96 protein-coding genes, 4 tRNA genes, 1 other RNA gene and 2 pseudogenes (2 of these 103 only partly in view) are annotated in these 115,343 nt (G+C 57.2%); 54 read left to right on the plus strand and 49 right to left on the minus strand.

The genetic code is table 11. The features are described 5' to 3' along the window. Nucleotides 1–1,154 carry the final stretch of an immunoglobulin-like domain-containing protein gene (locus tag LG376_RS06905; RefSeq protein WP_225746613.1) on the plus strand. Its footprint begins 2,113 nt before the window's first position, so only the last 1,154 of its 3,267 coding nucleotides appear in the window; its start codon lies off the left edge, out of view; the stop codon is at nt 1,152–1,154. A gap of 136 nt (nt 1,155–1,290) precedes the next feature. Here the strand turns inward: LG376_RS06905 and LG376_RS06910 are convergent, their stop codons facing one another. Both LG376_RS06910 and LG376_RS06915 read right to left on the minus strand, forming a co-directional pair. Then, the gene (locus LG376_RS06910) at nt 1,291–1,524 is read right to left on the minus strand and encodes a hypothetical protein (protein ID WP_225746614.1); all 234 of its coding nucleotides are present in this window, start codon (nt 1,522–1,524) and stop codon (nt 1,291–1,293) included. A 2-nt stretch (nt 1,525–1,526) separates the two neighbouring features. Further along, nucleotides 1,527–1,988, minus strand: coding sequence for a ribonuclease domain-containing protein (locus LG376_RS06915; RefSeq protein ID WP_225746615.1), 462 nt, complete (start codon nt 1,986–1,988; stop codon nt 1,527–1,529). 211 nt (nt 1,989–2,199) lie between these two features. Here LG376_RS06915 and dnaG point away from each other — a divergent pair, with 211 nt between their 5' ends. Next, complete coding sequence (dnaG, locus tag LG376_RS06920; protein ID WP_049378554.1) at nt 2,200–4,122, plus strand: DNA primase; 1,923 nt, start codon at nt 2,200–2,202, stop codon at nt 4,120–4,122. A gap of 80 nt (nt 4,123–4,202) precedes the next feature. Here dnaG and LG376_RS06925 read toward each other — a convergent pair whose 3' ends face one another. After that, a complete protein-coding gene (locus tag LG376_RS06925) occupies nt 4,203–4,484 on the minus strand; it encodes a hypothetical protein (RefSeq protein WP_005324241.1) in 282 nt (93 codons plus the stop codon). Nucleotides 4,485–4,640: 156 nt separating this feature from the next. Here LG376_RS06925 and LG376_RS06930 point away from each other — a divergent pair, with 156 nt between their 5' ends. From LG376_RS06930 to LG376_RS06955, 6 genes are all read left to right on the plus strand, one after another. Beyond that, nucleotides 4,641–4,790: a hypothetical protein gene (locus tag LG376_RS06930; protein ID WP_005324243.1), complete on the plus strand. Its 150-nt coding sequence runs from the start codon at nt 4,641–4,643 to the stop codon at nt 4,788–4,790. A 127-nt stretch (nt 4,791–4,917) separates the two neighbouring features. Beyond that, nucleotides 4,918–6,195 carry a phosphatase PAP2 family protein gene (locus LG376_RS06935; protein WP_225746616.1) on the plus strand — a complete coding sequence of 426 codons (1,278 nt, stop codon included), beginning with the start codon at nt 4,918–4,920 and terminating at the stop codon, nt 6,193–6,195. Between the two features lie 103 nt (nt 6,196–6,298). Continuing rightward, complete coding sequence (gene wecB / locus LG376_RS06940) at nt 6,299–7,480, plus strand: non-hydrolyzing UDP-N-acetylglucosamine 2-epimerase (protein WP_225746617.1); 1,182 nt, start codon at nt 6,299–6,301, stop codon at nt 7,478–7,480. A 38-nt stretch (nt 7,481–7,518) separates the two neighbouring features. Next, the gene (locus LG376_RS06945; RefSeq protein WP_225746618.1) at nt 7,519–8,184 is read left to right on the plus strand and encodes a DUF1707 domain-containing protein; all 666 of its coding nucleotides are present in this window, start codon (nt 7,519–7,521) and stop codon (nt 8,182–8,184) included. Between the two features lie 365 nt (nt 8,185–8,549). Further along, the gene (locus LG376_RS06950; protein WP_049377104.1) at nt 8,550–9,794 is read left to right on the plus strand and encodes an IS256 family transposase; all 1,245 of its coding nucleotides are present in this window, start codon (nt 8,550–8,552) and stop codon (nt 9,792–9,794) included. 570 nt (nt 9,795–10,364) lie between these two features. Continuing rightward, the gene (locus tag LG376_RS06955; RefSeq protein WP_013887464.1) at nt 10,365–11,543 is read left to right on the plus strand and encodes an IS256-like element ISCre1 family transposase; all 1,179 of its coding nucleotides are present in this window, start codon (nt 10,365–10,367) and stop codon (nt 11,541–11,543) included. Nucleotides 11,544–11,660: 117 nt separating this feature from the next. Here the strand turns inward: LG376_RS06955 and LG376_RS06960 are convergent. Beyond that, a tRNA-Asn gene (locus tag LG376_RS06960) sits at nt 11,661–11,733 on the minus strand. 365 nt (nt 11,734–12,098) lie between these two features. On the opposite strand from LG376_RS06960, the gene LG376_RS06965 reads away from it, so the two are divergent. Beyond that, the gene (locus LG376_RS06965) at nt 12,099–13,136 is read left to right on the plus strand and encodes a hypothetical protein (protein WP_225746619.1); all 1,038 of its coding nucleotides are present in this window, start codon (nt 12,099–12,101) and stop codon (nt 13,134–13,136) included. Here LG376_RS06965 and LG376_RS06970 read toward each other — a convergent pair. After that, nucleotides 13,124–13,975 carry a hypothetical protein gene (locus tag LG376_RS06970; protein ID WP_225746620.1) on the minus strand — a complete coding sequence of 284 codons (852 nt, stop codon included), beginning with the start codon at nt 13,973–13,975 and terminating at the stop codon, nt 13,124–13,126. The genes LG376_RS06965 and LG376_RS06970 overlap by 13 nt on opposite strands. Nucleotides 13,976–14,187: 212 nt before the next feature. On the opposite strand from LG376_RS06970, the gene LG376_RS06975 reads away from it, so the two are divergent. The 9 genes and pseudogenes from LG376_RS06975 to LG376_RS07015 all read left to right on the plus strand — a co-directional run bounded on the left by LG376_RS06975 (nt 14,188) and on the right by LG376_RS07015 (nt 28,000). Further along, nucleotides 14,188–15,978, plus strand: coding sequence for a glycosyltransferase (locus LG376_RS06975; RefSeq protein WP_225746621.1), 1,791 nt, complete (start codon nt 14,188–14,190; stop codon nt 15,976–15,978). Between the two features lie 3 nt (nt 15,979–15,981). Continuing rightward, nucleotides 15,982–17,196: a glycosyltransferase gene (locus tag LG376_RS06980; RefSeq protein WP_225746622.1), complete on the plus strand. Its 1,215-nt coding sequence runs from the start codon at nt 15,982–15,984 to the stop codon at nt 17,194–17,196. A 116-nt stretch (nt 17,197–17,312) separates the two neighbouring features. Continuing rightward, nucleotides 17,313–18,611 carry a glycosyltransferase family 4 protein gene (locus LG376_RS06985; protein WP_225746623.1) on the plus strand — a complete coding sequence of 433 codons (1,299 nt, stop codon included), beginning with the start codon at nt 17,313–17,315 and terminating at the stop codon, nt 18,609–18,611. Between the two features lie 652 nt (nt 18,612–19,263). Then, a complete protein-coding gene (locus LG376_RS06990) occupies nt 19,264–21,351 on the plus strand; it encodes a glycosyltransferase (protein WP_225746624.1) in 2,088 nt (695 codons plus the stop codon). 116 nt (nt 21,352–21,467) lie between these two features. Beyond that, nucleotides 21,468–22,400, plus strand: a complete 933-nt coding sequence (locus LG376_RS06995; protein WP_225746625.1) for an ABC transporter permease — start codon at nt 21,468–21,470, stop codon at nt 22,398–22,400. A 164-nt stretch (nt 22,401–22,564) separates the two neighbouring features. Beyond that, a pseudogene (locus tag LG376_RS07000) lies at nt 22,565–23,350 on the plus strand (ABC transporter ATP-binding protein); the annotation flags it as partial. 425 nt (nt 23,351–23,775) lie between these two features. Beyond that, complete coding sequence (locus LG376_RS07005) at nt 23,776–25,914, plus strand: glycosyltransferase (protein WP_225746627.1); 2,139 nt, start codon at nt 23,776–23,778, stop codon at nt 25,912–25,914. 18 nt (nt 25,915–25,932) lie between these two features. Next, nucleotides 25,933–27,180: a glycosyltransferase gene (locus LG376_RS07010; RefSeq protein WP_225746628.1), complete on the plus strand. Its 1,248-nt coding sequence runs from the start codon at nt 25,933–25,935 to the stop codon at nt 27,178–27,180. Continuing rightward, the gene (locus LG376_RS07015; RefSeq protein ID WP_225746629.1) at nt 27,170–28,000 is read left to right on the plus strand and encodes a hypothetical protein; all 831 of its coding nucleotides are present in this window, start codon (nt 27,170–27,172) and stop codon (nt 27,998–28,000) included. Before LG376_RS07010 ends, LG376_RS07015 begins: the two co-directional genes overlap by 11 nt. A gap of 105 nt (nt 28,001–28,105) precedes the next feature. Here the strand turns inward: LG376_RS07015 and wecC are convergent, their stop codons facing one another. Continuing rightward, nucleotides 28,106–29,359: a UDP-N-acetyl-D-mannosamine dehydrogenase gene (wecC, locus tag LG376_RS07020; protein ID WP_225746630.1), complete on the minus strand. Its 1,254-nt coding sequence runs from the start codon at nt 29,357–29,359 to the stop codon at nt 28,106–28,108. Between the two features lie 250 nt (nt 29,360–29,609). Here wecC and LG376_RS07025 point away from each other — a divergent pair. The 3 genes from LG376_RS07025 (at nt 29,610) to LG376_RS07035 (ending at nt 31,781) form a co-directional block, all read left to right on the plus strand. Beyond that, nucleotides 29,610–29,683: transfer RNA gene (locus tag LG376_RS07025), tRNA-Ile, on the plus strand. Nucleotides 29,684–29,744: 61 nt separating this feature from the next. Further along, nucleotides 29,745–30,689, plus strand: coding sequence for a UTP--glucose-1-phosphate uridylyltransferase (locus tag LG376_RS07030; RefSeq protein WP_225746631.1), 945 nt, complete (start codon nt 29,745–29,747; stop codon nt 30,687–30,689). A 666-nt stretch (nt 30,690–31,355) separates the two neighbouring features. Further along, the gene (locus LG376_RS07035; protein ID WP_225746632.1) at nt 31,356–31,781 is read left to right on the plus strand and encodes a hypothetical protein; all 426 of its coding nucleotides are present in this window, start codon (nt 31,356–31,358) and stop codon (nt 31,779–31,781) included. Nucleotides 31,782–32,111: 330 nt separating this feature from the next. On the opposite strand, the gene LG376_RS07040 is transcribed toward LG376_RS07035, so the two are convergent. From LG376_RS07040 to LG376_RS07055, 4 genes are all read right to left on the minus strand, one after another. Continuing rightward, a complete protein-coding gene (locus LG376_RS07040; RefSeq protein ID WP_225746633.1) occupies nt 32,112–32,702 on the minus strand; it encodes a hypothetical protein in 591 nt (196 codons plus the stop codon). A 10-nt stretch (nt 32,703–32,712) separates the two neighbouring features. After that, nucleotides 32,713–33,513 (minus strand): ImmA/IrrE family metallo-endopeptidase, encoded by an 801-nt coding sequence (locus LG376_RS07045; RefSeq protein WP_225746634.1) that lies wholly within the window; start codon nt 33,511–33,513, stop codon nt 32,713–32,715. After that, complete coding sequence (locus LG376_RS07050; protein ID WP_225746635.1) at nt 33,506–33,838, minus strand: helix-turn-helix domain-containing protein; 333 nt, start codon at nt 33,836–33,838, stop codon at nt 33,506–33,508. The genes LG376_RS07045 and LG376_RS07050 overlap by 8 nt, the downstream gene beginning before the upstream one ends. Before the next feature lie 284 nt (nt 33,839–34,122). Then, nucleotides 34,123–35,799: an AAA family ATPase gene (locus tag LG376_RS07055; protein WP_225746636.1), complete on the minus strand. Its 1,677-nt coding sequence runs from the start codon at nt 35,797–35,799 to the stop codon at nt 34,123–34,125. A 1,223-nt stretch (nt 35,800–37,022) separates the two neighbouring features. Between LG376_RS07055 and istA the strand changes: the two genes are divergently transcribed. Beyond that, on the plus strand, nt 37,023–38,630 hold the full coding sequence (istA, locus tag LG376_RS07060; RefSeq protein WP_225746637.1) for an IS21 family transposase: 1,608 nt from the start codon (nt 37,023–37,025) through the stop codon (nt 38,628–38,630). 17 nt (nt 38,631–38,647) lie between these two features. Beyond that, entirely contained in the window at nt 38,648–39,406 is a 759-nt protein-coding gene (locus tag LG376_RS07065; protein ID WP_049377799.1) for an ATP-binding protein, read from the plus strand. Nucleotides 39,407–39,937: 531 nt separating this feature from the next. Here the strand turns inward: LG376_RS07065 and LG376_RS07070 are convergent. From LG376_RS07070 to LG376_RS07095, 6 genes are all read right to left on the minus strand, one after another. After that, nucleotides 39,938–41,068, minus strand: a complete 1,131-nt coding sequence (locus LG376_RS07070; RefSeq protein WP_225746638.1) for a DUF3322 domain-containing protein — start codon at nt 41,066–41,068, stop codon at nt 39,938–39,940. Next, nucleotides 41,055–44,417 (minus strand): ATP-binding protein, encoded by a 3,363-nt coding sequence (locus LG376_RS07075; protein ID WP_225746639.1) that lies wholly within the window; start codon nt 44,415–44,417, stop codon nt 41,055–41,057. The genes LG376_RS07070 and LG376_RS07075 overlap by 14 nt, the downstream gene beginning before the upstream one ends. Then, nucleotides 44,410–45,060 (minus strand): DUF4194 domain-containing protein, encoded by a 651-nt coding sequence (locus tag LG376_RS07080; protein ID WP_225746640.1) that lies wholly within the window; start codon nt 45,058–45,060, stop codon nt 44,410–44,412. Before LG376_RS07080 ends, LG376_RS07075 begins: the two co-directional genes overlap by 8 nt. Continuing rightward, the gene (locus LG376_RS07085; protein WP_225746641.1) at nt 45,057–46,529 is read right to left on the minus strand and encodes a DUF3375 domain-containing protein; all 1,473 of its coding nucleotides are present in this window, start codon (nt 46,527–46,529) and stop codon (nt 45,057–45,059) included. The genes LG376_RS07080 and LG376_RS07085 overlap by 4 nt, the downstream gene beginning before the upstream one ends. A 527-nt stretch (nt 46,530–47,056) precedes the next feature. Beyond that, nucleotides 47,057–47,476 (minus strand): organic hydroperoxide resistance protein, encoded by a 420-nt coding sequence (locus LG376_RS07090; protein WP_049377754.1) that lies wholly within the window; start codon nt 47,474–47,476, stop codon nt 47,057–47,059. A 54-nt stretch (nt 47,477–47,530) separates the two neighbouring features. Then, nucleotides 47,531–47,950, minus strand: coding sequence for an organic hydroperoxide resistance protein (locus LG376_RS07095; RefSeq protein WP_198491787.1), 420 nt, complete (start codon nt 47,948–47,950; stop codon nt 47,531–47,533). Between the two features lie 90 nt (nt 47,951–48,040). Here LG376_RS07095 and LG376_RS07100 point away from each other — a divergent pair, with 90 nt between their 5' ends. The 3 genes from LG376_RS07100 (at nt 48,041) to LG376_RS07110 (ending at nt 49,568) form a co-directional block, all read left to right on the plus strand. After that, complete coding sequence (locus LG376_RS07100; RefSeq protein ID WP_225746642.1) at nt 48,041–48,523, plus strand: MarR family winged helix-turn-helix transcriptional regulator; 483 nt, start codon at nt 48,041–48,043, stop codon at nt 48,521–48,523. Nucleotides 48,524–48,621: 98 nt separating this feature from the next. Beyond that, the gene (locus LG376_RS07105; RefSeq protein ID WP_225746643.1) at nt 48,622–49,191 is read left to right on the plus strand and encodes a Panacea domain-containing protein; all 570 of its coding nucleotides are present in this window, start codon (nt 48,622–48,624) and stop codon (nt 49,189–49,191) included. After that, nucleotides 49,188–49,568, plus strand: a complete 381-nt coding sequence (locus LG376_RS07110; RefSeq protein ID WP_225746644.1) for a type II toxin-antitoxin system death-on-curing family toxin — start codon at nt 49,188–49,190, stop codon at nt 49,566–49,568. Before LG376_RS07105 ends, LG376_RS07110 begins: the two co-directional genes overlap by 4 nt. 29 nt (nt 49,569–49,597) lie before the next feature. On the opposite strand, the gene LG376_RS07115 is transcribed toward LG376_RS07110, so the two are convergent. The 4 genes from LG376_RS07115 to LG376_RS07130 all read right to left on the minus strand — a co-directional run bounded on the left by LG376_RS07115 (nt 49,598) and on the right by LG376_RS07130 (nt 54,010). Further along, entirely contained in the window at nt 49,598–50,209 is a 612-nt protein-coding gene (locus LG376_RS07115; RefSeq protein WP_225746645.1) for a hypothetical protein, read from the minus strand. Between the two features lie 37 nt (nt 50,210–50,246). Further along, nucleotides 50,247–51,824: a PTS ascorbate transporter subunit IIC gene (locus LG376_RS07120; RefSeq protein WP_225746646.1), complete on the minus strand. Its 1,578-nt coding sequence runs from the start codon at nt 51,822–51,824 to the stop codon at nt 50,247–50,249. An 11-nt stretch (nt 51,825–51,835) separates the two neighbouring features. Then, the gene (locus tag LG376_RS07125) at nt 51,836–52,648 is read right to left on the minus strand and encodes a PTS sugar transporter subunit IIA (protein ID WP_225746647.1); all 813 of its coding nucleotides are present in this window, start codon (nt 52,646–52,648) and stop codon (nt 51,836–51,838) included. 456 nt (nt 52,649–53,104) lie between these two features. Further along, nucleotides 53,105–54,010, minus strand: a complete 906-nt coding sequence (locus LG376_RS07130) for a DUF5067 domain-containing protein (protein WP_225746648.1) — start codon at nt 54,008–54,010, stop codon at nt 53,105–53,107. A gap of 132 nt (nt 54,011–54,142) precedes the next feature. Between LG376_RS07130 and LG376_RS07135 the strand changes: the two genes are divergently transcribed. The 4 genes from LG376_RS07135 to LG376_RS07150 all read left to right on the plus strand — a co-directional run bounded on the left by LG376_RS07135 (nt 54,143) and on the right by LG376_RS07150 (nt 58,298). Continuing rightward, a tRNA-Ile gene (locus LG376_RS07135) sits at nt 54,143–54,216 on the plus strand. A gap of 113 nt (nt 54,217–54,329) precedes the next feature. Beyond that, complete coding sequence (locus LG376_RS07140; RefSeq protein ID WP_225746649.1) at nt 54,330–55,385, plus strand: trimeric intracellular cation channel family protein; 1,056 nt, start codon at nt 54,330–54,332, stop codon at nt 55,383–55,385. 96 nt (nt 55,386–55,481) lie between these two features. Further along, a complete protein-coding gene (locus LG376_RS07145; RefSeq protein WP_225746650.1) occupies nt 55,482–57,074 on the plus strand; it encodes a mechanosensitive ion channel family protein in 1,593 nt (530 codons plus the stop codon). A 135-nt stretch (nt 57,075–57,209) separates the two neighbouring features. Then, complete coding sequence (locus tag LG376_RS07150; RefSeq protein WP_225746651.1) at nt 57,210–58,298, plus strand: alkene reductase; 1,089 nt, start codon at nt 57,210–57,212, stop codon at nt 58,296–58,298. A 147-nt stretch (nt 58,299–58,445) separates the two neighbouring features. Here LG376_RS07150 and LG376_RS07155 read toward each other — a convergent pair whose 3' ends face one another. Further along, a complete protein-coding gene (locus LG376_RS07155; protein WP_225746652.1) occupies nt 58,446–60,125 on the minus strand; it encodes an alkaline phosphatase in 1,680 nt (559 codons plus the stop codon). Nucleotides 60,126–60,527: 402 nt separating this feature from the next. On the opposite strand from LG376_RS07155, the gene LG376_RS07160 reads away from it, so the two are divergent. Next, entirely contained in the window at nt 60,528–61,322 is a 795-nt protein-coding gene (locus tag LG376_RS07160) for a serine hydrolase (RefSeq protein WP_225746653.1), read from the plus strand. Between the two features lie 475 nt (nt 61,323–61,797). Continuing rightward, nucleotides 61,798–62,208 (plus strand): hypothetical protein, encoded by a 411-nt coding sequence (locus LG376_RS07165; RefSeq protein WP_225746654.1) that lies wholly within the window; start codon nt 61,798–61,800, stop codon nt 62,206–62,208. 79 nt (nt 62,209–62,287) lie between these two features. On the opposite strand, the gene LG376_RS07170 is transcribed toward LG376_RS07165, so the two are convergent. Further along, a complete protein-coding gene (locus tag LG376_RS07170) occupies nt 62,288–63,073 on the minus strand; it encodes an HAD-IIA family hydrolase (protein WP_225746655.1) in 786 nt (261 codons plus the stop codon). Further along, nucleotides 63,070–63,363 carry an acyl carrier protein gene (locus LG376_RS07175; protein WP_225746656.1) on the minus strand — a complete coding sequence of 98 codons (294 nt, stop codon included), beginning with the start codon at nt 63,361–63,363 and terminating at the stop codon, nt 63,070–63,072. The genes LG376_RS07170 and LG376_RS07175 overlap by 4 nt, the downstream gene beginning before the upstream one ends. 27 nt (nt 63,364–63,390) lie before the next feature. Here LG376_RS07175 and LG376_RS07180 point away from each other — a divergent pair, with 27 nt between their 5' ends. After that, entirely contained in the window at nt 63,391–64,389 is a 999-nt protein-coding gene (locus tag LG376_RS07180) for an alpha/beta fold hydrolase (protein ID WP_225746657.1), read from the plus strand. A gap of 115 nt (nt 64,390–64,504) precedes the next feature. Here LG376_RS07180 and aceE read toward each other — a convergent pair whose 3' ends face one another. Then, entirely contained in the window at nt 64,505–67,252 is a 2,748-nt protein-coding gene (gene aceE, locus LG376_RS07185; protein WP_225746658.1) for a pyruvate dehydrogenase (acetyl-transferring), homodimeric type, read from the minus strand. Nucleotides 67,253–67,589: 337 nt separating this feature from the next. Between aceE and LG376_RS07190 the strand changes: the two genes are divergently transcribed. Together LG376_RS07190 and LG376_RS07195 are read left to right on the plus strand one after the other, a co-directional pair. Beyond that, nucleotides 67,590–67,988 carry a DUF3052 domain-containing protein gene (locus LG376_RS07190; RefSeq protein ID WP_005324380.1) on the plus strand — a complete coding sequence of 133 codons (399 nt, stop codon included), beginning with the start codon at nt 67,590–67,592 and terminating at the stop codon, nt 67,986–67,988. A gap of 68 nt (nt 67,989–68,056) precedes the next feature. Beyond that, a tRNA-Val gene (locus LG376_RS07195) sits at nt 68,057–68,129 on the plus strand. Nucleotides 68,130–68,938: 809 nt separating this feature from the next. Here the strand turns inward: LG376_RS07195 and LG376_RS07200 are convergent. Continuing rightward, nucleotides 68,939–69,649, minus strand: a complete 711-nt coding sequence (locus LG376_RS07200) for a GAP family protein (protein ID WP_225746659.1) — start codon at nt 69,647–69,649, stop codon at nt 68,939–68,941. A gap of 182 nt (nt 69,650–69,831) precedes the next feature. Here LG376_RS07200 and LG376_RS07205 point away from each other — a divergent pair, with 182 nt between their 5' ends. Further along, entirely contained in the window at nt 69,832–70,443 is a 612-nt protein-coding gene (locus tag LG376_RS07205) for a TetR/AcrR family transcriptional regulator (RefSeq protein ID WP_225746660.1), read from the plus strand. Between the two features lie 77 nt (nt 70,444–70,520). On the opposite strand, the pseudogene LG376_RS07210 reads toward LG376_RS07205, so the two are convergent. The 7 genes and pseudogenes from LG376_RS07210 to LG376_RS07240 form a co-directional block, all read right to left on the minus strand. After that, nucleotides 70,521–71,205 (minus strand): annotated as a pseudogene (locus LG376_RS07210) (aminotransferase class I/II-fold pyridoxal phosphate-dependent enzyme); the annotation flags it as partial. Nucleotides 71,206–71,606: 401 nt separating this feature from the next. After that, nucleotides 71,607–72,818, minus strand: a complete 1,212-nt coding sequence (locus LG376_RS07215) for an IS110 family transposase (protein WP_011273191.1) — start codon at nt 72,816–72,818, stop codon at nt 71,607–71,609. A gap of 291 nt (nt 72,819–73,109) precedes the next feature. After that, nucleotides 73,110–74,876, minus strand: coding sequence for a metal ABC transporter solute-binding protein, Zn/Mn family (locus tag LG376_RS07220; protein ID WP_225746661.1), 1,767 nt, complete (start codon nt 74,874–74,876; stop codon nt 73,110–73,112). Continuing rightward, nucleotides 74,873–75,682 (minus strand): metal ABC transporter ATP-binding protein, encoded by an 810-nt coding sequence (locus LG376_RS07225; RefSeq protein WP_035006260.1) that lies wholly within the window; start codon nt 75,680–75,682, stop codon nt 74,873–74,875. The genes LG376_RS07220 and LG376_RS07225 overlap by 4 nt, the downstream gene beginning before the upstream one ends. Nucleotides 75,683–75,879: 197 nt before the next feature. Beyond that, nucleotides 75,880–77,091 carry an IS110 family transposase gene (locus LG376_RS07230; protein WP_011273191.1) on the minus strand — a complete coding sequence of 404 codons (1,212 nt, stop codon included), beginning with the start codon at nt 77,089–77,091 and terminating at the stop codon, nt 75,880–75,882. Between the two features lie 736 nt (nt 77,092–77,827). Beyond that, a complete protein-coding gene (locus tag LG376_RS07235) occupies nt 77,828–78,835 on the minus strand; it encodes an SURF1 family protein (RefSeq protein ID WP_225746662.1) in 1,008 nt (335 codons plus the stop codon). Between the two features lie 10 nt (nt 78,836–78,845). After that, the gene (locus LG376_RS07240; protein WP_225746663.1) at nt 78,846–79,337 is read right to left on the minus strand and encodes a low molecular weight protein-tyrosine-phosphatase; all 492 of its coding nucleotides are present in this window, start codon (nt 79,335–79,337) and stop codon (nt 78,846–78,848) included. Nucleotides 79,338–79,432: 95 nt separating this feature from the next. Here LG376_RS07240 and LG376_RS07245 point away from each other — a divergent pair, with 95 nt between their 5' ends. The 5 genes from LG376_RS07245 (at nt 79,433) to LG376_RS07265 (ending at nt 84,304) form a co-directional block, all read left to right on the plus strand. Beyond that, nucleotides 79,433–80,572: a Nif3-like dinuclear metal center hexameric protein gene (locus tag LG376_RS07245; RefSeq protein ID WP_225746664.1), complete on the plus strand. Its 1,140-nt coding sequence runs from the start codon at nt 79,433–79,435 to the stop codon at nt 80,570–80,572. Then, nucleotides 80,573–81,289 (plus strand): zinc ribbon domain-containing protein, encoded by a 717-nt coding sequence (locus tag LG376_RS07250; protein ID WP_225746665.1) that lies wholly within the window; start codon nt 80,573–80,575, stop codon nt 81,287–81,289. Beyond that, nucleotides 81,289–82,419, plus strand: a complete 1,131-nt coding sequence (locus tag LG376_RS07255; RefSeq protein ID WP_225746666.1) for a bifunctional RNase H/acid phosphatase — start codon at nt 81,289–81,291, stop codon at nt 82,417–82,419. Before LG376_RS07250 ends, LG376_RS07255 begins: the two co-directional genes overlap by 1 nt. 15 nt (nt 82,420–82,434) lie before the next feature. Next, nucleotides 82,435–82,884: RNase P RNA component class A (rnpB, locus tag LG376_RS07260), an RNA gene on the plus strand. A gap of 25 nt (nt 82,885–82,909) precedes the next feature. Further along, the gene (locus LG376_RS07265) at nt 82,910–84,304 is read left to right on the plus strand and encodes a ribonuclease catalytic domain-containing protein (protein ID WP_225746667.1); all 1,395 of its coding nucleotides are present in this window, start codon (nt 82,910–82,912) and stop codon (nt 84,302–84,304) included. A gap of 12 nt (nt 84,305–84,316) precedes the next feature. On the opposite strand, the gene LG376_RS07270 is transcribed toward LG376_RS07265, so the two are convergent. Then, nucleotides 84,317–85,591 (minus strand): galactokinase family protein, encoded by a 1,275-nt coding sequence (locus LG376_RS07270; protein ID WP_225746668.1) that lies wholly within the window; start codon nt 85,589–85,591, stop codon nt 84,317–84,319. A 259-nt stretch (nt 85,592–85,850) separates the two neighbouring features. Here LG376_RS07270 and LG376_RS07275 point away from each other — a divergent pair, with 259 nt between their 5' ends. Next, nucleotides 85,851–86,039 (plus strand): hypothetical protein, encoded by a 189-nt coding sequence (locus LG376_RS07275; RefSeq protein WP_225746669.1) that lies wholly within the window; start codon nt 85,851–85,853, stop codon nt 86,037–86,039. 58 nt (nt 86,040–86,097) lie between these two features. Here LG376_RS07275 and LG376_RS07280 read toward each other — a convergent pair whose 3' ends face one another. Both LG376_RS07280 and LG376_RS07285 read right to left on the minus strand, forming a co-directional pair. Then, nucleotides 86,098–87,834 (minus strand): CYTH and CHAD domain-containing protein, encoded by a 1,737-nt coding sequence (locus LG376_RS07280; protein WP_225746670.1) that lies wholly within the window; start codon nt 87,832–87,834, stop codon nt 86,098–86,100. 133 nt (nt 87,835–87,967) lie between these two features. Beyond that, nucleotides 87,968–89,026 (minus strand): DUF2786 domain-containing protein, encoded by a 1,059-nt coding sequence (locus LG376_RS07285; protein WP_225746671.1) that lies wholly within the window; start codon nt 89,024–89,026, stop codon nt 87,968–87,970. Between the two features lie 192 nt (nt 89,027–89,218). On the opposite strand from LG376_RS07285, the gene LG376_RS07290 reads away from it, so the two are divergent. The 6 genes from LG376_RS07290 (at nt 89,219) to LG376_RS07315 (ending at nt 95,619) form a co-directional block, all read left to right on the plus strand. After that, complete coding sequence (locus LG376_RS07290) at nt 89,219–90,556, plus strand: glutamine synthetase family protein (protein WP_225746672.1); 1,338 nt, start codon at nt 89,219–89,221, stop codon at nt 90,554–90,556. Between the two features lie 7 nt (nt 90,557–90,563). After that, complete coding sequence (locus tag LG376_RS07295; RefSeq protein WP_225746673.1) at nt 90,564–93,635, plus strand: bifunctional [glutamine synthetase] adenylyltransferase/[glutamine synthetase]-adenylyl-L-tyrosine phosphorylase; 3,072 nt, start codon at nt 90,564–90,566, stop codon at nt 93,633–93,635. Nucleotides 93,636–93,732: 97 nt separating this feature from the next. Further along, on the plus strand, nt 93,733–94,077 hold the full coding sequence (locus LG376_RS07300; protein WP_225746674.1) for a hypothetical protein: 345 nt from the start codon (nt 93,733–93,735) through the stop codon (nt 94,075–94,077). Continuing rightward, complete coding sequence (locus LG376_RS07305; protein WP_225746675.1) at nt 94,070–94,537, plus strand: hypothetical protein; 468 nt, start codon at nt 94,070–94,072, stop codon at nt 94,535–94,537. The genes LG376_RS07300 and LG376_RS07305 overlap by 8 nt, the downstream gene beginning before the upstream one ends. A 145-nt stretch (nt 94,538–94,682) precedes the next feature. After that, nucleotides 94,683–94,901: a hypothetical protein gene (locus LG376_RS07310; protein WP_040425194.1), complete on the plus strand. Its 219-nt coding sequence runs from the start codon at nt 94,683–94,685 to the stop codon at nt 94,899–94,901. 10 nt (nt 94,902–94,911) lie between these two features. Continuing rightward, entirely contained in the window at nt 94,912–95,619 is a 708-nt protein-coding gene (locus LG376_RS07315; protein ID WP_225746676.1) for an AAA family ATPase, read from the plus strand. Between the two features lie 14 nt (nt 95,620–95,633). Here LG376_RS07315 and LG376_RS07320 read toward each other — a convergent pair whose 3' ends face one another. Next, on the minus strand, nt 95,634–96,941 hold the full coding sequence (locus LG376_RS07320) for a nitrate/nitrite transporter (protein WP_225746677.1): 1,308 nt from the start codon (nt 96,939–96,941) through the stop codon (nt 95,634–95,636). 39 nt (nt 96,942–96,980) lie between these two features. Between LG376_RS07320 and thrC the strand changes: the two genes are divergently transcribed. Genes thrC through LG376_RS07340 form a run of 4 tightly spaced genes read left to right on the plus strand, consistent with a single transcriptional unit; the run spans nt 96,981 to nt 99,959 of the window. Then, nucleotides 96,981–98,423, plus strand: coding sequence for a threonine synthase (thrC, locus tag LG376_RS07325; RefSeq protein WP_225746678.1), 1,443 nt, complete (start codon nt 96,981–96,983; stop codon nt 98,421–98,423). 3 nt (nt 98,424–98,426) lie between these two features. Further along, complete coding sequence (locus LG376_RS07330) at nt 98,427–98,573, plus strand: hypothetical protein (RefSeq protein WP_225746679.1); 147 nt, start codon at nt 98,427–98,429, stop codon at nt 98,571–98,573. Nucleotides 98,574–98,583: 10 nt separating this feature from the next. Continuing rightward, nucleotides 98,584–99,384 (plus strand): trypsin-like serine protease, encoded by an 801-nt coding sequence (locus LG376_RS07335; RefSeq protein WP_225746680.1) that lies wholly within the window; start codon nt 98,584–98,586, stop codon nt 99,382–99,384. A 29-nt stretch (nt 99,385–99,413) separates the two neighbouring features. After that, nucleotides 99,414–99,959: an NUDIX domain-containing protein gene (locus LG376_RS07340; RefSeq protein ID WP_225746681.1), complete on the plus strand. Its 546-nt coding sequence runs from the start codon at nt 99,414–99,416 to the stop codon at nt 99,957–99,959. Between the two features lie 2 nt (nt 99,960–99,961). Here LG376_RS07340 and LG376_RS07345 read toward each other — a convergent pair whose 3' ends face one another. The 5 genes from LG376_RS07345 to glnA form a co-directional block, all read right to left on the minus strand. Next, nucleotides 99,962–100,336, minus strand: coding sequence for a hypothetical protein (locus tag LG376_RS07345; RefSeq protein ID WP_225746682.1), 375 nt, complete (start codon nt 100,334–100,336; stop codon nt 99,962–99,964). Beyond that, nucleotides 100,336–100,545 (minus strand): hypothetical protein, encoded by a 210-nt coding sequence (locus tag LG376_RS07350; RefSeq protein ID WP_225746683.1) that lies wholly within the window; start codon nt 100,543–100,545, stop codon nt 100,336–100,338. Before LG376_RS07350 ends, LG376_RS07345 begins: the two co-directional genes overlap by 1 nt. An 18-nt stretch (nt 100,546–100,563) precedes the next feature. Further along, nucleotides 100,564–101,535 (minus strand): TDT family transporter, encoded by a 972-nt coding sequence (locus LG376_RS07355; RefSeq protein ID WP_225746684.1) that lies wholly within the window; start codon nt 101,533–101,535, stop codon nt 100,564–100,566. Nucleotides 101,536–101,706: 171 nt separating this feature from the next. Next, nucleotides 101,707–102,612: an Abi family protein gene (locus LG376_RS07360; RefSeq protein WP_198491729.1), complete on the minus strand. Its 906-nt coding sequence runs from the start codon at nt 102,610–102,612 to the stop codon at nt 101,707–101,709. A gap of 329 nt (nt 102,613–102,941) precedes the next feature. Next, on the minus strand, nt 102,942–104,375 hold the full coding sequence (gene glnA / locus LG376_RS07365; RefSeq protein ID WP_225746685.1) for a type I glutamate--ammonia ligase: 1,434 nt from the start codon (nt 104,373–104,375) through the stop codon (nt 102,942–102,944). A 118-nt stretch (nt 104,376–104,493) separates the two neighbouring features. Between glnA and LG376_RS07370 the strand changes: the two genes are divergently transcribed. Continuing rightward, nucleotides 104,494–104,967: an RDD family protein gene (locus tag LG376_RS07370; protein WP_225746686.1), complete on the plus strand. Its 474-nt coding sequence runs from the start codon at nt 104,494–104,496 to the stop codon at nt 104,965–104,967. A gap of 75 nt (nt 104,968–105,042) precedes the next feature. Here LG376_RS07370 and LG376_RS07375 read toward each other — a convergent pair whose 3' ends face one another. The 7 genes from LG376_RS07375 to sucB all read right to left on the minus strand — a co-directional run bounded on the left by LG376_RS07375 (nt 105,043) and on the right by sucB (nt 114,712). Then, nucleotides 105,043–105,828 (minus strand): DUF4191 domain-containing protein, encoded by a 786-nt coding sequence (locus LG376_RS07375; protein WP_225746687.1) that lies wholly within the window; start codon nt 105,826–105,828, stop codon nt 105,043–105,045. A gap of 81 nt (nt 105,829–105,909) precedes the next feature. Next, nucleotides 105,910–106,974, minus strand: a complete 1,065-nt coding sequence (gene lipA / locus LG376_RS07380; RefSeq protein WP_005327094.1) for a lipoyl synthase — start codon at nt 106,972–106,974, stop codon at nt 105,910–105,912. A 127-nt stretch (nt 106,975–107,101) separates the two neighbouring features. Beyond that, nucleotides 107,102–107,905: a lipoyl(octanoyl) transferase LipB gene (gene lipB / locus LG376_RS07385; RefSeq protein WP_225746688.1), complete on the minus strand. Its 804-nt coding sequence runs from the start codon at nt 107,903–107,905 to the stop codon at nt 107,102–107,104. Between the two features lie 80 nt (nt 107,906–107,985). Next, a complete protein-coding gene (gcvH, locus tag LG376_RS07390) occupies nt 107,986–108,378 on the minus strand; it encodes a glycine cleavage system protein GcvH (protein WP_005324433.1) in 393 nt (130 codons plus the stop codon). Between the two features lie 36 nt (nt 108,379–108,414). Continuing rightward, the gene (gene gcvT, locus LG376_RS07395; protein WP_225746689.1) at nt 108,415–109,527 is read right to left on the minus strand and encodes a glycine cleavage system aminomethyltransferase GcvT; all 1,113 of its coding nucleotides are present in this window, start codon (nt 109,525–109,527) and stop codon (nt 108,415–108,417) included. 2 nt (nt 109,528–109,529) lie between these two features. Continuing rightward, a complete protein-coding gene (gcvP, locus tag LG376_RS07400) occupies nt 109,530–112,373 on the minus strand; it encodes an aminomethyl-transferring glycine dehydrogenase (RefSeq protein ID WP_225746690.1) in 2,844 nt (947 codons plus the stop codon). 293 nt (nt 112,374–112,666) lie between these two features. Then, entirely contained in the window at nt 112,667–114,712 is a 2,046-nt protein-coding gene (gene sucB / locus LG376_RS07405) for a 2-oxoglutarate dehydrogenase, E2 component, dihydrolipoamide succinyltransferase (RefSeq protein ID WP_225746691.1), read from the minus strand. 125 nt (nt 114,713–114,837) lie between these two features. Between sucB and LG376_RS07410 the strand changes: the two genes are divergently transcribed. Next, nucleotides 114,838–115,248 carry an oxidoreductase gene (locus LG376_RS07410; RefSeq protein ID WP_225746692.1) on the plus strand — a complete coding sequence of 137 codons (411 nt, stop codon included), beginning with the start codon at nt 114,838–114,840 and terminating at the stop codon, nt 115,246–115,248. Here the strand turns inward: LG376_RS07410 and thiC are convergent. Then, a protein-coding gene (thiC, locus tag LG376_RS07415; protein ID WP_225746693.1) for a phosphomethylpyrimidine synthase ThiC crosses the window boundary here: on the minus strand, nt 115,240–115,343 show its end. Its footprint extends 1,678 nt past the window's final position; the window shows 104 of its 1,782 coding nt (coding positions 1,679–1,782); its start codon lies beyond the right edge, outside the window; it ends in the stop codon at nt 115,240–115,242. The two genes, LG376_RS07410 and thiC, sit on opposite strands and share 9 nt — an antisense overlap.

Consider the following 115,343-nt stretch of genomic DNA (forward strand, 5'->3'; position numbering starts at 1 on the left):
CAGAGCGCAATGCCATCGTGCTCACCCACGCCTACCTTAAGCCATCCAATAGCCCTGACGGTCGCAACTCCGACTTCTCCCACGATGGCGTGATGGTTTATGACAACGTGATTAAGAAGAACCCGAACGTTGCGTTGGTCCTGGCTGGCCACGAGCACGGCGTATCCATTGTCACCCGCAAGGATGTAGGCCATACCAATAACCACGTGACCGAGCTCTTGGCGGACTACCAGTTCTACGAGGTCGGCTCCGATGAACTGGGTCTGACTGAAACGGGCAAGTACGATGGCGATACCGGCCTTCGCTTCGGTTCCAGCTACCTGCGTCTGCTGCAGTTTGACCTGAAAAACAATGAGATGGTGGTGGATACCTACTCGCCGTTGCTGGATGACCACAACGCCACCGAGTACGACGACCGCCAGCGCTATAACGGCCATGAAGATGAATTCCGTGTGCCGATTCAGTTCAAGACTCGCAAGACCGACTTCCAGACCAACTCCATGGTCGCGTTGACCGATACCGGCAAGGAAATTGGTAAGGACACCGCTAAGTCTGGTTGGCCTACGAGCACGATCTACAAGGACCTAAAGGCTGGTCAGACCTACGGCTGGTATGCCACGACTGCCGACGTCTCTTCTAAGGACACCACCAAGCGCGGCATCGTCCGCCAGTTCGGTGTCTTCACCGCGCAGGAAAACGCTGCTGATAACGCGGCTCCTGAGCTTGTCGTCCCCAGTGAGAAGCTCACCATCTCCCAGGGCGCAGAGGCTGATCTGACCAAGGGCGTGAGCGCCAAGGACAAGGAAGATGGTGATCTAACCGAAAAGGTGGAGGTCATCGGCAGCGTTGATACATCCAAGCCAGGCATTTATTCGGTCACCTACACGGTCTCGGACTCCGCTGGAAACCAAGCCATTGCTTCTCGAGTCATTGAAGTTACCGCCACCAATGACAACCACAGCGCGGGAAGCAGCTCCAGCTCTGATTCCTCTTCGAGCAGTTCCAACTCGAATCAAGGCAGCTCAGATCGGGTCCTCCCAGCCATCTTCGGAGCACTCATCGGCGCTGTAGGCGCCACCGGCATCATTGCGGGTCTTCTGAACTACTTTGCACCGGACACCATCCAGAAGCTGAAGAGTGCCTTCGGACTCTAAAGAGCACAGGATCTTTGCGAAGCTTAGGCTCGTAGAACTCCGCGGGAAATAAGACCAAAAGGCCGGATTGAGGATGAAAGTTCCTCGGTTCGGCCTTAAATCTATCCGCTTGCTAATACCACAGTGCTGAGAACAGCTAGCGCACCAACTTCACGCCCTGATCTTCCAACACGGTGGCAATAGCGTCTAAACCTTCGCCATCCATATCCATATCGGACGCGACAATGACGCTGGTGCGCTGCTCGCGTAGAAAGTCCGCGAGGTCATCGAGGTTGCGTGGCCCACAATCTTCGCAGCCGCGGATGCGGCCGAGCGCGTTGAAGAAGTCCGCGCGGGTGCGGATATGTTCAGTAATGAGGATGCGTCGCATGATTACTCCTCTGCGTCCGGGATAGAACAGAAGCTTTCATAGTGGTCATCGGTGTAGTACCACACGTCCGGGTCGGTCTCGCTGCCGCCGCCAGTGATGATGCGGCGGGCGCCGCGGTTGTGGCTGCCTGGGGTTTCTACCGTGTATTCGCGGTAGTAGTTCTTGTCCTGCTGGGGCAGCTGGCCCTCGTAATTGCCAAAACGGGCGTTGTCATTATCTGGATAGTCGTAGGGTCCGCCGGCCAAGATATCGTCTGCGGTGTCCTTGGCCTCGGCAGGGAGGGAAGACATCTCGCAAGTATCGGCGTCGCCAGCCTTAGCGCCGCCTGCGGACTCGGACGGCGAAGAAGCAGAGGAATCGCCATCGCCGCCGAGGTCGAAACCGAAGTAGCCTGCAACGACGGCAAGCGCAAGGCCACCGAGGGCAACGGGGAGCGATTTCTTGGACGCTTTGGACTTGGGCATACCTTTATTGTTGCAGGTGCGGCGCTAAAAGTATAAATCGCCCCGGGTCAATTGCGAGGCCAAAAATTGCCCCGTCACGGGGGTAGGTAACAGCATGTGGAAAGTACCCCAACAGAGGGTGATTTGCGCCCAAACTGTGAACCCTGGCGAAGGGCACCTTCCTGTCCTAGGCAGTTGAGCGTTCCCACCGCGCGCGGGGTAGTCTGTACGCATGGCAAAAGGCAGAATTCCGGACAGCGATATCCAAGCTATCCGTGAACGCGCGCCTTTAGAAGAAATCGTCGGCGAGTATGTGCAGCTCAAGCCGGCCGGGCATGATTCGCTTAAGGGCCTTAGCCCATTCAAGGATGAAAAGACGCCGTCCTTTCACGTGCGCCCGCAGCGCGGCTATTACCACTGCTTTTCCACCGGTAAGGGTGGTGATGTTTTCAGCTTCTTGATGGAGATGGAGCAGGTCTCCTTCCCAGAAGCCGTTGAAGCAGTAGCGCAGAAGATCGGCTATCACATTAACTACCAGGGCGGTTCCACAGGCGCGCGCAATGAGAAGCCCGGCACCCGCCAACGCCTCATCGCCGCGAATAAGGCCGCGCACGAGTTCTACCGTCAGCAATTGGAGACCCCGCAGGCGGCTACCGCGCGCGACTTTCTGCTGGATCGCGGCTTTTCCCGCGAAGTCATCTATGACTTCGAGTGTGGCTATGCGCCGGAGGGATGGGATACGGCCACCAAACACTTGCTGCGCTTAGGCTTTTCCTTTGAAGAGCTGGAGGCGGCCGGTATTTCCAAGATGGGCAAGCGTGGGCCCATCGACCGCTTCCATCGTCGCTTGTTGTGGCCGATTAAGGACCTTTCCGGCAACGTCATTGGTTTTGGCGCGCGCAAGCTTTTCGACGACGACAAGCTCGGCAAGTACATGAACACCCCTGAGACCATGCTTTACCGCAAGTCCAAGGTGCTCTTTGGCCTCGATTTGGCCAAGCGTAATATCGCCGAACAACACCAGGCCGTGGTGGTAGAAGGATACACGGATGTCATGGCTATGTATGCTGCAGGCGTCAAGACCGCCGTTGCTTCCTGTGGTACCGCTTTTGGCGGCGAGCACCTGCAGGTACTGCGCCGGCTCATGCTGGATGATTCCTACTTCAATGGCGAGCTTATCTATACCTTCGACGGCGATGAGGCAGGGCAGAAGGCCGCCATGCGCGCCTTTGACGGCGAGCAAAAGTTCACCGGTCAATCCTTCGTTGCCGTGGCCCCCGATGGTATGGATCCCTGTGATCTGCGTCTGCAAAAAGGCGATGCCGCCGTGCGCGAGCTTATCGCGGACCGCATTCCAATGTTTGAGTTCGTCATTCAATCCGTTATTGCGGAGTACAGCATCGACAGTGCTGAGGGGCGCCTGCAGGCCCTGCGCCGCGCGGTACCCGTGGTAGCACAGATCCGCGATCAACCTTTGCAGCGTGAATACGCCCGCCGCTTAGCTGGCTGGGTGGGCTGGCCTGATCCGGAAGAGGTTCTCCGACAAGTGCGCGCGGAGGCGCGCAAGCCAAAGAAGGCCGAAAAACCTACCATTCGCCGCTTCGAAAATGCGAAACAGCAGCCGGCACAACAAGACGTGCCGATGATCCATCCGCCGAGCCCGAAGGAGACCCACCTGTGGCCCCAGCGCGAGGCCCTCAAGCTGGCCTTGCAGATGCCGCAGGTAGCAGGCTCCTACTTCGACGGCATTACTGCCGACGCCTATACCAACGACGCCTACCGCCTCGTCCGCCAAGCCATTTCTACCGTGGGCGGCGCAGCTCAGGGCGCTACCATGCCGGCCGTGGAATGGATCGCCGCGGTAGCTGGTGAGATGCAGGATCTCACCGGCCGCAACTTTGTCTCCGAGCTTGCTGTAGAGGCCATTTTGCCTACCGACGTCGGCCCCGAAAAATACGCCGACTCCGTTCTTTCCCGCCTGCAAGAAACCGTGGTGGGGGACCAAATCGCCCAGTTGAAGGCTCGTCTTGGCCGCATGCGTCCCTCCGATGATGAGGCTAGCTATAACTCGCTTTTCGCTGACCTCGTCGCTCTTGAGCAGGCCCGTCGCGAGCTTAACGACCGCGCCTTTCGCGGCACGCCTCCCCAGGCATAAAAATCGCCCCTTGGCGCGACCCCAAATAAGGTGCGTGCCGAGGGGAGGGGAGGAGGCCTAAAGGCTAGTCTGCAATCGACCTAGTCCTCATCGGGCTCATAAATGCGGTCCGCATTATCCACCTGCGATCCGCGCAGCCGGCCCTTGCCCTTGCGCTTGGAAGACAAATCGCGAACCTCGCGCATACGCGGTTCCGGGTCCAAGCGGTTGGCCACCGCCTTACGTGCAGAAGTGACGGCGGACTTGGTCACGGGGGAGTTGACGGCCTTTTCGTAGGCGCCCTTGATCTGGTGGTAGCGCTTACGGCCAGCCTTAGTGCCAAAAACGTATCCTGCTGCGGCGCCGAAGACGAATTGGATCATTGCTTAGCGTGTCCCCTTATTCCTGTGCGAGTAAAAGTTCTCCACCAGCCTACCGCGAAGCTTTGGCACGCGCCGCCAACCACGAGTGAGGGGTGGCGATAGCCCCGCATTGGACTAGCACTTTTCATGGCGCGCAATACGCGCTAGTTTAAATGTGTGGAAAATAACAAGCGCAGGGATTCGGCGGCGGCTTCAGCAGTGGCGCTGGCCGCGCTTTTTACCGCGAGCATTTCTGCGGAATCTTCCGGCCATCAACCGGATACCGCCGCGGCGCACCAAGGCCCCAATTGGCCTGAAGAACGCTGAGCGGTGACCGCAAAGGTCTACCCGCCAATCCACGATTGTGCATGCGAGTTTAGCGTCGCGTTCACTTCCCCTTAACTTTAGCTAGATATTATTCGTGGGAATTTGATACTAGCAAAAGGTTTCTACGTTGAACTATCGGAATAATCTTCGCCCCGCAGTCCGTGGGCTCGCCCTGTGCGCGGCTACTGGGCTGACTATAGCCCTCGCACCGTCGGCCACAGCCCTTCCCGTGGCCGTGCCCCAGCTGCGTGAGCCTGTCACCCAGCAGTCCACCGGCCCGGCCCCAGTCCAGCACCCCGGTGCCCCGGTTCCAGAGCCGTTTAGCACAGATTATATCGCGGGCTTTGAATCCGATGTCTCGTCTTATCAATTTGGCAACTACTGGCAGGTAGTCCAGCTTTTTGACCACATTAAGACCCAGCCGGAAATCCGCCAAGAAAATATGGATAAGGCCGTGGCCATCAATAACGCCGCAGCCGGTGATCCCGCTTTGATCCGCCGCGCGCAGGCCGATGCCAAGGCCAGCTCGACGAGCGTGCTCAACGCCGTTTCTGACTCGATGGGCAAGAACCTAGGCGATGCCTTCCGCGCCGCCTTGGCCGAGCACCGCCTGCCCAAAACCGAATACCTTCTAGGGAATGGCTATGCAGCCCGCGCAGGCGGACTGGCCAATTCCACGATGTCTGAGAAGTACTACTTCAACTATCAACGCCCGTACCAGCGCGCGCCGCAGGCGATTAAGCGCTATGACGATGGTTCCAAGAATCTCTATCCCACCTCGCCAGCCTTCCCTTCGGGCCACACTAATCAGGCAACCTGGATTACCACGCTGATGTCCTTCATGCTGCCGGAGGTGGGCCCACAGCTCATGCTGCGAGGCGCAGAGGCCGGCAACCACCGCGTGGTCCTAGGAGTGCATTACCCGCTGGATGTCATCGGCGGCCGCATGACTGGCCAAGCCGCCGCAGCCGACCGCCTCAATGACAAGCGCATGCGCCATGCCCTATGGGAAGCCTCGATGGAAGTGCGCCAAGAAATTAAGTGGCGCACCGGCAAGACGGTAGAAGAATTGGTGGCCCAGGATAGGGCAGAGGGTACCGATTATCGGTCCACCGACGATGCGGTGGAACAGTACTCCACATTCATGGACTATGACTTTGCCCCGCGCTACCTCACCGACGCCCCGATGGTTGTCCCGCAGGCCGCCCCAGTGCTGCTAGCAGCGTCCCACCCAGAACTGACCTGGGATCAGCGTGCCGAGGTCCTCCGCCAGACCGCACGCCCAGCCGGCAATCCATTGGATTGGCAAGGAGAAGGAGGCTCGTGGCAACGCCTCGATCTAGCCCGCGCCATGGCTGCCAAGGTGACCATCACCCCAGACGGCGGCGTGAGTGTCAGCGGTTAGCAGGTTCTAAAACCTAAGCAGCCCTAAAACCTGAGCGGGGGTACAGGTTTCCTGCACATGGTTCAATGAAGAAGTATCTCCATCACTCTAAAGGAAGAGAATAATGACTAAGCCCAAGATCATGACGATTTACGGCACCCGACCGGAAGCTATCAAGGTGGCACCGGTCATCAAGGCGCTCGATAAAGATGAGCGCTTTGAATCCGTCCCAGTCTCTACCGGCCAGCATAAAGAGATGCTGGAGCAGGTCAACACCATGTTTGGCATTCAGCCGAAACACGATCTGGGGCTCATGAAACAGGGACAGGGGCTCAACGAGCTTGTCTCCCGCGCCATTGCTGGATTGGACTCCATCATTGAAGAAGAACAGCCGGACGTCATCATCTCCCAAGGCGATACCTCTACCGCTATGGCTGCAGCGCTTGCCGGTTTCCATCGCGGGGTAAAGATCGTTCACCTTGAAGCCGGTTTGCGCACCGGCGATATCCACTCGCCGTTCCCTGAAGAGGCGAACCGTAAGCTCATTGGTCAGGTAGCCGAGCTGCACCTTGCTCCAACCGCAGGCTCGATGGAGAACCTGCGTCGCGAGAATGTGCGTTCCAAGGACATCGTGGTCACCGGTAATACGGTCATCGATGCCCTGCTGGAGGCAGCATCCTGGGACACCAAGTTTGAGGACCCAGCTCTGCAGGAGGCCGCGGATTCGGATAAGCGGCTTGTCGTTGTTACCACCCACCGCCGCGAGAACCTTGAGGCTATGAAGGAAATTGGTGGTGCTGTTAAGGACCTGGCAGAAGCTTACCCAGAGATTAATTTCGCACTGCCGCTGCACCTCAACCCCAAGGTGCGCCAGGCGGTCCTGCCGGAGGTTGAGCACCTGCCGAATATCATCATCACGGATCCGCTGCCTTATGACCAATTTACGCAGCTGCAAAACCGTGCCACCATAATCCTGACTGACTCTGGCGGAGTCCAGGAGGAGGCACCAGCCTTGGGCAAGCCGGTACTAGTTATGCGCCAAAACACCGAGCGTCCCGAAGCCGTTGTCGCCGGCACCGTAAAGCTGGTGGGAACCAACCGTGAGCTCATCGTGGCCGAGGCTAAGCTTTTGCTTTCCGACAACGCCGCTTTCCAAGCCATGGCCAACGCCGTCAACCCCTATGGCGATGGCAAGGGCGCGCAGCGTGCGGTTGCCGCCATCGCGGAGCTGACCGGAGTAGGCGAGCGCGTAGACGATTTCCTGCCTGAGGTTGATTCCTCTAAAGGCCCCCAAGACAAGGAATAACTCGCGCGACTGCCGGAGAAAGCGGATATATTAAAGGTATGAAACCGCTGGATATCCGCTGTAATCACCAGGAGCGCATGAAGGCTGCAGACATCTTAGGGGATGCGCTTTCGGCAGGGCAGATTGACCTCGATGATTTTGAAAAGCGCTCGGCCGCCTGCGTTGATGCAACGACCCGCGCTGAGCTCATCGAGCCGCTGGCTGACCTAGTAGAGGACCCAGAAATGCTCCTTTTTGGGCAGGAACGAAAAATCGCAAAGCCGTATGCGGGCCAGCAAGAATCCAGAGCCATCGCCAAGGTGGAGCAGGCCATCCGCCAGGTGCAGCCGAGCGTGCAGGAGACGCGCTCCCTTGCGGTGGGGATTTTCGGCGGTTCTACTGTCAGCGGCGGGGCAGTAGCTCGTTCCCTGACTGCCTTGGGCCTTTTCGGCGGCGTGGACATTGATCTCACGGGTGTAGCCCTGCACAGTCGTTCTACCACCATCGAGGCGGTGAGCCTCTTTGGTGGCGTCGACGTCTATATTCCCGAAGGCTTCCGCGTCCACGTCAGCGGCGTAGGCCTTTTTGGCGGACATGACCTCAAGGTAGAGAACGGCGCCATCCATCCGAATGACCTGCCCGTGGATGCGCCAAAAATCAACGTCAATTGCTACAGTCTCTTCGGCGGCGTAGACGTGCATGTGGGACGGCGATACGGCGGTTAAGTAGGCTTAGGAGTTCGAGGGCGTATCTGGATTAGGGCTTGGTCTCAGACACGCTCACAGCACTTTTCCGGACCCTTCGAGCCGGCTTTGGAAGACCCGCGTCAGTCTTCGGCCTACAAGGAGCATTTGATGTGCTCGGGGTGGTGCTGCAAACGTCGGGAAGCTGGTCTAGCGCGGTGGACAGTGGCGTAGAGCAGTTAGTCGCACGGGACCGCTGCCTCCTGCATGGCTTGCCAATGGGTTGCGTCCCCTAACGTGGTGTATCTGTAGCCCGCGGTAAGTCTTGTGCCGGTGTGCATGAAGGCGACCATCGCGGGTACCTTTCGAATCAACTCTTACCTATCCTCGAAAGGAAGTACCCTGCGATGGCCGCTGACCCTCATCATATCGATCCGACCGCGTATCTCGAAGAGCTACTGACTCAAGCGTCCCCAGATTTGATGCGCCAAATGCTCACTGACTTCATCAACCAGATTCTTTCCGCCCAAGCAGACACCGTCTGCGGGGCTGATTACGCCACCGTGTCAGCCGAGCGCACCAACACACGTAATGGCTACCGTCATCGCCAACTTGATACCCGAGTCGGCAGCATTGATGTGGCAATCCCGAAGCTACGCACCGGCGCATTTTTCCCTGACTGGCTGCTAGAGCGCCGCAGCCGCACCGAGCGTGCCCTGACCACAGTCATCGCCACCTGTTACCTGAAAGGAGTCTCCACTCGCAGGATGAACGACCTGGTGGCCACCCTTGGGATCAACAACTTGTCGAAGTCTCAGGTCAGCCAGATGGCCAAAGAACTCGATGACATGGTCGATGACTTCCGCACCCGCCGGCTTGACCAAGGCCCCTACCACTTTGTCTCCTGCGACGCGCTGACAATGAAGGTGCGGGAAGGAGGACGTGTCGTAAAGACCAGCGTGTTGCTGGCCACAGGTGTCAACGCTGACGGCTACCGAGAGCTTTTGGGCATGCAGGTTGCCACCGCGGAATCTACCGCGTCGTGGACCGGGTTCTTTCGGGACCTCATCGCCCGTGGCCTGACCGGGGTATTCCTCGTTACTAGTGATGCCCATCTTGGTATTCAAGCAGCCGTGGGTGACTGCCTGCCGCAGGCTAGTTGGCAGCGGTGTCGAACGCACTTCGCGAAGAACCTCTCGGCCCAGGTTCCCAAAACCCAATGGCCGACTCTGTCAGCGATGTTTCACACAATCTTTCAGCAACCCGATGCCGCTAGTGTGTGGGCCCAAGCTCGTGAGGTTATTGAATTCTGCCAGCAGAAATTCCCTCACGTTGCCACCTACCTCGAGGAGTGTCTCGACGAGCTGTTGGCGTTTACCGCTGCGCCGAGAGCGGTGTGGACCAAAATCTGGTCGAATAACCCCACTGAACGGCTCAATAGGGAGATCCGCCGGCGTACCGATGTCGTAGGAATCTTCCCAAACCGAGACGCTGTTGTGCGCCTTGTTGGGGCGGTTTTGGCCGAACAGCACGATGACTGGATCCAACAGAAGCGTTATATGTCACTGACCAGCCTGGCACAGACCAAAGAGATAATCGCCGCTGGGGTCATCGACGAGGACCGCGACAACAACCAGGAGATCGCCGCGTGAATACCCTCACCCCTTATCCCCGAGATGGCCCCTAAACCACCGCCATGAAACTAACCCCAGATTCGAAAACAGATACACCACTACCCAGGACTTGACCTTGCCAATGCCCAAATATTTCCGACTTCAACTAGAAAAATCGACCTGAAGCCGAGATGCAGAAGGCATCTTTTAAACCTGGCTAACAACTCAGAACTTGGCAGGGCAGTCTAGCCCGACAATATCGCGCGGACCATCAAAGTCACCGGCCAGGTGGAGACACGAAAAATCCACGACAAACTAATCCAGGATTCTCCTCAACACTGCCGTCCGGTGGCTTCAAGGTTCCCAGCCTGGTTCTCTTACTTAGCTGTCTTCGGGCTTAAGGCGCTTGTGTATAAGCAGTACTTGCACCACAGCGTTTAAAAAATGAGGGTTAAGCGACAAAATGTGTGTCCGGAATCGTTGATTTTCATGCTCTGAACTCCGCGTTTGCGGAAAATATATGCTCCAAAAGCATATATTGGCCCTCTCTTGCGAAAATCCCCGGTGTGGCTGCCATGGTGTGCTACGGAGCGGTGGTTCGGTTGCCCAATGCCAAAGAACCGACCACGCTGCCATTGTGGCGGCGATATGAAACGAAACGGCACCACCAGCAACGGGACGACCCGGTGGCGGTGCAAAATCTGCGGTGCTTCACTGACCAAGCAGCGCAGCGATATCACCAACGCAGCCCTATTTCGTGCGTTCATCCAGCACCTGACCGCCGGGACCAGTCTTGCGGCGATCGCCGGCAACATGAGCTGCTCGACACGTACGCTGCAGCGCAAATTCGATGCCTTTTGGCTGGTTGACGTGCCTGACCCGACCATCGGCCATACAGGCAGGGTCTACGACCAGATCTTCATCGACGGCACCTACACCGCAGGTGGCTGTCTGATCGTGGCGGCAACGCTCGACCACGTCATCGCCTGGCACTGGTGCAAACAAGAAACCACACACGACTACAAGCGCCTGCTCGAGCGCATCGAAGCACCGTTGATCGCTGTGATCGACGGTGGCCGAGGAGCCACAAGCGCAATTAAAACGTGCTGGCCAAACACCAAAATCCAACGCTGCCTCGTGCACGCCCAACGCAGAGTACGCCGCTACACCACCTCACGACCACGCACTGATGCTGGCCGCACCATCTACCGACTCGCGCTGAAACTCACCCGCATCACCACCCTGGACGAGGCTGCACAATGGGGTGCACAACTGCAAGAGTTTCACACGCTCTACAAGGATTGGCTCAACGAAAAGACACAGGTCAAAGACCCGAAAACAGCAAAAGACACACTCGTGTGGACCCATGTCAACGTGCGCAAGGCCTACAACAGTCTCAACCACCTGTGGCGCAATGACCTGCTGTTTGTCTACCTCAAGCCCCCGAAAGGTGTGCTCGAGCCGCACCGGATCAAATCCACCACCAACAGTCTTGAAGGCGGCATCAACGCCCAGCTGAAGCTCCTTGCAAGAACTCATCGCGGCAGACGCGGTGAGCACCAACGCAAAATGCTGGATTGGTGGCTGTATCTGAAAACGGAACTGCCTGGCGATCCAATAGAAATCGCCAGACAGTCCAACTGGGGCCAGAACCAACTCGCCAAAGTTACAACCCTGACCCGAAACGAGAACCAAGCCGACTATGAAACAGGACAACCAGCCCTCTACGACAACGGTATCGATACCGAGTACACACACTCAATCGGCATCCAAAAAGGCCACATCTAACCCCGCGACACGCCGATAGCAGACACACATTTTGTCGCTTAACCCAAAAATGAAGCCCTGAAGAAATATAGACAAAACTCAAATAATCCCGCTTAGTGCTACTAAGCGGGAGCTTTGCTCCTCCAACTGGGCTCGAACCAGTGACCCTTCGATTAACAGTCGAATGCTCTGCCAACTGAGCTATGGAGGAATAAGATCGTCGTTTTGAGAGGTGCTATGCGCTAACCGCTCTGTGCGACGCTTAGTAACTATATTAGTGGGGTGCGTTCAAGGCAAATCGCCAGGTGATCGCCTATTAATCTTCGTTTTAAAGCCTTCGAAATGTCGTGCACGGAAAGCAGAGAAATCTAGCTAATCTAGGGTTATGCCTAGTGAAATTTGCTTCGATCCGTTGCGTTGGGATTCAAAAGCCATCGTGCTGCGGACGAACCTGACGTATCGCAAGTCTGTATCAGGGCGTTTGATGCGGGCGGTCCGGTCGCGCCTGCCGGAGCGACGTCTGGATGTGCATTTTGCTTTAGCAGGCCATTAGAAGTCAGTGGGGATGCACTCGCATTGGCAGCCTCCACTTTGTGCGGAGCGGCGTTTGATCGGATTAAGTTTGCATTTCCGGTTGCATCGGGAACTCAACAAGCAATCGAAGCTTGGACTAAATCGGAGGTTGAGGCTCAATCGCACGTGGGGACTAGCGAACCCTCCCTGAGGGATGTTGGCCAGTCAGAGTTGCGTAACAAGGTGATCCTGAATTTTTCAGGTGGTTTCGATTCACTGGCCTCCCGCTATCTTTTGCCCGCAAACCACCAGCTGGTCTCCCTTGATTTCGGGGGACGGTTTGCGCGGGAACGACAGTTCTTCAAGAAGTTTGACCCATTGGTCATCAAAACGAACATTACAGAGACCCCGCTACGTAAAAACTCCTGGTCCTTTTTGGGCTTGGGAAGTATTTTGGCCGCCGACTCTTTGAATGCGGCCTATTGCTCGTTTGGTGCCATTTTGGAATCGACACGACTGCAACGAAACACTCCCTATGAACGCAATTCCACCTTCCCTCCGTTTGCGGCAGCTGGTCTGAGAAATGCGCCAGTGGCGCAGGGGCTATCGGAAGTCGGAACAGTCAGGGTCTTGGAACACTTCGCGCCAGAACTTATCGCGGAATCTTTTAGTTCTTTGGCGGGGCCGAGAGAGGAAAAACAGGTGCGAAAGTGGGCTCTTGTGGAGGCGTTTCGTACTTTCGAAGGTCTGGACAGAGAGCCATTACCGACGCCGGTTCATCCCGAAGTGCCTCAGTACAAGGTAGGCCAAAGGTTTGTTGTTGACTTAAGTGCGCTCACCGTTGCCTGGCTTGGGCGACCAGACCTTGCAACCTGCATGGTGAGCGGCGCTGAAAACAAGCTACTGCCAGCAGCGCGTGAACTGGACTTGGGATTCATGCTTCGCGCCGATAAGCGCCTTTATCGCAACTATCCAGCTCCGCTCATGGCGCGACTTGAGGAACAACTACGTGCGGCGGGCATTGAACGGTATACACCGAAAGACGAAGAAGCCTGCGAAGACGTTCGTCAGTTTGTTCTCGGTCTTGCTCAAAGCGAGTAAGTAGTCGAGAACTCATCGTCGGCGAAGAACTCCTCCCATTCACCGTTTACAGCGATAGCAAAGTCGATTACGCCTTTGAGGACGTACAGTGGTGGAGAAGCGTGTCCATCGCCCCAATCGCCAACAAGGAATCGTCGACGTTCGGCGGAATCTTCCGTGGCTTGAGCCCAGGGGGCTAGGTGGTGGCTGTTATGGAACTCATCCTTCTCGTTGGTGAGATAAGCGACGTAGTTAGGAAACGACTTCGCGTAAAGGGGCACCAGGTCTGTTGTCGCGAGGGCATTAGAAATATCGTCACTCTTCCAGACTCTTTGTGCGTATTGCTTAACAGCGGCTTCGTGATATTCGGCGATGTTTGTTTGCGGGTTCGATACCACTGCCAAAGAATTAGGGAATTGGTGCGAATAATACAAAGCTGCAAAGCCACCGGCCGAGGAGCCGTAAAAGATTAGGTTCGATGCATCGAGATCCTTTTGCACTTTTTGAAGGATTGCCACTAGCTTTGCTTGGAATTTACAGTCATTATCTCCTGTAAACCAGCCAATTCCGCAGCCGCGTTCGAGCGTGGGATCGGAAACAAACACGATGTTTGCCTCCGATCCTTCAGTAAGGCGCTCGCCAGTAAACAGCGGGAGGGATGTCTGTGAGAGGTCTGCTGCCGCATGAAATACGACCAGAGTAGTAGCGGCATTGCGATCCTGAATATGCAGCTCTAATAGCGTCTGTCCACAATCGATCACATTAATTCCGCTACGGACGGGCTCGTCGAGGAATGCGTCGAAATTTCGATGCAATACGACGTTGGCTGAGTAGCGTGAATAATTCCTTACGAAAGCCATGTCACGAATCTTAGTGCACACCTCTTTGCAGAAGGGCTATGGTTAACAGGGCCTATCTTGACGAGAATTGAGGTAACACAGGCACCATGAACGTTAAGCAGCTGCGTACCGCCTTTTGGCACTTTCGGCACGGTGGCTTAGGCCAACTGAATCGATACCTCGAGCTTGAGGAGCGTAAGCGATTGGAGTCCTCAGAGAACGAGGAGGACCGCGTGGCACTTCAGAATGTTGTGCGCAGCGAGCGTCGGGGACTTGATCCGCTCGCTTTTCCCGAATACACGGTAGATACCCGCCGAGAGAAGCCCTTCGAGGCTGTGACCGTGGGAGTTATTCTTGATGATTTCTCTCATTTGGCGTGGGGAAATGAATTCAGCACCGTAGATTTGCAGCCCCAGAAGTGGCGCGAGCAAGTCGAAACTGGAATCGATCTTTTGCTTGTCGAGTCGGCTTGGCAGGGAAATAGTGGTGCTTGGCGGTATCAAGTTGTCGGCAGCCAAGCTCCCTCGGAGGAGCTTCAAGAACTAGTTGCAGAATGCCGTAGGCGCGCAATCCCGACGGTGTTCTGGAATAAGGAAGATCCTGTTCATTTTGATGACTTTATTGCGTCAGCGAGGCTGTTTGATTTCGTCTTCACCACAGATGCAGACAGCGTAGAAAAATATCGAGAAGAAATTCCAGATTCTTATGTCGATGTTATTCCTTTTGCGGTACAGCCTGCTATTCATAGTCCTATCCGCGACGGTGATCGTACTAAATATGGGCGCGGTTCCGTATGCTTTGCTGGCACCTATTTCCGCGAAAAGTTTCCTGAGCGCGGAGAGGCACAACGGCTTATCCTGAGCGCTGGAGCCGAGGCGTGCGAAAACCTCAATAGCTCCCTGACTATCTACTCCCGCAACGAAGACGTCGATGAGAAATATCAGTTTCCGGCGCCCTTGACGGATTGGGTGGTCGGTGCATTGCCTTATTCCAAGATGCTGTCGGCATATCGCGCTTTCAAGGTATTTTTAAACGTCAATACCGTTACTGACAGTACAACGATGTTTTCGCGTCGTGTTTTAGAGATCGCAGCCTGTGGTGGTCAGGTAATTAGTACTCCCGCGCAGGGCATCGATTCTTTTTTCCCGCATCAGGAAATTACCACCGTCAATGATACACAGCGTGCTGCAGCCGTCATCGAAAGCGCGGTGCGTTCTGACCTGGCTCGTGCTAAGCAAGTTCATCGAGCGCAGCGAGTCATTTGGGATGCACACACATATACGCATCGAGCCGCCAAGATTCTCAAGGCAGTGGGAATTATGGCGGATACTCGTGTAGTTGGTTCTGTTTCTGCAAGTGTCATCATCTCGACTAACCGGCCTGAACGCCTTGCCGGAGCATTAGAGCAAGCGCTTGGGCAAAGCGAGGTGGATTACGAAGTATTGGTACTCACGCATGGTTTCCACGCGGAGGACGTAGTGGACGTAGATGGCTATGGCGCCGTACGCTTCTTTTATGCGCCTGCGACTGAGTCTTTGGGGTCATGTCTAAACCAGCTTGTCTCGCATGCGCACGGCGACATTGTCGCGAAGATGGACGACGATGATATTTACGGGCCGTACTACCTGCACGATCAAATTAACGCACTGCGGTTTTCCGGAGCGGATATCGTTGGCAAACAAGCTGCTTATCTCTACCTCGAGTCGACGAACGAACTTGTCTTGCGCAAGGAGTGGAATGAACACTCCTGGGTAGATCTCGTCCTTGGAGCTACGCTGACCGGATGGAAATCGGTATTTGAAGCTCACCCGTTTGCGGAGTTGGGTAAGGGCGAAGATACGCAGTTCTTGCGGGATATCCAGGAGTCTGGTGGTCGGATTTATTCAGCTGATCGCTTCAATTACATCCAATACCGAGGTAAAGGCGCTCATACTTGGGACATTAACGACGACGCGTTGAAGCGCAGCGGGCGTGTCGTTAGCTACGGCTGTCACGCGGACCACGTGTTGGTGGGAAAGGAATAAAACGTGTTTTTTATCGGCCGCACTCGGTTCAGCCAATGTTTGCCAGAAACTAACTCGTGGCATCTTTCGGCAGGTGAAGACAGCGTTAATGCCTATAAGAAGAAGCTCTATGATCCTGAACGTCTGCGTACGCGTGAGAAACTCTTTACTGAGTTAACTTTGGCATCTCTTAATGATGCTCGTGTCCAAGCTGGGATCGATTTGATTCATGTGGTGTCCTATTCGGAATCGCTACCTGAACGTTTTAAGAAGGGACTGCACGAAGCGGCTGAGCGTTTCCCCTTCGTTTATTTGGATGAGCAGCCTGACGGTAATTGGGGCTGCAGTTTAGATGAGATTGCACAGCAGCATGTGGCTGTAGGGGAGACGTACGGACGCTATCGAATTGATGATGACGACGTCGTGGCCCGAGACTATTTCAATAACGTGGCGCCTTATATCGCTGAGCCATTTGCCGGAATGGTAGTCAGCCTTCCACTCGGAATCGAAGCAATTTATGATTCCGAGGAGATCTCATTTTTACGCTTTTCCCACTGGCCGATGTACTCGCTCGGATTGCTCGACGTTTGCCGTCGCAGCGAAGACGGTCGGTTGATTGAGCCTCGAAGCGGGGCACATAACATGGCGGACCGGCGAGGGCCGGTCATTCTGGATTCGCGTGCTCTGAGTTATGTGCGTTTGAATCACGTCGGGCAAGATAGCGGATTGCGTACCGGCGGAGAACAATCCATGTCGGAAATTATGAACTCTTTGGCCCAGTTGCCGGAGGTTAGCGATTTAGACTTTGTGGAGCAGCAATTCCCGCATGTGGCGGCGATAATGCAGCAAGGAGAAAGGCAGGTCATCCAAGGGGAATCTCGGCGCGTTGTTTTGCCATATAGTCTGGAAATTCCCGTTCCTTTACGCAAAGTTCGATTGGTAGTGGAACATGAATTTTCCGCTCGATCGGCCTCACGGGCTGCTGTCGTGTCCTTAGACTTGCGGGATGAAAATGGAAACGCGATTCCACGTGACCTACGCATTAAAGGCATTGGTAATTCTCGCTGGAAAATCATTGGCCACTATTGCTATCTGGAGTCGGTTCCTGGACTTTCGACCACGAATATTGATTTCTTCTTGCCTGAAGGAGTACGGCTTCACGGGCTGAAATTTCTGCCATTTGGTGCGCATAGCATCCCTTTTAAGGTCCACAGTGTCGCCCTCATCAAAGAAAGATAGAAGAGCGCTCCGTGAGTTTAGGAAAGCTAGTAGACCGTCGTAATCGCGTACTGTCAGTAGCGGCTCTGATATACTCGAGCGAGTTTCGAGTGCCGCAAATATAACAATGGAGCGAGGTGGGAATCATTAAGATCCTAGTTCTCTCCCAGTATTGGTTACCTGAAAATGGTGTACCTCAGCGGCGATGGGCGTGGTTGACTCGAATCTTGCAACGCAATGGTCATGAAGTGGTGGTTGTCTGCCCGCCAGCTCATTATGAGCGTTCAGTTTCCATACGCGAATGGTTGCAATCGGCGCGACCGTGGAACCGCTTTAAACTTGAAAAAGGGCCCAACGAGGAGACGGTTGTTCGAACTGGGTACTTCCCAGTAGGGCGTTCTTTGAGCAGTCGTATCCTCAACCAGGCCGCAGTCGCATTGTCGATGATGGTGTTTCCGGTTCGTATTCCTAAAGAACTAAAACACTATTCTCCTGATTTGGTTATCGGCACAGTGCCAGCTTTGCCTACCTCGGTGGTGACTCGCGCAATTGCGAAGAAGTACCGAAAGCCTTATGTCATCGATCTTCGTGATGCGTGGCCTGCGCTCTTAAATGTCAGCGATGATTGGAATTCAGCCACTGGAGCACCTTCACTGCGAGAACGAATCGCCCGCCACGGATTTTTACAGTCGTTGTCTTGGCTTACCGAACAAGCAATGAACCGTGTGCTGAAGAAGGCTGACGGAATCATCACGACCTCGGAAAGGCTCGAAGAATGGCTCCGCATCGAGCACGAGTCTTCGACGCAGTCGATGACAACGATCCGCAACGTGTTTCCACCACGTACGACTTATAGAAAACGAGGCGTACAAGAAAACACCGAACCTCTGCGGGTCCTTTACGCAGGGACGCTCGGCCGCGCCCAAAAACTCGGCAATGCTCTTGAAGCTGCCCGTTTGGCACAAGATACTGGAGTGCCAGTAAAGCTCAGGTTTGTTGGCGATGGAGCTGCATGGAATGAGTTGCACGATCTAGCCGAGAAGCTCGGCGTGGACGTGGAATTTAGACACCGCGCCGCAGCAGAGGATCTTGAAGAACACTATGAATGGGCGGATACGGCACTTGTTCATCTGGCAGGGTGGGAGCCGCTTACTCGTACCATTCCTTCAAAGACCTATGAGCTTATGAGTATAGGATTGCACATCTCTGCTGCAGTGGAGGGCGAGTGCGCGGACCTAATTGAGGACCTGGACGCCGGCCACGTTGTTACTCCTGAAGCGCCGGAGGAGCTTGCTGAACTGTGGGCTCACTTATCGGCCGAGCGCTCCCTGCTAAATACAAACAGGGCAGGGAAGAACTGGGTAAAAAATGAGCGCGATGAAGTCGTTCCACAACGGCTACTTGACTTTATCGCTGGCATCGCAAGCGAGGACTAATGCGCATTTGCTCAATGAGAGAAACCGAGGTTATTCCTACAGAACAACACGTATGGCTCCTCAAATTCGATGATTCACTCGCAGTCCACTTAGGGGCAATCGGAAGCGAGGTGAGTGTACTTTCTTCCCCAAATGATGTTCCACATTCACCCAAACAGGGAGACCGACTTCTCGTCCTAGGCTCTGGCCCTTCGAGCATTGACGGGCATCCCAATGATGAGGCCACGAAGACGGTCGAAAGATGGCTAAGCGCTACCGGCGTGGATGCGTATTGGCTCTTGCCCGCCGCAGGGCCCACAACTGCTGGCATCTTAAATGCCGCCCTCGCACGAGAAGATACCCTTGTCATTTATGGTGCTTCTCGAGCAGGAGACTGCGTATGGCTCAAACTGGAAAAACACACTACATGCTCTGAAGACTTGGCAGATACACGCGAAGAAATTCTCTCTCAGTCGCTACAGTTGTTCCACTCTCCTTTCAGAGAGCAGCAAACTAGTGCCTGCCAGGGCAGGGGCACTGCGAACCAAGCAGATGCGCTCCCGAGCATTAGAAGTCAGCTCATCTTGAAGATTGCCCCTCTGGCCAAGCCACTCAAGCAACGTCTGCCAAAGCAGGTCGTGGTTACGCTGTACAAGATTCTGGAGAAAATTCGATGACCCGTACACCAGGGATCAGTCTGATTCTTCCTTCCTATAATAATTCCGAAACCCTTGCTCGGAGCCTCGAATCCGTTGCGGCGCAGACCTTGTCTGATTCACTCATTGAGCTTATCGTCGTGCTAAATGGCGCAGCCGATCGTTCGCGCACCATCGTGGAGAGCTTTCGGGCAGCGCATCCTGAAATTGAAGTTGTGTGCGTAGTTTCCAAGCGCAATGGGGCGGGTCGGGCCCGCAACCTCGGTCTGACACTCGCGTCCCGTACATATGTAACTTTCCTCGACGATGATGATGCGCTGGAGTCGCAGTATTTAGAGCGAGCTTGGTCTGCGTGTGGACCTGCGGCCATTGCGGTTGTAGGAATTCAAGACGTCGATTCGGACGGTACCGCTCTTGCTTCAAATTCTTTGGATGCTCGAATCATGGGGCTGCGAGGAAAGACTGTCTCTCTACACGCTGCTCCGTGGTTGCTGGGGTTTAATGCTTCGAAAGTGTTTCCCATCGAGGTTGCCACTCGTTTGCGTTTTGCAGAAGATCTTCGGTCAGGGGAAGATGTCGTCTTCTTTTCCCAGTTCCTTGACTTTCCTGCACTCGCATTCCGGATTCCTTCGGACCTTAACGGTGCTCGCTATCTCCGCACGATGACTCCGAATTCGGTGTCTCGTCAAAAAATCGACTTTGACTTTGCGGTGCGGCAAAGGCTCGAATGTATTTCTAGGATTCGTCCGGCGGCCCGTCCTTATGACCAAGCTCCCACGACTATAGCGCGCAATGCGCTTGTCGACGCCCAGTTTTCGTTTGTCCGAGACTATCTGACGCGCTTTCCGGAGCACACTGGCGATGCGATCAAGCTGGCGACTGAGCTTGGAGTATCTGGACTGCCTTGGGCTGGGTTGCGCGCGGAAGCTGCGTCCCGTGTCGTGTTCTCTTATTGTTTCCCCCCGTTTGCAGATACCGCCGGCAACGTTGCTTCAAAACGAATTCGTGAGCAAGGCGAGCTCGTTGATGTCTTCTCTGCCAACATGTCCAAGGTAAGAAGCATTGACTCCAGCTCGTTGTTGATGGTGGAGCAATTCGTTGGGCATCGCGAAGTCCTAGACGTCACGCCGTCGTTTAGCAATTGGTTTTTGATTTGCTCGTTCGCCACTCACGCAGCTCGTCGTGCTTCTAAGCTTTCGCGAAAGCAGGGTGGCTATCAATCAATGTATTCCCGGTCGATGTGGTCGGGCTCCCATGTCGCAGGCGTTTTGTTTAAACTTAGGCATCCGTCCGTTACTTGGGAAGCAGAGTTTTCAGATCCCATGCGCCTTGACGCGCAAGGGCAGCAGCGCAAGGGAAAGATCTCTCCGCATCCCGTAACCATGAGGTTGCGACGACTGGTCTCACGCGCTGGAATTGATATGCAATCGCTAGATTCGCATTTTGCTTTGACTGAAGCTGCAACGTTCATCGCTGCCGATACCTTGGTCTTCACCAATGAAATACAGCGAGAACTGATGTTGGCACCGTATCCACAACACCTGAGAGAGCAATTCCTCTCTAAGTCGACGGTCTTGGCTCAATCGCAGCCCGATTTCGGCTTGTACGAACTTGTGCAGTCGGAATATAAGGTGGAGGAGCACCGCGTACATGTGGGATACTTCGGATCCTTCTATGAAAATCGCGGTGTTGGTGACGTTGTGAAGGCGATCGCGGCTCTACCTGAAGACCTCCGTCAGGTTGTTCGTCTGCATATCTTTTGTCCAAATCCAGAGAAAGCGCAGGCACAGCTCTGGGCATTAGGGGCACCAGAGCAAGTAATAGTCAATGCGGCTTTGCCGTACTTGGAATTCCTAAACCTTGCACAGAAATTCGACGCTCTACTTGTTAACGACACTGATGTATCAGGCACTGATTTTGCGGTAAATCCGTTCTTGCCTTCGAAGTTTGCAGATTATTCGGGCGCGGGAGCTCCAATTTGGGGAATTCTTACTAAGGACTCGCCGCTTTCGAAGCAACGGATGCGTTATCGCTCAGGAGCCGATGACTTTTCTTCGGTCGTTAGTGCGCTGCGAACAATCATCGAAACGGGGATGGATCAATAATGCTTGCGGTTAGGCCTAAGCTAACGCTTCGCGGGTATCATCTTAAGAGTTCTATCAAGTGCGAGCACGGATCGTGCATAGTCGACCCCTACAACGAACGAAAGGATCGGTGACGAATGAAGCACAACCTATCCAATTCGCAGCGTTCGCGTCAGGCCGAAACCCAGCAGCGGATTAAAGAGATCGAAAGTCACGACGGTCCAGTAATTATCGTTGAAAAGGGGCGACTGACACCGCTTCAGACGCGTCCATCGCTGAAAGACTATGTGCTCCAGCTATGGGAGCGCCGACATTTTATCTGGGCAGATGCTCGTTCAAAGGCGCTTCGTACGACGCGTGATTATCGTTTGTGGAAGCTCTGGCTAGTTATCAACCCATTGCTTAACGTTGTCTTTTACGGCTTTTTGTTTGGTGTTCTCTTCAAGACATCACGCGGTGTGCCTAACTTTGTTGGTTACTTGTTCATTGGCACTACTTTTATGCCAATGATGTCGGGCCTGCTGTCTCAAGGCACAAGTTTGCTTCCCTCAAATCGGGCTATGATCCGTGCATTCAACTTTCCAACAGCTTCGTTGGCGTTTTCGCAAACGCTTCGTTCAGCAATCGATAACCTGATTCCTGCTGCTGTTTCGATTGTCGTCGCATTGCTACTCCAATGGCATACGGTGCCTTCTTGGAAAGTGGTTTTCGTTGTTCCGTTGTTCATAATGATCCACATTTTCGGTTGTGGGTTATTAATGATAGCGGCCCGCGTGGGCGCACAAATTCCTGATGTTAAAGCAGTAGTGCCATTGGTTACGCAGGCTTGGTTCTTCTTGTCAGGCGTCATGTTTACGCTTGACCGTTTTGATCATACGCCTACGGTGAAGCAGATCATGAGTCACAATCCGGCGTATGAGTTCCTAAGCGCAGTACGTAACGTCGCTATCTACGACACCATTCCGTCCCTTAGCGAGTGGGGTTCGCTGTGCGCCTGGACCTTTGGACTATTTGCAGTTGGGTTCCTGTTCTTCTGGCAGGCCGAAGACCGATACGTCCGATTGACCTAGGAAGGCACCTCGTGGATATCAGTTACATTGAAGACGCCAACGTAGTTGTTAATCGGGTAAGCAAGCGATACGTGATTTCGCAATCGCGTTCGGATGATGCCTCTGTGGTGCGTACACGCAAACAAGACCAAGTTGTCGATGCTCTGGTCGATGCTTCCTTGGTGGTAAAACCGGGCGAATCTGTTGGCATTATTGGCCTAAACGGTTCGGGTAAATCTACGCTCCTTTCAATCATCGCGGGTGGCCAAGCCCCGACTTCAGGGCAGGTGCTTACTTCGTCTACACCAACGCTGATGGGTGTGGCTCCTGCACTGCAGGGTGGCCTTACCGGTGCACAGAACATTTACGTGGGGTGTTTGGCTCTGGGAATGACACCTGAGGAAGCTAAAGCGCAGATTCCACTTATTGCTGAATGGACGGAGCTCGGGGACGCAATTAATCGTCCAAAGTCAACCTATTCGTCGGGTATGGGTGCGCGCCTTGCTTTTGCAATTTCTACGGCGATTAAGCCTGAGATTCTTCTCATCGACGAAGCACTTTCAACCGGCGATGCCGCCTTCGCAGCAAAAGCTTCGGCTCGTATGAGCGAATTGCTTGATCGCGCTGGCAACCTCTTCTTGGTCTCACACTCGATTTCAGATGTGGAAAAGAACTGCAAGCGATGTATATGGATAAATAAAGGCCACATCATCGCGGATGGTCCGACCGACGTCGTCGCGCCGAAGTATCACGAATGGGCTCGGTTGATGGGCAAACCTGACAAACAACCAGGTTTTGACTATTTAGAAGAAGTTATTGCTGCTTATGATCCACCCCGAGTGCTTCTTGAGCAAACTAGAGCACCGAACCAAACCGCGCGAGCTGTGCAACCTACTAAATTGAATCAAAGGAAACGGTCGCCAAAACATCGCAGGGATAAACGATTTTACAGGGGCGGGAGACACCGCTAACAGTTGCAAGGACAATGTGTAGCGAAGAGACTAAGGCTTATGAAATACGGTTCTTCACGCCGTGTTGCTATTGCAATGGCACAGGAAATTAAGCTACTCGGATTAAGTCTCGCCTTCCGGCTTTTCAAGGATACTAGCCAAACTTTCTTCGATGGATATTGCGTTTACAAATGAGCGAACACAGGTAGCTTGTAGTAAACTTCAAATCATTCGTGCTAAACGTAATGCTCCTTTAACTCGGAATAAACCATCTAAATACTGCCGAGGCCTCTGAGGATTACATCTGAATTGGCAGAAATGCTTCCGGTGAAAACGGTAAACTGGTTTGGATGGTTTCTCTTCTATGAAAAACGTTGCGCTGACTATCTGCGAAAATATAGGCGAAAGGCGACACTATCGTTGGGATAGGGCGTAAAGAGGTCGAAATGAAAACAATGCTCTTAAAGCAACAGTTCCAAATGCTTATTGCGGTGTCCTTGGCACTAGGGAGTGCTACGGCAACAGTAGGGTATTTGCTTACCGGTACACACTGGCTGCTACTACTTTGCGTAATTCTGTATTCAGCAACGGTGCTTGGGATTTTTCTTGTTGCGATCCGCGGAATGAACGCATCTATTAAAGCGGTACACACTGCATCGAGAAGCGAGGCTGTCCTTTTGGAACAAAATAGCCAAATTTCCGATTCTGCTCGTAAAATCAAGCTTCTGAATCCTGTTATCAGAAATACTGCAGGCTCCGTCGGAAAAATGGCGCCTAATGTACGCAAGTTGGTTGAAAGCGGTAAAGTCGTTCAGCTGGCTGCTTCGTCGCAGGCGCGGGAGGTTGAAAATCCTCCGCAAAAGGTGAAGTTTCCACCGATCCCTGAGCCCGCTGACAAGTCAGACAGATTCCCCAAAACCGTAATGGTAATCGCCGACGATTTTACTGCCAATGCTTTTTCTTTTGAGTGGAATCAGATTCAGCCGACCAAAGAAAACTGGTTGAAACAATTAGACGAAAATGACGTTGATCTTCTCTTTGTTGAAAGCGCTTGGGAAGGAAATTCCGGGGAGTGGCGCTACCAGCTCACAGGTTCTCTGGCGCCGCGACCAGAGATTCAAGAGCTAGTAGCAGAATGTAAGAAGCGTGGTATTCCAACAGCTTTTTGGAATAAGGAAGATCCGCCACACTTCGAAGACTTCCTGCGTTCTGCAGCATTATTTGACTACATATTTACTACGGACGTCAACAAAGTCGATGACTACAAGAGAGCTCTCGGGCACAACCGAATTAAAGTGCTTCCGTTTGCAGCACAACCCAAGATCCATAACCCAGCGCACGTGAAAGGCGTGGAGCGTTCGAGGGACGTAGTTTTCGGTGGTATGTACTTTAGGCATAAGTACCCTGAACGTCGCGCCCAAATGGATTTCTTGCTCCCAGCAGCATCCAAATTTGGACTTGATATTTTCTCTCGACAACTGGGGACAGATCCCAACTACCAATTTCCATCGCCTTATGATAGTCACGTGAGGGGATCACTTCCGTATCCTTCAATGCTTACGGCATATCACGCGTACAAAACCGTGCTGAATGTTAATTCGGTAGTCGGGTCACCCAGCATGTGCGCTCGCCGAATTTTGGAAGCCACTGCCTGTGGTGCTGCAGTCGTCACGCCTTATACTCCGGCAATTGAGATGTTCTACCCGAATAAACAAATTACCGTTGTCCGCGATGAACAAGAGGCGTATCAGAAGCTCAGGATTTTGATTCGTTCTAAAGATTTTCGCGAAAGAAAAGTACATCTGGCGCAACGAAATACGTGGAAGAATCATACGTATCGTACACGTGCTGTCGAAATCCTTAATACTTGTGGAATCGAAGTCAGCGAAGTTCCAGAGCGAATTTCTGTGATCAGTCCTACTATCCGCCCTGAGAATGTAGACAATATTTTCCAAAATTTTGCACGGCAGTCTTTCCGCGATAAGGAACTATTGGTTGCTTGCCATGGATTCGCTTTATCAGAGACTGAGCTGCAAAACCTTAAGCAAAAATACGAAATCGAGGGCGTTGTTGTACTGTCGGCCCCTGCAGAGGCTACTCTTGCTGACAATCTAAACGCTATGATCAACGCTGCCACGGGCGATGTCATCGCTCGCATGGATGATGATGATTGGTATGGCGAATATTATCTCGAGGACATGTATAACAGCCTTCAGTTTTCCCAGGCTGATGTGGTCGGAAAAGCAGCGTCATATATCTATTTCCAGGGCAGCGACATGACCGTTTTGACAATGCCAAATATGGAACATAAGTATTCACAATTCGTTCGTGGCGCGACAATTATGGCGCGTAAAGAAACATTTGTCGACACCCCATTCCCGAACGGTAAACGAGGGGAAGATAGTGACTTTTTGACTGCGATTCTCGAGAAGGGCGGAAGAATATATAGCACAGATCGATTCAACTTTTCTGTAACCAGGTTGGCCGAGAAAGAAAGCCATACTTGGGCGGCTTCCGATGATTTGCTCTTTGGTACAGGCGAAATGAAGTATATCGGTCAAGCGCTTGACCAAATTTCTGTGTAGGTTCGTAAAAGGTAAAGAATGAAAACGCTTTTTATTGGTCAGACTAGGTTCTCGCTTTACATTCCAAATTCAATGAGTTGGAATTTGGCTCGTTCAAAGTCCGAGGACGAGTATATGAAGGCTCTTTATGCTGACGAGCGATTAGGGCCGAGAATGGACATTTTTGAGAACTTGTCGGTTCCACAGCTTGCTTTAGCTGCTGAAGACCATCATGTGGTGCATTTTGTTCAGTATTCAAGCTCCCTACCAGAAAAGTATCAGACCCACCTCAGAGCTCTAGCCGAGAAGTATGATTTCTTGGAGCTTTACGTAAACGATTCTCAAGTTCAACATTCTGAACTTATTAATCGAGCGGCTAAAGAGCGCCTAGAAAACGAACGCGGCTTGGTTTCTTTTGCCTGGTATCGTCTCGATGATGATGACATTCTCGGTAAAGACTTCTTCAAAATGGCTGAGCCGTATGTCACCCCTGAACACGCTGGTTATGTATTGTCTTTCGGTCGGGGATATACCACGGTGTATATGGACGGTTCGTTGTGGGACCTGCGTGAACTGTACCGGCCAAAAACCTCAGTCGGTCAAATGTATATTTGTAGTTTCGATTCTGAATCCGGTCGATTTATCGAGCCGCCGCGTCAAGATCATGCCCAAATCGACAAGTGGGCGCCGACGATTTTGGACAGTCGATCGACGAACTTCATTACGATGTTGCACCCGAACCAAGACGGACATCAACGAGGTGGCTATGCCGAGGCAATCGGACGTATTTTTCGTGAGCAGCAACAACTTCCATTAGCTTCAAGCACTGGTGCATTCTCTGACGCGTTTCCCGTAATTGCGCGCTCCCTTCAGAAAGAAGAGGACGTCGTGTTTGATGCTCGAGGAATGAGTGAAACTCAAGCTACGCAACTTGGGACCGAAATTACTGAACTCGAGTTCCGCGGAGGCAGGGAGTTCAAAGAAGTTGAGTTTGCTATCCGGTTGCCAAACGCGGTTCCTGGCGAGCGCGTATTCATGGGCCTGCGCTTTGACGAAGGCATCCCGGGAGATTTCGACGAAAGCAAGTCTCGCTGGAAGAAATATGGCAAAGACATTTTGGTTATCGGATTCCCCGTTGAGGCATTGGTTCAACAGCGCGTGGTGGTTGAACCGGAATTGACTCAAAGAGAACCAAAATTGATTTTCTGGCACTCGAAAGGACTTGCTAACGAAACTGTTTTTCTCGAGTTCGTTAAGACACGAGGAGCTAGTCTAAGTGCTGATTAGTATAAACAACCTAGCTCGTCAGAAGTTTGCTTCGAAACAGACGTATGATTTTACTGTTGCCTTTGAATCTGGGCTTGAAGTCGATCTGCGTTTAGTATGTGGTTTGTTTGATCGTGAGCTTCCTCTGTTTGTCCATTTGAACGGTGCGGTCGATCGCACACGTTCTGCGTTACCCATTTTTCAGCGTTCTTCGTGGGCAGAGGAACTTGGTTATCATTCATTGTTTATTTGCGATCCAACATTGCGCTTCAGCGACGTAGTGGGCCTTGGTTGGGGTATTGGTTGTGTTGAGCAGCACGGAATTCAAGCTATGTTGCAATGTGTTGACGCGATTCGCGCCGGACTTAATGCAGCAGAGGCTTTGATTGGGGATAAGACACTCTATTTCGGAAGCTCGGCTGGAGGTTTCCAGTCAATCCTTCTGGCTACCAAGGATAGGAATTCTGCAGCTTTAGCTATTAATCCTCAGATCCGAATTACTGATTTTTTTGAACGCGCAGTTGAGAATGCATTATGGGCCGGACTAGGCACTGCGAGCGTTGAAGAAGCTCTGGAGAAATATCCGGAGAGGCTCGACGCGTTAGTGATGATGAGTTTAGAGCAACGGACTCCCGAGTGTTACGTGCTTATGAATGCATCATCTCGTCAGGATATGTTCAGGGATTTTAATCATCTGACCGCATGTGTGAAGGGCAGCCTAGAGTTCGAGAATCCGTTCGAGATTTGGCTATATTCAGACTCGAAACTCGGTCATAACCCTCCTACCAGGGAAGAGACGCTGAGATATATCCGTAAGTTCGTAAACGCTGCTTCCGTCTAGACGGGGTTTAACGGCATATGTTTAGGGCTAATTGACAACCAATTAGCCCTAAACATATGCCTACTTTTCTTCAATACAGAAGATACGTTAACTAATCACGGTCAGCTATCGCCACAGGCCTTTTGTATCGACTACCTTCTTGCCTTCGAACTGGTTAATGGTAAGTGCCTTGAACTCCTTGTGATCGACGAGCAGGGCGAAGACGTCGGCCTGCTCGAGAGCGTCGGTGTAACTGACCAATTCGACGTTATCGAAGCCCTTGAGTCGCTTTGGAAGCTCGGAGACGTTCGGCTCAACAGCAAGAATCTGCTTATCCTTAAGCTCCTCTGCGAGATCGACGGCGATGTTAAGAGCCGGGGACTCGCGCAGGTCGTCGATATCTGCCTTGAAGGCCAGGCCGAAGACCGCAATATTGGAAGCGTTGGATTCTTCCACTGCCTTCTTGACCTTGTCGATAACCCATGCAGGCTTGCCGTCATTTACCTTGCGTGCGGTGTGGATCAGCTTCGAGTTCTCGGGGTCTGCCGCGACAATGAACCACGGATCGACGGCGATGCAGTGGCCACCGACACCCGGGCCAGGCTGCAAGATGTTCACGCGTGGGTGGTGGTTGGCGAGGTTGATGAGCTCCCATACGTCGATGCCGAGCTTGTCGCAGATGAGCGAAAGCTCGTTCGCAAAAGCGATATTGACATCGCGGAAGGAGTTCTCGGTGAGCTTTGCCATTTCTGCAGTTACGTCGTTGGTAGCAAGTAGCTCGCCCTTGCAGAAGGTGGCGTAGATTTCGGTTGCACGGCGAGTAGCCTCAGCGGTTTGGCCGCCGATGATTCGGTCATTGGTACGCAGCTCTTCCATTGCATAGCCCGGAAGAATGCGCTCAGGACAGTGCGCGAAATAGATAACCGGCTTGGTGTCTGGGTTCTCAGAACCATCTGCAACGAGGTCAGGTCGGCACTCCAAGATGCGCTGTGCCATCTTTGCAGTGGTTTGCGGAGGAGAGGTGGACTCGAGCACGATAAGTTCATCACCGACCAGCTGAGGGGCGATCGCTTCTGCGGCCGAATAGATGTACTTCATATCGACGTCATAGTTGTCGGTGAAGGGGGTAGGAACCGCAATGATGTAGACGTCAGAGTGAACCTGTTCCGTGGTGGCGCGGAAGCGGCCAGACTCGAGCGCTGCAGTGAGTTCTTCCTGCAAGCCTGGCTCGACGATTGTGACTTCACCGCGATTGATCTTTTCTACATTCACCGCATTGACATCAACGCCGACCACGTTCACCCCAGAGTTGGCCATGACGACTGCGGTGGGCAATCCGATATAGCCAAGGCCGACGAACGCCACATTAAGACTGGACATCAATACTCTCCTAAGGGGGACTGGTTGGGTTGAAACTAAATATGATTGTACGAGGTTTGAGGGATTCGGGATCTAGTTTGCAATGAAAGTAGCGGGAATAAATTATTCTTACCAATTGTTCAGTGGGTCACACCGCTGAGCATGTACTTTCGGGAGGCAGTGCCTGGGGAAGGCAACCTCGAGGCAATGGAATTGGCCACGAATAGCCTGATGTAGCATGTCTTTAAAGCGTCGGCTTGATCGGCGTTTGGGGGCTATAGCTCAGTCGGTTAGAGTCGCGGACTCATAATCCGCTGGTCCCGGGTTCGCGCCCCGGTGGCTCCACAACATCTTTCATTGACCTCGTTTGCCCATTGTTCGAGGTCTAAACGTGTAGGTTTAGCGTATGGAAAAATTGGAGCACACTGACACCGCTGTTCAACCAACGACGAAAACAGCGGGAATTCGAACCGTTGTCGTCCCCGCTGCAGGTATGGGAACGCGATTCCTTCCGGCAACGAAGACTGTTCCAAAGGAGCTTCTTCCTGTGGTTGATACGCCTGGCATCGAGATGATCGCGGAAGAAGCCGCAGCGGCAGGCGCTTCGAGGCTGGCGATTGTGACGTCGCCTAGCAAAGACGAGGTTACGCGTCACTTTGATGAGTTCCCTGAGCTCGTTGAGATTCTCCGTGCACGGGGCAAAGATGAGCAGGCGGCGAAGGTAGAACGTGCGGCGAAAATTATCCATCCAGTTGCAGTGACTCAGGAGAAGCCTCTAGGCCTAGGACATGCTGTAGGTTTGGCCGAGTCTGTTCTAGATGACGATGAAGACTTCTTTGCTGTCATGCTTCCAGATGACGTCATTGAGCCGACTGCAGCTATGGGCGAAATGATTCGGGCACGTCAGGAGAAGGGCGGTTCCGTTCTGTTGGCAGTGGAAGTGGACCCTGCACATGTATCTAATTATGGCGTGTTCGATATTGAGGCTACTGACGACGCCCGCGTAAAGAAGGTCGTAGGCATGGTGGAAAAGCCAGCGGCTGAGGACGCTCCGTCGAATTTGGTCGCTACTGGTCGTTATCTGTTGGATCGCGCGATTTTCGACGCCCTACGCCGCATCGAACCAGGCAAGGGCGGAGAGCTGCAGCTTACGGGTGCGATCGATCTGCTCATTTCCGAGGGACACCCCGTCCACGTCGTTGTCCACGATGGCATTCGCCACGACCTTGGTAACCCAGCAGGCTTCATCCCTGCCAGCGTTGAATTCGGCCTCCGTCACCCGAAGTATGGCGCGGCGTTGTTCCATGACCTGGAAGCGATTATGGAAAAGTACCGGCCGGCGTTGGGCTAACGATTAGTATCGAATCACCGAATCATTTGAGCTGCAGCACACTTAATCGAACTTTTGGACTGGGCAGAAGCGCCCTGGCAATGTCTGCAAGGTCCGACCCAAAAGGTGAATTGGCTCGAGTGAAGGCGCGGAAGTGCGGGCAATCTCGGTTTCAGGATTGGGGTAGAGCGGTGAGCAGAGGGCGTCGCCAAGCGCCCGCCCCTTTTAGCCCAGTCCGAACGAACTCCTGCAGCACTACTGTCTTCGGTGAGACGGTGCCGTAGCGCTCGTGTGGGAAGCGGTGGGGTGGTGTCCGGGGGTTCAGTGGCATGGATGCCTTGCTGAAGTTGTGCATTTCCGATTCATCCACGTTGGTCTGCTCCACGCGGGGGTGGGGTGGTTAGATGGGGCGTCGGCAAGCAAGGCGGTGGCAAGGGACTCGTTGGTGAGCGGGGCGAAGGCGGGGGTGTCTGCGTGGCGCAGAAATTGCCGAAGCCGGTCACGTTAAAGAGAAGGAGCCTAAAGGTCGCAAGGCTTCAAGCATCACAATTGGCCGGTCTTATTCATTGTCCTTGGTTGGGGTGCTTGTCCGTGTCTATAAGTTGGTTTCGTCTCCTGCCTTACCCCAGCAGACGCTGGTAGCGTCTTATTACAAACCGCACCAAGCAGCCACGGGAGGCCTATTCTATGAACGGCGATATTACTGAGCTGCTCGTATACGCCGGGTTGGTGCTTGTCATGGTGCTCTACTGGGCCTACTACATCCGGTGCGTGCGGAGGGAGCCCAGAACGGAAGAGTGGTACGACTCAGCCGATGTGGAAGGTGCAGCAAGTGATGGCGTGCTCTTCTATTATCCTTATAGCACGCTAGTTTTGGGTGTTGGCGGTATCGCAGGGTTGGTCGATGGTGCTAGCCCTCCCGAATTTGTTGGCACGGTGCTGAAGGTTGCGCTCATGGCAGCTTTCGTCATCGGAGTCGTTGGATTTACAGGTGGGTTCGGGGTTCCGCTTCCGTGGCCGTTTGTTCCGCGTTGGGTCGTCGACATTCGCAAAGCAAAACGTGCTCGGAGGCGCGAGCGTAGGCAAGCCAGAACGAGGGAAAAGGAAGAATAGGTCTGGCAATTTAATCAGCGTGTGCAGCCCGTTGTAGATTTCCAGCATCAAGCTGTGGTTCCTTCAGCCCTGTAACAAAGCAACTGAAGATGGTTTGGGATCTATTCGAACTCTGTCTAGCCAGAACGCGAACTGATCTCTGGATATTGGGCAGCTATCTCTGTGCTTACCTTCCAGTGCGCCTTCTAGCATGGCGGCGATGTAAAGGGGTTCAGATAGAGAAGCTAGCGACACGGCAAAGCCTGTCGAAACAAGGCTGATGAGGCTATTCCGCAGACGCAGGTAGAAAGCCCTCGGTGAAGTCTGCGCTGCCAAAACATGAAGTTTGGACTAGCTAGAGCGACGATAGCGAGAGCGGTCGTTGAGCTTAGTCTTTTCAAAGAAGAGGAGATTGTCGAACTTCGAGAGCTTTTCCCATACCCGTCGTGATTCGCCGCGGTCCGTGAGGACGTGAAGCTGCACGCAGCGGAGGAGCACTGCTTCGGTGGTGAAGACTGTTGCTGCCTGTCGTTTCCGTATGAGCTGTTTCGCTTCCTCGTCATCGATGATAATTGCAGTCTTTACAGTGGGATCGTCCTCAAGGAGTGCAAGACAGTGGGCGATAGCGGTGTATTCGCCAAGGTGCTTTGCCATGCCACCCTGGACGGTGTAACCCGGCCCAGAGAAAAGGCGGATGTGTTTCCAGAGGAGAGCATAATCATCCTCGATCACTTTCACGTGACGGTGTGCAACTAGGGAAGTCCAAGTTGGAAAGCCACACCGGAACCTCGGAGTTTCTAGTTTTCTTTCCACTTCGTCTTTTACGGCCTTCGGTACGAGAAGCTGTTCATCTCCCACGAACTTGAGAAGGAGATCTTGCTCGCCAGCGCAGATGAAATTGAGCAGGACACTGGTGTCAGCAAAGATGAATCTCCTGGTCATGGCGAACCTACTAGTCAGCGAAGAACGCTGTCAGGTCAGCGTCGATATCGTTACTACCTGTGGAGTCATCGTTGGATGAGCGCTGCGGATCACCAGTTGAATCGATAACTTCCTCGATACTGACTTGTTCAGCGAAGGCAACCGAAGGAAGCGCAAGGAGTCCTTGGTTGTAGGCCTTGTATGCATCGGCGACGAGCCTTTCAGAGGAACGAGGTAATTCTGAAATCTTGGCAGCGTAATCGTAGTCGGCTTTCCAACCGAATTGAGAGGCGAGTCGCTTAGTGGAGTAGCTTTTGAGTTCTTCTTTAGTCTCCTCCGAAATACGTTCGGCCTGGCAAAGTTGGATTGCTGCCACAGTGGGGGAAACTTGGAAGCGCTGAACGACATCTGACAGGAGTTCTTCCGAGGTCGAGGCCTGGGGGAGGTCGTTGAGTGCTTCCACAGGGCACAGCACGCATCGTGCGAAAGTGTTCGCGCGCGTTTCAGAAGGATGAGTTGTATCGCAGAGCAAGGCGGCCCCGTCTTCTGTGACGTCACCGGCGATGATGTGGCCGATCTCGTGCGCCACAGTGAGCCGTTGGCGATACGGATTACTGCTCGTTCCAATCCCCACTGTTAAAGCGCCTGAGCTGGGATCCCGAAGGGTCAAGGCGTCCAAGTCCTGCGGCAATTTCAGGACAATGAAGTCCGCGTCGACTAGCTTCATGAGGGCATTGATGTCAAAGATCGGTTCTGTACCCAGCATGTGATCTTTTCGAAAGCGGGTAGCTAGTTCAACACCTTGTTGTGATGCGCTTTTCGATTTATGCATTGAGATCGTTCAAGTTCACGCGTAGTTGAAGATATGGCAAGAGCTCCTGCGTTGCAGCATCCACTCCGACGCCGTCCCCACGGGCAGCAACGCGTACGCGTTGGGAGAGCGGCGTGTCATCCACAAGTTCGGTGGCGTCGATGCCCAAGGCCCATGCGAGGGCCATGATGTGGTGGAGAGTCGGCCTAGAATCGCTCTTTTCAAGGCGGGCGAGAGTCGACTGGGAAAGAATGCCGTCGGTCATGGCAGCAAGTTCTTGCTGGTTAAGTCCCCGCAGTTGGCGCTGGGTACGGACGCGCTCGCCAAAGTCAGTAGGTATGTTCATAGTTGCGCTCCTTGTTAGCTTCGATTAAACGCGTGAATCAGAATTTAGTCAATGTGATTCAGGAGCTCGCGGTTTTGGGGAGCAGCTTGCTATGAGGGATTAACTAAAGCTGGGTTTGGCCGTAAAATCTCTCAAATCGCCGCACTTGCAGGGGGCAAACGGAGGTTGAGGAGTGGGAGAGGATGCGGGCGAGAACTTGGAGGATTTTCCCCGCCCCTTTCTGGCGTACATCCCCGGCTAGAGCATCCCTATCACGGATCAAGTGTTTCTACATTACGATTAGACTACTTTTCGTGCAGTTGCAGGCTATCACTAGACTTTAAACCAGCTGTTTCAAGAATTTTCCGCCTGAAATCTGAATTGTTGTGAATTTCATTCAGGAGCGCTCCAAGGTAATTTTGCATCGAGATTTCGAGGGTATCGCAAATTTGTTTAGGTACACCGATATCTCTGACAGGGTAATTCTCAATGATCTGCCACCATGCATGTTTAGCCACAAGACAATTTATTCCCTTTAATGTTTCCCCGTAAGGACTTGGCAGAACAAACTTAACCTCCCCTGAATCGGCGTCAGAAAGCGTTAAGCTCGCTAGATGATCTAAAGCTGAGTGATGAAGCCGCTTTTCGGCAGTAGTCTCAGCTAGTTTCGAAAGCGAGCTGTTAGTTGTGAATATTTGCTTTAATCTATTCTCCACCTTTTGAATGGAGCGAGTAACTGGGGAATTAAAATTGTCTTCTAAAATGCGTGCAATTGTGTAAACAGCATCCTTGCCGTAAACGACGGATTCAATTTCCTCGACGGAAAGTATTTGTATCTTCTCAGATTCGAGTTTTCTGACCTGGGCCTCGCTTCGAGAATCCCGGTCAAGTATAGCCATCGCGAAAAGCCAATGATTCGACTTCGAAACAGCTATTCCTTTCGTAGCCGAAATTACATCTCGGCAGCTTCCAGCAGGAATGACATCGAACCCTGGGTAGAGAGCTTCATACAGTTTTTTATCTAAGCTGTTTGGCTGGCCTTCTACGAAGATAATTTTTTGCCTTCCACCCAAGATTGCCGTGAGAATAGACTCAGGCATTGGCTCATTTTTGTCTCTGCCCACTTTGTTTAAAGCCCAGCGAGCTGGGGTAGCTTTATCCCATTGGACGCAGGTAGAAGACCAGAGTGTATACCCAAGACTTAGGAAATCTTTCGCTAGTCCTTCGTCATGGCTGGAAACAATAAAAGCGCAGTCTGGTCGCGCGTTAATCAATCCTAAAACTAGTTTCGACGTAATACTCCGATGAAGATGGCGCTCTGGCTCGTCAATCAAAAATACAGTACCCGGCGCCTGGGTAATAATTTCGGCACCAAGCAGTAAGGCTGATTTTTCACCGTCTGAAAGTTCGGTGATCGGGATCTTGACATTTTCTCCTTCGGTATCGCGGCTAACGAAGATACCTATGCTGGAGTGCCAATCTAGGTGCAGATCGAGGCCTGCCTTGGAGAAAATTTTCGAAAGTTTTTGAAAGTAAGATTCTGAGATTTTGCCGTCTAATTTCTCACTAGAGCGAGCTTCCGAGGCTGCCTGGTTATTTTTATCGTGAAAATCATTCAACACCTTAGTTAAAGTTTCGGATATTTTCTCGTCTTCGAAATCGGTTGAAATTCGTGTCTTAGGTTCAGTCCGATGTTTTTCATTCAATTGGCGTAGACTAGCCGTGTTTGGATCTACAAGCGGGCTGCTCGTTTTGAGCCAGACCCTCCGGTGTCCGACGACCCTGACGATAGAGGAATTACCTCCGTTTGCATGGAGCCAAAGAAGTAGTGCAGATTTTCCTGAGCCATTAGATCCAAGGATCAATAGGGGGTCTTCTTTTCGGGCCGAAATAGACACAGTCTGGCCATCTATTAATGGGATCTGCCACTGCGAAAGTATTGAATCCTCATTAGTTCTGCGTGAATTGGTGCCTGTGCTCACTATCAAATCTTCTCAAATATCAAAAGGGTTAGGCTTATATATTATAACGTGGATGCTGCGAATTGGCTTGCAAAGCTATCCCGTTTCTTTCTCCGGGTGGTAAGCATAGAACGCTGGAAACTAGGGTGTGATCCGTAAGGGCTTTCAAACTCACGGGTGAAGTCGCTGAGAGCTGCCCTTAAATGAACTGCTTCCCATTAGTTAGACTGAGAAATCAGTTTCTGACTAGTGCGGAGTGCTTTTTATGAGAGCACGAAGTTCTTTGAGTGAATCTCAGCGCGAGCAGCTCGTTGATTTGTTTGAGCAAGAGCTGGGCTATACGGTGGCGGCTCATCGGTTAGGAGTTGGGCCTCTATTCTGTAGAGAAATTTGATCATCGTTTCAAGCTGCAGGGCAGACTATGTCTTGTGAAGAGACCATCTACTCAGCACTGAGGTGTCCACTAAACGAGGGTAACCTCAAGGAACAAACCCCAGGGCACTTCAATTTGTTGATTAACTCCGTCAAGATGCGCCTATAGAGCTGCTATTGACTCTAAAGAGGTTGGTAGGGCATAATCCTTAGCAGGAGCGGCCCTACATCATGTACAGCCGCTCGACCCTCACCGAGGCTACTGGCAGGTGAGGGTCATTTTATCTTCAGCCTCGGTTCGGCTTCGGAGATTGTTGCTTCGGAGTTACCTTTAGAATTTCGCAATGCTCTTCCAAGTATTTTTGGTACAGAGATGTGCCTTGTCCTCCGTGGGTAAAAGTGCGCCTGTATGTGAAAGCGACGAGGTCCGGAATCCAAAGGCAAGTTTCATCGGCAGGGCTAACCCATGCCAAGTTGATTTCGGGGTGCAGTAACTTTTTCTTGCGCATGCGCTTGAGAGTATTTCTGTCTTTGTCGTTATCTGACTGAGAGTGGCGTGCTTCGAAAATTATGCCTTTCAGAGAAGGCTCGTTCTTGGTGAGTGTCGTAATGAGCTGTTCGAGACAATCTTGGCGAGCGTGCTCAATATCCTGATTTCTTCGCAGCGGCCGTAGGCAGGCAATATATTGCAAATCCCCGAAGCTATCGCATAGCTGGTGTCGATTTGGGGTAGTTGGTACCGCGAGTCTGCGTAGTTGGTACCGGTGTTCCACGTACCCGGTACTGCAAGGGGTTTTCTTTCATAGTTGATGTTGGCGACACCACAATCCGCTGGTGTTGCGTCAACTTCTACTTGGAAGGAGCCGGTCCTTGTGGCCAACTTCAAACAGATCATCGCGATGTGCCTCGATGGTGCTAGCTACGCGCAGATCACACATGCATTGGGATGTTCACGACGAGAAGTATCCCGAGCAAAGAAAGTCATCAACGATGAGGAACTAACTCCAGAGCGCTTCCGTCAGCTCCCACCGGGATGGTTCGATGATCGATTCAGTGATGGCCGGAGTAAGCGGACGATGTCCTACGACCAGCCTGATTTTCATGCTCTTGCACGCAAGCTGAAAAGTACGAAGCATGTGACCAGGCATAAGCTGTGGATGGACTACGTGTCGCAGCCTTGTCCGACGGATAAGACCAAGTACCAGTACTCCCAGTTCTGCAGTGGGCTCAATGAATTTCTGCGTGCCAACGATCTCGTCGAAGTTATCACCCATGAGCCAGGCCAAGAGCTTTACGTTGACTGGGCCGGGGACAAAGTGCCAGTGACGGATCAGGCCAGTGGTGACACCGTGTTCAAGGCGTCATTGTTTGTCGCGGTCAGCCCGTACTCAGGGCTGATGTACGTTACTGCTGCTGCGAATGAGAAGATGCCGGCGTGGATTGAGTGCCATGTTAAGGCGTTGAATTATCTTGGCAAAGTACCAGCGGTCATCGTGCCAGATAATGCTTCTACGGCGACTTATCGGCCGAAGAAGACCTCTACATACCGGATAGTCACTGACCGCTACGCAGCGTTTGCAGACTATTACGGCGTCACGATCGTGCCGACTAGGCCCGGCAGGCCACGCGACAAGGCAGCGGTAGAGCGTGCCGTGAAAATCGCCTACACCAAAATCCTGGGTTACTTCAGCAACGAAGTCTTCTATAGCCTTGATGAGCTTAATGAGGCGATCGCGGAGCGTCTTGTCGATATCAACGGCGCAATGACGCGGCCTGATGGCTCAACACGGCAGATGCGCTTTGATAAAGAAGAGGCACCAATGATGCGAGACCTTCCGCCGACGCCGTTTACGGAAGTGTCTTATAAGCGGCTTAAAGTCGATCGCAACTGGCACATCACCTGTGACTACCAGTACTATTCAGTGCCATTTCAGCTGGTAGAAGAATCGGTAACAGTCAGGCTCACCCCGCAACTGGTGAGCGTCTTCAACGGGGAGCAGCTTGTTGCTGAACACACGCGCCTTCACGGATTCAAATACCGGTATTCCACAAACCCTCAGCATGGGCCGCGTGGCGATGATGAAGGCCACAAGGCGCTTACCCGTGATGAGCTTTTGGCCTGGGCATCGTCGTTTGGGGCAGCAACGCACGCAGTCATAGCGATGATCCTCGACCGCAATAGTGCCGCCGTACCCCGCGGACTCATCCAGGCACGCAACGTGCTGGCCAACCTGGGCAAAAAGCACAACAAAGCCACCCTCGAACCGGCATGCCAGCAGGTCGTGGACAAGAAACTGGCCCCAACAATGGCAGTGATCAAACGCATCCAGACTGACATTGCCCACGCCCAACAACATCCCTGGGCACCAGGGCCCAAAACACAGCCTGTGCCCAAGCGCCAACCTCGCCAAAGTACCCCGCTTACCGGCGACGTGGCCGATGCCGTCTTTATCCGGCCTGCTGACCACTACGAAAACTAGAAGGAGTGTGAAAAATCATGAGCAGCATCGACGACGAGATTGTGCGGGCGAAAATGCGCAAGCTTCGCGTATCAACCTTCGCTGACATCTTCTACGAGGTTGTCAACGACGAGGCCTATGCGGATGCGCTACCAGAAGACATCTTCCTCGCCGCAGTCGAAGAAGCCTACACACAACGCCAACAGCGCAATATCGCCAAGGCCATCACCCAGGCACAATTCCGATACCCGGATGCAAGCCTGGCTGAAATCACCCGGGCAGAACAACGCGGTATCAACATGCGCCAGCTGAAACGAATCGCAGCAACCAACTGGCGGGAAAACCCGACCAATATTCACATCCTCGCACCGACCGGAACAGGCAAGACATACATTGCCTGCGCCATCGGCATCGCCGCATGCAAAGCCGGATATTCCGTGGCGTACTACCGGCTGGATCAACTTGTAGACATGCTGGCGGTCTTCTCACCGACTGACCAAAACTACCTCGATAAAATGCGGAAACTGATCAACGTCGATGTCCTTATCATCGACGACTTTATGACCATCAGCATCAACCAGCGCGGGCAAGAAGACCTAACCAAGATCATATTCGACCGCGACGGAAGGCTCCCAACACTGATCTCCTCCCAATCAGCCGCCGCCTACTGGGTTGAAACACTGCCAGACAGAGTCGGAGCCGATTCACTCGTAAGCCGCCTCAACAACGGCCACCGAATCCATATCGGAGACTTCGACATGCGCAAAGCCACCGCACCCACCACCCCAGACAACTAAGACTAACGGTCCGGGCCGACGCACCCCTCGGCCCGGTACCAACTACCCGGAACACGACAGTACCGAGTCCCCAGAACACCGGTACCAAAAACTCGCATCTGACAGCTGGAGCATTTCTTCGACTTTCTGGCGGCCATCACAATTACGCATCGATTCAGTTGTATGCCAATAGCTCGACTGCGCAGTCTCCCTGAGGAGACTCCGAGTGTTACCAAGGTGTTCGAATTTGATGGCTGTGCCGACCAAGATATAGAAAGATTCTGAAAAGTCCTCCTCCGGTGCAACGTAGCTTTCGTCGACGAAGGCAATGGTGTCATCAGGTGTCGAGCGTTGGAAAATACGTAAAAGGGAAGGGTGAATCCGATCTGGCAAAGGCATCTCCAAATGAACGATTGAATTATATGTTCGAATGTTACCTAAGCATATTGATTAGGGCCAGACAATGTTGAGAGCTAATATGTGTAACGGTTCTGAGCTCAATTACGTGGCGTCCCCACCATTCGGTTTCCGAGCCTGACTTTGGACCTTGGATCAATCTAGTGTGTGGTGGACAGCATCGCTCGCGTGTGTGAAAGGAATTCGCTCTTGCTCAATGCGCAGTCTGCCCTCGGTGAAGAGTAGACGGTAGGCTTCCTGCTCTTCGATGGTGAGGTGAGTGAGGGTGGCTGAACCGTCGCCAGGGTCAGGGACAGCGAGGTGCCTAAACGCAGTTACGGTAGCAGTATCCATGAGTAGAGATGTGGTGTGGGGGAAGCGGGCGCGCACAGCGTTGAGGATGCTGAAGCCCGCAGCGTCGAGATCACCCCAGTAGGTGATTTCGGATTGGTGAAGCCAGTCGAGGGCGTGAAGCTGCTGCGCTGCGGTGCCGGAGCCCAAAACGGCAATAGTGGGAGGGGCGGCGTCGGAAAGCGTAGGTAAAGCCAGAAAGGTTTGTTTATTTTCCACGATGAGCACTCGCGGTGGCCTGGTGGGGAAAAGAGATGCGGCGTGGGAGAGTGGAATCTCGAGGTCGGATATTACCGGGGCGTGGTTGAGATAACGCAAGCGAATACGGGCGTCGCTGCGGCGCAGTCCTAGTTCCGTGATGCCGAAAGGAGAAAGCAGGGTTAGCAGCAGGCGCCGGTGGGATCCGATCCACTTGCCATCAACGCCCTCTACGGGGACGGCGCGTTCCCACTCGCCGGAATCGGGATGGGTGAGCAACCAGTTCAAACACGGTTCCAAGCAATGCAGGTCGTAGGCGCTTAAATCCTTCCACTGCTTGTAGGCGCGGTGAACGGTGTGAGCGAAGTCAGGGCGTTCGGGGAAAATCGAGGCGATCTTTTGAGCTCTTTGAACCGCATGCGAGTATGTTGTGGCCATGCCTGCTGCGGAAGCGATGCGTTCTGCACCATTAATTACCACGCGTACTGGCACGGAATTGGTGCCCAGCCCAGTACGCGACCAATTGCGGGACTCGTAGATAACCTCTTCCTGGTGCGGCCAGCGCTGCCAGGCGCGGATGAATTCTTGGGTCATTGGTAAATCGCGTTGGGCGGTGGCTGCCGTCGGTGGATGAAGCGGCCAGTCCAAGCGGAGGGAATCCGGTGAAGATAGCGCCTCCGTAAAGTGGTTGCGCAGGTGCTTTGCCGCATGTGCTTGTAGGTCTTTAGGAATCCGCATTGGGGTCCTCCTGGGGATACGAGGCGGCGTCGATAAGCGAATAGCCTGTGCGTGCCTGTGGACGGCCATGAATGATGGGCTCGTCGTAGTTGACCACGATGGTGCCGTCGACGTAGGGCGATAATGTTTGAATCAACTTGAATGGCGTTGCCAAAATCATGTGGAAACCAAACGATTCAAACACCGACATTGCTGTGCGGGTAAAGGCCGGATCTGCGCGGTCAAAAGCTTCGTCCAAAATGATGGAACCATAGGTGGGAACATCCTGATCCGGCTCCGCTAACCGGAAACGCAGGGCCGCAGCCAGACAGAAGAAAACTAACTTTTGTGCCTGGCCACCAGATAGGGAAGCAGAATCCTGATAAGTATTGGCGGTTGTTCCGTCAGGGTAGCATTCGCGGCCGATAAAGCTTACGTGTTTTCGGGTATCAAGAACCAGGTTGCGCCAACGAATATCTTCCGGTTGGGTTGAACCTAAGCGGCTGAGAATTTTGTCCAAGGCATGGTAGCGCCGTAACGCCGCTTCCGGCTCATCTGCGCTGATCTCGGCCAGGCTATGCGAAGTCGCGGAATCTAGATCTCGCTGGAATTCCTGTACTACCTGGCCGCGAGCGTCTTTCACATCAATTCGCAAGATGCGGTCACCATTAAAAGGCGAGCGCTCCAGTGACTTATTGATAAATTCCATACGTAGTTCGATATCGCTGCGGGCGTGGCGCAACGAAGAAGCAAGATGAGACAGATTTTGCACCGTTGTTCCGTTGAGGAGTTCTAGGAACTGAGCGCGGAAATCGGCAAGGCGATCTGCCCGAAGGAACTTCAACTTTTCAATGCCTTCACCGGCAAAGTTTGCCTGTGGCTGTAAATCCGCAGATTCCGCTGGCCACTGAGACAAGTATTTGTGGAGAACGGAGACAATCTTGGCATTTATCTCCTCGATGTTTCGTGCAGCCGCGCGGGATGTATCGTGCAAGCTGTTTTGTACTGCATCGCGCCGGGCATCGATGTCATCGATGGAAAGCTTGCGTCTTCCGTTGTGGAGGGCTTCTTTGACCTCCTTGGCTATGGTTTCGTCAGCGATGGGAGGTACGGTGCCGATGTTCTGGCGACGCTGTGTGGAGCGCTGGAGCTCGCCCTCTATGCTTCCAAGGTGCTTTTGGGATTGCTTAAGGCGGGCACGGGCTGCAGCTAGACTTTCCTTTGCTCGATTGTGCGCGGCATGTAGGGCTTTCGCCTCGGGTGACGAGGAGAGAGAATCATATTGCCGTTGCAGATCTCGTTTGCGAGTTTCTGCAGATGCGGTATCAATATCCTGAAACTTAGTCTCTAACACCAGTTTCGCTTTATCGCGTTGAGTGCGCAGGATATCCATTTTTCGGTTTAAGTCTTGAACTAGCTTGGCGGTGGCACTGGCATGGGCTTTCGCTTTATCGAGTTGCGTGCGCAGCAGCTCAATCTTGGCGTCATTGGTAGAGCCCACTCGGTACCAGCGGGTGCCGGAAAAACGCCTGCGGTCGTCTTTAATAAAGCGGGTAGACCCGTCTTTATCCTGAGGGCGGCTTTCCAAGCCATCGCGAGTAACAGCTGGGGTCTTAGTTACCTGTTCCAGAGCCGCGACTGAACTGACGCATTCATAGTTGAATCGGCGTGAAATATGATGGCGGACCCACGGCGCCATAGGGTGGTCTTGGAATTCCAGCTTGTGAATGAGTTGTTGTGGGCTACGCGCAGTTGCTGGTGCCGGTGCAAACTCAGGGATGGTGCGGTATTCGAGCCGGGTCCCCACGTTCCGAGAATTGACCCACTGATTAATCGCTTTCCGCGCGCTTTCCGGAACCAGCAGGGTAGCAGCAAACCCGTGAAGAAGCTTTTGGAGGACCGGCTCCCATTCCGTCTGCTGCGGACTAATATCCATGAGCTCACCAGCAAAGGGAAGTTCTGACTCGGCGTACCCCGTATCGTGAGCGAGCTGGGATCGTAGCTCTACCAATGCCCTATCTATGTTGGTGTTTCGCGAACCGAAAGAAGCGAGTTCGCTTTTCAGAGTGGCAAACGTTGACGCGGCGTCGCGAGCAGCTACTCCAGCCTCTTGCTGTTGATTGATGAGCTTGGCAGAGTCAGCCTCGAAGTCCGCGATGCGCAGCTTTGCATTAGCCTGAAGTTCCGCAAAGCCATGCGGATTGAACTCATAATTGTCGGTCCATCGGCCGGCGGCAGCGGCCAAGCGCCGGAATTCTTTGGATCGGTGCTCGATTTCTTTTTCAGCAGTCTCCATTTTTGCGCTCAGGGCATCGAGCTCACCGGCACCAAGTTGAGACACAGCCACTGCTGTTAACCGTTCCGCCTCGTCGAGGTGTTTGACCTCTTCCTCGAGAGACTCTGTATCTGATTGCGCCTCAGTCAATTGCGCGTTTAGCGCTCTGATTTGATAATCCAATTCCTCTGCCACCATGTGAGCTCGGACCGCTGGTAGCGCTTCACTCATGGCCTCGGCCTTGTGCTTGGCAGATTCTGCAACATCTCGCTGCGCATGCAGACGGGGAAGGGGAGCGAGTGTGTCAATCTGTGCTTTGACATCCTCCACCCGTAGGTAAGCTTGGCGGAGGTCCTCGAATTGCTCCACAGCTTCATCGGCTCGCTCGAAAGTAGAGGGCTTGTCCAGCATGTAGCCTCGGAAGAGCTGATCCAGGCTGGACAGGGACTTAGCGGATTGAGTGCGGTGCAGGAGCACCTGGCCTAGTTCGCTTTTGATCCCAAGGCGCTTACGAAAGCGATCTGCGAACGTACTATACGTCTGTGTGAAAGAAGCCCCTGGTCCTTTATACAAAGCTCTAATCTTGCGGGTATCTAGGCTTCGCGTGAGCAGGGAACTCAACTTATCGATGTCCTCGTCTCCCTGCACCACTCCGTACAGCTTTTTAACCTGGCTCACGGAATTTTCACCGCCATTGAGACGGAAAATGGCAATGAGGGTATGTTGCTTTCCAGCTCCGTTATCGTAGGTCAGCGCCACAATTGAATTCGTTGCGCCCGTTCGCAGGTATTCCGGAGCAATCTCGCCCGTCTGTGCATTTTCCTGTTGCCGCCATGCACCACGCACATAGGATACGAGATTGCGACCATCATGCCGCCCAAGGTCTTGTTGCGACGCCGCGTTAAATTTCAGATCTCTCTGCGGTACTAACACCGCTGACATTGCATCCAATAAGGTAGATTTGCCGGAACCGGATCCGCCGGTGATCAGGAAACCCTTTCTAGCTACGGGGATGGAAAAGTATCCGTGAAATGTGCCCCAGTTAATTAGTTGAATGCGGCTTATCCGGTATTGGCCTGGGTAAATATTAGTCATTGGAAGCATCCTCTTGGTCATGCCCTGTCTCCGCTAGGCGGGCGTACTCGTCTCGGATGGCGGTAACCGTGGCGGCATCGAAAAGCTGCCGCAATACGGGCGAAACCTCAAACCGGCCTTCAGTCTCAGTAGCGCTTAACAGTGAATATTCATTGCGGATGCGTTTGATTGCTGCATTGAAGCGATTATTGAATCCGGCTTCGTCGCGGTTATCAACTGCGCGTACGTACCCGATTCCCTCTCGCAGATCCTCCACGTCCACGATTACACGTTCGCCGGGTAGCGCCAACCCCAGTTCTTGGCGCAGGTTTAGCAAAATGGCGGTGTCGATGTGCTTGAGCTTATCCGTGCGCAGCACCTGCGGAATAGCTAACGTTTCTTCTTCCACCATTCGGGTGAAGGCGAATCCTTCTGCTTCATCGATAACGAGCTCGAGAAATAACTCGTGCAGTCTAGCCCGCAGGTTTTCTTCGTCTGAAATGATCGCGGACCACAGGACAGGTTCCTTCTGCGCTCGAATAAGTGGTCCTTTTAGTAGCTGTACCAACGCGCGGCGCGAGTTATACGTCAGCGTTCCTTTATCGTTATTCCATAGTGGCGGTTCATGCTCGGAATCGACGCGGTGATTAAGTGCAGTGGTCACAATAGCTCCTCAATGGTGGTGCGGTCGAAATACATAGTGGGAATAAAAGCGGCGCGTGTTGTGCCGTCTTCTTCGGTCCAGAAGACTTTCTCCGTGGAATTTCTTAAGTCAGGAAGGGGGTGCTGATCCGCAATGTGCACCAAACCCACTACACTAGCTAGGCCTTGCGTGGCAGGGTAAGCCTGCAATACTTGGCCAATGGTGCACGGTCCTGCCTTATCGACGGCCCTTCGAATCATCTCGTACAACTCTTCAAAGTCAATCTCAGATTCGCGAACTAGCTCGAGTAATGCTTCTGCGTTTTCCTCGCCTGGCTGGAACGCCTCAGGTGATTCCTCTACTACCTCCCGGCCTGGGTTGGCTAAGCGAATGCGGGAAACGGAGTGGATGGACATACCGATGCGCTGCAGCGGCGTCTCCATTCGGTGAAAGGCCTTAAGCTCAGAGTTCTGCGCGGCATCAATGGCCATACCGCGCGCCTCTCTTAGTAGCTCAATCATGCGCCTGTCTTCTGCGAATTGCTCTGAGGAAACGTAGTTGCGCAAGCTACGCGCCAAGCCGGTCATCGTCTGGTTGACATCGAAACTCGTGTCTTCCATATCGCGGAAAAGATTTCGCAGGTGTTGCCGCTTTTCTGGCGCCAGCTCCCGCCCGGTATCGCTTTCTAGAACTTCTTTTATCCACTGGTCCAACCATGCACTGCGTTCCCTATCCATAAGGAGGGAATAGAATCCGCGGAAACTGCGTCCAGCCTCAGATTCAGCAATATGGTCCACGCCGGTGAAGATCTCTTCGAGCACATCGCCGCGGTATCCCTCTGGGTCTAATAACTGCCGGCGTAGTTGGTGATTGAGGGCCTCAAGTTCGTGGCGCACCCGGGCGAAATCGCTCGGTACCGCCGTTGCCATATTAAGCACGTCTTGTACACGTTCTTCTGTCTCTGCGGAGGTTAAGGATTCGAACTGTCCTAAACGTGCCTTTTCAATTTCCTGGTCAATGCGGTTCCGCTCTGCCTCAAGACTGGCAACGCGGCTGGCGATATCCTTATTCGTGTCCCTTGCTAACCGCTGCAGGGCCGAGCTTATGGATTCCACCCGTGATGCTGTGACAGCAGATACCGGTGACTCCCACCGTTCGATGGCCTCTAGAGCAGAAAGCGCGTCTTCGCTTGGTTCCAACGTCTCGCCGTGTGAACTTTTACCTGACTTCCTCACCAACCATCCTGCTTTTACCCAGTCAGTGCAGTAACTCTGGGGCGTACGGGGCATGGCAAAACCGTTGGCAATAACCTCAAAATCAGTGACCATCAACTCGTATACCTCCGCCGCTGGCCGTGCTCGGGTACCGCGGGGGAAGTACTCTGCAATCAGCGCCAAAATTACCGGCGCGTTATCAGCCGCAAGCAGTCGTACCGCCGCAGAATTGTGCATTAACCGTCGCAGTGAGAGGGCCCTAGCTTCAACAGACATGATTCGATTTTGGCAGCTGTGGCGGACATGTGCAGTGGTGTCTGGCTCATTTATTCGATTTTTGGGTATCCGAGTAGAGGTATAAAGAGGATCCGTGCGCGACATGTGGCAGTATTCGCCGTGCCTGTGACAGGTCATTTAGCCCGTCCGAATCGTCGGCGATGTGAACGACTCCCATGAAATACTGGGAATTGGATTTTTCACCGACGCCAAAGACGGAGCAGAGATGTGGGCGACCTCTGTATCGGGATCGCTGCTCTCAGCTTCATGGAGAAATCTATAGTTCACAGCTCGAGCTCGTCTGGGACTATTTTAGCGAGGTCCAAATCGATCAATCAGTGCGGTTAAGGGGAGGCCGAGAGGAACCCTAATTGTTAAAAATCGCCGATTGTAAAAAATAAGGTTTTCGCCTTGTTGCGGTGCCGAGTGGTCTTTCGGGGCGCCGAGAAAAGAGGTTGCGCAAAGCATAAAAATACCCACGCTGAGCGCCTGGTGGCGCGGCGTGGGCTGGGGGAGAGGACTAGAAATTAGTCCTGCGCAACACCAACGTTGACTTCGATGTTGCCGCGGGTGGCCTTGGAGTAAGGGCACATCTGGTGGGCGGCGTCGGCAAGCTCCTGTGCCTTGTCGTCCTCAACGCCTGGGATGGTGACCTCAAGGTCAACGCCGAGGTAGAAGCCCTCGTCGTTCTTGCCCAGGTTAACGCGGGCGCCGACGGAGGAATTCTCCACGTCAACACCCTTGTCCTTGGCCACTGCCTTCAGTGCGGAGTGGTAGCAAGCGGCGTAACCGGCAGCGAAGAGCTGCTCTGGGTTAGCACCCTCACCGCTGCCACCCATTTCCTTTGGGGCGGTCATGGTGAAGTCCAGATCGGAATCCTTAACTACGGCGCGGCCGTCACGGCCTGCTCCGGTGGAGAGTGCTTCGGTGGTGTAAACGGCGTCCATAATGACTCCTTTTCTATCGGGTCTTTGTACGTCCGCCGATTGTACGCAAGAACGCTAGTCTTCGACGACGGTCACGGTGACCTCGATATTGCCCCGGGTGGCATTGGAGTAGGGGCAGACCTGGTGGGCGGCGTCGGCAAGCTTTTGGGCGGTGTCCTTGTCCTGGGCGGGGATGGATACCTCCAGCTCTACCGCGAGCTGGAAGCCCTCGCCCTGCTTTCCGATGCCCACTCGTGCCCCCACCGCAGAGTCACCCAACTCGACCTTCTGGTTGCGGGCCACGGCCTGCAGCGCGGAGTGGAAGCAAGCGGCGTAGCCGGCGGCAAAAAGCTGCTCCGGGTTGGCACCTTCGCCGCTGCCGCCCATTTCCTTAGGGATGGCAAGGGTGAAGTCGAGGTCAGAGTCCTTGACGGTGGCGTGGCCGTTGCGGCCTGCTCCGGTGGCCAGTGCCTCGGTGGTGTACATGGCGTCCATGTTGTCTCCTTTCAGTAGGTGCTCGAAACGGTTTTGATTGTACACAATTAAATTGGCTGCAATGTTTTGTTGGCGTCTATACTTTTTGCCATGAATGACGCGCCCACAGATCACCTCGCCCTAGATAGTCAGCTGTGTTTTGCGCTCTACCGCGCCAATAGGGCAGTGGTGCGCTCCTACCGCCCGCTATTGGAGGAGCTTGGCCTGACCTATCCGCAGTACCTGGTCATGCTGGTGCTGTGGGAGGCGGATGAGCCGGTGCCGTTGAAATTCATCGACTCCCGCTTGGGCCTGGATAGCGGCACACTCACGCCGCTGCTCAAGCGCCTGGAAAAGCAAGGCTATGTGGAGCGCTGGCGCGACCCCAACGATGAGCGCCGCACCCTCGCTGCCTTGACTGCCGATGGCGCCTCCCTCCGCACCCGTGCCGAATGTATCCCGGAAGCCATGGCTGAGGCTTATAAGGAGGTGGGCCTTGACCTTGCCGAGTTCAAGAAATCGCTGGACATCCTGGCGGGCGTGCCTGTGGACGTGGAGCTGCCGTGGCCTTCTGAGGATGACTTTGAGGGCTAAAGTGTGATCTTCATATAGCAGATGAGGAAGGCTATACTGGCTTAAGAATTTTGGCTTTATACACGTAAAAATTGTTTCGCACTATGAGAGGAGGGGCCATGGCTACAGCAGTAGACGTCGCGCAGGTTATCTACAACAAACTGGGGTGGGTTGATGCTTGGAAGCTGGAGAAGCTTACGTATTACTGCCAAGCATGGAGCCTGGGCTGGTACGGGCGACCTCTTGTCTCGAATGAGTTTCAGGCGTGGAAAGACGGTCCGGTTGAACCCGACCTCTATCGCGAGAATAAATATCAACGCTCCGAGAAAACCTCTACGGTGTTACCGGGAGCTGATGTAGAGGCTATAGGGGACGAAGACGAAAAGATCATCGATGCCGTGATTGCCTTTTATGGTGATAAGACATCCGATGAATTGATTGAACTTACGCACTCGGAACGTCCATGGATCGTCGCTCGTGGTCAGATGGGCCCCGAGGCGAATGCTAACGAGCCGATTTCGCAGCTGGAAATGAAAAAATACTATGCCTTGCAGGAAGCTCGTGGTGTTGAAGGGCCGACGCGGCCTATGCTTTCTGTGCAGAATCTTTCCGGTGCCGACCTGCAGCAGCGCTTGCAAGCTTCAATAGAACGCTGGAAGGGCGCTCTTGAGATCCTTGCAACCCGATGAATGAGTACTGCCTTCCGGTGGAAGAGGTAGTTCGACTGAACCGTCAACTCATCGGTCGGGATGGCAACCTCCTCGATCGCTCGAAACTTGAGTCAGCATTGGCCACCCCTTTACAGACCTTCGGCGGAGAGTACTTGCACCCATCTGCACTGGATAGGGCTGCAGCGTTGTTGCACTATCTGGCAAAAGCGCATGCATTCGTCGACGGCAATAAGCGAATCGCCTGGGTATGTGCCTCCACCTATTTAGAAATCGAAGGCTTTGGGCTGGGGCCAATCGCCGATGAAGAGATTGTGGAGCTCGTTGAAACCGTGGCCGCTGCGCGCGATAAGAAGGAAGGCTTCATTGCAGAATGGTTTGCTGAACGGTTGATCTAGTTCGGTCTGGTTAGTTCCTAGAGTAGCGGTTAGTTGGTAGTGGCCACGCGCTTGGTCCACACGCTTCGGTCCGCGGTTTCAAAAGAGGCGCGCACCGTAGTATCTCCGGGCTTTTCGCAGGTAAGATTCCGCTGGTCGCTGCCCATGTGGCACTTCAAGTTATAGGACTGCTTGGTCACCGGGCTGCTGGCGGTGATATCTGCCTGGTACACCGCCGTCACCGTGGGATCTTTCGAACGCATGGTGTAGCTAGCCTGCATCGCGGCGTCAAAGACCGCGGCGGCGAATTCGCAGGAGGTGGCATCGCCGGCGTCGATGGAATCGCCTGATGAAGATGTGCCGCAGTAGCCGCCAATCTGGCCTACGGTGATGTTGTGGTTGCCGTCGGCTGGCGGAGCGGGCTGATCCGGTTCGGCCTGTTTAGTGACCGTCTCGGTGCGGCGTTGCTTCGTGTCCTTCTCCGGGCTGGATTCTTCTTCGGCTTCGCCCGCGGCAGAGCTATTGTCCTGTGCGGTGGAGAAGGCCGGCTCGTTTTCCGGCGCGGAGTTGTTATCGGAATCGGAGCCGGTGCCGCAGGCGCTCACGGTGAGGCCAGCGGCGAGAAGGATGGACGCTACGGGGAATAAGGAAGGGCGCTGCATAGGGATACTGTAGCGCCCTTCGGGGCGCGGCGCGCGGCTAGTGATCGATGCGGGCGGGTGGAACTGGCGCACCTTCGGGCGGTAGCACCTTCGGGTACTTCTTGGCTGTTCCAGAAGAAGTAGCCGCGCCGGTTGCACCGCTGGTTGCGGCGGCATCGGCGTTGCTGATGGGGGAAGGACGGTGGGGAGTGGGGTCCCAGTGGGCGTCGACAAGCTTGCGTTGGCACACCCAGCCCAGGGCCAAAATGGCCAGCGCGATAAGGGCAATGAAGACGAGGCCCAAGGCACCATCGGCGTGGATGGACCAGCCCAGCAGCAGGCCGAGCCAGCCAAAGTCAGTGTCACCAAAAGTGGTATTCGCGGAGCCGAAGGAACCAAGGACACCGAGGAGGAATGCCGGCAGGAAGGTAATAATGAGGCCATTAACAAAGGCGCCGAGTGCCGCACCGCGGCGACCACCGGTGGCATTGCCGTAAACGCCTGCTGCGCCGCCAGTGAAGAAGTGCGGCACCAGACCAGGCAGAATCAGTGCAATGCCAAAGGCCGGATTGAGCCAGGTGGAAAGGACGGCAAGGCCGACAAGTCCGCCGAGGAAGGAGGAAATGAACCCAATGAGAACTGCGTTCTGGGCATAGGGAAATACGATCGGCGCATCCAGTGCGGGGATCGCGCCGGGCACGACCTTGGCGGCGATGCCCTGGAATGCGGGTACGAGCTCGCCCAAAATGGTGCGGACGCCAAAAAGGATGACGGCCACAGCCACGCCGAACTGGAGGCCTTGGGTGACGGACTGCATCAAGAAATTGCCCACGTTGCTAGCACCATCCGGGAAAGCAGTAAAGGCTTTTTCAGTGCCGGCGCGGGCAATGAAAAGCACGGCAAGGACCACGTACATCAGCGCCATGGACAGCGCGGTTGCCACCATAGAATCGCGCAGGAAGCGCAGGCCTTCTGGCAGCTTGAGGTCCTCAGCGGAGGGCGACATTTTCTTACCCTTGCCGCCCACTAGCTTGCCGACGCCGCCCGCAGCCAAATACCCCGCAGTGCCGAAGTGCCCGATGGCGACGGAATCATCTCCAGTAATGCGGCGGGTAAATGGGTGGGCGATAGCCGGGAGCGAGACCATAAGGATGCCGAGTAGGGCAGCGCCGAAGGGGATGACGACCCAGGACGAGTACCCGGCAGGTGCGAGCACCATCGTGAGAAGTGTGGCCATAAAAAGGACGTGGTGCCCGGTGAGGAATACGTAGCTCATTGGCGTGAAGCGGGCGAGGAGCAGCGAGACCACAAAGCCAAGGATCATGATCCAGGCGACCTGGCTGCCGAACTGGTCTTGTGCAATGCCTACGATTGCCTCATTGGTTGGCACCACGCCTTGCGCGCCAGTAGCGCCCGTAATCATGGCGCCGAGCGGCTCGAGCGAATCGGTGACAAGGCCGGCGCCGGCACCGATGAGCAAGAAGCCGAGCGTGGCCTTGATGGCGCCGCCGATGGTTTTGCCGGTGCCGCGTCCCATCGCGGCCAAGCCGACCGCGGTGATGATACCGATGAGGAATGCCGGTACGGAGAGAATCTCATTAACCAGGAAATTTGCTATAGCAAGAAGAAAATCCATGAGGATGCTCCTTAAATGTCATAGAGCTCGCGCAGAGCCCCATCGATTTCAGACATAGAGGTGAAGTCTTGGATGACGTACACAGGGACCCCGACATCACCCAGCGTTGCCGCAATTTCGCCGGAGGTGAGCAGGAAATCCGCCTCGCCTGCACGGCCCTTGGCGGAGATGGTGTCTGTGGCTTCTACATTCAGGTACGGTCCCCAGCCCCATTCGTCCAGGACCTGCTCGAGCGTGTTCTTAAGGAATAGCGACGTGCCCAGGCCGTTGCCGCACACCGTGAGGATTTTTCCTTTGGAGGCAACAGAATCGCCGGCTTTTTGCTTCGCTGGGTGGGCCGGCTCCGTCGGTGCTGTGAAAGTTGCGCGCTTCTTATTCGAAGTGGATGCCGTGAGGACTGTGCGGAGCTCTTCTTCGGATTCTGCGCGATCAAGCTCATTGCGCTTGGTGGCTAGCAGTTTTGCGAGCTGCCTCATCGCTTGCAGATGCTCGGAGTCACTCCGTGCTGCAAACGCGACGACGAGGTCTACAGGATCATTGGAATCGTGCCCGAATTCCACCGGCTTATCCAGGCGCACCCACGACAGTGAGGTTTCTTTTACTGCCTCCGAAGGGCGTGCGTGCGCAAAAGCGAAGCCTGGGGCCACCACGATATATGGGCCCGTTTCCTCCACAGAGCGCACCATAGCCTCGGTGTAGTCCGCGGTGATTGTGCCGGCTTCTTTCAGTAGTGATCCCGCCAGCCGGATAGCTTCTCGCCAGTCCTTGGCGGTGCCGTGCAGCTCCACTGCACCGGGCGCTAAGAGGGAATCTAGTGTGGCCATATGCATCTCCCATCACAGAAGTAGTGACATTGGGGTCAATGTCACTGATGATTCTATGCCGCGGAAAATGGGAGGTAAAAGCAGGGGTAACGTTTGCACTGGGGCGGTTGGAGCTGCTGTAGAGACGGCCGAATTGGTTCTATAGGCCTTTAGCGTGGTCGCAATGCAAGGGGGAAGCCGTGTGTTCTCGGCAAGGCCGGAACTAGAAATGGACTCGTGCTAATGGGCGGAAATGAGAAATCCCCGCTGGTGCGGCGAGAAACACAGCTAAAGTGCTGTTTTGAGCACTACAATAGGCCCCTTCCGTTGGATACGGGAGGGAGCTGGATTCGCCTGTCAAGTACTGCCTACCTCAGTAAGAAGTAGGCCCGATTTCACTTCAGACTTTGTATCTTGGCGGGCTTAGGTTTCTGTAGTAGCTAGAACGGGAGATGTACGTGCGTTGTACGCGGGCAGTTAATCGAGCTCGAAAGTCTCGCGGCCGATTTCATCTTGGCTGAAGGACTTAGATGCAACAAGGTCCACAGGTGTAGTTAGATCATCGAGCTCGTAGGCTATTGTTCCGGCGACAGTGCCTCCCTTTTTAATCTGCTCCAGCTGAGTATCGGAAGTTTCAGGATCAATATAGGAACCGAGGTCGAGCTCGTTTACCTTATTCGGATCATTGTCTTGGATGGCGGTGAAGTACACGACAAAGTCGGTGGTAGTTAGGGTTTCATCCGTCTTATTCGTTACGTCGTAGTTAAAGACGAGAAGTGGCTTTTCACCCATTTCGTTGCCAGGCTCACCGGGCTTGACAACATGATGATCGGTGATTTCGAACTTGGCGGCTGGAATATCCAGGACCCCATCTTTAAAGGTTTGGCTAAAATCTGTGCTCTTTAGCTCTTTAACGGTTGTCGGATCATCCTTCACCTTTTTCATGTGTGTGGTGAATTCCTTATCTTCAATCGCGACCTTGAAAGTTAAGGAGTCATCATCGATAGAGAAATCTTTCTTGTCTGACGAAGCGGCCATCCACTCAGAGGCAGTGGCAACGGTATCGCGGTTTGAGGTAACGGTCTCACCGGATGCGGCGGCTTGAGCGTCAAAGGTGCCAATCCAGTAGATCATGCGATTTTCGCCGTTGTCCATTACCCATTCGATGGTGATGACGTCATCGGTGATGCTGGCCTCCATCCAGCCATCTTCAGAAGCGCTGTCCTCTTGCTTCCACGTTCCAATTACGGACTCCGCATCGGCCTGTGCATCGGACGCGGAATTGTTGGAGCCGACTTCCTTTGGATTGTCGCTGCTACTATCTGAGCAGGAAGTAAGCGTGAGTGCAGAGACGAGAATGAGAGAAGAGAGTAGTTTGCGCATAATTAACTTCTACCCTCAGGGGGTAGGAAGCGTACAAATACTCAATAGCGAAGGGGGCAAATTGGTCTTTGGCCACTCTTTGACTAATCTTTTGAGGGCGGATAATCGCCCAAGTGGGCGGGAAATCTGCGTGGGGCTATAGCTCAGTCGGTTAGAGCTACGGACTCATAATCCGTTGGTCGCGGGTTCGAGCCCCGCTGGCCCCACGGTGTAGGGGGAGCAAGGAGGCGTCGGCAAGCAAGGCCGGCGCCTTTTGTGTTTATCTGCGCATACGGGTGTGCTGATTGCGCAAGCGCGGGCGGTGAAGTCTAATAACCATATGGTTGAAGTAGATCCGCTCATTGAATCTCTCTACCGCTGGTCCGATATCAGTGGTGTGCTGCTGATGGGAATTATCGGTGGCACTATGGCGCGCAAGCGCGGCTACGATATCATCGGCTTCTTCTTCATTGCGATGTTTTCTTCCCTGGGCGGCGGTATGGTGCGCGATGTACTCATTAACCGCGGCACCGTTGCGGCAATGAGCCAACCGGAATACCTCTACTTGGCCTTTACCGGTGCGCTGATCGCTCGCTTTGTTTATTTCAAAGGCAAGACCTGGGATTATCTGCAGGCGCATGGCGACGCCGTCGTTTCCGGCCTGTGGGCCGCCACCGGCGCGGTGAAGGCCATTACCTACGGCCTGCCGCTTATTCCATGCATCATGATGGGCGTGTTTACTGCCACGGGCGGATCGATGATTCGTGACATCGTGATGGGGCGCGAGCCGAGCGTATTTGGTGATAACCAGCCGACGGTTATCCCGGCTGTTGCTTGTGCTGTCATCGTCTTGGTGGGCCACCACTTCGACATGATGGCGGTGGGCATGATCATCGGGCCGTTAGTTTCTATCTTCTTGGCGCTGCTGGGCATCTGGGCTGGGTGGCGCGTGCCGGCCTACCAAGACTGGGCGCCTATTAATGACACCGCCGCACAGGTTAAGGTCCTAGCGAAAAAGGCTGAGAATAAAAGCCGTGCGGTAGGACGCCGCCTAGAGCCGCACCGCCTACGTTCTTGGCGCCACCGCCAGATGGAGGCCGCGCTGCAGCGCCGCATTGAAAAGGAAGTGCGCTCCGGAAAGCGCCGCAAGGAGGCTGCTGCGGAGGCTAGCGAGTTTATGGAGTCCTTCGAATCCGATGTGGATCAGCTCAGCGTCCAGGCCACCGAGGCCGAGAACACCGACTTTGGCGTGGACCTAAGCGGTGACTCCTATGAGGCGGAAGAGCAGGCCTCCCACGAGGAATCCCAGCGCCTGCTGGATACCATTTTGGAAGATGACAAGCTTACCGATGAGCTCATTGACCGTCTCATGAAGCGTTATAACTCGCGGGAGTAGGGGCCGGGCAATCCGCGCTCAGGTTATTGGGCGCTTGCTCGGTTGCTGGCAGTCAACTGGCATCTAGTTTTCAGGCACGCGTCCTAATCTGGTGGCATGAATCTGAAGTATTACTTCTACGAGCTGTGGAGCCTCTTTGTTGACCACGGCTTGCCGCTTATCGCGCTATTGCTGATAGGCATTTTGATCCCGCGCATCGGCAGGCTGGCCATCCGCATTATGGAGCACCGCCTCGATGAAGAGGAAGAAGCTACCAAGGCGCGCCTGGCGCTGACCGGTGCGCTGGTCTACATCGTGCAGGCAGCAGCGTACTTCCTCATCATCTGGGCCGCGCTGACCAATCTCGGCGTGCCAGCGGTGGGTGCGGCGGTGCCGGCGACGATAGTCTCGGCCGCCGTGGGCTTTGGCGCCCAGTCCATCATTGCGGACTTTCTCTCCGGCTTCTTCATCCTTTCGGAAAAGCAATTTGGCGTGGGCGATTACGTCAGCTTCGATGGCGTGACCGATGTGGAAGGCACCGTAGTGATGCTGACCCTGCGCACCACCAAGGTGCGCACGCCTACCGGCGAGCTGGTCACCGTGCCCAATAGCTCGGCCGGCGCGGTCACCAACTATTCTCAGGAATGGTCGCGCGCCGTGGTCAACTTTGACGTGCCGGTGCAAGAAGGCGAGACCCTGCCGGAAATCACGCGCCGGGTGCGCACGATTTCCGAGCAAGCCATCCAGGAACCGTCCATCGCCGTGGACGTCAATGGCGAGCTCGAGGTGCTACCGGCCACTCAGTTGGTTGCCCCGCAGGCCGCCGGACAGTCGTGGCACGTGACCTACCGCGTGCTGGTTACCGTAAACCCCGCCCGCCAGTGGGCGGTGGAGCGCGCCATCCGCTCCGCGCTGCTTTCCGAGTTCTGGGATCACTACAACGTGGCCGACTTGGACGAATTCCAGCGCCCGCTTCTTCCGGCAGGCGACAATGCTGCGGCACAAGAGTCCGTCAAGGATGCCTCCGTGGCAGGGGAGGGCTCGCGCCCCGATTCCCAGCCGGAACACCAGTCGCCCGAGGTGGATGGCCCGGATAGCGACGGCCCCGGAAAGCCCGCGCTGCCGGATGAGGAGGACCACGAGCCCGAGCCCACCCAAGGCATCTGGCGCGCGCTGGAGACTAACTCCAAGTTCCAGAAGATCGCCACCATTGGCGGCCGGGTCCGCGCCTCTACCACGGGCCTCATCCTGGCTCTGCTCGTCGTCGGCGCCTTGGCCCTGGCCTCAAGCAATCCCGAAAATGCGGATGCGGGCTGGCTTTCGCCCGAGCATTGGCGCGATAGCGGCGCGGAGGCTTCTTCCTCGCAGCTTTCCGACGCCCCCTCCACCAACCCCACCCCCGAAACCACCGAGACCGGCACACAGTCCGAGCCGACAGAAGACAGCTCTGCTGCCACGGAGACCGCCAACCCGCAAGGCTCTAATGGCACTGGCACGACCGATTCGCCTGCCGGCAGCGGTGGTGGCGGTGGCCAGGAAACTGGCGCTACTGGTAATGCCTCGCCCGCCCCGAGCGCCGCCAACGGGGGAACCGATTCCGGCAACGGGGCCGGCACTGCGCCCACTGCCGGGAGCGACGCTGGCGATGGCACCCAAGCGTCCGGAACCGCCGGCAGCACCGGCCAAGAGATCCCGGCAGAGCCGCGCTAGTACGGCTGGCCTTCTACAGTAAGCCGGTCTGTTCAGCGCTCATTATTGGGCGAGGTAAAGCTGGCATACTCGCTGGTGTCATTATCCTTTTGACAGTGGTGAAATAGTGCGGACCGGCTGCGTGTTGCACTGGGCATGACTTCACTTTTCGAACCACTGGAACTTGGCCGATTCAAGCTAGATAATCGCGTGACCATGGCAGCGCTGACCCGCCAGCGTGCAGGCGAAAGCGGTGTACCTACCGAGCTGCACCAGAAGTACTACTCGCAGCGTGCGACGGCTGGTCTGGTGGTTACGGAGGGAACCTTCCCGGCGTGGACCAACCGCGCATTCCCGGGCCAGGCAGGCATTGCGACCGACGAGCAGGCAGAAGGTTGGCGCGCCGTCGCAGACCGCGTGCACGAGGAAGGCGGCACCCTGTTCATGCAGATGATGCACGGTGGCCGCACGAGCCACCCAGACCTGATTGACGGAGCGAACCCGGAGGCGCCGAGCGCCTTTGACTGGGGCGGAACCGTGCGTGGCTTCGCTGGCAAGATGGACGCGCCGGTGCCGCGCGAGCTGAAGAAGGAAGAGCTGCCGCGCATCGTGGATGAATTCCGCCAGGGCGCGCGCCGGGCTATTGATGCTGGTGTTGACGGCGTGGAGATCCATAACGCGAATGGCTACCTGCTGCATGAGTTCATGGCGCCGTCTGCCAATAAGCGCGAGGATGAATTTGGCGGCAGCCCGGAAAATCGCTGGCGCCTGCCAGAAATGGTCATCCGAGCAGTGGTGGAGGAGATCGGTGCCGACCGCGTGGGCGTGCGTTTCTCCCCGGCACACAACGTGCAGGGCGTTATCGAAGACGACCAGGAAGACATGCTGGCCACCTACGTCGGGCTTCTCGACGCCCTGGCACCGCTGAACCTGGCTTATGTGTCCTTGCTGCATGGCGAGCCGGACAGCGAGCTCATCGCCACGCTGGCACAGAAGGCACGTGCTAACGGTGTGACCAAGGTGCTCATGAATGATGGTTTCCCCACGATTACCTCCAAGGAGGATGCCCAGCGCGAAATCGAGCTGGACTACGTGGACGCCGCAGTGGTGGGCCGCCAGCTTATCGCCAACCCGGATCTGGTGCGCCGCTGGCGCGAGGGCCTCGAGCTTAACGAGCCGGACCAGGATACGTTCTACCTGGGCGGCGAGCGCGGCTACATCGACTATGAGTATGCCGCGGACTAGGGAAGAATCCGCGGCACCAAAGGGGGCCCGACAGGCGGGCGAGTGATAGGTAGTGAAATTCCCCAGAGAGGGTCTTTCACTATCCCTATCGAAGGTGTACTACTCGTTCGTTAACACCGAGTACCTGTCATGTGACAGAACTTACAACTACTTGGTGTAGCCCTCACCCGGGCGCCAGGTCATGGTCACGGCCTCGCGCATCGGGGACTTGGCGGTGAGCAGGTTATCTACGCGCAACCAGTGCATTTCCGCCGAATCCGGGCGCACGGTGACATAGCTGTAGCCGTGGTGGTCCAGATCCACGTGGCGGGTGTGTGGGTTGGCGCTCATCAAGTAGCGTTCAGCCAGCTTGGAAAGCTCATTGCCTTCCGGCAGCTTCAGCTGCTCGTTCACGTTGGGCGCAGACACGGAGGCGCAGACCATCTCGGCGCCGAAGATGCGGCCGTCCTTGCTGATATTATGCGCCCACTCGGAGTGGATATCGCCGGTGACAAAGAGGGTGTGGGAGTCGTGTTTTGAGAGGGCGTCGATAAGCAAGCGGCGCTCCGCCGAGTAGCCATCCCACTGATCGCCGTTGACCGGAATGCCGGTGATATTGGAAGACAGCGAGGAAGAGATCGGCTTGGTCTTGTCATCTTGTTGCAGGGTAGCCAGGTTCATGGGGGAGAACATGACGGAATTGCCCAGCATATTCCACTTGGCAGAAGAGGTCTCAATCTTATTGAGCAGCCAGTTGTACTGCTCAGAGCCGAGCATCGTGCGGCCTTCGGCGGCCATCTTGCGCGGGCCAAAGCGTACCTGCTCATCGCGGTAGGTGCGCAGGTCCATCATGGTCAGCTCCACCAGATCGCCGAAGGTCAGGCTGCGGTAGAGGTGGCCCTGCTCCGACGGGTTGGTCGCGCGCACCGGCATCCATTCGAAGTAGGCCTGCATGGCGGCCTTGCGGCGGTCCAGGAAGGCTCCTTCCTCGCCTTCGGTGTGGTTCTCGGCGCCCTCGCGCCAGTTATCGTTGGCCACCTCATGGTCATCCCACACCACAACCCACGGCAGCGCACCGTGTGCGGCCTGCAGGTTCTCATCGGTGCGGTAGCGGCCGAAGCGGATGCGGTAATCCTCCAGCGAGATAATCTCGTGCGCAGGGTGGTGCAGGCGCACCGGGCCATAGCCGGCGTATTCGCGCTGCGGATACTCGTAGATATAGTCGCCCAAGAAGATCATATAATCCAGCTGGTCAGCGCGGCCGCGCTGGGCAATATCGCCATAGGCGTTGAAGAAGCCGGACTCCCAGTTAGCGCAGCTAGCCACGCCGAAGGTGAGCTCTTCCGGGGAGGCGCTCAGCGCCGGGGCGGTCTTGGTGCGGCCGACGGGCGAGTACTTATCCTGCGCCTTAAAGCGGAAGAAGTACACGGTCTCCGGCTCTAGGCCGTGCGGGGCCACGTGCACGGTGTGGTCCTGGCTGGCGTCGGTGGTCACCTCGCCCTGCTTGACGACGTCCCCAAACTCCTCATCCTTGGCAATTTCCCACTCCACCCGGGTGGCCTCGCCCAGCCCAGATCCCGGCATGGCATCGGCTTCCGGGGTCACGCGGGTCCACAGGATGACCGAATCCGGAATCGGGTCACCCGAGGCGACGCCGTGGAGGAAGGGCCGCTCGCCCAGCTTCGGCTCCACCATGTGCTGCTCCACGCGCGGCGAGAGGCTGCTTTGGGCGTTGGCGGTATTCGCGGCGGCAGTGGACAAAGCGATAGCGGCGCCGGCGGTGCCGGTGGTCTGCAGGAAGCGGCGGCGATTAACTGCGCTGCCCGTGTTCTTAGAATCATTAGACATGGTTGAAAGTTTTCTCATGTCTAATGGGTGTGCAACCGTTTCCTGCCCGATTCCATAAAATGTTCTTGTTGTTTTAACCGGTGGTTTACTTGGGCGGCCGCCTGTGGGCCTGACGCGTCTGGTGGCTGGGCGGTTTCGAGGGGCTTTCGCCGGCTTCTGTGGCTTAGGTCCAGTCTGATCGGGCTGAATTGAGGTCTTTAGGGCTGAATTGAGGGGTCCATTCGCTCAGATCGGCCCGATCACCTTGGACCTAAGGTGTACGGGATCCAGTAGACCTAAGGTATGTGGGATTCGTGAACCCAAGGCGTACGCGGGCCCAGTAGGCCAAAGGAGTGACCGGCTCGAAAAGGCGCGCCCAAAGCGGTCCAGTCCTTCCGAATGTGGCTCAGTAGGCTAGAGGGTATGAGTGAATTTAGCCAAATTAGCCAGTGGCCCGCGGATACGGTGGCCGGAGCCTTGCTGCACCGCGGCGAAGTGCAAGAAACGGTGGGAGATACCGCCCGCAAGTTTCCGGTGGCATCGGTAACCAAGCTGGTCGCAGCCTACGGCGTGATGCTGGCCGTGGAAGAAGGAGCCGTGGAGCTTGAGCAGCCGGCCGGCCCGGAAGGCTCCACGCTCGAGCACCTGCTTGCACACGCCTCTGGGATTTCCTTTGATTCCCGGGAGCCGCAAAAGCCGGTGGGCGAGCGTCGCATCTATTCCTCGGCCGGTTATGAGTGGGCCGCGGATACCGTGGCCGAAGCTACGGGCATGGGCTTTGCCGAGTACTTGCGCGAAGGCATTTTGGCCCCGCTGGGCATGGAGTCCACCCGGCTGGAAGGCTCGGCCGGGCACGGTTTGGTTTCCACAGTGGAGGACCTCGCAGCCTTTGCTGCGGAAGTTCAGCACCCACAACTCCTGCACCCTTTCACCGTGGCCGATATGCGCCGCGTTCACTTCGGCGGCCTGCGCGGCATCGTTCCGGGCTATGGCAGCTTCAAAGACTGCACCTGGGGCCTAGGCTTTGAAATCCGCGGCGATAAGGATCACTGGATGGGCGCCTTGCCTGCCGACGCCGTCGGCCACTTCGGCATGTCCGGCACCTACCTTTGGGTCGCCGGCGACTATGCCATGGTCGCGCTCACAAACCGCGACTTTGGCGAATGGTGCAAGCCGCTCTGGCACGATACAAATACCGACATCTGGAACTCTTTATAATCTGCCCGCTTCGGCGGAACGAGCGCCTTCCACTGGGGGAAGTGGTGCGGTGGAAGGCTCCCCCGCGGGGCGGGGAGAAATTGGGGAATTTCGTGCGAAATGTGGCCATCCTGCGCGGGAAGCCGGCGTGAGCGCACGGGCAGCGGTTGCGTGAGAGCCTAGTTGTGCTTTCCCGGGCGTGAGCAGGGCTTCTGTTGCCCGCCGTCAAGGAAGGCAAGAATTTTCTCAGCAAACTCCAAATTTCACATTTGTAACATTGGTTTCACCTGCACCTTTGGCCCCAGTCTGTACCTAGGGTTGAGGTTTAGCGAATGGGGGTTGAAGTGAAAGTTGAGGGTTGTAGGGAGGGGTGTGACGCAGGAAAATTGTGAGCAGACGCATCAGACAGTTCGTTGGGGAAGACGAAGCTCGTCTTGCATCGCGCCGGGCCGGCAGGCCTCGTGCGGTGGTGATCTATGTCGAGGGAGAATCGGCTATGAATACGTGCGTTAACCCTGCGCCGGTTGAACAGCCGGCCTCCACCTCCACGTGGCCCTCCGTCAACGGCGGTGCCACCGTGGTCACCGGTGTGCTTAAGATTTCCGGGATGCCGCGCACGCTGCGCTCGGAGATTGAACACGCCATGGATCGGTGCATCCGTACCGAGTCGGAATTTATCATTCCGGGCGATGACCCACTGACCGCTCAGTGGTGCACTCGTTGGTTCCGGGATGGGCTTTCCGTAGCGGCGCTTGCCCAAGGCGGCAGCGCCTGCGCCCACGCAGGCAGCGGTATCGGCTGCCACCAGGTGCTTACCGGCACCCGTGAGGAGCTGGACGCGCTTGATTGCGTCGTGCGCTACCTCGCGCAGCGCCACGGCTTTACTGCTGCCGTGCGCCTGCCTTAGAAGGCGCGAAAGGGGTTGGACCAGCTGCTGCTGGCCAACCCCTTTGCTTCTGCCGCCGGATGGTGCGATTAGGGAAGAACTATTCCGCTTCGGCGAAGGGATCCAGGATCTTGTCTGGCAGCTCCGCCACGGATTTCAGCACGGCCGACGGGCGGTACGGGTAGCGGGAAATTTCTCGGTCATCGGAGATGCCGGAGCGCACCAGGACCGTGCGCATGCCGGCCTCAAGGCCCGCCTTGACGTCTGTATCCATGCGGTCACCAATCATGACCGTGTGCTCCGAGTGAGCACCAATATGATTGAGCGCCGAGCGCATCATGACCGGGTTAGGCTTGCCCACGTAATAAGGCTCGCGGTTGGTGGCGGCGGTAATCAGCGCAGCTACGGCGCCGGTAGCCGGAAGTACGCCCGTGGGGGCAGGGCCGGTGACATCCGGATTGGTGGCAATAAAACGCGCACCATCGCGGATGAGGTTAATGGCGGTGGTAATCGCTTCAAAGGAGTAAGTGCGGGTTTCACCAAGCACCACGAAGTCCGGGTCATCGTTGGTGAGGATCCAGCCTGCCTCATGCATGGCGGTGGTCAGGCCGGATTCGCCCACTACGTAGGCCTTGCTGGAGCTTACCTGGCTGGAAAGAAAATTCGCGGTAGCGGTAGCGGAGGTCCAGATGCGCTCTGCAGGGATATCCAGGCCGGTATTGCGCAGGCGTGCAGATAGGTCCCGCGGGGTCGACATGGAGTTATTGGTCAGCACCATGTACTCGATGTCGTTGTCTTTAAGTGCCTGGATAAATTTATCGGCGCCAGGGATCATCTCACCTTCTTTGATGAGCACGCCGTCCATGTCTGATAGATAAGAAATCATTGGTGATCCTCCACATACTCGGCGATATCGCCGATGGTTTCGCTGTTGAGCATCGTCTCCTCAGAAAAACGCACCTGGAAGGCCTCTTCCGCGCGCACGGTGAGCTCCACCAAATCGAGCGACTCCACGCCGATATCCTTCAGGCGGGTCTCGCGGCCCAAGTCTTCCTCGGTCCCGGTGACCTTGTGGATGAGTGCGATGAGCTGGCTAAGAGTATCTCGTTCCGGCTCCTTATCCGGCGCACTCGCATTGAACTTTGCCTGCAATTGGGCACTGAGGTCGTTTGCCATGCCCACCAGTCTAGTATTGATCCCGTTATGGCATTGAGAAAACGTTCTTCCGTTGTGGCGCGTAGTTGGCTCAAGCGCCTGCGCCCCTCGCACCGCGCCGAGCTAGAAAAGCTTTATGGCGGATTGCATGATCCCTCTACCGAGCCGGGGCTTACCCACATCAGCGCGTCCGGCACCGTGGACCACGATGGCCTAGACATCGCCTGGTATGAAGTAGGCCAGCAGGACGCCCCGGTGACGGTGGTGTTCATTCACGGCTATTGCCTGTCTTCAGAAGCCTATTATGACCAGGCCAATTACCTGCGCGGCCGCAATGCCCGCGCACTCTTGGTGGACCTGCGTGGGCATGGGCAGTCCTCCACGGTCGCCCCAGAAGAGTGCACCGTTGACGCGGCTGCCGACGACGTCCTAGCCGTCATCCGCGAACGCGCTCCCCGCGGCAACTTGGTCATCGTGGGCCATTCCCTGGGCGGCATGGTGGCCTTGAACCTCATCCGCCGTGCGCCGGCCGAGGTGTATGAGCGCATCAAGGGCGCGTTGCTGATTTCTACTTCTATGCGTCGCTTTGCGGCCAAGGGGGTGGCCCAGATCTTGCAGTCCAAGTCCTTGCACGCGCTCTACCGCTTGTGCCTGCGCCTGCCCGGGCGCGTCGATAGTGCCCGCTTCGAAGTTGCCCGCTTTATTGCCCCGCTTTTTGCCGTGACCCTAGCCGGCTTTCCCCAGATGGAGAAGCTGCAGTTCCATGTTGCCATGCTTCTCGATACCCCCTTGGCCTCCTACTCCGGTTTCTTCGACGATCTTCTGGAACACGCTGAGTACGGCGCCGCCGAAAGGCTGGCGAAGCTCCACGGTGAGGTAGTGGTGGGCACCGCTGATATCGTGACCCCGCGTTCGCAATCCGAAGTGCTCTGTGAGAATTGGCCCGCCGCGAGTTTGCAGACGGTGGAAGGCTCCGGACACATGGTGATCCTCGAAGACCCTGAGGCTATCTCCGCGGCCCTCGGCCGCGTCCTCGACGCGATATAGGCAGGCCGCTCGATAGAGCCATTCTCGAGGCATGTAAAAAGGCGCCGCGGCGGGAAGCCGGCGGCGCCTTACTTGCAACGCATTGGTGCGGGTTTAGCTCGCACCAATGCGGGGATTAGTCCTCGATGTGGGTGGTAGCGGTCGGATCATCTAGCTTGAGATCCTTGGCTGCCTTCTCCACAACGGAGCGCTCAATCTTGCCCTCGCGAGCCAGGCCATCGAGTACGGCGACGACGATGGACTCGGCATCGATGTTGAAGTAGCGGCGTGCGCCTTCGCGAGTATCGGAGAAGCCGAAGCCATCCGCGCCCAAGGTGATGTAGGTGCCTGGGACGTACGGGCGGATCTGCTCCTGCAGCTCGGTGGTGAAGTCAGAGACGCCAACGAACGGACCTTCGTAGCCCTTGAGCTGGGAGGTAGCAAATGCTTCGGTCGGCTCCTCGCCCTTGCGCAGGGCCTCCTTGTTGCGGCGGGCACCGTCGCGGGCCAGCTCGTTCCAGGAGGTGACGGAGAAGATGGAGGCCTTGACATCGAAGTCGTCGGCAAGCAGCTGCTGCGCGCGCAGCGCCTCGTGCACGCCCACGCCGGAAGCCAAGATATTGGCAGCAATGGAGCCGCCCTCAGCGGTGTTGAAGTGGTAGATGCCCTTGTGCAGGCCCTCCACGTCCAAGTCCTCCGGCTCGGCCGGCTGGTGCACCGGCTCGTTGTAGACGGTGAGGTAGTACATGATGGCCTCATGGTCCTTGCCGTACATGCGCTCAATGCCGCGGGTGACCAGGTGCGCCACCTCGTAGCCGAAGGCCGGGTCATAAGAAACCACGGCCGGGTTGGTAGCGGCCAGGACAGGGGAGTGGCCGTCCATGTGCTGCAGGCCTTCACCGGTCAGGGTGGTGCGGCCGGCGGTAGCGCCGATAATGAAGCCGCGGCCCATCTGGTCACCGGCCGCCCAGAAGGCGTCGCCGGTGCGCTGGAAGCCGAACATCGAGTAGAAGATGTACAGCGGAATCATGGCCTCGCCCTGGGTGGCATAGGACGTAGCTGCCGCGGTGAAGGAGGCGGCGGCGCCGGCCTCAGAAATGCCCTCGTGCATGATCTGGCCGTCGGTAGCCTCGCGGTAGGACAGCATCAAGTCATGGTCAACCGGCACGTAGTTCTGGCCGCGTGGGTTCCAGATCTTCATGGTGGGGAACCAGGAGTCCATACCAAAGGTGCGGGCCTCGTCCGGAATGATCGGCACAACGCGCTTGCCCAGCTCCTTGTTGCGCATGATCTCCTTAAAGGTGCGAACCAAGGCCATGGTGGTAGCAACTTCCTGCTTGCCGGAACCCTTACGCACGGAGCGCAGCTTATCCAGCGCCGGTGCCTCGAGCGGGGTGAAGTCCTCACGGCGCTCCGGCAGGAAGCCGCCGAGCTCTTTACGACGCTCCAGCATGTACTTGATCTCCGGGGAATCCTTGCCCGGGTGGTAGTACGGCGGCAGGTATGGATCCTTTTCCAGCTCCGCATCGGAGAACGGAATCTCCTGCTTATCGCGGAAGCGCTTCAGGTCATCCAGGGTGAGCTTCTTCATCTGGTGGGTGGCGTTGCGGCCCTCGAAGTTGTGGCCCAGGCCGTAGCCCTTAATGGTGTGCGCCAGGATGACGGTTGGCTTGCCGGTGCCCTTGTTCTCCAGCGCGCGAGCATAGGCGGCGTAGACCTTGCGGTAATCGTGGCCGCCGCGGCGCAGTGCCCAAATCTCATCATCGGACATGTCTTCTACCAACTTGGCCGTGCGCTCATCGCGGCCGAAGAAGTGCTCGCGCACATAGGCGCCGTCGTTGGCCTTGAAGGTCTGGTAGTCACCATCGGAGGTGGTGTTCATGACGTTGACCAGGGCACCCTCGGTGTCCTTTTCCAGCAGCTTATCCCAGCCGCGGCCCCAAATAACCTTGATGACCTCCCAGCCGGCGCCGCGGAAGAAGGACTCCAGCTCCTGGATAATCTGGGTATTGCCGCGAACCGGGCCGTCAAGGCGCTGCAGGTTGCAGTTGACCACGAAGGTGAGGTTATCCAGCTCGTAAAGGGAAGCGATCTGCAGCAGACCGCGGGATTCTGGCTCGTCCATCTCGCCATCGCCCAAGAAAGCCCATACGTGCTGCTTGGAGGTGTCCTTGATGCCGCGGGTCTCCAGGTACTTATTAAAGCGTGCCTGGTAGATAGCGTTAATCGGGCCCAAGCCCATGGACACGGTGGGGAATTCCCAGAACCATGGCATCAGACGCGGGTGCGGGTAGGACGGCAGGCCCTCGCCCTCACCGCGGGAGACCTCTTGGCGGAAGCTATCCAGATCCTTTTCGGTCAGGCGGCCTTCCATGTATGCGCGCGCGTACATGCCTGGGGAAGCGTGGCCCTGGAAGAAGACCTGGTCGCCGCCCGAAGGATCGTCCTTGCCCTTGAAGAAGTGGTTCAGGCCGACCTCATACAGTGGGGCAGCGCCTGCGTAGGTGGAGATGTGGCCGCCCACGCCAATGCCTGGGCGCTGTGCGCGGTGCACCATGATGGCTGCGTTCCAGCGGATCCAGCGGCGGTAGCGCTTTTCCAGCTCCTCATCACCTGGGAACTCCGGCTCCATGGTGGTGGGGATGGTGTTGACGAAGTCCGTAGACGTCAGCGATGGCATCTCAACGCGCTTCGCAGTGGCACGCTCGAGCAGGCGCAGCATCAGGTAGCGTGCGCGCTCCGGATCGGAGTGGTCCAGCAGACCATCGAGGGAGTCCATCCACTCGCGGGTCTCTTCTGGATCATTATCGTGAAGATACGATGCAACGCCGTCGCGGATGAGGGGGAAGTTGGAGTCGCCCTGGTGGGCGTCCTTCTCGGCCATTTAAACCTCCTATTTAAGGGTCTGCACAGTTTGCCTACTAGGATACGCGCTCACAGATCCACAGTCGTTGTGAAGTCCGACTTAAGGGGACGTGCGGTACGTTACATCGCCATAACCAGTACCTTTGCAAAGTTTGTTGGGGCAAAAGAGGGTAGTTTGCTAACTCTGTGGAGCCAGCTGCGTTGGTGGCAGGGCCTGCAAAATGGGGGAATTGCGGCCCTTAGGCGGGTAAAAGGGGCCGGTGGACGTTAAAATGCTTCTATTAAGCCGCGATTTACCCGCAGGATGCGGGCGATACGCGGACCAGACATTCACTAAAATAGGAAGGAAATGCATAGTGGCTGACGCTGCAGTCAAGCTCGGAATCAAGGAAGGGCAAATCGCCCTGGAGCTTGGTTGGGACGAGGATTGCGATACCGCAATCTCTGAATCGATCGAGGCCGTGCTCGGCGATGACTTCTTGGAAGAAGAAAATGACGAGCTGTGCGATGTAGTCCTTCTTTGGTGGCGCGAAGAAGACGGCGACCTTGTGGATGGACTGGTGGACGCGAGCCGCCCGCTGGCCGATAACGGTGCAGTCTGGCTGCTTACTCCAGGTGCCGGCAAGCCGGGAACCGTAGAGCCTGGGCTCATCTCTGAGTCCGCTCAGCTGGCAGGCCTAGTGCAGACCAAGGCGGAGCGCCTAGGCGAGTGGCAAGGCTCGTGCTTGGTGCAGCGCGGCTACACCAAGAAGTAGGGCTTTACCTGCCGATTTGTGTTGCTTTAGCAACCTGCGCTACTGTTTCTAACAGCGCAAGAGCGCATGCGGCTTTAGCTCAGCTGGAAGAGCAATTGGTTTACACCCAATAGGTCGGGGGTTCGATCCCCTCAGGCCGCACAAGGTCAGAGCCCCTTTTCGAGAAATCGGAAAGGGGCTCTTTCATATACCCACGACAACGCCACGACAGGGTTAAGGGTCAAAATGTGTGTCTGGTTCGGCGTGTCGGTGGGGGTTAGATTTGCCAGCTTCCAGGCCGGCTGACTGGGCGTAGACGGTGTAAGTGAAGTCCTAGTCGTTGGGATGATCAGTACGGCCGACGGTGCGCTAGGAAACACCGGCTAGGTAGCTTCTACTACGCAACCGTCCCAACGTGCGCGGCACTAGAGCCAATTCTTTGAGCTAGTTCCGTTCAGGTTGTCGGCGCAGCGCAGCAGGCGATGGGCTGGGCAAATACTGCTGCATTGGTGACATCGGGGCGGCTCTCGTTGGCGGAGAATTACCTAGTCTATAGCGCTATCGGTCGAAGTCTCAGCTGGTCGATTCGTTGCATTTTGTTTCTCCACCGCAGCGGGAGTGTGGTCGATTCTTTGGCATTGATCCACCACACCGCCGTCAACTACCACAGGTTGGCAGCCGCACCGTGGATTTGGCGTCCCAAGGCCAGATATATGCTCCCAAAGCGTATATTCCGCGAGAACCTACAGTTCAGACCCTAGAAATCCCCGGTCCCAGACACACTTTCTGACCCTTAACCCCAGCCTAAAAGTACAGATCCGAAAATTTATACCTCTTGCTGGCAGGCCACTACCCGCACGAAAGCGTGATAGAGAGGGCTTAGCCCTCGGTCGCTGTTATGACGGGGCGGGGCTAGCTCTGTAGGAAGGGGCTCTTCAATCGACGCTATCGCTCAAGGTCCAACCTTGCACTCAACCGATCAATCCGAGCTCTTGTGCACTCGATGCCGCCATGTAGACTCCCACAATTGCCGCGATCCACAGCAACGTCACTTTCGCTTCATACTCCAGCCGACGGATGGCGCGCTCCAAACGAGGAAAGATAGCCGGCCCCGCTGCGCCTGCAATGACAGCTATAAGAGTTGCCGGTAGGACCATGATGATGCAGTACCCCGCAATAATCGCGACCTTGCCGCTAAACCCGAAAGACATAGACTGGATAATTCCCATTGCGCCTAGGTAGGGCAACATCGTCGCAGCCTCGACAACGGCAGCACCTAGCGCAAGTCCCACCATGCCGGACGCACTCAGTGACGCGCCCCGAGCAAGGCGAGAAGCCCGACTCTTTGTTACTTCTGGGCCGGCGGTGTGCGTGGCCGCGGGCTTTTTGGGGTTTGGTGAGAACGTACCGAAGATGAAAAGCCCCGCGCCCAGCACAAGCGTCACCCACCGGAACCAATCAGCCTCGCTTACGCCAGAAAGTCTCAATACTGCAGCATCGAACCCTACTAGAAGCGCAATGCCAAGGCCGCAGTAGGCTGTGGCGATCGTAGCGAGATAGGTGCCCAATAGGCCTAAACGTACTCGTCGCCAGATAACAATCAGGGCGATAGGAATGACAAGGGTTCCTGCACTCAGACTATCTACGAGTGCAAGGCCGGCAAGGGGAAGAAAGTCTGACATGGAGTTCTCCGGTAGTCGGGTGTTAGCAAGGAGATTGACCTCAGCTTCGTGAAAGGCCTCAATCCCGCGTCATACGTTCGTATTAATTGCGCGCTTGGTACGATTGTATGAGGCGCAATGCGTGAGCGCAACTACACTCATTAATGGCTCATCACATCTGAGCTACGGAAGATTGGAGCTCCATGTCCGTTGATCGCAACACAACCATCACCGGCACCGCCGCAGTGATCGCTGATGCTGCCATTCGAGTGATGGTCAGCCAGGGCCTCGATGCCCTGAGCGTGCGCAATGTCGCCACTGAGGCCGGCGTCGCACCTGGGACTGTCCAGTACCAGATGGGTAAACGGGACGACATCATCGCGAAAGCTTTTGTCAGGTCGTTGCAGCGCCAGGAATCGCGGGCCCTTACCCAAACCGATGCGACGGATTTTCACGCGGTCTTCCACGGTCGCTTGGCTGAACTTTTGCCAATTGGACCTGTCCAGCGCGAGGATTCCGCTGTGTGGGTCATAGTGGGAGCTGCTGCCTCGACGCGCGAATGGCTGGCTGACTTATACGACGCCGAGGTGACGAAGTTTCGGGCGCGCGTGTCTGAAGGTCTCGAAGCCGCGCAACGTTTCGGAAAGTTGGCCCGAGGACTGTCGCCTGAGCAAGGTGCTTGTCTTGTCACTGCACTGGTCAACGGGCTGACGATCGACTACCTCAATGCTCCTGTGGACTCGTCGAAGCAGTTGCTGGCAGACCTTGCTTCGGGACTCGCGCTGATTGTAGAACCCGGTTCTCCTAATGGCTAGACCGGAATGTAGGGGCTGAAAGCCGTTAAAGACAAGAACGCGCAGGACAGGGGAGGCATGCTTAGGAGCCCGAATTCTTAGGAGTCAGCAGTTAGACGCCATACTGCTTCACGGATGACTTCAGGGCGCTTGCAGAAGGCAAAGCGCACTTTGTGCTGCCATGGCTCAGGGTTGTCCGTGAAGGCGGCCAGCGGGGATGGCGGCAACACCTTTGGTTACGGGCAGCTGCATGCAAAAGTCCACGCCGGTCATGCCGGTGGAGGAGATATCGGCAACCACGTAGTAGGTACCGCCGGTGTCATGTACGTGGAAACCAAGCTGCTTGAGGCCTTCCACGAAGATGCTGCGGCACTCTGCAAGTTCATCCACCATGCCGTCCAGCCATTCCTGTTCATAACGTAGAGCATGGGCCACGGCGGGCTGGAATGGCGTGGTGGAGACGAAGGTGGTGAATTGCTTGGCTTTGATGACGCCGTCGAGAAGCTTAGGAGCCGCAATGGCCCAGCCAGTCTTCCACCCGGTGCAGTTGAAGGACTTAGCGGCGGAGGAGACCGTGATGGTGCGCTTGCTCATACCCGGTAGGGAGGCGATATGGACGTGTTCAGCATCGCCGAAGGTGAGGTTCTCGTAGACCTCGTCGGCCAAGACGAGGAGATCCTTCTCCACGCAGAGCTCGGCAAGCGCGGTGAGCGCGGCGCGAGAGAAGACCGATCCAGTCGGGTTGTGCGGAGTATTGATGATGACCATGGCAGTCTTATCGGTGGGTTAAGGGTCAAAATGTGTGTCTGGTTCGGCGTGTCGGTGGGGGTTAGATTTGCCAGCTTCCAGGCCGGCTGACTGGGCGTAGACGGTGTAAGTGAAGTCCTAGTCGTTGGGATAATCAGTACGGCCGACGGTGCGCTAGGAAACACCGGCTAGGCAGCTTCTACTACGCAACCGTCCCAACGTGCGCGGCACTAGAGCCAATTCTTTGAGCTAGTTCCGTTCAGGTTGTCGGCGCAGCGCAGCAGGCGATGGGCTGGGCAAATACTGCTGCATTGGGGGGTGTCCCTATGTTTTTGTCAAGTGCCAGACCGATGTTGACGAGCACAGTCTTGGGAGTAGTTTCTTAGGCGTGCCTAGGAGCCGGCCAGCGTGTGCTGGTCGGCTTCGTCTTTGGGGCTTTATGCGGCGACGGGGCGTGGCGGGATTTCGCGGAAGAACTCCTTGTTTTTCAGCATCGCGTAGATGACATTGCATCGGCGTCGTGCCAGGCAGATGACTGCTGCGTTGTGGCGTTTTCCTTCAGCGCGTTTGCGTTCGTAATACCGCCGTGACGGTTCGTGGCTGCGGATAACTGCGAATGCGGAGTAGAACAAGGCGTTTTTCAGTCGTTTATTGCCTGACCGTGCCGGGAATTCACCTCTGATCGACGAACCGGATCGTCTAGTCACGGGTGCTATTCCAGCATAAGCAGCTAAGTGGCCAGCACTAGCGAAGTCGGAGCCATCACCGATCGCAAGAAGGATCTGCGCTGCGGTCTTGATGCCGACTCCGGGCATACTCATCAAGACCTCACAAAGAGGGAAATCAGCGAGCATCTCTTCAACCTGCTCAGCAATGGTGTTTCGTTGCTCTTTGAGGGCCTGGATGTTTGCAGCCAGTTGAGGAATTACTAACTCGGCGGCATCGCTTCCAGGCACGGTGACTGTTTGAGCTTTCAGCGCTGTAAAAATGTCGTCTACCAGCGGGGTGGGGTCTTTACGTGTGCGCTTGATCATCCAGTTCAACACTCGTTGGTATCCGGCTCTTTTTAGCCCCTGCGGTCCCTTGTAATGGATCAATAATTCCAGGATCGGCGTGCGAGTCAGGGTGCTACCAGCAAAAACTCGTTCCAGGCTGGGGTAGATCTGGGTGAGGACACTGCGAAGCCGATTGACAGTGCGAGTGCAATCGCGGGCGATGTCATCATCGAAGCCGGACAGCATCTTTAGGGCGGAGAGTACCTCATCATTGCGGTCGACGGCACGTAGCGTGTGGGGCATTGTGCGGGCGGTGTCGGCGATGATGAATGCGTCGCGTTTGTCTGTTTTTGCACGTCCCGGATAGAGATCTGCAGCTTTGCGCATCGCAAGACCTGGCAGGTATCCGACTTCGCAACCGCAGTCCCGGGCTACAGCAATCGGTAGTGCGCCGATGGTGTTGGGTTGGTCGACGATCACGAGCACGGTGCCAAGCTTCTGAAGCTGGTGAAAAACGCCTGCTAGTTCGGATTCGAGTTGAGGCAACGGTTTGTCGAAGACCTTGTTGCCATCACGGTCTAAGGCGCAGGCGTGGTGTTCAGATTTGCCGACGTCTAACCCAAGGAATATGTCGATGGAATGCTCCGGAGACATGATGAGCTCCTAGAAAACGAGATGGGTATGGCGTTGTTCCAGTCGCTGGTGTCATGACCTTCGTTGCAAGCACCCACGTTACAAAGAGACCTAGTTTAAAACTGGCCGTGTCCCTATCAGCTGTCATCGAAAGTCCTGGCACCCGGCGGCAACACCCCCCGGATTATGGAAACTACAGGGCAGGTAAGCCATACCGGGACCAGCGACTATCCCCATTATCGGGGACACTCACAAGGTAACGGGAATGCGACCGGGGAAGCCCAACGCATGTGGGCCTCGAGCATTCGCGTTTTAGCGCTTCAGCCCCGCGATCATGGTCTTCAAGTTGCTGCGCAGGAAATCCTCGTAGGTTCCCGCGACCGTGCCCGGCTTGCCGAGCTCATCGGAGTGCAGTGGCTCGTCGAAGATCGGAATCCCGGCCTCCTTCGAGACGGTCTTCATGGGGCGCGTATCCACGTTCGACTCCACGAACAGGTGCTTCGGGCGCTTGTCCTTCAGCTGGCGCACGAGGTGTCCGATCTGCGCGGGGGAGCCGTTTTCATCCGTGTCGATCTGCCAGATATACAGCTGCTCCATGCCGTAGGTGTCGACCATGTATTGGAAGGCATGTTCACTGGCCACGAGCACACGATCCTCCTTCGGCAGCGCACCGATCTGCTCGCGGTAGTCGGCGTCGATGCTCTCCAGCATGGCCTTGTACTCCGCCCCCTTCTCCTCGATGTGCTCGGCACGCTCGGGCAGGGCCTCGGCCAGCGCCGCGGTCACGTTCTCGGCCATCGCGATGCCGACGGTCGGGTCCAGGAAGGCGTGCGGGTTGATCTCCTGATTGCCCTTTTCGTCCTTGAGGTACTTCGGTTCCACGCCCTTGGTGGCCTCGACCATCTGGGAATCGTCCAGGCCCGCGGTGTTTTTCAGTTTCGCGAGCCAGCCGTGCTCACCGCCCTCGAGGTTCAGCCCGTTGTAGAACAGCAGGTCGGCGTCGCTCGTCGCATCCAGGTCCGCGGGCAGGGGGTCGTAGTCGTGCGGGTCCGTGCCGGTCGGCACGAGGTTATGGACGTCCACCGCCTCGCCGCCGATCTCCTCCACCAGGTCCGCCAGCAGCGTGAAGGTGGTGACGACGTTCAGCTGCTCACCGTCTGCCTTCTCCTCCGTCGAGAAGGTCACGGCCCCGAACACGAGGGCACCGCCCACCAGGAGGGCCAACAGCGCGGCCAGTGGCTTATTGCCCAGCGAGCGAGCAATCAGTCCCTTGCCTGGCGCGAAGAGGAAAGCCAGCAGGAACAGCGCGCTGGCGGTCAGCACGATCGTCACGCCGGAGGACACGTTGTAGCTATAGCTCAGGAACAGCCCCACTACGGAGCTGAGCGCCGAGATCGCCACTGAAAGCCCGATCATCACTCCCAGCCGGTTCGTCAGCAGGTACGCCGCCGACGCCGGAGTAATCAGCAGGGAGACCACCAGGATCACGCCCACCGTCTGCAGGGAAATGACCGTCACCAGCGTGAGCACCACCATCAGCCCGTAGTGGATTGCCCGCACGGGCACGCCAGCCGACTGCGCCATGACGGGGTCGAAGGTGCTGAGCTTGAGCTCCTTGTAAAAGACCAGCGTGAGAATCAGCACGGCAGCGGCAATACCGATCGAGAGGTTGCGGTCGGCGTCCTGAACGGTCAGGACGTTGCCGAAGAGGATCTCCGTCAGATCCGTCGCCGTCTGCGCTTTCGCCATGAGCAGCACGCCGATCGCGAAGAAGGTGGAAAAGACGATGCCGATCGCCGAATCGTTCTTCACAGTGGAGCGTTCGCCGATCAGCCCGATCGCCAGTGTGGCGAGTAGACCCGCGACCACCGCCCCGAGGAAGAGGTTCGTGCCGAGCAGGTAGGAGGCCGCGACCCCCGGTAGTACGGCGTGCGAGATGGCGTCGCCGATCAGGGCCATGCCGCGCAGCACGATGAAGCTGCCGACGATGCCGCAGGCCACGCCCACGATCACCGAGGTGATCAGCGCGTTTTGCAGGTAGCCGTGGCTGAGTAGTGAGTCGAGGAACTCCGCGATCATGCTGTCTCCTCCTGGAGGGCTGCCTGCCGTGGCGTGGGGTGGGCTGGTGCTGACGGCTCGCGGATGACGAGCGCGCCGAAGGCCTTCTGCAGCACGTCGGGGACGAAGACCTCCTCGGTGGGACCCGCCGCGACGAGCTCGCCGTTGAGGACGATGAGGTCGTTGTAGTAGCCGCGCACCGTGTTCATGTCGTGGTGCACGACGACGACGTGCTTGCCCGCGTCCGCCATCTGCCGCAGCAGGGTCACGATCGTCTTCTCGCTGGGGACGTCGATGCCGACGAAGGGCTCGTCCAGGAAGATGTACTCCGCGTCCTGGACGATGGCGCGGGCAAAGAGGACGCGCTGGAACTGTCCGCCCGAGAGTTCGCTGATGTGGCGGTGGCGAAAGTCCCACATGTCGACGTCCTTGAGAGCCTGGGTGGCTGCTTCGCGTTCGGCCTTGCCGGGGCGGTGGAAAAGACCCAGGCGCGGGTAAGTGCCCATCAGGACGGTGTCGAAGACGCTGGTGGGGAAGTTGCGGTCGAGGTCAGAGCGCTGCTCGATATAAGCGATTGCGCGGCGCTGCTCGGCGGGGGCCTTGCCGTCGAGGGTGACGGGGTAGCCGGCAGGGGCGCCGGTGGGGCCTGTGCCGTGGACGTTGTGTTTGTCCAGGATCTGGAGCATCGCCTTCATGAGGGTGGATTTGCCTGAGCCGTTGGGGCCGATGATGCCGTGCATGCCGGGGGAGTCGAGGGTGAAGCTGATGTTCCGAATCGCGGTGTTCGCGCCGTAGCTCACGCTCAAGTTCTGGACGCTAATACTCATGGCAGCCAAGAATAGCGTTCAGTTCAGTGAATCACCAAATTCAATGTATTGAACTTTGGGGTGGGGTGGTGTTGGGGGGTGTCCCTATGTTTTTGTCAAGTGCCAGACCGATGTTGACGAGCACAGTCTTGGGAGTAGTTTCTTAGGCGTGCCTAGGAGCCGGCCAGCGTGTGCTGGTCGGCTTCGTCTTTGGGGCTTTATGCGGCGACGGGGCGTGGCGGGATTTCGCGGAAGAACTCCTTGTTTTTCAGCATCGCGTAGATGACATTGCATCGGCGTCGTGCCAGGCAGATGACTGCTGCGTTGTGGCGTTTTCCTTCAGCGCGTTTGCGTTCGTAATACCGCCGTGACGGTTCGTGGCTGCGGATAACTGCGAATGCGGAGTAGAACAAGGCGTTTTTCAGTCGTTTATTGCCTGACCGTGCCGGGAATTCACCTCTGATCGACGAACCGGATCGTCTAGTCACGGGTGCTATTCCAGCATAAGCAGCTAAGTGGCCAGCACTAGCGAAGTCGGAGCCATCACCGATCGCAAGAAGGATCTGCGCTGCGGTCTTGATGCCGACTCCGGGCATACTCATCAAGACCTCACAAAGAGGGAAATCAGCGAGCATCTCTTCAACCTGCTCAGCAATGGTGTTTCGTTGCTCTTTGAGGGCCTGGATGTTTGCAGCCAGTTGAGGAATTACTAACTCGGCGGCATCGCTTCCAGGCACGGTGACTGTTTGAGCTTTCAGCGCTGTAAAAATGTCGTCTACCAGCGGGGTGGGGTCTTTACGTGTGCGCTTGATCATCCAGTTCAACACTCGTTGGTATCCGGCTCTTTTTAGCCCCTGCGGTCCCTTGTAATGGATCAATAATTCCAGGATCGGCGTGCGAGTCAGGGTGCTACCAGCAAAAACTCGTTCCAGGCTGGGGTAGATCTGGGTGAGGACACTGCGAAGCCGATTGACAGTGCGAGTGCAATCGCGGGCGATGTCATCATCGAAGCCGGACAGCATCTTTAGGGCGGAGAGTACCTCATCATTGCGGTCGACGGCACGTAGCGTGTGGGGCATTGTGCGGGCGGTGTCGGCGATGATGAATGCGTCGCGTTTGTCTGTTTTTGCACGTCCCGGATAGAGATCTGCAGCTTTGCGCATCGCAAGACCTGGCAGGTATCCGACTTCGCAACCGCAGTCCCGGGCTACAGCAATCGGTAGTGCGCCGATGGTGTTGGGTTGGTCGACGATCACGAGCACGGTGCCAAGCTTCTGAAGCTGGTGAAAAACGCCTGCTAGTTCGGATTCGAGTTGAGGCAACGGTTTGTCGAAGACCTTGTTGCCATCACGGTCTAAGGCGCAGGCGTGGTGTTCAGATTTGCCGACGTCTAACCCAAGGAATATGTCGATGGAATGCTCCGGAGACATGATGAGCTCCTAGAAAACGAGATGGGTATGGCGTTGTTCCAGTCGCTGGTGTCATGACCTTCGTTGCAAGCACCCACGTTACAAAGAGACCTAGTTTAAAACTGGCCGTGTCCCTATCAGCTGTCATCGAAAGTCCTGGCACCCGGCGGCAACACCCCCCGGATTATGGAAACTACAGGGCAGGTAAGCCATACCGGGACCAGCGACTATCCCCATTATCGGGGACACTCACAAGGTAACGGGCATCGGGAGTGAATCTTGATGGCGGAGAGCCACCTGGTTAAAACCGCCATCGGTCGAAGCTTCGGCTGTCCGATTTGTTGCATTTTGTATCTTCACCGCAGTAGCAGTGTGGTCGAACGACCGTCTTCTACCACAGATTGGCAGCCACACCGGGGTTTTAGCGTCCCAAGGCCAGATATATGCTCCCAAAGCGTATATTTGACGTTAACTCAAAGGTCAGAGCCTAAAAATCCCCGTTTCCAGACACACTTTCTGACCCTTAACCCCCACGACATCCGAGGCCTAAACGACAGCTTGTGTTGTTTTGCGGCGTGTCGAGTTAAACGACATTTTGTGTTGGTGGGCTTAGGTGGCTGGCAGCGTTAAGGAGTTAAAGCCTCGATAGCCAACTTGTGGCCACGTTATGCCCCAAGAGGGGAGGGCATAACGCATTAACGTGGCTGATTCGGGGCCTGGGCGGATGTTCAAGAAATAGCCTAGGCAGGCAGAGGACCTAGTAGCGCTCGCGGCGGCGCTTGTTCAGCTTGGCGTAGTGATCCGGCTTGGAGTCGCCGTAGCGCGAGCGATTGCGGCGGCTGGCGGCATGCGAGGAGGACGCGGCGGGAACGGCTGGGGCGGTATCGGTGGCGTCGTCAGCGGCCGCGTGGGCGTCGCGCCGGGAGGTCGCGGGGGACGGGGCTTCTACCGGTGCGGAGCTTGCACTGGAGGCGTCCGCGGGCTCGGATGGAGTTGAGGCATCGGCATCGAGGGCGGAGAGGGCTTCTTCCTCCTCGCGCAGGCGGCGACGCTCACGGATTTCGGACCACACGAAGTAGCCCAAGCCCAGCGGGGCCATGATGCCGAAGGCAATCCACTGGTAGCCGTAGGAGAGGTGGTTGCCGCGGTCGAGCTGCGGGATCGGCATGGCGTTGAGCACGCCGGGCTGGTCGGCGGAGAGCTGGATGTAGTCGTGGGCCAAGGGGGCGTCGATAAGCGAGGCAATCTGCTCCGTATGGATGGAGTAGACCTGCTGGTAGCCCTCTTGCTTAATGGGGGCGGACTGGTGCTCGGCCTCATCGGCGCGGATCATGCCGGTGAGAGTGGTCTCGCCCGAGGGAGCATCAGGGATATCTGGCACGGCGTTGGCCTCGCCGGCCTTGACCCAGCCGCGGTTAACCAGGATGGTCAGGCCGGAATCGGTGCGGAAGGGAACCAGAGATTGGTAGGACGGACCGGAATCGACCGGGCGCAGGCGCAGCAGCACCTCATCCTGCGGCAGGTAATGGCCGTGCAGGGTGGCACGGGACCACTCATCGTCCTTGATGGCGCCGTTGCCATCCACGAGGTCTTCCACCGGCTGGGGGTCAGCCTCATAGGCGTGGGTGATGAGCTCGTTGCGTTCCACAATGTCATCGTCTTTGCCCAGCTGCCACGGGGCAAGGACGGTAAAAGCGAGGTAGGAAAAAGCCACGACGAACAGCAGCAGTAGAACCCAACCCGGCTTAAGGAACGTCTTTAGCATGGGGCCTAGTTTAGTCGCGGTTAGCGCGAATCCAATCCAGCAGGCCAGGCACGGCGGCCTCGATATTCTTGCGCGTGGTTTCAAAATCCGTTGCGGAACCGTAATACGGGTCTGCCACGTCCGCGTCCTCCGGGGAGCTGGGGTCGAAGCTGCGCATCAAGCGAATCTTGGCCGGGTCGATGCCGTGCTCAATGAGGGCCGCGCGGTGGCCCTTGTCCATAGCAATGAAGAGATCAGCGTCCATGTGCTCTGCCCCCAGCTTGGCCGCGCGGTGGGAACCGCCATCGTGGCCGCCGCGGCGCAGTTCGGCAACTGCGCGTTCGTCCGCGCCCTGGCCTACATGCCAGCCGCCGAGGCCGCAAGAATCTACGGTGGCGACGAGGTCTAGCATGTCCTTTTCCATTTCATCGCGCACGATGATCTCTGCCATGGGGGAGCGGCAGATATTTCCGGTGCAAACAAAAACGAGGTAAAGGCCGGAGCGGGTATCGGTCTCGGTCATGCGGAAAACCCCTTCGCGCGAATAGTACTGTGGTGCGGAAGATAGGATATAGCAGTAGTAACTATTCCATGAAACGAGCATAAAGGAGCACCTCCATGTCCACTGTGAGCGTGGGCGATGTCCGCCGCGTACTCGATGAGGCCTACCCGCCGCACCTGGCGGAAAAGTGGGATGCCGTGGGGCTTATCTGCGGGGATCCGGCCGTGGAGGTAAAGCGGGTGGCTTTCGCTTTGGACTGCACCCAAGCGGTGGCCGAGCGCGCGGTGGAGCTCGGCGCGGACATGCTCGTGGTTCACCACCCGTTGCTTTTGCGCGGGGTGGAGTCCGTGGCGGCCGATACGCCCAAGGGCAAGGTAGTGCACACGTTGGTCAGCAATGGCGTTGCGCTCTTTGCGGCCCACACCAACGCGGATAAGGCGCGGCCGGGAGTAAACGATAAGCTCGCGGAGCTTGTGGGCATCAACCCCGGCCGGCCCATCGTGCCGGAGCCCCAGGGCGTGGATAAGTGGGGCGTGCACGTGCCGGTTGCCGCGGCCGAGGAGGTAAAGCAGGCGCTTTTCGACGTCGGCGCGGGCCACATCGGCGCCTACTCTCACTGCTCCTTCGATATCGCCGGCACGGGCCAATTCCAGCCGGAGGAGGGTGCTGACCCCACCGAAGGCGAGATCGGCGCGCTGCACCGCGGCGAGGAAATCCGCGTCGAGTTCGTTGCCCCAGCCGCACTTCGCTCCTCTTTGCTGCAGGCTCTGCACACCGCCCACCCATATGAAGTGCCGGCCTATGACATCACGGAAACCGCCGGCCACCAGGACCTCGATACGGCGCTTGGCCTCGGACGCGTGGGAGAACTGCCGCAGGAGATGACCCTGCGTGAGTTTACCCAGCAGGTGGCTAATGCCCTGCCAGAGACCGCCTGGGGCATCCGCGCCGCCGGCGATCCGGATCAGAAGGTGCGCACGGTGGCCGTGTCTTCCGGATCGGGAGATTCTTTCCTCTCCGCGGCCGCGAAGCTAGGCGTGGACGTGTATGTTACCTCGGATCTGCGCCACCACCCGGTGGATGAGCACCTGCGCGCCGGCGGCCCCGCCGTCATCGATACCGCCCACTGGGCCAGCGAATTTCCGTGGACGGCCCAAGCGCGCGATATCGTAGAGAATGCTTTAGAACTGGATACGGAAATTATTAGCCTGCGCACCGACCCGTGGACTATCTCTGCGCACCCAAAGGAGTCATAAGTGAAACTATCGCAAGAACTACAGCCGGTACTGCTGGAGCTGGCCAACCTGGAACGCTCGCAGGGCCATGGCGCAAAGAAGGAAATCCCGGAACAAGCCGAGTATGACAAGGCCAAGGAGGAGCACAAGCGGCTGCTGGATGCCTCCGGTTCTGCGCAGATGGCCGTCGATGACATGGAGACCGAAATCCTGTGCATCCAGGCCGATGAGCGCAAGCTGCGCCAGCGCGAGCGCGATGATAAGCGCCAGCTCGGCGCCGCAGTGGACCCAGAAACCCGCAAGGATCTGGAGCACGACCTCTACGCTGCCAAGTCCCGCATCGCAGATCTCATGAGCGAGCTGCAGGAGGCGCATAATGAGGTGCACGCGCTGCGTTCCAACCTGGATGTCCACGGCGCGCGCGTTTCCGATTCCGAGCGCAAGCTGGAAAAGCTGCGCCGTGCGGCCGAGGCGGCTAAGGAAGCGGCCGCCAATCAAGAAGATCCGGCCGTGCGCATCGGCGAGCTGCGCGATCAACTGCCCGCCGGAGTGCTCAGCGAGTACGATACCCAGCGCGAGGAAAATGGCGTAGGCGCCGCCCAGTTCAAGGCCAACCGCGCCTGCGGCGGTTGCTTCATCGTCCTGCCGCCGGCCGAGCAAAACGCTGTGCGCAATGCCCCGGCCGATGAGCTGCCGCAGTGCGGCGATTGCGGCTCCTACCTGGTGCGCCTGGTCTAATGAAGGTCATCATTTACGCCGATGGCGGCTCCCGCGGCAACCCCGGAGTAGCCGGTTCCGGCACCGTCATTTATGACGGCAGTGGGCAGCACATCCTGCGCGAAATTGTCTATGTGGTAGGTACCAAGTCCACCAATAACGTCGCTGAGTACAACGGCTTGTTGCGCGGGCTTGAAGCCGCCACCGAGCTGGGCGCTACCGAGGTGGAATTCCACATGGATTCCAAGTTGGTGGTGGAACAGATCAACGGCCGCTGGAAGATCAAGCACCCTGATATGCAGAAGCTGGCGCTGCGCGCCCGCGAATACATCAACGGCTTTTCTACTTTCAGCCTGGACTGGGTACCGCGCGCCAAAAACAAGGTGGCAGACGCCCTGTCTAATGACGCCATGGATGCCGCGGCCGCCGGGCACCCCGAAGGCATCGTTGCTAACGAAGAAGACTCCGAGCCAGCCCCAGCCGCGGAGCAGGACACCACCGCGCCGCACCCCACCGATTGGCTGGGGGATCGCGGACCTACCACTCGCTTTATCTTGCTTCGCCACGGGCAGACGGAGATGTCGGCCGCCAAGCAGTACTCCGGCCGCGCCAATCCGGGCCTTACGGAGCTCGGACAAAAGCAGGCGCTTGCTGCTGCCCAAGCGCTTGCCGGCACCGACTTTGATGCCATCGTCTGCTCGCCCCTGCGTCGCTGCCAGGAAACTGCAGCGGCCGTGGCCAATGGCCGCGATATCGCGGTAGAAACCGTCGAAGGCCTCATCGAAGTGGACTTCGGTGCGTGGGAAGGCAAGACCGCAGCCGAGGCCCACCAGCGCGATCCGGAACTCCACGAGGAATGGCTGCATGACGCGAGCGTCGCCTGTCCGGGCGGCGAATCGCTGCAAGCGGTCAACCGCCGCGTGCGCACCACCCGCAAGGAGCTCCAAGAGCGCTTCGCAGGCAAGACCGTGTTGGTGGTTAGCCACGTCAACCCAATTAAGTCCTTCATCCGCCAGGCGCTCGATGCCGGCCCAGCCACCTTTGGACACCTCTTCCTCGACCTGGCTGCTATTTCGCGGGTGGAGTTCTGGGATGGCGGCTCTATGGTGCACGGATTTAACGATGTGGGCCACCTGGCAGGCCTGCGCTAGAATAAGGAACGCGAATGAGCCGGCCGGGTGATCGCGTCGCTTCAAACGGGTAGCCACGTGCTGCCGCGTGGGCGCCGAGGAAAGTCCGGACTCCACAGAGCACGGTGGTTGCTAACGGCAACCCGGGGAAACCCGCGGGCAAGTGCAACAGAAAGTAGACCGCCTTGTGTCTCCGCTTGAGCTTCGGCCCAAGTTGGAGCAGCAAGGTAAGGGTGAAACGGTGCGTTAAGAGCGCACCAGCACCGTCAGTGATGGCGGTGGCTGGGTAAACCCCACCGGGAGCAAGGCATCACGGCCCCGCCACGTTGCGGGGCCCGATCAGGCGTTTTAAGGCTGCTCGCTCGAGCCTGAAGGTAGCTGCTGGAACCAACTGGCAACGGTTGGTCTAGATGGATGTTCACCGCGCGGTGCTTCCCAGGGAGTGCCGCGGTTAGACAGAATCCGGCTTATAGGCCGACTCATTCGCCCTACTACGTTTATGGTGGTGGACATGAAGCTCTATGCCGCCCCGCTTGATTTCCGCGCTATTGCCGCAGAATTTTCGGTAGCCACCGATTTTCCGGCCGAGGTCACCGACCAGGCCGTCCGCGCGCAGGACCGATACGCCGACTCGCGCCGCGACGCCCGCGACATTCCCTTCGTGACCCTGGATCCCGCCGGCTCCATGGACTTGGATCAGGCGGTTTACATCGAAGAACGCGAGGGCGGATACCGCGTCTACTATGCCATCGCGGACGTTGCTGCTTTCATTGAGCCCGGCAGCGAGCTGGAGCGCGAATCCTTCCGCCGCGGCCAGACCATCTATCTTCCCGATGAACCCGCGCGCCTGCACCCGCCCGAGCTTTCGGAGGATCGAGCCTCGCTGTTGCCTGGCACCGATAAACCGGCCGTGTTGTGGACCTTTGACTTGGATGGCAACGGCGAGGTGGAGTCCTTCCACGTCGAGCGCGCGCTGATTTACTCCCAGGCCCGCCTGGATTATGAAGGCGCGCATGCGGACCTCGCGGCCGGCAAGCTCCACCCATCTATTGCTTTGCTGCCGGTGGTCGGCAGGCTGCGCCAGCAATCCTCCCTGCGCCGTGCGGCCATTTCCTTGCGCCTGCCCTCCCAGCGCGTCGTGGAAAATGCTGACGGCACCTTTGAACTCATTATCGAGCCGCGCTATGAGGTCATGGACTTTAACTCGGAGATCTCCCTGCTCGCCGGCATGTGCGCTGGGCGCCTCATGCAGGAAGCCGGCGTGGGCTTCTTGCGCACCCTGCCCGCGGCCGAGCCGGAGCACGAGCGTCAATTTCGCGCCGAGGCCCAAGCCCTAGGCTTTGCGCTTGGCGACGCCCCCATTCCCCAATTCCTCCTCACCGTCGACGCCGATTCCCCGCGGGGTATGGCTGTTATGCGTGAGGCCCAAAGCCTTTTGCGGGGCGCCGACTATGCCTGGCTAGGCGAGCAAGAGGCGCAGGTACACGCCGGTATTGGTGGCTACTATGCCCACGTCACCGCGCCGCTGCGGCGCCTGTCCGATAGGTTCGCTACTGAGGTCTGCCTAGCCCTATGCGGCGACTACGAGGTTCCCGGCTGGGTGGGGGAGCGCGCCAAGGACGTCATTAGCGCAATGCGCTCTACTTCGCAGCTTGCCTCCCAGGTGGATAAGGCCTGCCTTAACCTCACCGAGGCCACCGTGCTGCGCCCTTGGCTGGGCACCAATTTCCCGGCCACCGTTGTCAGTGGCGATCCGAAGCGGGACAAAGCTCGGATTTTTGTTCCGGAGCCACCCGTCTTCGGCCAATCTGTAGGCGCGCCAGAAACCGGCAGCGAAACCACCGTCTCGCTGGTGACAGCGGATACCAATTCGCGCGAGGTGCTCTTTGCGTGGCCTGCTGATTAGCCGGAGAGGCTACTAGCTTTCGCCGCGCGCGGCCTCGCCAGGCTGCAACTCGACTACGAGCAGGCCGTCTTCCGCCAAGTCGGCCGCAAAGTTGTGCGCGCTTTTCGCCGGAACGTAGGCAATGACCGCATTTGAAGTCCCCGCGTGTGCCGAACGGCCCGCTACGGCGCCGCGGACCGTGACCAGCTCGGCGAGCTTTTCCGCCGAATCCAAGCCGTAGATATTGGCTAGGGAGGACTGCGACTGCAAAAGGATAGGGAAGAGCTCCGCGCCGCGGTGCGAGCGCAGGAAGCGAGTGAACTTTTCTACGCGCTCAGTTTCGTCCTCATAAAAGGCCATCCACTCCGTGGCGGCGCTGATACTCGGGCGGCCCTCCTCGCCGTAGACCTTGTGGACGGCTTTGAGCCAATCAAGGACGCGCTGTTGGGCGTCGGGAAGCAAGCGCAGCGAATCGGTGCCAAAGGAGTGGCACGCATCGTCGATAAAGCGCTGGCGCTGGCGGATATCGGCGATAGCCTTTTCCTCCTGCGCGGAAAAATCTTCCGGCACCGCCACTGCGAAGGCAGCTATCTCGCGGCCTACAAGGTGCGGGGCGTGGGTGACAGAACCATCGGCGTAATCCATGATGCATACGCCCTCACCCGTGCTGCGCAGGGCTGCGCTGTGGCGGGCACGCAAAGGCGGCCGTGAACCAAAGGTAGTAACGGCCTGGGTGCATACATCCGCTACCCGGGCCCTTAGCGGCGCATCCAGGTCCGCATCGGCCCCCATGAGGGCCAGCGCTACCGCGACATCCGCGGCGGCATCTGCACCCAAACCCGCACCTTCCGGAATATCGGAGGCGATGGTGATATCCGCGCCGGCTGTCTCACGAGAGAGCAACTGGCGGTTAATCATCGTGTGGACGATGCCACCCACGCGAGCGGCCAGGCCTCCTTCCGGTGCCGGTGGAATGATTGGCTGTCCCTCTGCATCCGTGGTGGGTTGTTGCGCTGTTGCCAGCTCTGCGAGCGCTTGCAGGCTAATCGATTCATGAGCAGTCTCGCCCTGAGATGGGTGGAAATGTACGGCCACCACGCCATCGGTGCGCGGGCTTACTGCAGCAGCGGTGCGTAGCTTGTCCACGCACATGGCAACAATGCCGCCGAAGTGGTCAATGTGTTCACCAATGAGGGGCCACGTTGCCGGCGCGCTGGCGGTATGCGTTGGAGCGCTGCCCGTGAACTCGGTATGTGCTTGGGCGGCGCGCTCGGCTACAGGCTCTGCAGGCGTTGACCACAGTGGCATGGGTGCTAAAGCTCCTTTTCCAGGTTCTGGGACCAGTAGTCTTCGTTGCCCCACACACGCGGTGGTGCGTTTAAAGCAACGAACGCCCGCCACCTATGTGCGCGGTGGCGGGGAATACGGCATGGATTCGTATAAAAGAATTGTGCTGCCCCACATTCTAGCGGGCATCGGTGAGACAGCGTAGGTAGTGTGGGCACAAGCCATATCAGCGGCAGCACTTAGCCGGTGCCGCTGATGCAACGACTGAGAGGATAGTTTCATGAGCGATGCAGACCAGAAGTGGTTCTTTGATCCCACCACTAAGGAAGTCAGCCAAGGCAAAACCTCTGGCTGGGAAAATCGGATGGGCCCGTATGACACCCGCGAAGAGGCAGAAAACGCCATCGAAATCGCCCAAGCCCGCAATGATGCGGCAGATGCCGCAGACGAAGAAGATGACTGGAATTAACTAACTCCCAGCCATCTCTTTTAAGCCGTGCTTCCCGGCACCTGCCCGAGGAGCGCGGCTACTTTAGCTTCTTGCGCAGCGGCTTAAACGCGGCCTTGATGTCTTTGAAAGACTCGGCGTAATCGTCAAGAGCCTTTAGGCCAATGGTTCGCTCGCGCTGGTAAAGCAGGCCGTAGCCAAAGGTATTTTCCCCACGACGGCGAGCGGACTCTGCCAACTCGAGCAGCTTATCTCGCGAGGTCACGGAATCCTGGAAGTCACCGAGCACCGACTGCATCTGCTTGCAGGCCTTGTAGAGGCGCTTGGTCTTGAGATTGGTGGCAGAACCAGCTGCTTCAGCTGCATAGCGCAGCTTCTTTGCTGCCTTGCGCATATCGTGGAAATAATCCTCGCGCTCGTGCAGGGACAGTTCCTGGTCATCCCAGTTCTCCACGGCCTTCTTATGGCGCTTGACCAGCTTGTTATAGGCCTTTTCAAGGTGCTGCGCCATCACGGTATCCATGTCGGCGGACTTGTCCTTGGACTTCTTTTTCTCTGGCTTCTTTTCGGCCTTTTCTGCAGCAGGTGCGCTGTCCTCGCTGGATTCGGTAGGGGTAGCGGCGTCATCTTCTGCAGAGGACTGCTCCTCTGTCTGCTCCGCATCGCTTGCTGCCGGGGCGGACTCCTGTTGCTTATCGGCCGTTGGCGGGTCTGCGAGCAGGCGATCGAGCGACTCCAGCAGCTCGAGGTAACGCTCGGAATCCAGGGCTGCGATAACGCGGCGGTGCGCGCGGCGGTAGGCGTTGCCCATATCGTGCGCAATGTGCTCGCGGGTGGAGTCATCCAAGGTGTCAGAATCCTCGGACTCCAGCAGCTTCTGCCAGCGCTCTTCCACAACTTCCGCATCGCGAGCAACGCCCAAGATGCTGGCAAGCTCCTTGAGCTCGGCTTCGATCTTGTCGATTTCTGGGCCGACAACGATGCCATGGAAGGTCTGCAGGTGGCTGCGCAGCTCGCGGGTGGCGACGCGCATCTGGTGAACCGAGTCCCACTCATCGCGGCGCACGCGAGGGTCATAATCAACTAGCTTGTCGCGGTTGGCTTGGAGCGCGGTGATGACGGCCGCGGCAGGGGAGTCTGGATCCACGTCTGGCGAAACTAGGGCTGGAGGCAGCGGTGCGTTGGCGTAGGAATCGCCCAAAGCAGACTTCAGCTTGGATGGGGAGGAAGAAACGCGCGCACCGGCACCGATGAGCAGGGAAGTGGCACGGCGAATGAATTGCGTGCCTTCCTCAGTGCCAGGAAGCTCACCGGCGAGCTCTACTTCCCACTCGCGCCACGACTGCTGCTGGCCACCTGGAAGGAAGGAAAAGGCGGTGACGTGGTCATCGCAGAATTCCGCTACCGGTTTATTATCGGCATCCGCTAGGACCATCTCGGTGCGCTTGTTGTCTACCTGAGCAATCGGGGTGAGTTCGTGGTGGCGGATAATGGAGCGGACCTGGTGGAGAAGCTCCTCAGGTACTTCGTAGCGGCCATCTACAGGTTCTCCCAGCTCGGCGTGGATTTCAGTGCGGCCAGCCTCGCTAGGAATCTTGATATGCCAGCCATCATCATTGCCACCCGTGCGGCGGCGGAGGGTGATCTTTGCGTGGGTCAGGCGGAGGTCTTCGGTGTCGTAGTAGATGGCAGAAAGCGCGTGGTGGCGCGTGTCTGCAACGTGGTCAACTCCCTCGAGGCGGGTCAGTTCAGGGAGCTGAGTGGACTCGGCTACGGAGAATTTCGCTTCAACTTCGAGAAAAGACTGTGTAGACATTCACGTACCTTTTACTTTCTAGACCAATATCTCACCGGTGATCCTACCCGTTAAGCATTCGTTTCGGTGTCGCTCCTCGCCCCCGTTCGCTAGCAGGGAACGGGAGGGAAGAATGGCCTTGAGCAGGGCAAAATTACTGCGTAATTTCTGGAACCGAACCGATCCCGGAAGCATCGCCGCCAAAGTGAGATTTATCGGCAGCGGCAATGCCATCGTTGATGCCGTGCATGCTGTTCATGGAAAGCGACATTTCCGTCAGGTTGGGGAAGAGGCGATTGCGAGTATCGATGGCGTGATCGGTGCGCGCCTGCAACGCCGGAAGGGTTTGGGTAGCTACAGTCTCTGCGTGGTGTGAGCAGTACTGCGACTCCCGCAGGTTATCTGCGATGCCATCCTCATTTGCTTGAGTGAGCAGTTCACCGATGCGGGCGGCATAAGAGAGCCGGAAGCTACGGCGATAGGCGGCGGTGGAGCCCGTAGCGCGGGCAATTTCTGCGCCGTCACCATTGCGCATGAACCAATCGCATTGACGGTTGAGAGAGGCAAAAAGGTCGGCGCAATGGGCGGCGTCGGCAGGAGCGCCAATCACGCAGGCCAAGCCCTTGTCATGAATCAGGAGAGTGGTGCATCCATTGGCGTCAGAGATGGTGCTTAATAGGGAAACCTGGTGCTTGATATACGGCGGGTGGATGTGCACGCGGTGGGAAATGAGATCAGGTAGCTCGGAAGTAAGCAGGTCTTCGATGCGATACTTCTGCTGCAGGGACTGCGCCTTAGAAATGAGAACCTCGGCCTCATCCTCAAAGCTGGTAGATTCCGCTTTTCGCAAAAGGCCTAGAACTTTTTCGCGGATTTTGCGTTGCTTATCGCTAAGCCCATCCTCCCGCAAGGATTCGCCAGAGGCTAAAAGCTCAGTATCGCGCAGCCTAGGCAGGTGAATGAGCTCTTTCATAATGGCGCGTAACTTATCGCGGGGAATGAAGTTTTCCTGCGGAGGGGCCATCTGTAGCCATGCTTTGCGCAGCGCAGGGGAGGTAATTCGTGCCGGCACATGGGGGCTTGCACGGTAAATAATCGGGTAGGCGTGCGGGCCTAAGACGTGTTCTAAGTCCGCCGGCGCCCAGCCTTGTTGTGCGGCGGTGACGAGGCGTTCGATTACGTGAGCAGAAAGGTCATCGCAGTGGGTGGTCATAAAGATTCGTCCTTTAAGAGGTGTACGTGTGTTCGCTTGCCCACTTAGCAAAGCATGCGCTGGAGCTGGCTCCTGCCGGAAAATCCCCCACTGGCCACCCCCTAGATACTCTTGCGACCTGCACATTTCGCCCCGGAAAAACTGTCGCATGAACTGCACATCCCTCGGGGGAGAGCCGGTAAGGTCTAAAGCATGAATAGCCAACACGAATTTGTCTTGCGCACCGTTGAGGAACGCGATATCCGCTTTATCCGCCTGTGGTTTACGGATATTCTGGGCGCCCTTAAATCCGTGGTCATGAGCCCGTCCGAATTGGAATCGGCCTTTGAAGAAGGTGTTGGCTTTGATGGTTCTTCCGTAGAGGGCTTTTCTCGCATTTCTGAGTCTGACACCATCGCCCTGCCAGATCCCTCCACCTTCCAGATTCTGCCCTTTGATATGGATGAGCCGGACCTGCAATCGGCCCGCATGTTTTGCGATATCGCACAGCCAGACGGCCAGCCCTCCATGGTGGACCCGCGCCATATCCTGCGCCGCCAGGTCACCGAGGCCGCCAACGATGGATTTACCTGCATGGCTTCGCCTGAAATCGAGTTCTATCTTTTCGAGCGCGGCCGCGAACTTACAGACTTGGTGCCCACGGACAACGGCGGTTACTTCGACCAAGCAACGCACGATACCGCCCCGCTTTTCCGCAGGAAGGCAATGTTAGCGCTGGAATCGCTGGGAATTGCCACGGAGTTTAGCCACCACGAAACCGCGCCAGGCCAGCAAGAAATTGATCTGCGCCATGCGGACGTGCTCACCATGGCCGATAACATCATGACCTTCCGGCACGTGATTAAGCAGGTGGCCACCAACTCCAACGTGCGCGCCACCTTTATGCCTAAGCCCTTCGAGCATTTGCCGGGCTCTGGCATGCATACCCACTTGAGCCTTTTTGAAGGCCAATCCAATGCTTTCCACGATCCGGATGATGAATTCTCTTTGTCCCAGACCGGCCGCCAGTTCATCGCCGGCATCTTGGAGCACTCCACGGAGATGTCCGCGATTGTGAATCAATGGACCAATTCTTATAAGCGCCTGATGTTCGGCAACGAGGCGCCGGGCGCAGCCACCTGGGGAGTATCGAATCGCTCCGCGCTGGTCCGCGTTCCCACCTACCGGCTTACCAAGGAAGAATCGCGCCGGGTAGAAATCCGCTCCATTGATGCCTCGATGAACCCCTACCTGGGCTATGCGGTGCTACTAGCAGCAGGCCTGCGAGGCATCCGCGAGGGCTACGAGCTCGATGAACCGGCCGAGGACGATGTCCACCAGCTCACCCGCCGCGAGCGCCGGGCAATGGGCTATAAGGATCTACCCACCAGCCTGGATCAGGCCTTGCGAGAATTTGAAAAATCCGAGTTCATGGCAGAAGTCCTGGGCGAGCACGTCTTTGAGTTCTTCCTGCGCTCCAAGTGGGATGAGTGGCACCACTATCAGAGCCAAATCACCACCTTTGAGCTGCGCAATAACCTGAACTTTTAGGAGAAAAATGCGTCCTGCTGCTGTGCCTTCACCGGCCACACTAGGTCTTACCCGTCCGCATGCTGCGCAGGATATTGAGCAGCTGGGGTGGAAGAATCCAGAATCAGCGGATCTGTTGTGGACCCTCGCTGCCGTGGGTGACCCAGACCTGGCTCTCAATAATCTGATCCGCATCTATGAGCAAGCCCCAGAGCTAGATGATGCCGTGCGGTCCAATGAAACCTTGCGCGTGCGCCTCTTCGCCTTACTGGGGGCGTCGACCGCCTTTGGCGATCATCTCGCGGCACACCCTGAACTGTGGCGAGAATTAGAAAAACCCCTTCCTCAGCCCGAAGAGATGCTGCAAAGCCTGCTTGGTGCCGTCGATGCCCAGCCTGCGGACTTTGCTCACGACGTGGACCGGCCCGATCCGGCGCGCGAGGACTTGAGCGCGGCGGGTACTTACCGTGCCGGCGAGGGTGAGCATAAGAAGGCGCTGCGCACGACCTACCGCACTTTGATGATGCGCATTGCCGCCTGTGATGTGGCGGGCACCTTCCAATCACGCAAGGGCCAGACCAAGCTGCAGCCGGAGGTAGGATTTCGCCAGATTACGGCGCTGACCACCGCGCTTGCCGACGCCGCCCTAACCGCCTCTCTCGCCTGTGCCGTGCGCACCATTTACGGCGATGAACCCTTGGATGCACAGCTGGCAGTCATGGCGATGGGCAAGTGTGGCGCAGGCGAGCTGAACTATATCTCCGATGTGGACGTCATCTTCGTTGGCAGCGAGGCAACCCCTAGAGCCACACGGCTAGCGGCGGAGTTTAATCGCATTGGATCCACCACCTTTTTCGAGGTGGATGCCAACCTGCGCCCGGAGGGAAAGTCGGGCGCGTTGGTGCGCACTTTGGAATCCCACGTGGCCTACTACAAGCGATGGGCGGAGACGTGGGAATTCCAGGCGCTCCTTAAAGCGCGCGCTATGACGGGCTACCTCCCACTAGGCCAGGACTATTTGGACCAGATTCGCCCGATGGTGTGGACGGCGTCGCAACGCGAATCCTTCGTGGAAGACGTACAGGCCATGCGCCGCCGCGTGCTGGCGAATGTTCCCGCAGAGCTCAAACACCGCGAGCTGAAGCTAGGCGTGGGCGGCCTGCGCGATATCGAATTTGCTGTCCAGCTCCTGCAGTTAGTGCATGGTCGCTCTGATGAGACGCTGCGCGCGCTTTCCACGGTGGAGGCGCTGGAGGCGCTGATTTCAGCGGGATACGTCGGCCGCGAGGACGGCACCCAGCTCATTGAAGCCTATGAGTTTTTGCGCCTGCTTGAGCACCGCCTGCAATTGGAGCGCTTCCGCCGCACGCACACGCTGCCGGAAAAGGACGATGAAGAGGGGATGAAGTGGCTGGCGCGCATCGCCGGCTTTTATCCGCAGGGCACTAAGTCGGCGGCCGAGCGCATGCTGACGCACCTGCGCCGGATCCGCCTGCGGATCTCCGAGCTGCACTCGCGTCTGTTTTACCGGCCGCTGCTCAATTCCGTGGTCACCATGTCCGCCGATGAGCTCAAGCTGTCACCGGAGGCCGCCAAGCTGCAGCTGGCCGCGTTGGGCTATAACCACCCCGACCGCGCATTCGAGCACTTGACCTCCTTGGCGGCGGGAACCTCGCGCAAGGCACGCATCCAGGCGATTTTGCTGCCTACCTTGATGGAATGGCTGGCTGATACCGCAGACCCCGATATGGGTCTGTTGAACTACCGCAAGCTCTCGGAGGCCGCGAACGATAGATCGTGGTTCTTGCGCATGCTGCGCGACGAAGGAATTGTGGGCCAGCGGCTCATGCACATCCTGGGTACCTCGCCGTTTACTTCTGATTTGATTATTAGCGCACCGGATTCGGTTAAGCAGCTTTCCGACGGCGCCACTGGCCCCAAACTGCTAGAAACCAAGCCCGAACAGGTTTCCAAGGCGCTGGTCAATTCCAGCAAGCGACACGCCGACCCGGATAAAGCGGTGGCGGTGGCGCGCTCGTTGCGCCGGGTTGAGCTGGCCCGCATCGCCAGTGCGGATTTGCTGGGCTTCATGCCGGTCAAGCAGGTGTGTCATGAGCTATCCACAATTTGGGATGCCGTCCTTGAGGCTGCACTTCGCGCCGAGGTGCGTGCGTGGCGCCTGGCTAACGAGGACGCAGAGCCGCCAGCGCGCATCGCCGTCATTGGCATGGGCCGTTTGGGAGGCATGGAGCTGGGATTTGGCTCAGATGCGGATGTGCTCGTCGTCGCAGAACCTAGCGAACCGGCCGGTGACTCTGGTGCGGAAGGGGAGGCCGTGAAGTGGGCCATCGGGATCGTCGATAAGCTTCGGCGCCGCCTGTCTAAACCTTCGGGCGACCCGCCACTGGACGTCGATTTGGGCCTGCGCCCAGAGGGCCGCTCTGGTGCGGTGGCACGCACCATCTCCTCCTATGAGCGTTATTACCGCGAGTGGGGCGAATCTTGGGAGCTGCAGGCTTTGTTGCGCGCGGCCTTCGTGGCTGGTGACAAGGAAGTAGGCGAGCGATTTATGTCCATGGTCGATAGCTTCCGCTACCCTGAAGGCGGCGCGAGCGCCTCGACCATTCGCGATATCCGGCGCATGAAGGCGCGCGTGGACAATGAGCGCCTGCCGCGCGGCGCGGACCGCAATACTCATACCAAGCTGGGGCGCGGTGCGCTCTCAGATATTGAATGGACCGTACAGCTCCTGACCATGATGCATGCTCACGAGTATGCCCAACTGCACGATCCGTCCACACTGCGCGTGCTCGACGCCTTGGAGGAAAACGCAATCCTCTCTGCCGAGCAGGTCTCGGACCTGCGCGAAGCCTGGCTTATGGCTACCGACGCCCGCAATGCACTGGTGCTCGTGCGCGGCAAGCGCGTCGACCAGTTGCCCGGGCCCGGTCCGCAGCTGGCCCAAGTAGCCGGTGCCGCTGGCTGGCCGCCGGAGGATAACCAAGGGTTTCTAGAAAACTATCTGAAACTTACCCGCCATGCCCGGAAGGTTGTAGATGAGGTCTTCTGGGGCGAGGAGGAATCCTTCGAGCATTCTTAGAGTTAGCCTTGAAAGTCCCCGATGCGCGCATTGTGGCCTTACTTTTTGCACTTTCGGGCTCTAAAGTGGGATGGGAACAAGAAAGGACTGGCTAGTTATGTCTTTTAAGCTGCAACTCGATGTGGACAACGCCACGGTGAGCGAACTATCCGCGCTGCTTTCTGCAGCGCGTGCCGCGGGCGTGCGCGATGGTGACGCCCTCCGCCTTGATGGCACCACCTTGACCATCGAGGTCTCTACGCCGCGGGAGGAAAAGCCAGCGCCGCCGCGCCCAGAATCAGCACCGCACAATTCTCGCCAGGCCCCTCGCTCGTGGGGGCGCGCCGACCGCATAGGGGAGGCCACCATCCGCTCCATCATCGACGCCCTCAATGATCGTGGCGAGAACCCTCGCGGCAATGACTACGGTTCCTTCGGCGATAGCGCTGGGTACCATGGCTAAAATCAGCGGAGTGTATCGATATAAGCTCATCTACCTGTGGGCCTTTGTAGCCGTGGCCGTCATCGTGGCTATCGCTGTCGGGGTGTGGGCCACCAATCGCGATAATCCCCCCAAGGGGACGAAGACGGTGGGCGAGGCCGTGGCTGGTGGCGTGGTTCAGGAAGACATGCCCGCACAGGTCAATGGTGATATCAAGGCCGATGATTCCACCGACGCCAATCGCGTGACCTCCCTGGCGAAGGCGCTGGGCATCCCGCTCAATTCCGTCCCGCGGGGTATTACCCAGACGGAAAACGGCAAATCCGATGTGCGCGTCTACTTGGAGCGCGAGCTCAACAGTGCGGTGGAGTCTGGTGACATCAGCGAATCCGATGAAAAGGCAGTCCTCGTCGCATTTGAGCGAGGCCTTGTGATGCCGGCCAGCGATGGCATCGTGGCCGAGAGCTATCCAGCAAACTAGCCCTTTATTTCCTCGCGAACTGGGCGCGAAAATTCAGGCAACCCGCAGCTAGGCGGCATGGCCTTGGCAGTAACTCTTCCTAAGGTAAAACATCACAAATTGGTAACGGGCAGGGTGCTCGGTGCCGAAGCCTCTGGAGGAGACTATGACTTTCAAGACCACGCTGTCGACCGCGGCGGGAGTACTCGCCGCCATTGCCATCCCCATCACCGGCGGGGTAGGGGTGGCTTATGCCGTCAATACCGTGCCGGCCGATACCATCGCCCAGTCAGTTCCGGCCGGCGACTTGGGTGGCCACCTGAAAAACTTTGGCGCGGCGGCAGCGCAGGAAGATGCGCTGCGCGTACTCGATGAACTGAATTAACCTAGGGCCCATGCTGGTTGATGCCCTAAGCCTGAAGTTTAAGCCCGATGACTACCGCGCCGAGCTGCCCATCTTCGACTATTTAGCTGATTTGGGCAGCTTCAAGCTGCGAAGCCCCGTCACCGTCTTTGTAGGAGAAAACGGCATTGGCAAATCGAGCTTGCTCGCTGGCGTAGCTAGTGATTTGGGCTGTTCACCTGCGGGCGGCCGCATGGATGACCCAGATGAAATCGTTCCTCGCAGCCCCATTCGCTGCGATACGGAGGAAGTGATCCAGCGTGCCTATTTCCTGCGCGCCGAAAAGCACGAGTACTTGATTGGACGTGGGGATTCAGCGGCCGAACGTGGTGGTCGTTCGACTCTTTCTCAGAACGTGGATTTGTCCCGCCGCTCGCACGGGCAATCCGTCTTTGACCTGCTCTATGAGCACATCAATGGCCAAGGTGTGTACATCCTGGATGAGCCAGAATCTGGGCTGTCCGTTATCCGGCAACTGGCCCTCGTAGGGGAAATTGCCCAAGCAGTTGACCGCGGCGCACAGGTCATTATTGCCACGCACTCGCCGATTCTTCTGGCCTGCCCTGGTGCGGACATTGTGGAGCTCAACGATACTGGCTTTGAACGCATCGCCTTCGACGAGGCGGAAGCCGTGGCGGCGACCCGGGAACTTCTGGCGGACCCTGAGGGGACCATTCGCTTTATCCTCAACCCGGAGTGATCAACCGAGGGTTTCTAGGAAACCTCCACGATGGTGACCGAAGGCCCGTCTTCGCCCGCGCGACGGCGAAGGAAGTGGGTGATGATCACACCAATCATGCCTACTACCCAAACGGCTAGCACCGCAGCCGCGGCGGCAGTGAAATCCGGCATGGAGTAATCAGGGGCGTCGGAGGAATGGTCCAACACCATTCCGAAGAGCTGCGCGCCCAACATGCCGGAGGTAAACCCACCCATATTTCCCAAGCCCGTAGCTGTGGCTACCACGGAGCGGTCCATGCGCTCACGCACGATATCGAAGCCATAGTTAGCCGTCGGTGTACACAGTGCGGTAACGAAGGACACCACCAAAATTGCGACCACACCGCTGTCGGTGCCAAAGGTAAAGAAAACTAGCCAGGTCAGTACGTGAATTGCTACGAACCCGAGGCTAAGCCACGGGCGGACATGCTGCGCGCGGGAGGAAATTTTGCCGTGCAGGGGGCCGACGAGGACCAAGAATACCGCCAGCAAGGTGAGAACCAGGCTGGACTTCGCCTTGGACATCTCCATGCCCTGGGTCATCATGGGCATGCCCCAGAGCATGACAAAGACGATGAGCGGAAGCATGCCGATGTAGTGGATGAAATAAGCCTGCCAGGCCACCGGGGAGCGGAATACCGTTTTCAAGCGGGCAGGGATGCTGGTGGCCTGCGAGTTGGGTGGTTCCTTCTCCGTGGGAATAATCCCCAACTTCTCTGGTGAGTCTGCCACCGCCACGATGGCGGCGATGGCTACCAAGATTCCTACCGCGCCAAGGGTAACGAAGGCAGCGGTCCATCCGGCCGCACCCAGCAACCACAGGAAGGGCACCGCGGAAATGAACTGACCCATCTGCCCCAGCGACGACGTCACCTGGGTGAACATGGGGGTGCGGTGCAGTGGGAACCAATAGGGCAGGATACGCATCACGGAGAGAAATGCCGTGGCATCGCCCGCGCCGATGAGAACGCGCGCGGCAATGGCTACGCCATAGCTGGTGGTAAAGCCCAGTACCACTTGGCCAATGCCCATAATGACGGCGCCGACCACGAGGAGTAGGCGCGGGCCAAATTTATCAATCAAGATGCCGGTGGGGATTTGGGCTAGGGCATACACGCCCAACTGCACAGAGGTAAAGACCGCGATACGGCCGGCATCGACATCGAAGCGCTCAATGGCATCCAAACCGGCCACACCAAAAGAGGTACGGCCGGTAATCGCTACGAGGTAGACCGCCATGGCGGCTACCCAAATGCCTAAAGCCTGAGTGGTAATGACTTCTCGGGGATTCGGATGCGACATGGCTGATACCTTACGCCTTAACTACTAAGATTCTTTTGTGTGAAGTACATTTCGACCCGCGATACCGCCCGTCAGCCCGCATCTTTTACAGATATTCTCCTCGGTGGGCTTGCCCCCGATGGCGGTTTATACCTTCCTGAGAGCTACCCACAGCTAGATTCCGCCACTTTAAATTCATGGCGCAGGCTCCTAGCGGACAAAGGCTACGCGGCGCTTGCGGCCGAGGTACTTAAGCTTTTCATTGACGATATTCCAGCGCAAGACATCGAGGCCATCGCCGCCCGCGCCTATACCAGCCCTAAGTTCGCGGACCCGGAAATCGTTCCCGTCACCGAACTAGGCGAGGGCCTGTTTATCGGCCATCTATCTGAAGGACCTACTGCAGCATTTAAGGACATGGCCATGCAGCTTTTGGGTGAGCTCTTTGAATATGAGCTCGCCCGCCGCGGTGAGACCCTCAATATTCTGGGCGCCACTTCCGGCGATACGGGGTCCTCTGCAGAGTATGCGATGCGTGGGCGCCACGGCATTCGCGTCTTTATGCTCACCCCGGCCGGCCGAATGACGGCCTTCCAGCAGGCGCAGATGTTTGGGCTGGATGACCCGAATATCTTCAACATCGCTCTAGATGGCGTTTTCGATGATTGCCAGGATGTGGTCAAGGCGGTATCGGGAGATGCTGACTTTAAGGCCGCCTACCGCATTGGCGCGGTCAATTCCATTAACTGGGCACGGCTGATGGCCCAGGTGGTCTACTACATTTCCTGCTGGCTCAAGGTCACCGAGACCGCCGATCAGAAGGTTTCCTTTAGCGTTCCCACCGGTAACTTTGGCGATATCTGTGCCGGCCACATCGCCCGCCAGATGGGCCTTCCCATTGATCGCCTCATCGTGGCCACCAATGAAAATGATGTGCTGGATGAGTTCTTCCGCACCGGAAACTACCGGCCGCGCCCAGCCGCAGAGACCATGGCAACCTCTTCGCCGTCCATGGATATCTCGCGCGCCTCGAATTTTGAGCGCTTTGCGTTCGACTTGCTCAGCCGCGATGCAGCCGAAACCGCGGAGCTATTCGGCACCAAGGTGAAAGAGGGCGGCTTTAGCCTCGACCACGACAAGATCGCCGCCGCCCGCGAGGACTATGGTTTCCTGTCCGGTTCCTCCAGCCATGCCGATCGCCTAGCCACCATCAAGGACATACACGAGCGCTTTGATTACCTGGCGGATCCGCACACGGCCGACGGCATCAAGGTGGCTCGTGGCGCACAGCGCGAGGGCGTAGAAACGCCAATCGTGTGTCTGGAGACCGCACTGCCGGTGAAGTTTGCCGAGACCATCACGGAAGCCATCGGCTCTGCCCCTGAGCCGCCCGAGCGCTTTGCCGGCATTCTCGATACTGAGCGGCACGTCAAGGACTTGCCTAATGATGCCGCGGCGGTCAAGGATTACATCACCACGTCGATTCAGAAAACGGAGGTTTAGACCATGGCCCTAGAAAATTTTGCCGGCCCGGAACACTACACCGAGTTTGATCCGGAAAAATTCATCCGCGATCTCAAAGCCCAGGCGGAGATGGATGCGGAAGAAGAGAACAAGGACAACGCCGGGAATGCGGACGCGGAGAGCAACTAGCGTCTTTGTAGTGTGCACGGCCGCGTTCCTTGCAGCCTGCAGCCCGGTGCGGGGAGGGGAAGAACCGAGTTTCTCCGCGCTGTCGTACAAAAACCTCATTCCCAATGAGTCCTATTCTCCGGCCACGGCGCCGCTCGCTCCGGGTACCGCCTTGGATCTCTCCGGCGATGAACCGCGGCCGGGCGCCTATTTCAACTACCAGTCTTGTACCGCGGCATGGTCATTTACGCTTGCCGACGCCCGCACGATCGCCGTTACCGCTTCCCATTGCGGCAAACCCGGCGATAAGGTCTGGGCCGGAACCGCCGACGGCGACTTTAGCTACCCCGCCGAACCTATCGGCGAGGTCATCTACTCTGATTTCTATTCCGAAGATAGCCACGACCTCGATGTGGCCTTTATCGAGATCACTGGTAGCGCTGAGTACTATGTCCCCGGGGCGGTGGACAATAGCGTCGCCACCTCCCTGGCTCACCTGCCGCATCAGGTGTGCAAGCTTGGCCGCGTGACCGATGAGACCTGCGGCACGCTTTCCCATGATGCAGAGATGGCGCAGCTGAACTCGGAGGGACTCCAGCGGGATTCGCTCGCGGCTAGGGCGCGCGTATGCAGCACCAATGGTGACTCCGGTGGTCCGGTGTACGGCGAAGTAGAAGGAAAACAAACCATTGTGGGCGTGGTCTCGGGAACGACGCAGCGCCTCGAAGAAGGCCACACCTGCCAAACCACGCCGATGGACATGGAGCTGTCTTTCACGTTGGCCACCGATATTCAGCTTCTAGCTAAAGAGGTTTTGGGACCCGTGGCCTAAGTGCGCCGCACTGGTCTACGCTAGGTGGCATGCCGACTCCAGATTTTATTATTCAGCTGCGCGAAAAGATTGGCCACGAGCAGATCTTTGTGCCGGCCTGCAGCGCCATCATCATCCGTGATGTTTCGGCAGACGCCGCGCTCTGGGAAGTCCCCTCCGTGCTCCTAGTAAAGCGTTCCGATAACGGTACATGGACCCCGGTGGAAGGAATCTGCGAGCCAGGCGAGGAGATCACCACCACCGCGCTGCGAGAAGTCAAAGAGGAAGTGGGGCTCGACGCCAAGGTGGAAGCCCTTTTGGGCGTGGGGCAGTCCGGCCCTGTGACCTACCCCAACGGTGATGAGTGCACCTTTATGGGAACGGCGCTGCGCGTATCAGTAGCGGATGGCGCAGAGCCGGTCATCAGCGATGAAGAAAATACCGAGGCTGGGTGGTTCTCCGTGGCAAAGCTTCCCGATAGCGTGTCGCGCCGCCACCGCCTCATGATTGCCGACGCCGTAGCGCAGATGAAACATCCCCGCGGTTTTGCCCCGCGCATGGGCTGGATGAAGCGCAGCGAGCAACCGGGACTGTAGGGCTAGTCTTCTGCGGCGTCGGCAAGCAGCCCGGACAATTGCTGCGGATCCTGGGCGGCGATGAGTACTTGTGCAATGCCATCGCGCGCATCGGCAATATCGTCTTTGTCGCCGCAGGAAATCACGGTATCGCTGATAGTAATTAAGAGCTTGCCGCGCCGGGCTAGGTCATAAAAGAGCGGGCAGTCTTGTGCGTCCCAGCGCCAGGCAGTGGCGTAGAAGTCCCGCGCGCCTGTGCCAAGCCACGACGTCTCCAAGAGCAGGTGGCCGCGGCGCAGGAATATGCCGTCTCGCTGCAGGCCAGCGAGTACGTCTCTCACCGCAGCCAGGTTGGCGCGCTCCCAGGCGATGAAGGTGATAGGGGAGCTATTATGCATCAGCGGCGCCGGCGACGATTGCCATCTGCGCGGCCACCGGAATAGGTGCGCACGGAATTCTCGCCGCCCTCGGACCCTAAGTCATCGATGCCCCAGGAATCTTCCGCATAGATTGCGTATTCCCTGCTCCAGTGCTCGCGCCGCGGTCGGGCCTCAGGCGTGCGGCGGCGTGTGCGGCGCTTGCCTCGTTCAAAGCTGGCGTCTCGCATAGTGGCTTAGCCTCCTTGCTACCTTTTGGGCCCAGTCTTAATGAGCGGCTCTTCAGGGCCGGTTTCCTTCTTTCCCTCCCACACCCAGCTGAGGAAGCGGGTGGAACACAGCGCCCAGTGGGCGGTGAGGAGAACGGGAATGGTGAGCGCAATGGCGTCGATAAGCTCGGAGCCATTGACCAATGCCAGCTGGTGGCCGCCCATGCTTACGGTTCCTGGCGGGAATGTGCAGGACCACCACGCCGGGGAGTACGGAACCCACCGTGCCACATTGGGATAGAAGGTAAACATCGCGTAGATGGACAGCGGAATGGCGATAATAAGCGCCGTAACGCCGTAATAGATGGAGAACGGTCCGGGGAAGAGAATCTGCATTGCTGTCGTGGACTGGCCCACTACGCCTAGCGGGACCCATGCGGTGGCTGATTTCGCGCCGGTGAAATCCACCTTGCCGTGCCATGCGGCCCAGTACACGCGGGCGAAGGTGGGCACCGCCGTCACCAGGGACATGAAGAAAAATACCGTACCCATCACGTGGTAGAGCGGGCCGTAATCATTAGCTAGCCAACCGGAAACGGAAGCTGAAATCATAGGGCCGACCAGCGGCAGGCCCCAGGTGAACTTCGGTTCGCCATCAAAGCGCGTGAGCTGGATAGCCCACGTGATAACCGTAACTGGGCCACCGATCCAAAAGCCCACTAGGCGGAATGTAGGGATATCCGTCAGGCCGGAAAGCGCGGCACCGAGCGCCAGGATTCCGATGAAAAACATCGACCACTCCGCCATAGTGGTGCGCTCAAAGGCAGGGTGGCGGTAGCGCAAGAAGCCCGCGGTGAGAACGACAAAGATGACGCACGCGATGGCGGCAAAAATGCCGGCCAGGATCATCATGTCTTCTTCCACGAGCAGGCGCGAAACGATGGAGGTGCCCATGAGGCTGCCTCCCCACGCGGGGCCAGGGGCTGGGAGTTGGCGGAATTTATCAGTCACACCCACATGTTAATTTCTTTCGGTTGGGTTATCAGAATTTTGCTGTCGTTTTTGCTGGTGAGAACTCTCAACTAGCGCTGGATTAGGGGTCGGGGTCAAGACCTAAAGAATATGTGTCCGGGGTCGCAAGAAAGGGCTGGAACACCATTGCGTGTTCATACAGCAAGGAGGCTATGAATGATGAGGATTCGCTATACCTTGGTGGAAAGCCGGATTTCGTTCGACCAGCTCCATATACTCATCCAAAAATCCAACCCACGAATTCGTCAGAAAGAGAAAGTTATCAAGGGCTACAATTACTGCCAGTAGAGAGTTCTCGCCATAATTTTGACCCAAAACTCTCTCAGCACGCCGTTTCGTAGCATTGGAAACTGAAGGTTGGTCCAAGACGAAACTGTTCCATAACCGAGCTGAGTGAGCACACTTATTTCTCACGAAAGTAAAAGAGCGCAATTGGCGCGTTAAATATTGTTTCTTTACGCCAAGAATGGAACAAGTCTTTGCGTAAACTTGGTTGTCATCGTTTCGGAAGCTTATTGCTTTCGACAACGTACCAAAGGACAATGCCTCAACTGCCACCCAAATTGGGACATCGTAAATCCACCTCTCAGTGTCGGATCCTGAATCCTTTCGGTATTTGTGGAGGTATGGTTCCTTAGATCGCTTGAGCTCACTGATTATTAGATGGTGCGTGGGCGTCATAGCTGGATTTGGTGGGCGTCGGTAAGCAGTGGGCTGAAGATACTCCTCGTAAGGAGAATGGATTTCACCTTCGCTGAGGGCAAAAGCCGTTCTGGCCGCTAGCTCTGCTTCTTGGAGCCCGCGGAGAAGAAAAGAACGAAGCTCGACGTCCAACCGGTAGATATTAACTATTTCATCCCACTGGGTGTCAGGATAGAATCTGGCTTCGTCCCCAGCTAAGTCTTCTTGGAAGTACCGCATGTAGCCCGAAAAGCGGTAATAATTTTGACGCTCAAGGAAATTTTTAGCAGATTTTTCGGAAGGAAGGATTAACCCACGGCGTTGAATTAAACTAACTTGCTCTTCAATGCTAAGGAACTTCTTCCTGCGGTTCATTGCTTCAGAATAGCAAAGCCCCCCTCTCATATTGAGCTGTTCCTATGGGAAGCTTGGAGGGGGTATCGATTGACTAGATTATAGCTCAAAATGCGCAACCTTAGTAATCATTTGCGCAAGGTTTTACTCACGTGCCATGCATTTGGAAAACGCTGCGATGGTCAATCAACAAGGAGTGGGGCAGCGCTAAGAACCAAGGGCAGTGGGTTCAAAACTTCTGAATCCAAAGTGCACATAGGATCTGCAAAGCCCCCAATCGGCACTCAGCAATATGGGAGCCTAGGAAGGCGGAAAGCCGGTGGCGAGAGGGGGCGTCGGCAAACGCTGCTTTAGCAGTCGTAGTACATCTCAAATTCCTGCGGGGTAGGACGCAGGCGAACCGGGTTGATCTCGTTCTCGTACTTGTAGTTGATGTAGGTCTCGATGAGATCCTCGGTGAAGACATCGCCTTCGGTGAGGAAGTCCATGTCCTCCTGCAGGGCCTTGAGGGAAGCCTCGAGGGAGGTCGGTGCCTGGGGGATGGACTCAGCCTCTGCGGGCGGCAGCTCGTAGAGGTCCTTATCAACTGGAGCGTGCGGCTCAATGCGGTTCTTTACGCCGTCGATGCCGGCCATCATCATGGCGGCAAAGCCCAAGTACGGGTTGCCGGATGGATCCGGTGCGCGGAACTCGATGCGCTTGGCCTTCGGGTTGGAACCGGTAATCGGGATACGGATAGCGGCCGAGCGGTTGCGCTGGGAGTACACCAGGTTAATCGGTGCTTCGAAGCCCGGCACCAGGCGGTGGTAGGAGTTCAGCGTCGGGTTGGTGAACGCGAGAACGGCACCAGCGTGGTGGAGGATGCCGCCGATGTAGTAGCGGGCGATATCGGAAAGGCCTGCGTAGCCAGCTTCGTCGTGGAAGAGAGGCTTGCCGTCCTTCCACAGGGACATGTGGGCGTGCATACCGGAACCATTATCGCCGGCCAGCGGCTTGGGCATGAAAGTTGCGGTCTTGCCCCACTGTGCCGCAGTCTGCTTAATCACGTATTTGAAAGTCTGAATGTCATCGCCCGCGTGCAACATGGAGTTGAAGCGGTAGTTGATCTCATTCTGGCCGGCGCCGACCTCGTGGTGGAAGCGCTCGATTTGGAAGCCAACCTTTTGCAGGTTCTCTACCATGGCGTCGCGTACCTCGCCGTGCTTGTCGTACGGTGCGGTGGGGAAGTAGCCGCCCTTCATGCGCGTCTTGTAGCCGGTGTTCGGGGTGCCGTCGAAATTGGTTTCCTTATCGCGGTTCCACCAACCCTCATCGGTATCGACCTCGTAGAAACCGTGCTGGGCATCGGTGGCGTAGCGCACGGAGTCAAAGAGGTAGAACTCGGCCTCAGCGCCAAAGTTGCAGGTATCGGCAATGCCGGTGGACTGCAGGTACTCTTCTGCCTTGCGCGCGATGTTGCGCGGGTCGCGGGAGAAAGGTTCAAAGGTAAATGGGTCGTGGACGAAGAATTTGATGTTCAGGGTCTTGGCCGTGCGGAACGGATCGATATGCGCGGTGGCTGGATCCGGCAGCAGGGTCATATCGGACTCATCGATGGTGGTGAATCCGCGGATTGAGGAGCCGTCGAAGGCAAGGCCATTTTCGGCATCTTCTACGGTGAACTCATCTGCTGGGATGGAAAAGTGGTGCTCGGTGCCTGGGACGTCCGTAAAGCGGATATCGACGAACTTTACGTCCTCGTCCTTAATGAATTGGACGATGTCCTGCACTGTCTCGAAAGACACGTTTGTCTCCTCGTTGTTGACCGGTGAATTGTCTCTCTATAGCCTACTAGGTTCTCACCGTGGGCATCGCGATTCCCCTCGTTTCACATCTCACTTTGTGCCCGCTAGATTGGTGAGCATGGCAGATAAGCGTACGTGGCTCGACGGGCCGAATATTCCGGGCGAATACGATGACATGGAAGGCCCCGGCCGCTGGCCGGGCGAAAAGCTCGGCCTTCCGGAGTCCGGGCCGGGGTCATTGGCCCCCGTTGGCCGCCGCGCCGGCGCCGTGGCCATTGATTGGATCGTGTGCATGCTCATTGCCAACCTGATCCACATGTTCACCACGGAACTTGGGGGCGTGGCTTTCTTGGGCTACGCCCTGTGGGTCATCATGGGCATTGTGTGTGGCTGGCTCTTTGCCCGCACCCCCGGCATGCTGCTGCTGGGGATGGGTGTGGCGCGACTCGATGTCCCCGGTTCCCGCGTGGGTCTATGGCGCGCGGCGCTGCGCACGGTGCTCACCGGTGTGCTGTTCCCGGCGGCCATGGTTGATGCGGATGGACGCGGCATGCACGACCGCGCCACCGGCACCATCGTCATTCGCTCCTAAGGTGCCCGACTTTTCTGGGCATAAGAAAATCCCTGCTACGCCGTCGACGGTGTAGCAGGGATTAGCTTTAGGCGCTTATTTATTCTTCTTGCGCTGCTGGGCGCGGCGCATGCGGCGGTTCATGCCGGCCATGTTCTGGGCCTGGTGGGGCATAGGGCCCTTGGGCATGCCCGGGGTGGTACCCGGCATGGAATCCATGGCCTCGATGCGACGGATGTTGTCGTAGGTTTCGTTCTTATTGAAGTTGCGCGGCAGCTTCATGACCTTATTGCGCAGCTTGGATACGGGAACCTCGTCCTCGCCGTTGCCCACGAAGATCTCGTAGATGGGAACGCCGCCGGCGATCTTGTCTACACGCTTCTTAAGCTGGTTCAAGGTGGGGCGTACGCGGTTCTTATTGCCCTCGCAAACGAAGATGACGCCGGCGTTGCCGATGACGCGGTGGATAAGATCCTGCTGGCGGGTGGCGGCCACACCGGTCTTTACGGACCACACGATGCCCACGGTGTTGCGCAGCTGCTGTTCCAGCGCCCAGCCGGCAGCGCCCGGCTGGTCTTCTACGCGCTTGTACATATCGCGCTCAAGGCGGCGGGTAAAGAGGAACATGGCGAGCAACGCGCCAATGCCCAAACCGAGGATGAGCATGAACCACTCGCCGCCAAAAAGCAGGCCAATGAGGAAGAAGAGCAAGCCCATGCCCAGGAAGGCACCCAGCATGATGGGGATAAGCGCCTTATCCTGCTTGCGCTGCATATTGAATGCTTGCCACATTTGGGACCAGGTTTGCTTACGCTGCTGGCGCTTGGCCGCGCGTTCTTGCTTCTTTGCAGCCTTTAGTGCTGCCTTGTCATCTTTCGCCATGGCTCCTACTTTAAAGGTCAACGGGCATAAATGTTAAAACGGCCCACGCGAAAAGCGCAGGCCGTTATGAAAACGTTCGGTTTAGCGGATGGTGGCCGCCGCCGAATTCGCATTAGCCGGGGTCTTGGCCATGCGGGTGGTCACTGGAGTCTCTTCCGAGGGGCCGTACTTCTCCAGCAAGGTGGAGGCCTCTTGGGCTGTGGCACCCTGGGAGGTCTCGGCCAGATGCTTGAGGTTTTCTGGAAGCTCGAAGCCGCGCTTTTCCATGGCCTGCACGTAGAGGCGGCCGGCGCGGTAGGACGAGCGCACCAGCGGGCCGGACATGACGCCGCCGAAGCCGAGCTCCTTGGCTAGCTTGGAGTGGGCGACGAATTCCTCTGGCCGCACCCAGCGCTCAATCGGGTGGAAGCGCGGGCCGGGGCGCAGGTACTGGGTGATGGTGATGATATCGCAGCCAGCAGAGCGCAGGTCACGCAATGCTTCCTCGACCTCATCCTCGGTCTCGCCCATGCCCAAAATCAGGTTGGACTTGGTAATCAGGCCATAGTCGTGGGCCTGGCGGATAACGTCCAAGGAGCGCTCGTAGCGGAAGGCCGGGCGGATGCGCTTAAAGATGCGCGGCACGGTTTCCAAGTTGTGGGCGAAGACCTCTGGCTTGGCTTCAAAGACCTCTTCCAAAAGGTCCGGCTTGCCGGAGAAATCCGGGGTGAGGTTTTCCACGCCGGTATGCGGGTTAAGCTCGTGAATCTTGCGCACCACCTCGGCATAGAGCCAAGCGCCCTCATCCGGAAGATCGTCGCGGGTAACGCCGGTAATGGTGGTGTAGTTAAGGTCCATTTCCCGGATATTTTCGGCCACGCGGCGCGGCTCGTCGCGGTCTAATTCTTCCGGCTTGCCGGTGGCAATATCGCAGAAGTCGCAGCGGCGGGTGCACTTATCGCCACCGATAAGGAACGTAGCCTCGCGGGATTCCCAGCACTCGTGGATATTCGGGCAGCCTGCCTCTTGGCATACGGTGTGCAGAGAGGCGCCGGCCACACGGGATTTCATGTCCTCGTAGCCCGGGCCGGTGCGGACCTGGTTGCGGATCCAGCGTGGCTTTTGTTCGATGGGTGACTCCGCATTCTTCTTTTCAATGCGGAGCATCTTGCGTCCTTCAGGCTTTACAGTCACAAAAACTCACTTTATCGGTTGACGGTGGTGATGGCTAATAGCTCTTCTAGGTATAAGTCGCCGGGGTCACATCCTATTCCGCGCCAGCCCCGAACGAGGGCTAGTGCCGCGCTTGCCGACGCCTCTCCCGTGCCCTTTCATTCGCCAGCTTCGTGGGATCCGGGGCTGAGCCGAAGGTGTGGTCGGCAACGATGAGACGACCCGAGAGGGCGTCGTCCAGCGCTTGCAACAGCGGCTGGGTGGCGTCCTCGAGGCTGACTTGGTGGCCCAGTTCTAAGGACAGAGTGGTCACGTCGGCGTCGTCGATGCCACAGGCCACGATGTGGTCGTAGTATTCCAGCGTATTGCAGCAATTGAGCGCCAAGCCGTGCATGGTCACCCCGCGGGTAATGCGGATGCCCAGCGCGGCAATCTTGCGGTCGCGCTTCGGGGCAGCCGGATCCTTGGCCTGGGTGGTGGAGGGTACCCAAACACCCGAGCGGCCGTCGATGCGCCCAGCGGTGGTCACCCCCATCTGGCGAACCGTCTGGATGGTGGCTTCCTCCAAGCGGCGGACATAGTCGACGACGTCGACAGGCTCGGCCAGTTTGATAATGGGGTAGATGACCAGCTGGCCCTCGCCATGCCAGGTGATGCGCCCGCCGCGGTCCACGGTGATAACGGGCAGGCCATTATCCGGCATATCCTCTGGCTGGGTGCGCTTGCCGGCGGTATAGACGTTCGGGTGCTCGACTACCAGCACCACGTCGCCCTGCTCGCCCTTGGCGCGGGCGGCCGCTACCTCGGCCTGGTAATCCCACGCCTCTTGGTAGTCCATCCGGCCCAAGAAACGAACCTCTAGTGGCTTATCGGAGGCGCGGATGGAGCGCTCGGCGGGGAAGAAGGGATCACGTGGTGCAGTCATAGCCTCAAAGTTTCCTCTGGTGCGGTGGGCAAAGCAAAGCGGGAGGATGCGCGTGGCACACCCTCCCGCGTGGGGCCGAATTAGTCCAGGCCGTTAGCGGATGCGTAGGCGGCGGCATCCATGAGCTCGCCGGCCTCATCTACCTCGACCTCGAAGAGCCAGCCCTCACCAAACGGGTCGTTGTTGATGACCGCGTAGTCATCGTGCACGGCCTCGTTAACGGCCTTGACGGTGCCGGTGACAGGGGAGTAGAGGTCAGAGACGGACTTGGTGGACTCGACCTCGCCGCAGGACTCGCCGGCGGTGACGGTATCGCCCACCTCCGGCAGTTCGGCAAAGACAACTTCGCCCAGGCGATCGGCAGCGACGGAGGTAATGCCGATGCGCACGGTAGCGCCTGCGACGGCGTCAGCGGTGGCGTTGACCCACTCGTGGTCTTCGGAGTAGGAGAAATCTTGTGGAAGGGTAGCCATGGTGATGTAGTCCTTTCGGGCTGGTTGAGAAGATGTTTACTTGTCGCGCTTGTAGAACGGCAACGCGGTTACTTCAAAAGGATAGCGCTTGCCGCGGATCTCTACTTCGACTTCGGCGCCGGGCTCGAGCTCGGCGCTGGTTTCCAGCAGCGCGATAGCCACTGGGTGCCCCAGGGTGGGGGAAGGCTGGCCGGAGGTGACGGCGCCGACCTTCTTGTCTCCCACGAATACTTCGGCGCCTGCCCGCGCGGCGCGGCGCTGCGTGGAGGTGAGGCCGGTGATCGCCACCTGTGGGCCTTCGGCGGCGCGCTGGCGGATGATCTCGGCGCCGACGAAATCGGCCTCCTTCTTGGCAAAGGCACGCGCCATGCCCGCCTCTACCGGGGTGATATCGCGAGAGAGCTCGTTGCCATAGAGCGGCATGCCGGCCTCGAGGCGCAGGGAATCGCGGGCGGCAAGGCCGCACGGCTTGAGGTCGTATTCCGCGCCGGCCTTGAGCAGTTCTTCCCACAGCTGCGGGGCATCGGAGTTATACACGATGAGCTCGAAGCCATCCTCACCGGTGTAGCCGGTACGCGCGATAATGGCGAAGGTGCGCGCTACCTTGCCCATGGTGGCAGCGTAGTAGCCGAGGTTATATACCTCGTCCTGCTTATTGTCTTCTACCAGCGGCACGAGGATTTCTGCGGCCTTAGGGCCCTGGACGGCGATCATGGCGACGTCGCGGGACTCGTTCTTCAGGGAAACATCGAATCCCTCAGCGCGCTTATTGAGTTCGTCCCACACGGTATCGGCATTGCCGGCATTCGGCACGACGAGGAATTTGTCCTCTTCAAAGCGGTAGGTGATCAGGTCATCGATGATGCCGCCGTCTTCAGCGGCAATCATGGAGTACTTGGCCTTGCCCACCTTGAGTGGCTCAAAGTTGGAGATGAAGGCATAAGACAAGAACTTGCCGGCGTCGGCGCCGTTGACCCAGATTTCGCCCATGTGGGACAGATCAAAGAGGCCAGCGGTGCTGCGCACCGCGCGGTGCTCGTCCAGCTCGTTCTGGTACTTCAAGGGCATGTTCCACGGGCCGAAGGCCGTGAAGGTGGCGCCGAGCTTGTCGTGCTCGGCATGGAGTGGGGAGGTGAGTAGTTCGGTCATGGTTACTCCTCAGAATCGTCGATGTCGAAAGCTTCTGGTGGTGGGCAGCTGCAGACCAGGTTGCGGTCGCCGTAGGCCTCGTCGATGCGGCGCACCGGCGGGAAGTACTTGTAGCTGTGGTGTAGGGATTTCACGGGCCACGCGGCCTTTTCGCGGCTGAAGGAGAACTCCCACGTATCGGAGCCGATGGACTCCGCGGTAAATGGTGCGTGGTGGATAACGGAGCCTTCGTAGGAAACCTCGCCGTCGATGATCTCTTGGATCTCGGCGCGAATGGTGCGCATGGCCTCAATGAAGCGGTCCAGCTCACCCAAGTCTTCAGACTCGGTGGGCTCGACCATGAGGGTGCCGGCCACCGGGAAGGCGAGGGTCGGTGCGTGGAAACCAAAGTCCACGAGGCGCTTGGCTACGTCGGCTGCGGTGACCCCGGAGGCGTCGGTAAGCGCGCGCAGATCCAGGATGCATTCGTGCGCCACCAAGCCAGCGTTGCCGGTGTAGAGCACAGGGAAAGAATCTTCCAAGGACTTGGCCAAGTAGTTCGCGCCCAAAATGGCGTGGGCGGAGGCCTGCGCCAGTCCCTGTGCACCGGTCATAGCGAGGTACGCCCAGGAAATCGGCAGCACACCGGCCGAGCCGTACTTGGTATTGGTAATTGGCACGCCCTGGCCAACCGGGGTAGCGGTGGTGGCATCCAGCTGCGGATCCGCGGCGTTGGTGGGCAGGAAGGGGATGAGGTGCTCGGCCACGGCGACCGGACCCACGCCCGGGCCGCCACCGCCATGCGGAATGGTAAAGGTCTTGTGCAAGTTGAGGTGGGAAACATCGCCGCCGAACTGGCCTGGGCGGGCCCAGCCGGTCAGCGCGTTCATATTCGCACCGTCGATGTAGACCTGGCCGCCCACCGCGTGGACCTTATCGCATACGTCTCGGACCTCGGGGTCAAAGACACCGTGGGTGGACGGGTAGGTCACCATGATGCCGGCGATGTGGTTGCCGTGCTTGGCAATCTTCTCATCCAAATCCGCCAGGTCAATAGAGCCATCCTCAGCGGTCTTGACCACAACAACGCGCAGGTTGGCCAGCGTTGCCGAAGCCGCATTAGTACCGTGCGCGGAGGCCGGGATGAGCACTACATCGCGCTCGTTATCGCCATTGGCTACGTGGTAGCGGCGGATGGCCAAAAGACCCGCCAGCTCGCCCTGGGAGCCGGCATTGGGCTGGATGGAGACCTTGGCGTAGCCGGTGACCTCGGCCAGCCAGCCCTCAATCTCTTCTACCAAGGCGCGCCAGCCGGTGGTCGTTTCCTCTGGTGCGTAGGGGTGGATGCCGGCAAACTCCGGCCAAGAGATGGGCTCCATGGCTGCAGTGGGGTTGAGCTTCATCGTGCAGGAGCCCAGCGGAATCATGGTGCGGTCGAGCGCCAAGTCCTTATCGGCCAGCTTGCGCAGGTAGCGCAGCATCTGGGTCTCGGAGTGGATGCGGTTGAAGATTTCGTGCTGGAGCGGCTCCTCGCCGCGCTGCAGGTTCTCCGGCAGGGCAAAGTCGGCTTCAGCAGCTTTGGCGCCGAAGGCCTGGGCGAGCTTGGCGACGTCCTCCTTGGTCGCCGACTCACCAAAGGACACCGATACCTTGTCCTCGCCGATGGTACGCACGAGGTAGCCCTCCTTCTGGAGGTCAGCCTTGATGGTGGCGGCGTCCACGCCGGCGACGGTAACGGTATCGAAGAAGTCCTCGGACACGAGTTGCTTTCCAGCATCCTTAACGGACTGCGCAAAGGAGGAAGCGAGCGCGTGGACGCGCTGGGCAATGGCCTTGAGGCCTCGCGGACCGTGGTAGACGGCGTACATGGAGGCGACGTTGGCCAGTAGTGCCTGCGCGGTACAGATATTGGAAGTGGCACGTTCGCGGCGAATATGCTGCTCGCGGGTCTGCAGTGCCAGGCGGTAAGCGGGGCGCCCATCCGCGTCCTTGGACACGCCTACGATGCGGCCAGGCATCTGGCGCTTCAGCTTTTCCGTGACCGCCATGTAGGCAGCGTGCGGGCCGCCGAAGAAGAGTGGAACGCCAAAGCGCTGGGAAGAACCGAGCACAATATCGGCGCCCAGCGAGCCAGGTGCCTCCAGCAGGAGCAGCGAAAGCGGGTCAGTGGCCACGGTAGCCAGTGCGCCGCGAGTGTGCAGCTCCTCGATGATGGTGGAGGGATCGAAGATATCGCCCTCGGTACCGGTGTAGGCGATTACTGCGCCGATGAGATCCTCGCCCACGAGGCCTTCGCGCAGGTCTACGATTTCTACCTCGAGGTCAATCGCGCGGGCGCGCTCCGCGGCGACGGTAAGCACCTGCGGGTGCAGGCGAGAATCCAGCACCACGCGGCGCCCCTTCTTGACCGCGCGGGACATAAGCCCCACGGCTTCCGCGGTGGCGGAGGCCTCATCCAGCAAGGATGCATTCGCGATGGGCAGACCGGTCAGGGACTCAATCATGGTCTGGAAGTTCAACAGCGCTTCAAGACGACCCTGGGAGATCTCTGGCTGATACGGGGTGTAGGCGGTGTACCATCCCGCATCTTCCAATAAACCGCGGCGGATGACCGCGGGAGTGAGGGTGTCAGAAAAGCCTTGTCCGTAGAAGGACTTCAGCACGGTGTTTTGGTTGGCGTACTCCCGCAATGTAGCCTGCGCCTCATCTTCCGAGAGTGCCTCAGGAAGCTGAGGCAGTTCTGCGGCGCGGATCTTTGACGGAATGGCGGCATCGACCAGCGCGTCCACGCTGTCGTAGCCTACCTTCGCAAGCATGGTGGCCTGCTCCGCAGAATCCGGCCCTAGGTGGCGGGAGATGAATTCCATGTCAGTGAGACTCCTTAATAGGGGGACAGTGGCTGTAACCGCCCCAATTATATGTTTAACAATGGGTGAGCCGATCCCGCTTTGGAAACTTTTATGCAGCGCGTCACTGTATAGAACTGCGCCCAGTGCGCTCACCATGGGCTTAGGGGCAAGGCACCCTCAACACCTCGAATAAAAAGGGATGGATTAGTCCGCCGTTTTCGGATCCGTCACCCCCACTTGGCACCCCAGACATAGCTAAAGCCTCTTAGCCCCGCGGTGGGGCTAAGAGGCTTTAAGCGGCGATAGAACCTTTAGACTTCGAGGTCTGCTTGGAAGTCTGCGGTCTGCAGGCGATCCTTGATGGTGGTGATGAAGCGGCCTGCGTCCGCACCGTCAACTACCTGGTGGTCGTAGGTGAATGGCAGGTAGCACATCTGGCGGATGGCGATGGCGTCCTGGCCGTTCTCGTTGACAACAACCGGGCGCTTTTCGATAGCCGCGGTGCCCAGGATGCCGGCCTGTGGCGGAACCAAGATCGGGGTATCGAGCATGGCGCCCTCGGAACCGATGTTGGTCACGGTGAAGGTAGCACCGGTGAGATCGTTCGGCTTCAGCTTGTTATTGCGGGCCTTATCAGCCAGCTCTGCAATCTGCTGAGCGATCTGCGGCAGAGTCATGTCCTGTGCCTTGTGGATGACCGGGGTGAGCAGGCCCTTCGGGGTGTCAACGGCGATAGCGATGTTGACGTCCGAGTGGTAGGTCATCTCCTTGGTCTCTGGGTTATAAGACGCATTGACGTTCGGGTGGGAGACCAGAGCCTCGGCGGTAGCCTTCACGATGAATGGCAGGAAGGACAGGTTGGCACCGTGCTTGTCGATGAACGCCTGCTTGTTCTTCTTGCGCATATCCCAGATGGCAGTCATGTCGACTTCCTGGACGTGGGTCAGCTGCGCGGAAATCTGCAGCGCCTCGACCATCTTGGCGGCGGTGATTTCGCGGATGCGGTTGACCTTCTGGGTGGTGCCGATGAGCTCCTGCTTGGCCGGATCCACGGACTTGGTGGACCAACGTGCGCGTGGGGAGTTATCGGACTGTGCGCCAGACTTGGCAGGTGCATCGCCCTCGCCAGCAGCGGCGAGCACGTCCTGCTTGCGGATGCGACCGCCCACGCCGGTGCCCTCAACGGTGTTGAGGTCTACGCCGTGCTTTTCAGCCAGCTTGCGTACCAGTGGGGTGACATAAGGAACGTTGTCGCCATTGTTGACCTTGGCAGAGGTGTTCAGGGAGGAATCCTGCTTGGACTCCTTCTTCTCCTCAGCCTTCGGTTCTGGCTTCTTCTCTTCCTTTTCTTCGGCCTTTGGCTCTTCCTTCTTTTCTTCCTGTGGCTCTGGCTTGGCCTCGGAGGAGGATGCGGTGGCGTTTTCGTCGCCGATGCGGGCGATGACTTCGCCGACCTCGATGGTGTCGTCCTCGTCTGCGAGGATTTCTACCAGGGTGCCTGCTACTGGGGAAGGAATTTCGGTGTCGACCTTGTCGGTGGAGACCTCGAGCAGTGGCTCGTCTACCTCGACGGTGTCGCCTACGGACTTCAGCCACTGCGTGATGGTGCCCTCGGTGACGGATTCGCCGAGTTCTGGCATTTCCACGTCGGCTGCGTCACCGGAGCCGCCGTTGGAGGAGTCAGCCTTTGGCTCTTCCTTTTCTTCGGCCTTTGGCTCTTCCTTCTTTTCTTCCTGTGGCTCTGGCTTGGCCTCGGAGGAGGATGCGGTGGCGTTTTCGTCGCCGATGCGGGCGATGACTTCGCCGACCTCGATGGTGTCGTCCTCGTCTGCGAGGATTTCTACCAGGGTGCCTGCTACTGGGGAAGGAATTTCGGTGTCGACCTTGTCGGTGGAGACCTCGAGCAGTGGCTCGTCTACCTCGACGGTGTCGCCTACGGACTTCAGCCACTGCGTGATGGTGCCCTCGGTGACGGATTCGCCGAGTTCTGGCATTTCCACGTCGGCTGCGTCGCCGGAGCCGCCGTTGGAGGAGTCAGCCTTCGGCTCTTCCTTCTTTTCTTCTGCTTCTTCCTCGCCCTTGTCAGCGGAGGAGTCGTTGGATGCGGAGCCTGCCTCATCCTCGTCACCGATGATGGCGATGACCTCGCCGACCTCGATGGTGTCATCCTCGTCAGCCTTAATTTCAATAATGGTGCCGGCTACGGGGGAGGGGATTTCGGTATCGACCTTGTCAGTGGAGACCTCGAGCAATGGTTCGTCGACCTCGACGGTGTCGCCTACGGACTTGAGCCACTGCGTGATGGTGCCTTCGGTTACGGATTCGCCCAGCTCGGGCATCTCAACGGAGTTCGCCATGAGTTATAAGACTCCTCGAAAGTTGGAAGTGTTCTATCGCTACCCGACAATCTTACAGCGTGATGCTCACCCTCGTGCAGATGTGGGGTGAGTAACTACCCTCCTTCCGGGTAAGCTAGGGAATTATGTTCAACCCTTTCCGCCGCAACAAGTCCAGATCGTCACTGCGACCACCCCGCGGACCGGGGGAGACCATCCGCCCGGAAGACGCGCAGGATCTGCAACAATGGGCCGCCGGAAAGGTATATGTAGAGGCCTTTGTGGAACCGGAAACTGTAGTCAATGAGATGTCCGTTGTCGTTGTGGATGAACACGGCGATTTTATCCGGCGCCGTATTGGCGGGCCGAAAGGAATTGATGCGGTGGCCAAACTTTTGAGCTGCGATATTTATGACGTGGAAGAAACCGGCTATCCGCAGCGCATGCGCGATCGCATGGAAAGGCAGCGCATCTTGCGCAAAAGGGAAGAACAAAGGCAACGCCGCGCCCGATTTGAGCGCGGCGAAAATCCCGATACAGGGCGAGAGCTAAGCTAGGTCAGCATCCTCGCGTAAATAAATTTGAGACCCGTTGCGGCGGAATTCGGCGGATTTTTCCTGCATACCTTCCTGTGGTGCTGGGCCGTGGGCTG

The organism is Corynebacterium sp. Marseille-P4611, from assembly GCF_916618765.1.
Classification (GTDB): domain Bacteria; phylum Actinomycetota; class Actinomycetes; order Mycobacteriales; family Mycobacteriaceae; genus Corynebacterium; species Corynebacterium marquesiae.

Bases quoted from the DNA above. Each gene is read 5' to 3' on its own strand.
- LG376_RS06910 (WP_225746614.1), bottom strand. From the start codon at position 1,524: ATGCGACGCATCCTCATTACTGAACATATCCGCACCCGCGCGGACTTC.
- LG376_RS06915 (WP_225746615.1), bottom strand. From the start codon at position 1,988: ATGCCCAAGTCCAAAGCGTCCAAGAAATCGCTCCCCGTTGCCCTCGGT.
- dnaG (WP_049378554.1), top strand. From the start codon at position 2,200: ATGGCAAAAGGCAGAATTCCGGACAGCGATATCCAAGCTATCCGTGAA.
- LG376_RS06925 (WP_005324241.1), bottom strand. From the start codon at position 4,484: ATGATCCAATTCGTCTTCGGCGCCGCAGCAGGATACGTTTTTGGCACT.
- wecB (WP_225746617.1), top strand. From the start codon at position 6,299: ATGACTAAGCCCAAGATCATGACGATTTACGGCACCCGACCGGAAGCT.
- LG376_RS06945 (WP_225746618.1), top strand. From the start codon at position 7,519: ATGAAACCGCTGGATATCCGCTGTAATCACCAGGAGCGCATGAAGGCT.
- LG376_RS06950 (WP_049377104.1), top strand. From the start codon at position 8,550: ATGGCCGCTGACCCTCATCATATCGATCCGACCGCGTATCTCGAAGAG.
- LG376_RS06955 (WP_013887464.1), top strand. From the start codon at position 10,365: ATGCCAAAGAACCGACCACGCTGCCATTGTGGCGGCGATATGAAACGA.
- LG376_RS06970 (WP_225746620.1), bottom strand. From the start codon at position 13,975: ATGGCTTTCGTAAGGAATTATTCACGCTACTCAGCCAACGTCGTATTG.
- LG376_RS06990 (WP_225746624.1), top strand. From the start codon at position 19,264: ATGACCCGTACACCAGGGATCAGTCTGATTCTTCCTTCCTATAATAAT.
- LG376_RS06995 (WP_225746625.1), top strand. From the start codon at position 21,468: ATGAAGCACAACCTATCCAATTCGCAGCGTTCGCGTCAGGCCGAAACC.
- LG376_RS07005 (WP_225746627.1), top strand. From the start codon at position 23,776: ATGAAAACAATGCTCTTAAAGCAACAGTTCCAAATGCTTATTGCGGTG.
- LG376_RS07010 (WP_225746628.1), top strand. From the start codon at position 25,933: ATGAAAACGCTTTTTATTGGTCAGACTAGGTTCTCGCTTTACATTCCA.
- wecC (WP_225746630.1), bottom strand. From the start codon at position 29,359: ATGTCCAGTCTTAATGTGGCGTTCGTCGGCCTTGGCTATATCGGATTG.
- LG376_RS07030 (WP_225746631.1), top strand. From the start codon at position 29,745: ATGGAAAAATTGGAGCACACTGACACCGCTGTTCAACCAACGACGAAA.
- LG376_RS07035 (WP_225746632.1), top strand. From the start codon at position 31,356: ATGAACGGCGATATTACTGAGCTGCTCGTATACGCCGGGTTGGTGCTT.
- LG376_RS07040 (WP_225746633.1), bottom strand. From the start codon at position 32,702: ATGACCAGGAGATTCATCTTTGCTGACACCAGTGTCCTGCTCAATTTC.
- LG376_RS07045 (WP_225746634.1), bottom strand. From the start codon at position 33,513: ATGCATAAATCGAAAAGCGCATCACAACAAGGTGTTGAACTAGCTACC.
- LG376_RS07050 (WP_225746635.1), bottom strand. From the start codon at position 33,838: ATGAACATACCTACTGACTTTGGCGAGCGCGTCCGTACCCAGCGCCAA.
- LG376_RS07065 (WP_049377799.1), top strand. From the start codon at position 38,648: ATGAGCAGCATCGACGACGAGATTGTGCGGGCGAAAATGCGCAAGCTT.
- LG376_RS07070 (WP_225746638.1), bottom strand. From the start codon at position 41,068: ATGCGGATTCCTAAAGACCTACAAGCACATGCGGCAAAGCACCTGCGC.
- LG376_RS07075 (WP_225746639.1), bottom strand. From the start codon at position 44,417: ATGACTAATATTTACCCAGGCCAATACCGGATAAGCCGCATTCAACTA.
- LG376_RS07085 (WP_225746641.1), bottom strand. From the start codon at position 46,529: ATGTCTGTTGAAGCTAGGGCCCTCTCACTGCGACGGTTAATGCACAAT.
- LG376_RS07090 (WP_049377754.1), bottom strand. From the start codon at position 47,476: ATGGACGCCGTTTACACCACCGAAGCACTCTCCACCGGAGCAGGCCGT.
- LG376_RS07095 (WP_198491787.1), bottom strand. From the start codon at position 47,950: ATGGACGCCATGTACACCACCGAGGCACTGGCCACCGGAGCAGGCCGC.
- LG376_RS07100 (WP_225746642.1), top strand. From the start codon at position 48,041: ATGAATGACGCGCCCACAGATCACCTCGCCCTAGATAGTCAGCTGTGT.
- LG376_RS07105 (WP_225746643.1), top strand. From the start codon at position 48,622: ATGGCTACAGCAGTAGACGTCGCGCAGGTTATCTACAACAAACTGGGG.
- LG376_RS07110 (WP_225746644.1), top strand. From the start codon at position 49,188: ATGAATGAGTACTGCCTTCCGGTGGAAGAGGTAGTTCGACTGAACCGT.
- LG376_RS07115 (WP_225746645.1), bottom strand. From the start codon at position 50,209: ATGCAGCGCCCTTCCTTATTCCCCGTAGCGTCCATCCTTCTCGCCGCT.
- LG376_RS07120 (WP_225746646.1), bottom strand. From the start codon at position 51,824: ATGGATTTTCTTCTTGCTATAGCAAATTTCCTGGTTAATGAGATTCTC.
- LG376_RS07125 (WP_225746647.1), bottom strand. From the start codon at position 52,648: ATGGCCACACTAGATTCCCTCTTAGCGCCCGGTGCAGTGGAGCTGCAC.
- LG376_RS07130 (WP_225746648.1), bottom strand. From the start codon at position 54,010: ATGCGCAAACTACTCTCTTCTCTCATTCTCGTCTCTGCACTCACGCTT.
- LG376_RS07140 (WP_225746649.1), top strand. From the start codon at position 54,330: ATGGTTGAAGTAGATCCGCTCATTGAATCTCTCTACCGCTGGTCCGAT.
- LG376_RS07145 (WP_225746650.1), top strand. From the start codon at position 55,482: ATGAATCTGAAGTATTACTTCTACGAGCTGTGGAGCCTCTTTGTTGAC.
- LG376_RS07150 (WP_225746651.1), top strand. From the start codon at position 57,210: ATGACTTCACTTTTCGAACCACTGGAACTTGGCCGATTCAAGCTAGAT.
- LG376_RS07155 (WP_225746652.1), bottom strand. From the start codon at position 60,125: ATGTCTAATGATTCTAAGAACACGGGCAGCGCAGTTAATCGCCGCCGC.
- LG376_RS07160 (WP_225746653.1), top strand. From the start codon at position 60,528: ATGAGTGAATTTAGCCAAATTAGCCAGTGGCCCGCGGATACGGTGGCC.
- LG376_RS07165 (WP_225746654.1), top strand. From the start codon at position 61,798: ATGAATACGTGCGTTAACCCTGCGCCGGTTGAACAGCCGGCCTCCACC.
- LG376_RS07170 (WP_225746655.1), bottom strand. From the start codon at position 63,073: ATGATTTCTTATCTATCAGACATGGACGGCGTGCTCATCAAAGAAGGT.
- LG376_RS07175 (WP_225746656.1), bottom strand. From the start codon at position 63,363: ATGGCAAACGACCTCAGTGCCCAATTGCAGGCAAAGTTCAATGCGAGT.
- LG376_RS07180 (WP_225746657.1), top strand. From the start codon at position 63,391: ATGGCATTGAGAAAACGTTCTTCCGTTGTGGCGCGTAGTTGGCTCAAG.
- aceE (WP_225746658.1), bottom strand. From the start codon at position 67,252: ATGGCCGAGAAGGACGCCCACCAGGGCGACTCCAACTTCCCCCTCATC.
- LG376_RS07200 (WP_225746659.1), bottom strand. From the start codon at position 69,649: ATGTCAGACTTTCTTCCCCTTGCCGGCCTTGCACTCGTAGATAGTCTG.
- LG376_RS07205 (WP_225746660.1), top strand. From the start codon at position 69,832: ATGTCCGTTGATCGCAACACAACCATCACCGGCACCGCCGCAGTGATC.
- LG376_RS07215 (WP_011273191.1), bottom strand. From the start codon at position 72,818: ATGTCTCCGGAGCATTCCATCGACATATTCCTTGGGTTAGACGTCGGC.
- LG376_RS07220 (WP_225746661.1), bottom strand. From the start codon at position 74,876: ATGATCGCGGAGTTCCTCGACTCACTACTCAGCCACGGCTACCTGCAA.
- LG376_RS07225 (WP_035006260.1), bottom strand. From the start codon at position 75,682: ATGAGTATTAGCGTCCAGAACTTGAGCGTGAGCTACGGCGCGAACACC.
- LG376_RS07230 (WP_011273191.1), bottom strand. From the start codon at position 77,091: ATGTCTCCGGAGCATTCCATCGACATATTCCTTGGGTTAGACGTCGGC.
- LG376_RS07235 (WP_225746662.1), bottom strand. From the start codon at position 78,835: ATGCTAAAGACGTTCCTTAAGCCGGGTTGGGTTCTACTGCTGCTGTTC.
- LG376_RS07240 (WP_225746663.1), bottom strand. From the start codon at position 79,337: ATGACCGAGACCGATACCCGCTCCGGCCTTTACCTCGTTTTTGTTTGC.
- LG376_RS07245 (WP_225746664.1), top strand. From the start codon at position 79,433: ATGTCCACTGTGAGCGTGGGCGATGTCCGCCGCGTACTCGATGAGGCC.
- LG376_RS07255 (WP_225746666.1), top strand. From the start codon at position 81,289: ATGAAGGTCATCATTTACGCCGATGGCGGCTCCCGCGGCAACCCCGGA.
- LG376_RS07265 (WP_225746667.1), top strand. From the start codon at position 82,910: ATGAAGCTCTATGCCGCCCCGCTTGATTTCCGCGCTATTGCCGCAGAA.
- LG376_RS07270 (WP_225746668.1), bottom strand. From the start codon at position 85,591: ATGCCACTGTGGTCAACGCCTGCAGAGCCTGTAGCCGAGCGCGCCGCC.
- LG376_RS07275 (WP_225746669.1), top strand. From the start codon at position 85,851: ATGAGCGATGCAGACCAGAAGTGGTTCTTTGATCCCACCACTAAGGAA.
- LG376_RS07280 (WP_225746670.1), bottom strand. From the start codon at position 87,834: ATGTCTACACAGTCTTTTCTCGAAGTTGAAGCGAAATTCTCCGTAGCC.
- LG376_RS07285 (WP_225746671.1), bottom strand. From the start codon at position 89,026: ATGACCACCCACTGCGATGACCTTTCTGCTCACGTAATCGAACGCCTC.
- LG376_RS07290 (WP_225746672.1), top strand. From the start codon at position 89,219: ATGAATAGCCAACACGAATTTGTCTTGCGCACCGTTGAGGAACGCGAT.
- LG376_RS07295 (WP_225746673.1), top strand. From the start codon at position 90,564: ATGCGTCCTGCTGCTGTGCCTTCACCGGCCACACTAGGTCTTACCCGT.
- LG376_RS07300 (WP_225746674.1), top strand. From the start codon at position 93,733: ATGTCTTTTAAGCTGCAACTCGATGTGGACAACGCCACGGTGAGCGAA.
- LG376_RS07305 (WP_225746675.1), top strand. From the start codon at position 94,070: ATGGCTAAAATCAGCGGAGTGTATCGATATAAGCTCATCTACCTGTGG.
- LG376_RS07310 (WP_040425194.1), top strand. From the start codon at position 94,683: ATGACTTTCAAGACCACGCTGTCGACCGCGGCGGGAGTACTCGCCGCC.
- LG376_RS07315 (WP_225746676.1), top strand. From the start codon at position 94,912: ATGCTGGTTGATGCCCTAAGCCTGAAGTTTAAGCCCGATGACTACCGC.
- LG376_RS07320 (WP_225746677.1), bottom strand. From the start codon at position 96,941: ATGTCGCATCCGAATCCCCGAGAAGTCATTACCACTCAGGCTTTAGGC.
- LG376_RS07330 (WP_225746679.1), top strand. From the start codon at position 98,427: ATGGCCCTAGAAAATTTTGCCGGCCCGGAACACTACACCGAGTTTGAT.
- LG376_RS07340 (WP_225746681.1), top strand. From the start codon at position 99,414: ATGCCGACTCCAGATTTTATTATTCAGCTGCGCGAAAAGATTGGCCAC.
- LG376_RS07345 (WP_225746682.1), bottom strand. From the start codon at position 100,336: ATGCATAATAGCTCCCCTATCACCTTCATCGCCTGGGAGCGCGCCAAC.
- LG376_RS07350 (WP_225746683.1), bottom strand. From the start codon at position 100,545: ATGCGAGACGCCAGCTTTGAACGAGGCAAGCGCCGCACACGCCGCCGC.
- LG376_RS07360 (WP_198491729.1), bottom strand. From the start codon at position 102,612: ATGAACCGCAGGAAGAAGTTCCTTAGCATTGAAGAGCAAGTTAGTTTA.
- LG376_RS07370 (WP_225746686.1), top strand. From the start codon at position 104,494: ATGGCAGATAAGCGTACGTGGCTCGACGGGCCGAATATTCCGGGCGAA.
- LG376_RS07375 (WP_225746687.1), bottom strand. From the start codon at position 105,828: ATGGCGAAAGATGACAAGGCAGCACTAAAGGCTGCAAAGAAGCAAGAA.
- lipA (WP_005327094.1), bottom strand. From the start codon at position 106,974: ATGCTCCGCATTGAAAAGAAGAATGCGGAGTCACCCATCGAACAAAAG.
- lipB (WP_225746688.1), bottom strand. From the start codon at position 107,905: ATGACTGCACCACGTGATCCCTTCTTCCCCGCCGAGCGCTCCATCCGC.
- gcvH (WP_005324433.1), bottom strand. From the start codon at position 108,378: ATGGCTACCCTTCCACAAGATTTCTCCTACTCCGAAGACCACGAGTGG.
- gcvT (WP_225746689.1), bottom strand. From the start codon at position 109,527: ATGACCGAACTACTCACCTCCCCACTCCATGCCGAGCACGACAAGCTC.
- gcvP (WP_225746690.1), bottom strand. From the start codon at position 112,373: ATGGAATTCATCTCCCGCCACCTAGGGCCGGATTCTGCGGAGCAGGCC.
- sucB (WP_225746691.1), bottom strand. From the start codon at position 114,712: ATGGCGAACTCCGTTGAGATGCCCGAGCTGGGCGAATCCGTAACCGAA.
- LG376_RS07410 (WP_225746692.1), top strand. From the start codon at position 114,838: ATGTTCAACCCTTTCCGCCGCAACAAGTCCAGATCGTCACTGCGACCA.